The following is a 115,343-nucleotide window of genomic DNA, read 5'->3' on the forward strand; positions in this document are numbered from 1 at the left end:
ACAGCCACGAGGTCCTCATCATCGTCAATCCGGACATGATCCGGAAACAACGCATCAAGAAACGCGAGAACTGCCTTAGGGATATTCTCGCCTTCAACCCTAAACGACACCGGCTTTTCAGTGCGCCGCATAGGGGGCGCTTTCACGACTGCCCGCATAAGTAACCTCCACTGTTATACCTTTTTCCGTTTCTACCCAACAAGCCACCCACTTGTGCGAAAGATGACAATGATGAGTATTCGCGCCCGCAAGAATGCTGTAATTGGGCCAATTCACCCTTACAGGACCATTTTGCCTAATGTCATCAACCAAGAGAGCGAGCCTCTCTTGCTGAGCTTTGGGCATTGTGGCTACAGCCCTTGCAACCTTTCTTGACATAAGAACATTGTACATAGTATAATATATATTACTTTTTATTACTTGTCAACATTTTTAATCAAAAGTAATTACACATTATTGATCCCCAACTTGTGGAGTAATTTCCATATACTTTATTGACTTATTTGCCATAATAGCCTCCAAGGTGGTCACAGATTGTGACCGGTTTATGTTTAGAGGCGTTCCATTCAATCTGAATTTCAGATAAAAAAGAACGCACCTCGCCTTTCGATAGCGAGATGCGTCGGGCGTTAATGTACCTAATATGCGGATTTTTGGCAAGGAGTGTAACAAAATTTTACATAAAGCTTGCGACCTTACGTAAAATATGGTATATTCATAAAGTAAATCTTATATAGGCTCTTTATAAGCCTAGATAAAAATCAGGTTCATTCATTTTTCAGGAGGCAAACATGGAAAAAACGTACCTATTTTCAATGGTTGCTTTTGCAACTTTTTTGGCAGCGTGTGGAGATGAAACAACGACAAATATATATGAACAGAATACAATCGTTACATTAGAGGCGAATGAGGATCTTCCCAATTGTTCCACAAATAATGACGGCGCAATAAGTTTTGTACCCGATTCGGGAATTATGTATTTATGCCACGCAGGTAATTGGGAAATGTTCAAAGGTTTGAAGGGCGAGAAAGGGGACAAGGGTGATAAAGGCGATGATGGAGAAAAAGGCGATAATGGAACTAGCTGTTCTGCAAAAGATACTATAAGCAATGACGGTCTTGTAGGTATAAACTTTAATTGTGGCGGCAAACGAGCCGGAACAATTTGGAATGGAACGAACGGCTCCAACGGAAAAAACGGAACGAGTTGTGATGCTGTTGCTGTAGAAGGAGGTTTCAACATCGTTTGTGGCGATGAAGTCAAAGGCATTTTGAAAAACGGAACAAACGGCATAAACGGGAAAAATGGAACGAGCTGTGACGCAATCGCTGTGGAAAACGGATTCAACATCGTTTGTGACGATGAAGTCAAAGGTGTTTTGATGAACGGAATAAACGGTTCAAATGGAACGAGCTGTAACGCAATTGCTGTGGAAAACGGATTCAACATCGTTTGTGACGATGAAGTCAAAGGTGTTTTGACGAACGGAACTAACGGCATAAACGGAAAAAATGGAACGAGCTGTAATGCAATTGCCGTGGAAGGGGGATTTAATATCGTTTGTGACGATGAAGTCAAAGGCGTTTTGACGAACGGAACAAACGGCACAAATGGAACAAGCTGCGATGTTGTTGCTGTGGAAGCAAGCGAAGACACTCCAAACGGAGGCTTTAATATAGTCTGTGATAACGAAGTTAAAGGCTTTTTAAGGAATGGAACAGATGGTGTTAATGGAACTAGCTGCGATGCAGTAGCTGTAGACGGCGGTTTTAATATTGTTTGCGGCGGTATAATTAAGGGCTTTATAAAAAGCGAAACTGAGCCAACGGAAAGCTCTTCATCAGAAATACCGTCATCGGAAAGCTCCTCATCAGAAAGAAGCTCTTCTTCCGTGACAGCTATTCAAACTGGAGACAACACAACAGGAAGTATTTATTATCCCGACGATAAAATGCTCAAAGACCTTCGAGACGGACGCACATATAAAACGACTTCAATTGGAAATCAAATATGGATGGCGGAGAACATGTTTTATCAAAATGCAACTTCATGGACCTTTACAGAAGCTACACGGAGTAGCCCTTATAATGTTTGTCCTAATGGCTGGAAGGTTCCTTCAAAAAGTGATTATGAAACTTTGATTAGTACCGTAGGTGGAAGCAACATTGCTGCCGCAAAATTAAAAGCGACAAAAGGATGGGACAACAACGGAAATGGAAATAATGAGTCCGGCTTTTCAGCAACGCCATATGGAAGCGGAACTTCAGTATCTTATTGGACCAGTACCGAAGGTAGCGGTTGTAGTGGAGCGTGGATTTTTTCGCTTCGAAGCAGTGGAACAACTTCTAGTATAGGTTGCGCTAATCAAACCTATAGTTACCCCCTACGTTGTCTAAAAAAATAAAAGATATAAAAACCTCTTTAACTCATGTTGTCATAGGAAGCCGCGTTTGAGGCGGAGACAAAGTTCAGTTGGTATTATTTCCATTTCAAAAGTACTCTTAAAAAGACTGTGTAAAAAAGTCCAACAGATCATTATTGACATTGTATTCCGACATCATGCTACCAAAATCTCATAGGGCATTAAGAGCATTGTAGCGTTTTTCAGAACAGCACTCTATACGGAATCTGTTTGCTATAGTGGCGGCCCTTGAGATCGCGGTAGCCTGCACGCTGGGGTAAGCGCAGGTTTGCGCGGTCACGGAGTTCATCGGCGCGAATCGCGGTCGTTCCGCTGCTAGAACTTTCCGGTGCAATTTCGCTAGAGCTGGACATCACTGTCGCGGTATCCGGCAACACAGCCTTTTCCAGTTTAAATTTCTGGTTATCCGTTCCAGCGCGCACCCAGGTAATCACGGGCATGCCGGAATCCTTCGAAATATTCAGCACATCACCCACGAAATCGCTATCATAATCGCCGTAAAGGTAATAACCCTTGTTGACAGAGGCATTTTCAATGCGGATTTCGCAAGCGTTCATCGAGGTCTTCACCGTATCCAGAAGTTCTGTAGGCGGGCAATAATAGCGGCCGGTACCAAAATTCTGCAAGGTGTAATGACGGCGCTTTTCGCTCTGCTTGAGCACCCACAACTGATTGTTGGCGCGGGCCTCCGTAGAATCTTCTACCAGCGGGCGCTGCACCACAATTCCGTTTTCATCTCCCAGCGTGAGGTTGCTATGGGAAACCGTCATGCGGTAGCCACCGTTTTCAACCAGGGCGTTATTTACTTTGTCTACACCCGTCGTGGTACGCTTGATTTTCTGAATCACTGCATCACGATCATAATACAGATAATCGATATTCACGGAACGGCGGTAAGTCCAGCCACCCGGAGAATTCGCGCCGTGATACATGAAGTACCAATGCCCGAGATACTTGAAAATCGCCTGGTGGTTCGTCTCGGAATTGTCGAGTTTATCGTTCAGCACGCCCATCTGGGTCCAAGGTCCATTGATGCTCGGAGCCATGGAATAATTCGTGGTCGAGGGGTAACCCGAGGCATAGCTGAAGTAGTAATTGCCGCGGTACTTATGCATCCAGGGCGCTTCAAAGAAATCCTTGATCTTGATGTCTTCGGGAGTGCCCGCCAGCTCAATCATATTCTCTTTGAGCTTTACGCGACGGCCCGCATTCCACGAGCCCCAATACATCCAGATATCATCGCCATCGTAAAAGATTGCAGGGTCAATATTGAGCTTCACATCGTTCGGCGTATTGTCGGTAATGAGCGCCTGCCCGATGGCATCGACCCACGGGCCCGACGGGTGATCTGCCACAGCCACGCCAATGGCGAAGCCTTCGCTCCCGTTTTCTTTGATGGTCCCGTGATGCACGGCCACATACCAATAGAATTTGCCATTACGGTATTCGCAGTGACCCGCAAAGGCGCTGGCGTTTGCCCACTTGAATGTTTTCACGCTGAGCACGGCACCGTAATCATGGTAATTTTCCATGTCATCGGTCACGAGCACGTGCCAGTCGTTCATGATGAACGCCTTGTTGTTATTGCCCTGGGGGCCCTGTTCGTCGTGGCCCGCAAAAATAAACAAGCTGTCGTTATGCACGAGAGCAGCCGCATCGGCTGAATAGAAATCCGTAGTGAGCGGATTCGCCGCGAAACAAGCCGCAGCCGTCAAAGAAGAAATGACACACAACCTTTTCATAACATCCCTTTACCTTTATTTTTGTGGGGGAAGCCTCCCCCTCGCTTCAGCCCCGGCTGTGTCATCCTGAGCGAAGCAACGAAGTTGCGAAGTCGAAGGATCTAGCCGGATCTTACGCTACCCCTTCTCCTAAGGGGCTCCGCCCCCTAACACCCCCGGATAGCGTCAGTCCTTGAGGCAACGGACAGAGTACCCCAAGTACTTATTACAGACGTTCACATACCCATTGTCGATAATGTAGCTCGATTCCATACAGTACGCGAGGCTACTGATGTACTCAGTAGAGCTCCAAAATCCCGTGCTGTATCCCTCGCTACCGTAATCCCCATCGTAGGACACGACGCCAGCAGGCAACACCGAAAGTCCGAAGGCATCTGTGCCGTTGCCGCTACCGTTCCAACCAGATGTGGACTTGAGTTTTGCGCCGGCAACAGATTGTCCACCGACAACGTCGATCAAAGTGTCCCAATCGTCCTCGCTAGGCAAGCGCCAACCTTCGGGACAAACACCGCGAACAGGATATGTCGGCGAGCATTCCACTTCATTGCCACAGTCCTTGCCGTTCGCACTCCATGTACCCGCGCTGTCCATGGCTGTACTCCATAAATAAAGCCGACCATATTTTTCACAATAACTAGCACTATCATTATAGCAGAAACTGGAAGAGTCTAAAGTCTTTGTGGGCTGCAAATAGGCGTAATTCAGATTTTCCGCCATCCACCATTGGTCGCCGATTTTCACAGTCTTGTAAGTCTGACCATCGCGATCATCCACCAACTCACCATACTCGCAGTTGTCTTCGGTTTCTGTCTTGCATGGCGTCGCCAAAGCAGCCGAACTAGAAGACGTTGCAAAACTGCTACTAGACACACTTGTCTCACTATCGTTCGACTTCGGTGTGACGCTGGACGAAGACGATTCAACCGAAGAATCGTCGTCCGGGCGCGGAGCAGAACTACCGTCTTCACCACTGCAAGCTACGAGAAAAAGACCCGCCACAAGAACAAGTTCACAAATAGATTGCTTCGCGATGCTCGCAATGACGTGATTAAGGTTCTTCACACATCCTCCTATCTAAATTGATGTTTCTACAAACGCAATTTAGATAATTCCCCTAAAACATCACCCGATACGGAATTTGTTTGTCGAAGGAGCGGCCCTTCAGATCGCGGTAGGCCTTGCGGGCGGGCATCTGAGAATCGTGGCGAATTGCACGCGGGGCAATTGCGGTCGTATTCGAAGAACTCGAGGTAATGTCAGAGCCACTCGAACTGGAAATCGGGTCACCGCACGGGGCCTGATTGCAAACGATTTCCCCAGACGAGGCCGCAAAAACGATATTCTTGACAAGCACTTCGCCCGAAACACCCGATGCCGTCAAGTAGAAATCCTTCACGCCGCCAAGGCTCTTGATGTTCGAGCAGGCAACTTGCGTCCAGCCGTTAGCTGTCGACTTTGCATTGGCCGCCACCAGTTCGCATTCCGAAAGAACGAATCCGTCCTTCTTGCCGTCGCGAATGCTGAGCTTGCCACCCGTAACGCTCTTCACCTGGATAGAAACTTCCTGAGACTTAATGGAATCCGTCACCACGTTTTCGAAAATGGCGTAGCCGCCGTCCTTGATGGCGAGTTCGTCATCCTTCGTGAGGCGCACGCGAATGCCGTTGTCAAAGCCGTTTGCCGGAATGGTATCGCGAATCACGCGCAGAAAATCGATGCGATCCAGTTCTGCAAAATTGCCGTTGGGCGACGGTTCGATATCGATAAAGTTACCGCCACGCTTGAGGGTTGCCGACACCATCACCACGGACTTTTCAGGGAACGTGCCCCAAGAACCCGTGGGCGGAAGCGCCACCGTCTGAGACTTTCCGTTGACAGTCACCTTGTGGTTTGCAGCTGCATCGCCGCCGTTTGCGTAGCGGTAGCGCAGCAGGTACTCGCCCGCTTGCATAATGTTCATGGGCAAGTGAATCTTGGAGCCTTCCGTATTCACGTAAGCCAGGTATTCGCCGTTAGAGGCCGTATTGCTGCGGGTAATGGCCAAATCGCCCGAAACAGCGCGAGTCAACACGCCATGTTCCACTTCGGCACTCAAATAACGTCCGAGGAATGGCTGCCCCATTTCCACCCAGTTGTCGTCGGTGAACACCACGTCGCGAATATGGATGTGGTTGAACTTGTCGCCATTCAAATCGTAATAATGATGCACAAAGCGCACACGGTTCAAGTCCTGGAAGGCTTCGCCGCCGCCCGGGCCCACGTAGCGCCCATAGCGTTCAAGCAAAATCGTGCCGCCGCCGGTAGCCATATCGTAACCAGCGCGATCCTTGTAAGGTCCCGTCACCTTGTCGGCGCGGCCGTAAGCGGTCTTGTATGTGGTCTGTTCAATGTTTGCGCCCTGCTGGCAGCACTTGTCCCAAGCTGCAAACAAGAAATACTGACCGTTATGTTCGATCAGGCTCGGGCCTTCTTCGGCACCTTCGCTAGCCTTGCTCGTGCGGCGAGCAATGTTGTAAACAGTCTTGTCGTCGCTAGCCTGGTAACCCGAAGTTGCATCCAACTTAATCAGCTGAATGCCAAGCCCGAACGAACCGAAAGCCATCCAGTAATTGCCCTCGGTGTCACGCACAACGTCGGCATCGATCGCGTTGTACTTGTCGCTAGTTGTCGTGTGGAAAACATGGCCATGGTCCTTCCAGCCGTAACCACTTGTACCCGGCATAATCGATGTCGTCGCCGTATAGCCAATCGCAGAAGAACGCTTACCGAAAACGGACACGCAATAATAGGCGCGGAATTCGCCATTCATGTAATACAAATCCGGCGCCCAGATACCCTCGGTACCCGGCGCATACTGGTAAGCCCACTGCGGAATGGCGCTCACCGTAGACTTGTGGTCCTTCCAAGAATAAGCATCCTCGGAAGTCCACAGTTCCAGATTGTTGTTGGTGCTCATGAGGGCGTAACCGTCCTCAAAACGCACCATGCTCGGGTCATGACCCGGTTGCAAATTGTCCTTCGCGTACCAATCGGCCGCGAAGGTAGCGGTGGTCCCCAACGCCATCGCTAAACCCAAAACACCACGAAATCCCATACACATATAATACTCCCTGACGGTTTGTATTTAATATACCTTATTTAAAGGCAAAAGTCAACAAAAATTTTTATTAAAAAGTCTACATTTTCAACATTCTAATAGACAATTCCACAAACTCCACAAAAAACAGCAAAATAAAAAGTCCACATTTCGTGCAACCACAAAAAAAATCCCCGGCGTAAACCAGGGACTTTTTCAAAACCTTCTATTGAAGATTACACGTGAACAACAAACGCCTCGTATTAACGAGGCGTGGTTGTGAGAGCGAGGCGATATCACATTTTAATTAATGCGATAGAGCCGAGCGGTCATTACGTATGTGCGTCGACCCATTCAGCGTTCTTGCGGCAGGCTTCGACAGAATTGTCGAAAGCAGCCTTTTCTTCTGCGCTCATCTTGACTTCGATGATCTTTTCGACACCGTTTGCACCAACGACAACCGGCACGCCGCAGTAGAGGCCGTTCACGCCGTATTCGCCGTTCAGCTTGGCAGCGCAAGAGAACACGCTCTTCTTGTCGAGGAGGTAGGCTTCAGCCATGTGCACGGCAGAGGTAGCCGGGCTGTAGAAGGCGGAGCCACGACCGAGGAGGTTCACGATTTCGCCACCGGCACCGGCGGTACGCTTGGCGAGTTCGGCAAACTTTTCCTTGCTCATGAGCTGAGAAACCGGGATACCGCCGACAGAGACGCATTCCATGATAGAAACCATGGTGTCACCGTGGCCGCCCATCACGAGGGCCTTCACGTCTTCGACAGACACGCCGAGTTCGTCTGCGACGAAGCAAGCGAGACGGGCAGAGTCAAGCACGCCAGCCATACCGATAACCTTGTTGGCCGGGAGACCGGACTGCTTCTGCATGTTGTAGACCATGGCGTCGAGCGGGTTGGTGATGACGATGACGAATGCATCCGGAGCGTTTTCCTTGATGGCTTCGGCAACAGTCTTGATCACGCCGCAGTTCTTATCCAGAAGGTCGTCGCGGCTCATGCCCGGCATACGCGGGAAACCGGCGGTAACGATCACGACATCGGCACCCTTGATAGCAGAGTAGTCGGTAGAACCCTGAAGATCCACGGAGGAGTTGATGACAGAGCGGCCTTCCATGATGTCGAGGGCCTTACCCTTAGGCATACCCTGAGTCTGCGGAATGTCGATAAGAACAACGTCGCCAAGGTTCTTCTGGGCGATAACGAGAGCCATTGTACCACCGATTTGACCAGCACCAACAAGTGCAATCTTCTTTCTAGCCATGATTTAACCTTCCTTTTAAGGTAATTAGAATTTTACGCATCAAATATAGCACTTTTTCGGGTTTCAGACAATGGTGAAAACGCCCCATACAGCCGAAAAACGGAAAAAATAAGCTAAGGGCCGACCGTTAAAACAAGTCTAGCGCGCTGTCCAGGTAGATTTCTTCGCGGACTTGGAGCTGGTATTCGGGCTTGGTCATGTAGTAGAGCAAAAATTCCAGGATGAGGGCGCTGCCGAGGCTGCGGCCTTCGATTTTAAAGTGGCGGAATCCTTGCGGGGCATACACGTTTTGGATGTCCTCGATTCCGATAAAACCAGGATTTTTCATGGCATCGGAGAAGCGATAGCCGCGCCCTGCGTTCGGCGAGGCGCATACGTGGTCATCTTGAGTTTCGCCGAGGTTTTTCAGGCTCACGTTCTCGTAGCACTTTTTGCGCTCGTGGCACCCGAACCAACAGCATTCATTGCACAGGAATTCGACTTTCTGCTTTTGCGCTGCCGTCAGGGCATTCAGCTTGGCAAACTGCTTGTTCAACCTGAAATCCGGCACCACGTAGCGGAAATCGTCGCGGTTCAGTTCTTTTTCAAACTGGTCAAAATCTGTCAGAACCTTCGTCGTTGAAGAAACGAAATAGAATCCCGGGTACTTCGCCCTGATGTAATCCAGCAACAAATCCGAATGCACAATAATCCCGCTCGGGGCTTCGCCATTTTTCTCGAACAGAGCGCACAAAGCATTACATTTTTTGTCGGCAAGATGCTCTTCGCGGAGCAAAGAATTGCTGAAAGTCAAGCGCGCTGAGATGCAGTACTTCTTCATGAGTGCGGCAACTTCACCGGGCTCCGCATCGCCAAATCCGACGCGGCCACCACCCCACAGACAATCGCTAGGCGCACCGTAAATAGAACCGATTTCACACCACTCGTAAAAATATTCCCGGTGCTCGCGGAAAAGCGGCAAAAACGCCTTGTACAAGTCATAAAATTCAAACAGGCCGGGAAGGTGGTAGAAAACGTTCATTGATTCAAATAATAGCTATATTATGACCAAGACAATTTTTGAAATTTGAATCATCTATGCGTACTCTTGTTCTTTCTGATATTCACGGTTCTGCTTACGCCTGCAAAAAGGCGCTTTCTTACCTCGAAAAATTCGGCTGCGAACGAATCTTTTTGCTGGGCGACCTTCTTTATCACGGGCCCCGCAACCCGCTCCCCGGCGGACACGATCCGCAAGGTGTTGTCGCTCTTTTGAGCCCGCTCAAGGACAAGATTACCGCCGTTCGCGGCAACTGCGATGCCGAAGTAGACCAGATGGTGCTTGGATTCCCCTGCCTTGCAGACTACGCCGAATTCGAAGAAAACGGAGTGCGACTCTTTATGAGCCACGGGCACCTTTACGACCCGTACCTGTTCAGCCACTACAAAGCCGACGCATACTTCTCCGGCCACACGCACATTTTCACTGCCGAAAAGAATGCCGACGGGGTCTATTGCCTGAATCCCGGCTCCACGAGCCTGCCTAAGGGCGGAAACCCACCTACCGTCGGATTGTATGATGATGACGGCAAGAATCCCCCACGATTCAGCGTGCATCATTTGGAAAGCGGCAAGGAACTGGCCGCCATAGAAATTAAGCTGTAAAAAAGATGCCGGGTCGAGCCCGGCATGACAAAAGGCGAATTATTTCTTCAGGGCCGAGAGGAATTCCTTAAGGCGGGTATCCTTCGGGTTGTCGAAGATTTCTTCGGGGGTTCCGTCTTCCTTGACGTAGCCGTCGACAAAGAACAGCACGCGGTTTGCCACTTCGCGGGCAAAGCTCATTTCGTGCGTCACCACAATCATGGTCATGCCCGTCTTGGCCAAATCCTTCATCATCTTGAGGACTTCGCCGACCATTTCAGGGTCCAGGGCGCTGGTAGGTTCATCAAAGAGAATGGCTTCGGGCTGCATCGCCATGGCGCGGGCAATGGCCACACGCTGCTGCTGGCCGCCAGAAAGCTGCGCCGGATAATGGTCCGCACGTTCCAAGAGCCCAATTCGCTTCAGAAGGTCCTTGGCGCGGGTCTCGGCATCGGCCTTGGAAAGGAGTCCGAGCTTTACCGGAGCGAACATGATGTTCTTGAGGGCAGTCATGTTCTTGAACAGGTTGAACTGCTGGAACACCATGCCCACGCGTCTGCGGACACTCGGCTTCGAGACATCCTTAGCCAAAATGCTCTTGCAGTCCAAAAGGATATCGCCGCTCGTAGGCTTTTCGAGCAAGTTCAGCTGGCGCAAGAAGGTGGACTTACCGCAACCCGACGGGCCGATAATGGCAATCACGTCACCGCGGTGAATGTCCAAAGAAATTCCCTTGAGAATCTGCTTATCGCCGTAGGCTTTGCAAAGATCCTTGACCTGGATTAAAGTTTCTGCATTAGCGTTCATTTTTCTTCAACCTCTTTTCGAGCTTTGCAACGCAGGACGAAAGTCCAGCCACAAGGATAAAGTAGATAGCCGCCACAGCAAGGAGCGGGAGCATGGCCTCATAAGTCATACTGCGGATAATGTCGCCACCGCGGGTCAAATCGGTCAGGCCGATGTAGCCGCAAATAGAGGTTTCCTTGATGAGCGAAATAAATTCATTCGTAAGCGCGGGGAGCGAGTTCTTGAAAGCCTGCGGATAGACAATGCTGTAAAGAATCGTACGGAACTTGAGACCAAGGCTACGGCCCGCTTCAATCTGGCCCGGATCCACGCCCTTGATGCCGCTGCGGATGATTTCAGAAACGTAGGCACCCGAGTTCACGCCGAAAGCCACAATCGCCACCAAAATCTTGTTCACGTTCACAGACGAGAAGACGATGTAATAGATGATGAGCAGCTGGATCATCATCGGCGTACCGCGAATCACCGCGAGGTACACCTTGGCGATTCCGTTCAGGATCTTAAGGCGGCCATTGAATTCATTGCTGGTGCGAATCTGCGCAATCACAAAACCAATCAAGATTCCGAGAAGGGCTGCAAAGAACGAAATAATCAGCGTATTGCAAAGACCCGTGACAATGAACTTCCAGCGGGCATCCTTCACAAAGTTCTTGTACAGGTGATCGCCAAAGGATTCCTCGCTTTCAACCACCTCATCACCGCGGACAATCACCACAATCTTGGATAGCGTATAGGGCGTCGTAAAGTTGATGGACTTCTTGCGTTCTTCGGTCACGGTAAAGCCCGCAAAGCCCACATCGGCCTTGCCCGAGGCAACCGCATTGATAATCGCGTCGAATTCAATGTCCTGAATTTCCACCGTGCGGTTCATGAAGTCGGCGATGTAGTTGACAATTTCGATGTCAAAGCCCACCACCTTGGCATTTTCATAGTATTCGTAGGGCGGGAACTGGGCGTTCGTCGAAAGCACCAGCTTCGGGCCTTCGGTCACCTTCTTCTGGTAATGGAAATTGCCCGTGCGGTTGATGTAGGTATTGAAAAGGGAATCGTAGGTTCCATCCAGCTTCATCTGGGCAAGCGCCTGGTTCACCGTATCAAGAAGCGCTTCGTTGCCCTTCGCGACCACGCCCGCGTACATTTCTTCGACAAAGACTTCTTCCAGAATGCGGAGCGACGGATTCTGGCGCACAAACGCCTTGGCCGGCTGGTCATCGCTCAAGACCGCATCAATCTTCCCTTGCATCAAGGCCTGCACGGCATCGGCCAGTTTCGTGTAGCGGTCCACATCGATTTTTGCCGTATCGCCACCGAAATCCGAGGCGTAAATGTCGGCGGTATTGCCAATCTGCACGCCCACCTTCTTGTGGCCGAGATCGTTAATGCAGTAGACTTTATTGGGGATTACCGCCTGCTTGCTTTCGCAAGAAACCAAAGCGAGTGAATAAATCGCTATGAGGATTGGGAATAGGAATTTTCTCATCATCTTTTAACCTTATCAAAAAGTTAGTTAAAAGGCCTTGGTTTGGGAACCCCTTGTGAGTTTTATTTAATAAATCAATTTCAAATCATCAACAATCAAGGTTGCCCCCTCTACGCCCTCGTAATGGTTGCCGTCGGCACTGGAGGCAAAAACCACGCGAATATGGGTTACAGGCTCCTCCCCCGTTCCCTGTACAAGGCCGTTATTGATGGCGGACTTATGCGAAGATTTCAAAGTCGTATCGAAAGTCGAGGAATTTTCGATGGGGGAACCTTCAAGAGGCTCGCCGTACTTGAGCTTCAGGCGAAGCGTGCGCATTCCATTTTCATCGGGTTCAGAAACACTTACCACATCCGGATTTTCGCGGCCGGAATTGTCAGCCTTGGTGGAACGGAACCAGGCCGAGGCCACCAACGTGTTGACATCGGTAGACTTGCGGTTCACATTCTTGTTGCCCGTGCGGTTTTCAAGCAGGATATAGATATCGCAGCTGTCGCCCTTGCCGTCGTAGCTGAACTTGACTTCCATATATTCGGGCCTTGCAGCAAAGGGCTTGCCGAAGTCCAGAAGTTCATTGCCGTCGGGCCATGTCTTGGAACTAGCCATCGAAAGGGTGCCCACGCCATTGGGGTTAAAGTCCGCCGTATAAAGACTTCCACTTGCCATTTTGATAAGAGCTGATGCAGTCTTAATTTCAGCACCGATCATGGAGCCCGAAGTCACCTTTTTCGTCGTTTCCACAATCGTGTTGGCGTTGCCCCAAATAGAATCCGGCGTGACATCGTTTTTATTCCAGGAATTGAAATTTGAGCCCGGCAACTGGTAGCCGGCCTTCACTGAGTAGATGACGCTTTCATCATCTTCGTTCGTCACCTTCACCTGCACGCCCATGCCAAAATCGTAGGACTCGCCCACGGTCACATTGGCCAACGCGCCTTCCGAAAGTTCCATATCCGTAAGTTCAAGATCCGTCAAATCCGTACGGAATTCAAAGTCGTCCACATGAATAGACTTGTTTTCTTCATCGATAACGGCGTCCTTTCCGGCAATAGAAAGGGAGAGAATCTTGGGAGTCTCGGAAGCAGGGCTATCCGGGTTATCAGATTTTTTAGAACTGCTGGAAGTGTCCTTGGACTCCGAACTACTGGACTTGCCTCTCTTTTCGGAGCTGCTGGATTTTGTAGACGCGGAGCTACTGGATTTTCCAGATTTACCTTCTGCGGAACTGCTAGACTCGGGCTCAGCGCTTTCGGGTTCCACGTCCGGAATATTGAATTTCAACTGCCAAATGGACTTTTTCCCGCTTTCAGAAACCACCACCACATAAAGCACATGGCTAGAAGGAATCTGAATTATTTCGCCTTGTTCAATGGTTTTCTTGGAATACTTCACCTTTTCGGCAAGGGAATCAAGCCCTGCCGAATCTGCCGGGAAATTTTTAATCTTGTCTTCTACGAGGTGGAGGGTCGCAAAATGGCTCATGTCGAGCACATCAAGGATCACCGATTCCCAGGTGTCAAGCGAATCGGGAACTTCCACCAAGTCAAATTCAATGCGATGTTGCTCCGAATAAATCGCCGGCGAGCCATCTTGTTCAGCAACGCCAATATCCTTCAGTTCGCGATAATCCGACGTATCAAACGTGTCGTAGTCGGCGGTACATGCGCCAAGAACCATCATCAAAGCAAGGAAAATCCACTTTTTCATATCAGCACTCATCACTTATTAAAAGAAATAAACCAGCGAAAAATCCAAGGCCAGCAAATTAATCTTGAAATTCACAATATTGTACAGGACTTCGCTGCGAGACTCCCCGTTTTCTTCGATTTCCATAAACGAAGAACTCAGACCCAAAAGTCCCACCGAAGTTTCAAAGGCCAGTCGGTCAAGAACCATAATGCTTAAACCCGGATTGATGCCGAAATTAAACGTCCAGCCATGATTTTTTGTCTTGGACATCTCTTCACCATCATCGGACTGCGAAATTCCGTAGGAATATTCCACCTTGAGCGAAGTCTCATTAAAGAAATAGATGGTTCTCGAATCAAAAACCTTCAAGTAATTTTTGAGGAACGGTTGCACAAAGAATCCGTTGCTCACATACTTGCGATGTTGCTTGACATCTGCAATGTCTTCGAGGATTGAGAAATCGATATCCACAAAAGTACGGCTATATCCCACTCGGGCACCAATCGCAATTGCATCACGGATAAAATAGCCGCCAAAGCCTTCGGCAGTAAAGGTGTAGCCTTCGGCCTTATAAATATCGCCAAAAATGATATTCAGGGCATCTTCATCCGATTCCCCCTGCAGCAAGAATAATGTGGCACCCATCAAGATGTTTCCACGATGGATCGCTTCGTCCTCTTGAACTGTATGAAGGTTGCCAAGAAGCCCGCCCTTTTCAGCAGAACCGGATTTTACAGGAGCTACAGCAGTTGAATCACCTGAAGTCTGCGCCCACGCATTGGACAGGAAAAGCGACACCAGTAAGACAAAAAATAACCTAGACACCATAGGTCAAAATATAACTAAAATTTACATTTCCCTTAGGTACACCACCTAGCATCACTGTCTACTTCTTATGGTCTACAGCCTGCGATTCACTAAATACTATATTGTCCCCTATGCACTACACTCCCTACCGCGACTTATTGCTAAAACTTTTCCCGAATTACCTGAAGGTGCGCAAACTCCCGCTGAACGGCGGCATGAATTGCCCGAACCTGGACGGAACCAAGGGATTTTCGGGTTGCAGCTACTGCAATAACCGCAGTTTCAGTCCGGTATTTGACCAGGCGAAGGTTTCGATTCAGGAACAGCTCGACAAATTCGTGCCGAAACTTCGCGAAAAATACCCGAACGCAGGGATTTTGGCTTACTTGCAGCCGTACACGAATACCCACGCCCCGCTGGAGCACTTGAAGGGCATTATCGACCCGATTATCAAGCACAAGGAGATCGCAGGGCTCGCCATCGGCACCCGCCCGGACTGCCTCGAAGACGAAAAGGTGGAATACCTGGCGGAACTCAATCGCAAGAAGCCCATCATCGTAGAAATCGGCTTGCAGACCGCAAACGACTTGACCCTTGCGGCCATCAACCGCAGGCATACCCTCGCCGAATTCGAAGACGCCGTCAAGCGCTGTCAGGCGGCGGGTCTCACCGTCACCACGCACGTGATTGTGGGGCTTCCCGGTGAGACGCTGGGCGATTTTGAAAAAACCGCCCAGGTGGTGCACGACCTGCACCTCGCCGCCGTCAAGATTCACCCGCTGCATATCGTGGCCGGCACCGCCATGGCGCAGGACTTTTCCGCAGGTGAAATCAAGTTACTCAAGTTCGAAGAATACTGCGAAGCGGTGGCCGCCATGATCAAGATTATCGGTCCCGAAACCGCCATCGAACGATTCAGCGGTGAAAGCCCCAGCGATATGCTCATTGCCCCCGACTGGTGCGGCGAACGCGACAAGATTATCGCGACTGTTGAAAAAATTTTGAGTGGGAAGGAGTTATGAAGAAAATAGAAGACTATATCGTTTCTGTGCCGGATTTTCCGAAACCGGGAATTCTCTTTCGCGATGTCACAGGGATTCTTGCCGACGCCGATGGACTCAAGCTCACCCTCGACACGCTATACAAGGCTCTTGAAAACGTAGAATTTGATGTAGTTGCAGGCCTTGAAGCCCGTGGATTCCTGTTCGGAGTCTCTGTCGCAGAACATTTCCACAAACCTTTTGTTCCGGTCCGTAAAAAAGGCAAACTCCCCCGCGAAACCGTGGGCACCGATTACGACCTGGAATATGGCAGTACCAGCATCGAAATCCACAAGGATTCTATCAAGCCCGGGCAACGCGTAATTATCGTCGATGACCTTCTTGCCACCGGAGGCACTGCCAAGGCGGCCGCCACGCTATTCGAAAAGCTGGGTGGCACCATCGAATGTTGTATTTTTGTAATAGAGCTTTTTGATTTAAAGGGGCGCGAAAAGCTCAACGAATATCGAGTTGAATCGCTCACGAAATTTCCAGGACATTAAATAAGAGGTGCTCATGAAGGAGAAAAAAGGAACATTCTTATACAAAGCCGGTCGAGAAATGAAAAAGGAATTATTCTTTCTCGAGAGGTTCTTCAAATTAAGTGAAAACAACACCAGCATCCATCACGAAATGCTGGCTGGCCTCATGACTTTTATGGCCATGGCCTACATTCTAGCCGTAAACCCGGACATTCTGTCTGCATCGGGCATGCCCAGGGGCGGCGTATTTATCGCCACCATCATCGCTGCCGCGGTGGGTTCCGCCTTGATGGGTTTTGTAGCCAACTACCCCTTCGCCTTGGCCCCGGGCCTCGGCATCAACGCCTTCTTTAGCTACACGGTCGTACTCAGCATGGGTTACAGCTGGCAATTTGCCTTGCTTGCCGTCTTTGTCGAAGGCATCCTGTTCTTAATACTCTCCGTTGTTCCCGTACGCGAAAAACTATTCAACAGCATCCCCCTTTCTCTCAAAGCCGCCGTAGCGGTAGGCATCGGCATATTCATCGCCTTCATTGCCCTGCAGGGCGGAAAAATCGTGGTCGCCAACAACGCCACCATTGTCGGCCTCATCAATTTCCACGATGTCGATATGCATACCAACGGAATCTGGGCCATCCTTACACTGCTTGGCATCATCATTACTTCGGCATTCTTGATTAAAGGAATCCGAGGCGCGATTCTGCTTGGAATTTTCGCCACCTGGCTCGTGGGCATCATAACCGAATTTGCGGGTATTTATGTGCCAAACGCAGAAGAAGGTTTCCACTCCGTCATTCCCAATTTCAGCAATTACTTCCAGAGCTTGGAACGTTCTTTCCAGGACTTCGGAGTCACCTGCGGAGCCTTGTTCAACCCCGATTCCTGGACGCACACCCGCGGCGATGCCATCGTGGGCCAAGGATTTTCCCTCCTCAAGTCGCTTGACTTCTTCGTGGTGATTTTCGCCTTCTTCTTTGTGGACCTTTTCGATACCTTGGGCACCCTCATCGGCGTCTCCCTCCGTGGCGGATTCCTGACCGAAGACGGCAAGCTTCCCCGCATTTCCAGGGCACTCTCTGCCGACGCCATCGCCACCGCAACAGGCGCTGTCATGGGTACCTCGACCACCACCACTTACGTAGAAAGTGCCGCCGGTGTCGCCTTCGGTGGAAAAACTGGCCTCACAGCCGTATCGGTCAGCTTATTCTTCTTGCTATCCCTGCTTTTTGCTCCGGTGTTCCTCGCCATCCCCGGCTTTGCGACAGCACCGGCCCTCTTCCTCGTGGGCTTCTTCATGATGACATCCATCGCAAAGATTGACTTTACCAACCTGCGCGAGGCCATTCCCGCTTTCGTGTGCATGATTGCCATGCCCCTTTCTTACTCGATTTCGGATGGCATCATGCTCGGCGTAATTTCTTACACCTTCGTGAACGCTCTTACCGGAAAAATCAAGAATGTCCACTGGGTCATGATTACGCTCACCGTGATATTCTTGCTGAAATACGCTTTGATGTAGGATTTTAGTTGGTAGATTACTAAATTTGCACTCGTAAAGAGTGCATTTAGTTCGGCTCAGCCATGTCAAAACATAAATGTTTTGCCGCGGCATTCGCCTTATACTAAATTTACGCGCGAAAAAACAAAAGGACTTGAAAATGGCAAAGACAACCGCAAAGAAAACTGAAAAGAAAGGCACCCAGACCAACATGTGGACCGGCCGCTTCGCTAGTGGCATGGCCCAGAGCATGGTGGACCTGAGCTTTAGCCTGCAGTTTGACGCTGAACTCATCGAAGAAGACATCGAAGGTAGCATCGGCCACGGCAAGGGCCTGGTGGAATCCGGCGTGCTCAGCAAGGCGGAATACAAGAAGATTTGCGACGGTCTCGCCAGCATCCTCAAGGACTACAAGGCAGGCAAGAACCTGTGGAAGGAATCTGACGAAGACATCCACATGGCCGTGGAACGCGTGCTCACCGAACGCATCGGCGCTCTCGGCAAGAAGATCCACACGGGCCGCAGCCGTAACGACCAGGTTTGCACCGACTTCAAGCTTTACATGCGTCACCGCGCCGCCGAGATCCGCGCTCTCGAAGTTTCCCTCATGGAAACGGTTCTGGATTTGGCGCAGAAGTATTTCGGCAAGATGATGCCGGGCTACACTCACTTGCAGCAGGCACAGCCGATTTATTTCAGCCATTACCTGATGAGCATGTTCTTTGCCGTGAGCCGCGACGTGAAGCGTCTCGACAACTTCCTGGAACTCCACAGCGAACTTCCGCTGGGTAGCGGTGCCATGGCTGGTTCCGCATTCCCCTACCACCGCGCCTTGGTGGCCAAGGAACTGGGCTTTAAGGGCGTTAGCCCCAACAGCATCGATGCCGTGAGCCATCGCGACATGATGCTGGAATTCGAAGCCGACCTCGCCATTATCGCAAACACCATGAGCCGTTACGCCGAAGACTTCGTGAACTGGAGCACCAGCGAATTCGGCTACCTCACCCTGCACGACGCCTTCTCTAGCGGATCCTCCATGATGCCGCAGAAGAAGAACCCCGACTCCATGGAACTGATTCGTGGTAAGTCTGGCCGCATGCTCGGTAACTTCAGCGCCCTCTACACCCTGGTGAAGGGTGCTCCGCTCAGCTACAGCCGCGACCTGCAAGAAGACAAGGAACCGGTCTTTGACAGCGTTCACAACGTGAAGGTGATTCTCCGCGTCATGAAGGAAGCTCTGGAAAGCGCTCGTTTCAACTTCGACAAGATGCATGCCAAGATGCTCCCGGCGCTGTTGGCCACCGACCTGGCCGACTTGCTGGTGGAATCCGGCGTGCCCTTCCGCGACGCACACCACGTGGTCGGTAGCCTGGTCGGCGAAGCCGCCCGCCAAGGCCTCGAATTCACGGACCTCTCTGACGAGGCCTGGGCCAGCGCCGGCGTGCCGAATGTGAAACAGATGAAGAAGACCCTCACCTTCGAATACAGCGTTTCTCGCCGCAACATCGAAGGTGGTACCGGTCCTAAGTCCGTGAAGCAGCAATTCACCAAGGCTGCGGCAATCCTCAAGGCTTTTAAGAAGTAAAACAAATCAAAAGTTTCTTGAAATGTATGCATCCTCGCCAAAGCGAGGATGACTTTTACCACAATTCTACACCAAGGCCAATACCAAATACATGGCGATTTGCAGATATTCCCCCATCTGCAACAACTATGCTATTACCCGTTTCGAAGGCCCCATCAAATTCACCCATTTGCACCATATACTTAAAACGCAAATCAATAGCATATGTCATTTCTCCGATATGCGACGGTCTCGAAGCATAGAAGCGAAAATCAACATTGCCTCCAAAAACATTATCAAAAGACTCTGTGGAAAAACCTGCATATTTATAAACCGTATAGCCAACCCCCACAAAGGGTTCTATACGCAAATATCTTGAATCAAAGGCCGTAAAACCAAATGTAAGTCCATAGGATTCATCTTCTGTTTTACCACTCGAATAAACGTCTTTGGGTTTTATCATAAGCCCCGTAGACCAAAATGCATTCACGCTGATTCGCCAGACGCGCATCGTCAAGTCAAACATAAAGGCATCGCCCATTTCGTCATCCCAAAGCTTCGACGCATCGCCACCCAGGAATCCATGCCAAGCATAGACATGCGCCCCAACGCCCCCCGTATAATACTTATGTTTCAAGGAATCATTCCGGAATTCGCTTTCCCGACGCCACAAATTTTCTACCGCAGATATAGTTTTATGCTTAGCAAGAAATTCTGAATAAAGCGACGTCGGATGATACATCATATAATCCTTTGCCGCATTGATAAAAGCCATTCCGACATCATAATCCTTGAACATCATTTCTGTATAAAGCAGGTTCAAGTAAAGTTTCTTGGATTCGACCGGAACATCCGATTTGTCGACAAGTGCATACATGGAATCCGCCTTGTCTTTGGTCAGCGGAATCAAGTCTCGCTGCAAGTATTTCGCCAAGGCATCATCCACCTGTACGCGAGTTTCTTCTTCACGACGATATTCAGGATCCAGTTTTCTACGGCGCAAATCCACATAAATCGGAATAGCCGATTCATAATCGCCTAATTCCATATTCACAAGATATTCTTCAAAACGAGTCAAAGGTGCACCTTGACTTACATTTGTCCGCAAGTAACCAAGAGCTTGTCCGGCGCGCTCCTTGTCGCCCGTTTCCAACGATGTTTTTAAAGCATCGCGCGCCCTTGAAAACAGTTCCTTCTTTGGAACCGCCTCTTCTTCAGCAAAGGCTGTACACAAGGCAATAAGTACAAATACAAGCAGGCGCGATTTCATTTCTACCACAAATATAAGCCAAGTCCAAGACTGAAGAACGCCATATAGCCGGATCCATTAATAACTTCGCCATCCAAATTAATGCTCGAAATTCCAAACCGGCCCACCAACGAGAACGAGGAAAAAATCATATCCGAAGAGAATAAATAAGTCGTTGCATACTTAAAGTCGATATTAGCCCCCAGTATCCATCCTGTTTCGTTAAAGTCCTGCGATATTTCTTCATCATCACCTATATAGCATTGACTAAATTCGGAAATTTCATTGGAGCCTACACAAAATTTCTTTTTTGCCGAGAAATTACTTATGGGTCCGCTAAATCCCACAAACGGACGGAATTTCAAATAGCGACTATCATAAAGGACATAGCCTACGGTTAAATCAACAGATTCAATACCGACAAGGGCCGTGTTATGGTATCCCATCGAAACAGCGAGGCTGCTAAATTGTACGTAGAAATCAAAGTGTACAAGATTCACGTCACCTTCCAGAAGATCACTACGATAAAGATCTTCATAGCCACTCAACACCGTTCCGCCACCAAACAAATACAAATCAAATCCGATGCCGCCTGTGTACAGTTTCTTCTGAATATTCTTTTCTTTATTTGCAGCACGCTCCTTCCAATACCTCTCATCACCAAAGGCGGGTTTCGACGTATCTTTCACAACATGATCTTCAGAACTATCCGGAACAACCTGTTTCGCAGCGACAGTTGCAGTAGGCTCTTCCATCAGAGACTTTTCAAATTCGTCGTAATCGTCAGCCCAAACTAGCGAGAAAACGCTCAGCAAAAGAATCTTAAAAAATTTCACTTAGTCCTCCACGCAACGCACAGAACACTTTCTCTGGCTAGCCACATTGGAGCCTTCTTCCACTTCGTAGCCATTGATGTCAAAAAGGACATTATCCGATGCTGTCCAATAGCAATTCACGCTGTAATAGTCAATGTCTACCGGCAATGCAGAAAAGCCCACCGTATTGCGAGCATCGCCATACCAGTAGTCACCCTCGGCCTTCAAGGCGATTCCGGCATAGGATTCCCCCCCCACGTACTCAATTAAGTCATACCACTCGCTTTTTGTCGACAAATGAAATCCCTTGGGGCAAGCATTAACCGCATCTTCGTAATAATACCCTACACCGCACTTGTCTTCGCAGACGTCATCTTCGAAGTGAACCGATTTTCCCGTTACAAAATCGAGATTTTCAGCAAACCACCATTCGCCATCAATGCGAACAATTTTGTAATTCTTACCGTCACGGACATCCGTAATCATGTCATACACCGGGGGCGGGATATCGTTTCCATCTAAAGCAATACTCTTGCGCACGGAATCCGCATTGAAATACTCAAGGTCATCATATTTTGTTTCAGAATAACCTAGCTCTGCCATCTTAGTCCAGAGCCCGTCAGAACAGGCATAAATCGAACCCAAATCGTTACTCATGTAAATAACAGTGCCTTCCAGCGATTTTGAGCAAAGCGGCAATTCACTTGGTCCAGAAAGTCGATACTTTGGAACAGCATGAGAATAATCAATCTCGGGTTCATACCCCTTATCGCTATAGCAGCCTGCCAAAACCAAAGCGAACAACAATATTTTATACAAATACTTCATAAACGGAAATATAAAAATCGTCCAAATTCATCGCGGCGGTTATACAAATTCTTATAGTGCGTATTACCAAATTGCTATACCGAGACTTATCGCGAATATGTGGTTTATGAAGTAGCCTTTCTGTTTAACCTCGACACTACGATGCCATCCATCGACAATCGCCTCGGTATAGTATTTATCAGAATACGACCCAAATTCCGCAATATACTTAAGACGAAGCATAAATCCCAACTCAAAAGCAACATCGGTAGACTTCACATGATTCGCTCCTAGGCGGATATCAATATTCCCTCCCGTAACAAACGTAGAGAAAACCATATCGTCAAGACCGTTATTAAAGTAATTTCCACCAAAACCAACAAAAGGCTGTAGTTCCAAATAAGGTGTAGTAAATACAGCATAACCCAAAGTAATCCCCATGGATTCGTCAGTTTCTTCGTTATCGCGATCATCCTCCGTAAGGGCCACCCCGTCGTAGAGATAGGGCATACTATGTATTAACCCAAAACCGTAGTAGAATCCAACAGCCACTCGTGAAAGTTGCAATTCAAAGTCAAGAATAAACGGGGCTCCCAACCTCACATCAAGATATTTATTCGCAGAACCCGTAGTGGTTCCCACCCACGAGCCAAAGAACACTGCTAAATCACACCAATAGTATTCATCGCTATCAGAAGAACAATTCCCGGGTGTATTTGCAGGTTCGGCCCACAGACAGGTCGATGCAACCAAAATAAAAAACAGTAGACGTTTAAGTTTGTCCTGAATCATCAGGCATAAATATATAATAGGGAACCCGATTGCGGATTCCCTATTAGACGAATGGCTAAAAACGCCGGATTAACAGCCGAGCTTAGCGGACAGGTAAGCTTCGAGTTCGTCGATCTTCACCAGTTCCTGCTTCATGGAGTCGCGTTCGCGGACGGTCACGAAGCCGAGCTTTGCCGGATCGGATTCACCTTCACCAACGGTGTCGAAGTCGACGGTCACGCAGAACGGCGTGCCGAGTTCGTCCTGACGGCGGTAGCGCTTACCGATGGACTGCGTTTCGTCGTATTCCACGTTCCAGCGGTTGAGGAGCTTCTGGTAGAGTTCTTCGGCCTTGGCCTTCACCTGGCCCTTCTTCACCAACGGAAGAACGGCAACCTTCACCGGAGCAATCTTCGGGTCGAAGTGGAGAACGGTACGTTCGTCGTTTTCGAGCTTTTCAACGTCATAGGCGTCGCAGAGGAGCACGAGGAGCAAACGTTCCACACCGAGAGACGGTTCAACAACGTACGGGATGTAGCGCTTGTTCTGAACCGGGTCGATGTATTCCTGCTTGACCTTGGATTCGTTCTGGTGCTGCGTCAAGTCGTAGTTCGTACGGCTGGCGATACCCCAGAGTTCGCCCCAACCGAACGGGAATTCGTATTCCACGTCGGTGGTACCGTTACTGTAGTGAGAAAGTTCTTCCTTGGCATGTTCGCGGAGGCGGAGCTTTTCCTTGTTCACGCCGAGGTCGTTCACGAGCCAGTCGAAGCAGTACTTACGCCAGAAGTTGTACCAGTCAAGTTCGGTACCCGGTTCGCAGAAGAATTCGAGTTCCATCTGTTCGAATTCGCGAGTACGGAAGATGAAGTTACCCGGAGTGATTTCGTTACGGAAAGACTTACCAATCTGGCCAACACCGAACGGGATGCGCGGGCGGACGTTGTCGACAATGTTCTTGAAGTCAACGAAGATACCCTGGGCGGTTTCCGGACGGAGGTACACCTTGTTGCCTTCGCCTTCGATCACACCGATTTCGGTCTGGAACATCAGGTTGAAAGCACGGGGCTTGGTCCAGTCGGTCTTGCCGCAAGTCGGGCATTCGATCTTGTTGTCCATCATCATCTGGTGGACTTCGTCAAAATTCTTACCGGCGCAGCAGCCTTCGCCGAGCTTTTCTTCGAGGAGCTGGTCAGCGCGGAAACGTTCGTGGCAAGCAAGGCAGTCCACCAGCGGGTCAGAGAAGTTACCCACGTGGCCAGAAGCCTTCCATACGCGGGGGTTCAAAAGAATGGAGCTGTCGAGACCGAGCACATCCTGACGGCTGGTCACGAACTTCTTCCACCAGAGGTTCTTGATGTTGCGCTTGAGTTCCACGCCATACGGACCGTAGTCCCAAGTATTGGCGAGGCCATCGTAAATTTCAGAGCCCGGGAAAATGAATCCGCGGCGCTTGCAGAGGGAGATGATGTCCTTGAGGGCATCCTGGACTTTCTTTGCCATTTTATATCCTTTATCGGCTAATCTAGCCGGACTAGGAACCTACCTGGATGATAGGCCCTGACGGGGCGTAAAAATAGAAAAATATACATAGTTGACATGGCCAAATATCCCAAAAAATCCATGTTTGTTTAGAACACCTTACACACCCGCGTGTGCAAGGAAAATAAAAGTTTTAAAAGTCAGAGAAATATATTATATTGCTAAAATCTATGAGAATGTTTGGTTTTCTACTGTTATCTGTTTTACTTTTTTCAGCATGTGCCGGCAACAATAATACGGCCCAACAAGTACAGCCCAGTGCAGAGCCGGAAGCTCAAATTCTGCCCCCATCCGAAACGGAAAGCGAATTTACAGGGAACCCCATTATCGACGAAGCCGACGCCGGCAATACGGAAACAGGCGCAAACGATGTTGCTGCCGCAGACTCCGAAATTGATAGCTCCGAAGCTACCGAAACCGAAAACAGCGACATGGTTGCCGCAGCAAATGATTCCGAATCAGATACAGACAGCACCGACAGCGCTAGCGAAATGAGCCAGGAAGAAGCGGACGCAGAACTGGACGCCGACATGGCCGAAGCTGCCCCCGACTCCGTTGACGGTCTCCAGAAATTGACCCTCGACATGACCACCGCCTTTGTGCCCACGGCAAGCAGACGCATTTCTGCCCCCTACGGCATTCGCACCTACCGCATGCACCGCGGCGTCGACATGGGACTCTGCCACGGTGAAGACCGTACCATCGTAGCCGCTTTTGCAGGCGTAGTTTCCAAAGTCCGCAACCAAGGCCGTCGCAAGGGTTACGGCAAGTATGTCATTATCGACCACGGCAACGGACTCACCACATTGTACGCCCACCTGGCCAGTTGGCAGGTAAACGTAGGCGACACCCTTCAAGCCGGCGACACTATCGGCGTAGGTGGCAACACGGGCCGTTCCTTCGGCGCCCATCTTCATTTCGAAATGAAGTACCACGGCACCCACATCGATCCGGCCACCATTTTCAATTTCGAAGAAGGCACCTTCCAGAGCGCCCTCATTACACTTGAACCGCAACAGTTGTTGGCTGTAGAAGATGAATACCAGAAAGAGCTGGCCAAGCACCGCTACTACAAGGTGCGCCGCGGCGACTGCCTCGGAAAAATCGCCCGCAAGTACGGCATTTCGATTACGCGCCTCAAGCAACTCAACGGCATCAAGGGCAACATGATTCGCCCGGGCCAAGTCTTGCGCTGCTCGTAACCATGCTCCCCATCCACTTCGCCCCACTCCAGGGATTTACCGAATCGGCTTACCGCCTAGCCCACAGCAAATTCGCCCCTGGTATCCATACCTACTACACCCCGTTCCTTAGGTTAGAAAAAGGCGAAGTCCGCGCTAAAGATTTACGCGACCTCGAAGCAGACCACCCCTACCACCTTATCCCGCAAATCATCGTACGCGATGTCGATGAATTCAACACCTTGACCAAAGCCGTTACTGACCTCGGCTTTAAAGAAATCGACATCAACATGGGTTGCCCCTACCCCATGCAAACCAAGTCGGGCCGCGGCTCCGGAATACTTCCCCATGTCGAAAAAGTCCGCGAGATTCTAGGCGCCGTAAGCCAATTAAGCCAAGCAGACTCTACAAGCGAAGGCCTCAAGTTCAGCATCAAGATGCGCCTTGGACTAGAATCCCCAGACGAAAGCATGCATCTGCTACCGCTTTTAAACGAAGCTTCTCTCGCCCACATCACTCTCCACCCCAGGGTTGGAATCCAACAGTACAAGGGTGCACTTAACTTCGAGGCCTTTGACACATTCTACCAAGAATGCAAGCATCCGCTGATTTTTAACGGCGGCATCACTGACCTTAAAGAAATTCAATACATCGAAACCCGCTACCCGAAGCTTGCGGGAATCATGATCGGCAGGGGCCTCCTCGCCAACCCGGTTCTAGCCGCCCAGTACGCCGGACTCCCCTGCAGAACCGCGATAGAAACCTTGCTCAAAATCCACGCCGACGTCGCGGCCGACTACGCCCGCCGCTTACAGGGCAACGCCCAAATTCTAGACAAAATCCGCCCCTTCTGGACATACGCGGACCTCCCGAAAAAAATCCGCAAGAAAATCGAGAAGTCCAAGACCCTCAAAGAATACATGGATTCGGTCAACGAACTCGCCTAACCGTTCTCGCCATTTACCGAATCGACGGGCACCAAGCGTCTGTAGGTCCTATCGATAAAGAGAGCACCAAGCGGAGCCGTTACCATAATCGCCACGGCCGCCAGCGTCAGCACATTATTGCCGCAGGCAAGTCCAAAGCTTAAGGGAACACCGCCAATAGCCGCCTGCACCGTGGCCTTAGGCACGTAGGCCAGCATGCAAAACAGGCGTTCCTTGTAATTCAGCGGAGTGCGCCACATGCAAATGGCCACGCCCGCCATTCTAAAGAACATGGCCCCCAGCACCACAAAGATGGCTCCGATTCCCGCCGTAAAGGCATAGGCCACATCCAGGGCACTACCCACCAGCACAAACAAGATGATTTCAGCGGCCACCCAGAACTTGGTGAACTTGCCGCTAATGCGCTTGGCTAGTTCCGGGTGTTTCCCGTAAATGCAGGCCGCAATGGCCACCACAGCAATCATGCCGCTAAAGGGCACCACATGGCTAATATCATGTTCCAGTTCGTTCAGCAAGAAGGCGAAACTCAAAATAATCAGCACCTTCACCGTATCGCGCATGTGCTTGTGCTTAAAGAACCACACCAAGGCAAAACCGCAGGCCACCCCCACCGCCGCACCGAGGGTAATGGAAACCGGCACCGAAAGAAAGCTGGTCGCCGAGACGCTCTCCCCCTTCAACAGGGCCAGGAATGCAGCAAAAGTCACCAGCACATACACGTCATCCAAAGAGGCTCCCGCCAACAGCATCTGGGGGATCCCCCGCTTCACGCCGCGATTTTCTTCACGCATCTTGAGCATTCGGGGTACCACCACCGCCGGCGACACCGCCGCAATGGCCGAACCCATAAGGGCAGCCTCCCAGTAAGTCACCCCCATCAACGGCGGTGCCAAAAGCACCACACCCACAATCTCGACTGAAGCTGGAACAAAGCACATCATCAAGGCAGAACGGCCAATCCGCTTGAATTCCCGCATATCCAGCGTAAGCCCCGCCCTTGTCAAGATAATAACCAGAGCCAATTGCCTCAAATCTGCCGAAATATCCAAAAAAGCCGGCCGAAGCAGGTTCAGGGCATGGGGTCCGAGAATTATCCCGGTCAGAATCATTCCGAGGATGCTCGGAAGCTTAAGCTTGACGAAAATCGAGCCTAAAAGTAACCCCAGCAAGAAAATAAGTGCGAGAGAAGTCAACATAATGCAAAAATTCAGTGCCAAAAATAGAAAATCAACTATATTTTGGCATAAGAACGAGAAAATACAAAATGAAACGCGGTTTTTCATTAATCGAAGTTATGGTGGTCATCGTTGTCCTCGGCGTACTCTCGGGAATCGCCGTTCCCAAAATAATGGGTTACACCGAAAAGACCAAGGAAAAAGCAGACTTGATGAAGCTGTACTGCCTGCGCGACGCCTTGAACAGGGCTCTGCTGGAAAATGATGCGGCCTTGTACAAGAGCTCTTTTGTATCCTCAGGAAAACAGGCTGCGGACAATCTCTCTAAATTGAAAACTAAACTGGCTAGCGAAACTGGGGTCGACTTGTTCGTCATAGAAATGCGCCCGGACCTTAACACAAATATACAGAATAATCACGCCAGCATCAATAAAGACTCCGAGATGAGCAAGTTAATTGGAGACAGCGGAACCTGGTATGACGCATTGAAAGATGCCGGATTTAACGGAGTCGCAGACATTCTTATTGCAAGAAATAACGGATCTTATAAAAAGGGCGATGGAGCAACCTATTATTCTACTCCCTATCAACAGGGGAAAGATACATATTACCGAACCTACCCCAAGGATCAGATATTCATGAGCTATCTGTTGAATCGTGGAAAATCAGCAGGTTTGTCAGGGATAACATCTCAGGGCAGCAACAAAACAAACTATCGTCTGACAATGAGTTTCCAATGGAGCCAAATGGATTCGACGAGTAACTCTGTAGAAGTGGCCTTGCTTCCTGCCGGTGCTAAAATGCGCAACAGATCCAATGGAAAAGGCGGAGCGCTTTTATCGGATAACGGAGTCTGCTTTTCGACCTATGGAGACATAGGCTGCGCCGATTACCAATACTAATAGCCAAGCACACTCGCTACCGCAACGCCGTTGCAACAACAAATAAAAAACGCCTGCAATGAAGCAGGCGTCTTTAGTATTATTGAATGCGACAGAGCCGAGCGGTCTATTCTTAATCCTAGAAATGGATCACGCGGACCTTGATGACCTTGTCAAGCTTGGAGAGCTTTTCGACGATAGAATCATCGACCTTGCTTTCCACGTCAACGAGGTTGTAACCGATCTTGCCGTTGCTCTTGTTGCTGAAGGAGGCGATGTTGATGCCTTCGGCGCCGAACACCTTCGTGATTTCAGAAATCATGTTCGGAACGTCCTGGTTGATGACCACGACGCGGCTCTTCACACCTGCATGCGGGTGATCAACGAGAGCCGGGAAGTTCACGGAATTGCGGACGCAACCGTATTCGATGTAGTCCTTCAATTCTTCAACAGCCATCACGGCGCAGTTTTCTTCGGCTTCTTCGGTGGATGCACCGAGGTGCGGGAAGCAGGTCACCTTGTCGTTCTTGATGAGGTCTGCATCCGGGAAGTCGCAGAGGTAGCCCTGGAGGGAACCGGAGGCGAGCATTTCGTTGACCGGAGCCATTTCCACGATACCGCCGCGGGCGAAGTTCAGGATGTAGCTGCCCTTGAAGCCGGAGAGGTTCTTGCGGTTGAGGAGGTTTTCGGTAACGCCCTTGATGAACGGAACGTGCACGGTGAGGAAGTCAGAGTTGGCAATCACGGTGTCGAGATCGGCAATTTCAACCTTGTTGGAAAGTTCATGCATGTTGGCGGCGTTCGGATACGGTTCGTAAGCGAGCACGCGCATGTTCTTCCAACGAGCATAGTTGGCAACGAGCACGCCGATCTTGCCGAGGCCGATCACGCCGAGAGTCTTACCGGCGAGTTCCATACCGGCGAACTTCTTCTTGCCGCTTTCGACAGTCTTGGCGAGGTCCGGATCGGTGGTGTCGAGGTTCTTCACCCATGCGGCAGCCTTGTCCACGTTACGGACGGCCATGCCGAGCACGGTCATCACGAGTTCGGCAACGGCGTTGGCGTTTGCACCCGGAGTATTGAACACGCAGATGCCCTTAGCAGAAGCCTTGTCAATGGTGATGTTGTTCACGCCAGCGCCGGCGCGGGCGACAGCCAGCAGGCCGTCAAAGTTGTCGGTATCAACCTGGGCGGAACGCACCAAGATGGCATCCGGATTTTCGACGGAGTCGGAAACCTGGTAGAACGAGCCAAACAGGCTCAGGCCTTTCTTGGAAATATTGTTCATCGTCTTAATAGTTGCCATGATATTATCCTTTGTTAATTGTTAAAACTTTTGTGTGGTGCGTTACGGTTCAACCCAACGGCCGCGATCCTTGATGAGGTTCACCAATTCCTCGATGGCGTCCTCTTCGGGGATGTTCTTCTTGACCGCAGTCTTGCCTTCGAACAGGGTAATGCGGCCGGGGCCACCGCCCACGTAGCCGAAGTCGGCGTCAGCCATTTCGCCCGGGCCGTTCACGATGCAGCCCATGATGCCGATGGAAATGTCCGAGAGGTGTCCGAAGCGGGCCTTGATCTTGCCCATCACTTGCTGAATGTCGTAGAGGGTGCGGCCGCAGCTGGGGCAGCTGATAAAGTTGGTCTTGCTGCGGCGGCAGTAGGCTGCCTGCAGAATATCAAAAGCCAGAAGAACGCTTTCCTTGGCGCCCTTGTAGCCGTCGATTACGACGGCATCGCCAAGACCGTCCGTCACCAGGCTTCCGATGTCGGCAGAGACGCGGAGCGTTTCCTTTTCGGTGTCTCCAATCTTGGCGTAAAGCAGAATCGGGTCTTTGCGACCGGCAGCTTCCAAAGCTGCCGCAAGGGCGCGAACGCCAGAGACCATCTCGGCTCCCGTATAGCAGAACACGGAACCGGCGGGTACGGCAGAGGGATTCTGGGCAAAGCCCGCGATATCCATGGCATCCTTGAATTCAACCACCGGCTTTTCGCTCAAGCTCGGGAGAGCAAATTCAGCATTGCGGCGTTCGCCGGTGAGTGCAATCGCATCGGCCTTCACGCCGACCTTGACCGGGTTAGAACCACCGATTTCAACGCCCGACACCTTCACGACTTCAGTCTCGCGGCGTTCGTAATGATACGGATCCTTTTCAAGAACCGGCACTGCATAGCTCACCGGCTTTGCAGGCAAAGCGCAGGCCTTGATGAGTTCCTGAGCCACCGGGACTTCCGCCACCGGATCTTCGGTCAAGGACACGCGAATGGTATCGGCCAAGCCATCCAACAACAGAGCGCCGATGCCTGCAGCCGACTTCAAGCGGCCGTCGGCACCCGCGCCAGCTTCAGTCACGCCCACGTGGAACGGATAGGGCTTAAAGCCTTCCTGCTTAATGCGGGCGGCGAGCATGCGGTAAGCAGCAATGGCCACACGGGGATTGCTGCTCTTCAAGCTCAAAACCACCTGGTCGAAATGTTCCGCTTCGCACACGGCCAAATATTCCATGGCGCTTTCCACCATGCCTTCCACGGTGTCGCCATAACGGTAAATCATACGGGCCGAGAGCGAACCGTGGTTCACGCCAATACGGATAGCACGGCCCAAGCGCTTAGCCTCTTGCACAAACGGCGTAAAGGCTTCGGCCACCTTTTCCTTGCCTTCTTCGAAAGACTTGTCCGTCTGCTGGTCAAGCGTCAAAATTCCGGTATCCACAAAGTTACCCGGATTGATGCGGACCTTTTCGACCCACTTCAGGGCTTCGAAAGCGGCCTTGGGCTGGAAGTGAATATCGGCAGAAACCGGAACGGTGCAACCGGCAGCGCGAACCTGCTTCATCACTTCTTCGAGCGCAGCAGCGTCAGCAAAAGTCGGAGCGGTAATGCGAACCAGACCGCAACCCACCTTGGCAAGAGCCAAAGTTTCGGCCACCGTTTTTTCCACGTCCTTGGGCTTGGTGGTGGTCATGGACTGAACTAAAATGGGGGCATTGCCCCCGATAAGTGCGCCGCCAACGCGGACTTGTACAGTTTCCCTGCGGACTGCATTGAAGCGGTCGGCAACATAGGGGAATTCGCTAAACTTCGTCATGCCGCCAAAGATAGCAAAAAACTCCCCCATTAAACGTCGTCTTCGCCCAAGCTGCTATAATATTCTTCAAGTTTATAGCGACAAGCGATAAAGCAATCCTTGAGCGACGGGTCGAACTGCGTTCCCATTCCGTCAAGAATAATTTGGTAAGCTTCATCGAAAGACATTTCGGCCTTGTAGCAACGCTTACTCACCAAGGCGTCATAAACGTCGGCAATAGCCATCACGCGAGCCTCAAAAGGAATCTCCGTACCCTTGAGCTTCTTGGGGTAACCAAAGCCATCAAAACGTTCGTGATGGTAACGCGCCACATTCTTGGCAATTTTCACAAAGTCCGGGGACTCCACCGCCGTCAAAAGGTTTTCCACAATCATGGCACCCTTTTCCGGATGCTCCTTCATTTCTTCATATTCCTGGGGCGTAAAGCGGCCAGGCTTTCTCAGAATGCGGTCATCGATAGCAATCTTGCCAATATCGTGCATAGGAGCTGCCGCCACCAGACAGTCATAGAAGAACTCGGACTGGCCAAGGGTATGGTCCTTGCGCAAGTAATCCACCAAAATCTGCACAACCCTGCTAGTGCGCTTGATATGGCTTCCGGTGTTGCTATCACGGCTTTCCACCATATAGGCCATACCCACCACCATCTGTTCCTGGATAGAACGGATCTGGGAATCATTTTCCTTGAGCATCAATTCAAGACGAACGTTATTCGTACCCAGCATATTGATGTAATTGTGCATGCTGGTTTCATCTTCAATCTTGAACAGGTTAATTTTCCTAGAACCCGAAAGGGGCAACTGGGTCAGCCTGATCTTGTAAAACTTACCGTCACTTTCGAACTTTCTCTCGTCAAAGTCCTTGCCCTGTAAAAGCTCCTTGTTCCACGAAATGAGCATATGGTTCAGCTCGTGGTTATCCGGCATCTTGTGGTCAATTCGGCAATTCTTGAAGTTCGGGAAAGTTTCGTACCCGACTGCATTACATCCAAGGAAACTATTGTCCGAAGTAACAAGGACGTAACTATCGGCATTCTGTGTTTCAAGCACCTGCGAAACAATTTGCTCCACACTGTAACGCTTGATTCTAAAGCAAATGTACATCAGTGCAAACTGGTCAAAGACATAAACCGCAGGCATCACCATGGTATCGGTTTCCACCACTCTCGAAATAAAGAACGACAGAATCGAAACCGCTTCAATAGATGACAAGGCTATCAAGCTATTGAAGGAGACATTTTTCTTTTTCAAGAAGGAATAAATGATAAGGCTTACGTTGATAATAACAAAGCCAACCATCAAGAAATTGAATATGTCATGGCCGATACCATAAGTGGCAACAAAGTTACCCACTCCATTGGTCCGGATAAACTTGATGGAGCTGTAGTAAACGTCACTGAAACCAACGGTTAAGGACAGGGCCAGGACCCCGAACACCAGGAACAAAAGTACATGGTGACACCAAACCGGGAAACGGATTCTACAAATCGAGACACAGGCATCGAACGTGAGAATAGGCAGGAACATGGATCCCACGTAAATCATCTTGTTCGAAAGAATCGCCTGATCCAAATTGGTGGACAGCGCCAGCAGAAGATGACCTAAACAGGAAATAAATACACAGAAAAAAAGCAGTCCAAATGGACCATTGTGATTAGGATTAACACGATAATGCAGCAGATTGTTAATCGCTGCAACAACGGTTAAAACTGTCAAATACAGAATGACCATAAGTATCCCATCCAATAATCAACACCACTAACCCAACTTAAATATAAATTAAATTTACACTCTTGAAAATGCCCAAATTCTTTTTTTTAGCTGAATTTGGAGATTTTGTATAAAAGGCGTGTAAAAAAACACAGCCGTCAATCTCTTGGATTGACGACTGCAATAATCTGTATTACAGAATTTGTTCTGAATTAGGCTTCAGCCGGTGCTTCCGGAGCAGCTTCTGCAGCAGGTGCTTCAACGGCCGGGGCTTCGGTAGCGGGCTTCGGAGGGAGCAAAGCCTTCATGGAAAGCTTCACCTTGCCCTTCGGGTCGACACCGAGGCAGAGCACTTCAACTTCGTCACCGACGTGAACGACATCTTCGACCTTTTCGACACGGTGGTCGGCAAGTTCGGAAATGTGTACGAGACCGTCACGACCCGGGAGGATTTCGACGAATGCGCCAAACGGCTGGATCGTCTTCACCTTGCCCTTGTACTTGCGGCCCGGTTCAGGTTCGGCAGTGAGTTCTTCGATCATGCGACGGCAGACAGCGGCGGCCTTGCCGGACGGTGCTGCGATATCGATGTTGCCATCGTCGTCGATGTTGATCGTGCAACCCGTCTGAGACTGCATGCCCTTAATCACGGAGCCACCGGAACCGATAACGTCACGGATCTTCGTGGTCGGGATGCGCATCTTGATCATGGTCGGAGCCTTTTCGGAAACCTTCGGACGCGGAGCGGCGAGGCCGAGTTCAGCCATCTTGCCGAGGATATGGAGACGGCCCTGCTTGGCCTGTTCCAAAGCTTCGCGCATGAGTTCCGGAGTGATACCGCGGATCTTGATATCCATCTGGAAGGCTGTGATACCTTCAGCGGTACCCGTCACCTTGAAGTCCATATCGCCGAGGTGGTCTTCCGTACCGGTGATGTCGGACAAGATCTTGATCTTGCCGCCTTCCTTGACGGAGCCCTTTTCGGAGATGAGGCCCATGGCGATACCTGCAACCGGAGCCTTGATAGGAACGCCAGCGTCCATCAAGCTGAGGCAGCCACCGCAAACAGAGGCCATGGAAGAAGAACCGTTGGATTCCTGAATTTCGGAAACCACGCGGATGGTGTACGGGAAGTCTTCCGGCAGCGGGAGCACTGCAGCGAGAGAGCGTTCGGCCAAGTGGCCGTGACCGATTTCGCGGCGGCTCATACCGAGGCGCTTGCATTCACCCACGCTGTACGGCGGGAAGTTGTAATGCAGCATGTAGCTCTTGGAGCCTTCGCCCTGCAGGCTTTCGTAGCGCTGTTCGTCGGCCTTGGAGCCGAGCGTGCAGACCACGAGACCCTGGGTTTCGCCACGCTGGAAGATTGCAGAACCGTGAGCGCTCGGGAGAACGCCGAGTTCGATTTCGATCGGACGGACTTCGGTGGTCAGACGACCGTCGAGGCGCACGTCTTCGTTCAAGATCATTTCGCGCATGGCAGTGCGTTCATAGTCGCTGAAGATTGCCTTTGCATCGGCAACGAGAGCGGCATCCTGTTCTTCGTCCTTGCCGACGATAGCGAGAATGCGTTCATCTTCGAGCATCTTGGCGCAGAGGTCTGCCATAGCCGGATAGAAGTCGGTCTTCACCATGTTGGAGTGGACGTCCTTGTTCAGTTCGTCCCAGACTACTTCCTTCACCGTGGCGAGAAGCTTTTCGTGGGCTTCGCCGACATGCTGCGGCTTGAGCTCCATCTTCGGCTTGGCGCAGCGGTCCACCAGTTCCTGTTGGGCCTTGCACATAGCCTTGATAGCTTCGTGACCAGCGAGAATTGCGTTAATCATCGTGTCTTCGGACACTTCGTAGGCACCGCCTTCCACCATGCAGACGGAATCTTCGGTACCGGCGACCACCAGGTCCAGATCGGCGCAAGCCATCTGTTCGTAGGTGGGCATCACGATGTTCTGTCCATCGACCACAGCCACACGTACGGCGGCAACCTGCTGTTCGAAGGGCAGTTCGGAAAGACCGATAGAGAGGGATGCTGCGGACACGCCGAGCACATCCGGTGCGAACTTGCGGTCAGCAGAAAGAACCTGCACGATCACCTGGACTTCGCGGGTGAAGTTCTCGGGGAACATCGGGCGAATCGGGCGGTCAATGATACGGGCAGAAAGAGTTTCTTCGTCAGAGGGGCGACCAGCTTCACGCTTGTTGTAACCGCCCGGGAGGCGACCAGCAGCGTAGGCCTTTTCGCGATATTCCACAGTGAGGGGGAAGAAATCGCCTTCCTTCTCTTCGCCGTAGCAGACAGTAGAGAGCACGAATGCATCGCCCATCTTGGCGACTGCAGCACCGCGTGCCTGCTTGGCAATACGGCCCGTTTCAAACGTGATGACGCGGCCATCGGGAAGCGTTACGGACACTTCCTTCGGGTCGAGCATCTTACCGTATTTTTGATGGTATGCGTCAATAGACATAAATTTCTCCAGTCAGAAGAATTAGCCGCGGAGACCGAGTTCCTTGATCAAGGCACGCTGGGCGACAATGTCCTTTTCGCCGTAGTACTTGAGGAGGTTCTTGCGCTTAGAAACCATCATGGACAGACCGCGGAGGGAGTGGAAGTCCTTCTTGTGGGTCTTTGCATGTTCGGTGAGGTTCTTGATCTTCTCGGTGAGGAGAGCGATCTGAACGCGGACGTTACCGGTGTCCTTTTCGTTTGCTCCGAACTTAGCGGTGATTTCTGCAGCCTTTTCTTTAGTGATAGTAGCCATTATAGCCATTCCTTTTTTTGTTTTTGTTGTTTCATTACATGTTTTTGTCCGAGTTTCTCTGCTCTAGCACCAGTGGAATTGGCGAATCTGGTCACAGGACCCAGGCAAAAATGCAATTTGGCGGAAAATATAGCATAAGGCGAGAGCCGCGGCAACTGAGCTTGCTCTGTTAAAGACCCAAAATAAGCTAACTTTGCACCGGTATGCAAGAATTAACCGAAAAAAGGCTCAAACGACAAGTTATCGGAAAACGGCACCGTTTTTTGGCGGTTGTTCCGCTGGGTTTTGAACAGACTCTCGTTAATGAAATAGCATCCATTAGAGGCAAGACCACTCATTCCGAACAAACTTCGGAGCCTTTCGAGATAGAAATTGTCGGAGACGGCAAGGTAGAATTTTCGGCCAAAATTACCGAAGCCTGGAAAATCGTCGCCTACAGCCGAATCGCAAACCGTGTTTCGATGCATATCACAGACTTCAAGGCAGAGAATTTCCGCGAACTCGAAAAGAAATCCGCCGAAATTCCCTGGGAACTGTATTTGGCAAGCGCCAACGTATCCATTCACGTAAGCTGCAAGCATTCGCGCCTGTACCACAGCGATGCCATCGCCGAACGTCTGCAAAATATCATAGAAGGGGGAAGCCTCCCCCTCGCTTCACAGCGGCCCGCTGTTTCCGCTCCCCCCTCTGCGGGGACACCCCGCAACACCCCGCAGCATTTATTCGTAAACTTTCTCGATGACCGTTGCACCATTTGGCTGGACCTGGCTGGCGAAGAACTCTACAAGCGCGGCCATGAACGATTCGTCAACGAAGCTCCCCTTAAAGAAACCATCGCGTCGGGAATGCTCCGTGAAGCATTCGATTTAAATCAAGGGACACCTGTCACCCTGTTCGACCTCATGGCCGGCAGCGGCACCTTCAGCCTCGAAACCGCCTACATTGCAAACAAACTCATTCCGGGAACTTGCCGAGACTTTTCCCTGAAACACCAGCCCGCCTTTAAAGACGCTACTTGGAATTTCATACTCAAGCAATCTTCCGAAGCCCCGAATATCAAAATCATTACAAGCGACATTTCGGAACGAGCCGTAGAAATCATCAGGCACAACGTAGAATGCAGTCCCCTTGCAAGCATCGCCCCGGCACCTATCGTGCCCGAGCTCAAGGATTTTTTCAGCTACAGCGCTCAAGACATCGCCGACGCCTGCCTGGGCGAATCCTCCCCCGTTATCGTGCTGAACCCGCCCTACGGCAAGCGTCTCGACTTTGACGCCCCCAAGCTTTACTCCAACATCGGGCGCCAACTCGCCGAGCTCGCCCGCCCCCTCAATGCCCAAGCCAAGCCCCTAACCGTCGCCATCCTTGCACCGAAAGACGACCCCGGCACCAAATACACCTGCACCGCAAACTTGCTTCGGGAGTGCCCCGGTCTATCGCCCGACCACAACCCAGACGCCAAACACATCATCACAAGCCACGGCGGCCTCACCTTAAACGTGCTTATCGCAAAAATTTAACCATAATTAGCGAAATTTCTCTACATACAAAAAGTTCCGCCAAAGGCGGAACTTCTTATTATATCCAAAAATTTTAATCTTAGAAGAAGCGAGCAAGAGCAGGAGCTGAGCCCCCGTAGCGTACTAAAGCGTACGTGAGGGGGCGAACAACGAACTATTGCGAAGCTTCTTCAAAAATTAGCGGCGCTTAGAGCGTTTCTTCTTCTTACCCTTAGCCGGGGCGTCTTCCTTCGGTTCTTCAGCCTTCGGCTCTTCCTTCTTCGGTTCAGCCTTCTTTTCGTTACCGCGGAGATCCTTCATCTTGAAGGACACGTTAACTTCGGCAGTAGTCACCTGGGAAGCAAGGCCAGCCGGGTCACGAACCTTGAAGCTGAATTCATCAAGGCCAGAGAAGCCCTTGTTCGGCATGTAGGTGAATGAACCATCGCGTTCGTTCAGGTTGATCTTACCGTTGCGCGGCTTCTGCACGAGCTGTACAGACACCGGCTTTTCGCCATCGGGGTCAACCACACCGGACATCAGACCTTCGGCAGCGCTAACCTTGAGTTCTTCGCCTTCCTGAGTCATGTAAGTCTGGGCATTGGCCACAGGTGCGTCATTCACGGCAATCACAGTGAAGAGAGCAGTCTTGGAAGCCTTGGCACCATCCGGGTCGGTCACCGTGAAGGTGATGCGTTCCGGCTTACCATTCCAGTTTTCATGGGGCTGGGCAACCGTTGCAGTCTTCTTGTACTTGTCATACTTGACAGTCAAGTACTTGTTGCCAGTGAAGCTCCACTTGAGTTCGTCGAAGCGGTGATCCTTATCGCGAGCAAACTGATCCAGCTTGATCACGGCAACTACACCGTTGTTGTCGTCTTCCTTGATGGTGAAATCCGGAATGTCGCGCATAATCGGAGCGGCATTCACATGCTTCACCACAAACTTCACCATAGCCTTGTCAGAAGCACCGGCCGGGTCCTTAGCAGTAAAGATAAGGGTTTCGTCACCGAACCAATCCGGCTTCTTCGGCTTCACGATAGCTTCGCGGTTACCGTTGATCTGCACAGCGAGGTTCTTGGCGCCAGTCACGCCCCATCTGATTTCAGAGGTCTTATGGTCAGGGTCAGACACATAGTTGTCGAGCTTGATCGGCTTGAAGGTAGAGCCCTGCAGGGTTTCCTGGCCAGGAATTTCCTTCACGATCGGCGGGTCGTTCACGGGCTTCACCGTGAACTTCACAGGGATAGAGGCCTTTTCGCCAGCCGGGTCAAACACGTTCACAGTCACGACTTCCATACCGTTCCAGTACGGGTTCGGAGTTTCGGCACGAAGCACACCCTTCTCGTCAATGGAGAAGTTGATTTCATGCTTCACAGCCGGGCCGCTCTTCGGGCCCTTCTTGCCCTTGACACTGGGAACTTCGTTATCGAGAGTCCAGACAAGTTCTTCGAGCTTGTTATCCGGATCGCTAACAACCTTGCTGAAGTCGAAGGGTGCGAACGTCTTCTTTTCTTCGATGACGAACGGCTGCACCGGCTTCAGGGTCGGAGGATCGTTCACCGGAACCACTTCGAAGGTAGCCTGCGTAGATGCAGAAGCACCAGCGATATCCTTCACGGTGAAGGTGAGGGTTTCCTTACCATACCAGTTCGGGTTCGGGGTAAGAACCTGAGCACGGCTACCCTTGATATCAACCTTAAGTTCCTTGTTGCCAGTCACAGTCCAGTGAAGTTCATTGGGCTTGTTATCCGGGTCTTCGGCGGCCTTAGAGAGGTCAACAATTTCAAAGCGTTCCTTTTCCTTGACTCTCTGGCCAGCGATACGCTTCACGACCGGAGGATCGTTCACCGGAGTCACTTCGTAGGTGATCTGCTGGCTTACGCGAGCGCCTTCCGGGTCATGGACGTCAATCTTGATCTTTTCAGAACCGCTCCAGAACTTGTCCGGAGTAGAGACGACGAGTTCCTTCTTGGCATTGATAGTAGCCTTCAGGGCGCGAGTCGGAGCAACTTCAATCTTCAAGGCAGACAGCGGATGATCCGGGTCAGAGATGAACTGAGCAAGATCAAGAGGCTTGAAGTGTTCCTTTTCCTTGATGCTCTGGATAGGAATCTGCTTGATTTCCGGAGCGTCGTTCACGGATTCAACCTTGAAGTTCACCGTCTTGGAGTCAGAAGCACCTTCCGGGTCCTTCACAGTGAAGGTCACGTTGCGTTCACCGTTCCAGTACTTGTTATCAATCTTGATGCGGGCAATGTTCCTGGAGTCGATTTCAACCTGGAATTCATCCACAGGAGCCGGAGCCGGTTCTTCTGCAACTTCTTCCTTAGCGCCCTTCTTGCCCTTAGCCTTCTTGGCAGGCTTCTTAGCCGGCTTCGGAGCAGGAGCAACACCCACCTTGGCAACCTTCACGGACCAAGTGAGTTCAGAGAGCTTGTGGTCAGGATCGTTCACGAACTTGTTCAGGTCGATTTCCTTGAACGAACCCTTTTCCTTGATCTTCTGGTCAGGAATATTCTTGAGCACCGGAGCGTCGTTCACAGAGGTGATTTCGAAGGTCACGGTCTGAGAGGTAGAAGCACCTTCCGGGTCCTTCACTTCAAGAACCATGGTTTCCGGAGCGCACCAGAAATACTTATCCGGAGCAGACACCGTAAGAACGCGGCTCGGAGAGATTTCAGCCTTGAGCTGCTTGTTACCCGTCACGGTCCACTTGAGTTCGCTGGGCTTGTTATCCGGATCCTTCACGAATTCGTCAAGCTTGATCTGCTTGAAGAGTTCCTTTTCCTTGATCTTCTGGTCAGGAATCTTCTTGGCAAGAACAGGTGCATCGTTCACGCGGGTCACTTCGAAGAGCATCTTGTGGTTGGCAGAAGCGCCTTCCGGGTCGGTCACCGTGAAGGTCACGGTTTCCTTACCATTCCACTGCGGGTCAGGCACAGACACCTTCACAGTGTTGTCCTTGAGCAAATTCACCTTCAGGAACTTGTTGCCAGAAACAGTCCACTTGAGCTGGGCAGCCTTGTGGTCCGGGTCAGAGGCAAGGTTCGAAAGGTCGATGGTCTTGAACACGCCGTTTTCACGGATGGTTTCACCCTTCGGGGCGTTAGCAGCGATAACCGGCGGGTCGTTAATAGAACGAACTTCGTAATGAGCGGTCTTGGTGGCCTTTGCACCTTCAGGGTCAGTTACCGTGAAGGTAATGTCGGCAGCACCATTCCAGTACTTGTTCGGAATCACGATTGTTGCAACGTGGTTGTTGTCCACCTTAACGCTCAGGCCATCCTTAGCGGAGGTAGCCGGTTCAGCAGCGGCACCCTTCTTGCCCTTGGCAGCAGGAGCAGCAGCGGACTTGGCCTTCACATCGAAGGTCCACTTGAGTTCGGAATTCTTGTGGTCCGGATCCTTCACCAGGTCATCCAGCTTGATCTGCTGGAACTGCTTCTTTTCGTCGATGGACTGGTCCTTGAGTTCACGCACAAACTGCGGAGCGTCGTTCACCGATTCAACGGTAAAGGTCACAGAACGGCTATCGCTTGCACCTTCAGGGTCAGAAACCGTGAACTTGATGGTTTCGGAACCATGCCAGTTCGGGTTAGGCGGAATCACAGACACATTGTGGCTTGCATCCATGGCAACCTTGAGTTCCTTTGCACCTTCGATCTTCCACTTGAGCTTAGCCTTCGGATGGTCGAGGTCTTCCACGTAGTTGTCGAGAGCAATAGACTTGAAGCTACCCTTTTCCTTGATGGTCTGGTTAGCAATATCCTTCATGATCGGCGGGTCGTTGATAGACTGCACAGAGTATGTAGCCATAGCCTTGGCAGAAGCGCCTTCTGGGTCAGTCACCGTAAAGGTGATCTTTTCGGAACCGTTCCAAAGCGGGCTCGGAGCCTTGATAGAAACGTTGCCGTCGTTGTCAATGTTAACCTTGAGGTCCTTGTTGCCGGACACTTCGATCTTGAGGCGACCGTAAGCGTGGTCAGGATCCTTGATGAGCTGCTTCAGGTTGAAGGACTTGAAGCCTTCCTTTTCCTTGACATTCTGGTCATCGATCTTGCCGATGGTCGGAGCATCGTTCACAGACTGCACGGTGAAAGTAGCAGTGCAATGAGCCTTGCCGCCATCCGGGTCTTCCACCTTGAAGGTGATTTCTTCAGAACCGTTCCAGTACTTGTCCGGAATCACAATCTTGGCCATACGCTGACCATCAACCGTCACCTTGAGCTGCGGAGTATAACCCTTCGGAGCACCCTTGGCCGGCTTCACGTCAAAGCTCCAGGAGAGCTGATCAAGCTTGTGGTCAGCATCCTTCACGATGTCGTTCAGGTTGATGATTGCAAATTCACGCTTTTCAGGAATAGCCTGGTCCTTGATGGGCTTCACAAATTCCGGAATATCGTTCACGGATTCCACCGTAAACTTCACCGTGCGCTTGTCAGAGGCGCCTTCGGGGTCGGTCACCGTGAAGGTAATGTCTTCGGAACCGTTCCAGTACTTGTTCGGAGTCGTAACCGTAGCCACATGCTTCGGGTCAATGACAACCTTGAGCTGCTTGTTACCAGAGACGGTCCACTTGAGCTTAGACTGTTCGTGGTCTTCATCAGAAGCATACTTGTCGAGTTCAATCGGCTTGAATTCGCCCTTTTCCTTGATGGTCTGGCTAGCAATATCCTTCATGGTCGGCGGGTCGTTAATAGACTTCACCGTGAACACTGCGTCGGACTTGGCAGAAGCACCTTCGGGGTCAGTCACCGTGAAGGTCACCTTTTCAGAACCGTTCCAGTTCTTGGTCGGCATCTTGATGGTAGCAACACCATTGGCAATTTCAACCTTCAGCTGCTTGTTGCCTGCAACGGTCCACTTGAGATCCTTGAAGGCGTGGTCAGGGTCAGAAGCATAATCGGCAAGCTTGATAGAAGCAAATTCGTGCTTTTCTTCAATCATCTGATCCGGAATCTTCTTGAGCACAGGCACGTCGTTCACAGATTCAACCGTGAAGAGAGCCTTGGAGGTAGCCTTGGCACCTTCGGGGTCTGTTACCGTGAAGGTGATTTCAGCGGCGCCGTTCCAGTACTTGCTCGGAATCTTGATGTTAGCCACATGCTGGGCGTCAATTTCAACAGCGAGGTCGCCATCCTTGTTACCCTTAGAGGTCGGCTTCACATCAACAGTGAACTGGAGATCAGAAAGCTTGTTATCGAGGTCGCGAACCATTTCGCCAAGCTTGATCGGCTGGAACTGGCCCTTTTCCTTGATGGTCTGCGGAGCAACCTGCTTCGTGAATTCAGGAACATCGTTCACGGATTCCACGGTGTAAGCGACAGAGCGTTCGTCCGTTGCGCCTTCAGGGTCAGTCACCTTGATGGTGAGGGTTTCAGAACCGTTCCACTGCGGGCTAGGCGGAGTCACCTTCATCACGCGGGCGCCATCGATAGACACCTTGAGTTCACGGTTGCCGGTAACGGTCCACTTGAGCTTATCCTTAGAATGGTCGAGGTCTTCGACATACTTGTCGAGTTCAACAGTCTTGAAAGAACCCTTTTCCTTGATGGACTGTTCAGGAATATCCTTCATGACCGGAGGGTCGTTGATGGACTTGATGGAAAGCTTCATCTGAGTAGAAGCCTTGCCACCTTCGGGGTCAGTTGCAGTAAAGGTGATGGTTTCAGAACCGTTCCAGAGTTCGCTGGGAGTCTTGAAAGAAACTTCGCGGGTCTTATTGTTCAAGTTAACCTTGATGTCCTTGTTACCAGCGATGTCGATCTTCAACTGGGAGAGATCGTGGTCGGCATCGGACAGGTAGTCATCAAGCATGACAGATGCAAATTCGTTCTTTTCTTCGATAGCCTGATCCGGGATCTTTTTGAACACAGGGATATCGTTGATAGACTTGACAGTATATGTCACCTGCTGCTTAGCGGTTGCACCTTCGGGGTCAGACACCGTGAAGGTCACCACAGCAGAGCCATTCCAGTTCGGGTCAGGAATTTCGATGGATGCCACGTGGTCGTCACCGATGTTTACAGACAAAGTACCGGACTGCGGTTCCTTGCCCTGGTGCTTTACGTCAGCTTCCCAAGAAAGTTCGGAATTCTTGTGGTCAGCATCCTTGACGTATTCATCAAGCTTGACCTTGGCAAAGGTCTTCTTTTCGTCGATGGTCTGATTCGGGATCTGCTTCACGAGCTGCGGCACATCGTTCACGGAGTTCACCGTGAAGCTGTTTTCGGATTCAGCGCAAGCACCGGCCGGGTCGCAAACCTTGAACTTGATAGATTCAGAACCGTTCCACATCTTGGACGGAATCTTGATGGTAGCGGTCTTGCCAGCAATGTTTACAGCAAGATCCTTGTTGCCAGAAACTGTCCACTTAAGTTGTTCGAAAGGATGGTCGGGATCCTTGACCAGCTTGTCCAGTTCAATGGGCTTGAACTCCTGCTTTTCGTCGATGGTCTGATCCTGGACTTCCTTGATGAATTCAGGAGCATCGTTCACGGACTTGACTGTGAACTTTGCGGTAGTCTTGGCGGATGCACCGGCAGGGTCGGTAGCCGTGAAGGTCACAGTTTCCGAGCCATTCCAGAATTCGTTCGGGATCTTGATATTGGCAGAACCGTACTTGTCGATATCGAACTTCAGGTCCTTGTTGCCCGAGATGGTCCACTTGAGCTTCATGACATCGTCATCGACGTCGGTCACGTAATCCGTGAGGCTGATAGATTCGAATTCGTTCTTTTCTTCGATGGTCTGGTCCGGAATCTTCTTCACGACCGGAGCGTCGTTAATAGGCTTCACCACGAAGTTTGCGGTCGTAGAAGCACTAGCATATTCACCGTCAGTAGCCGTAAACTTGATCTTGGCAGAGCCATACCAGTTCGGGTCAGGAATAATGACGGAAGCCACGCGGTTCGGGTCGATCTCCACATTCAGGTCGCCATCAGCTTGGTCCTTGCCCACCGGTTGGATGTCGAATTCCCACAAAATCTGGTTCTTCGGGTGGTCGGGATCGCTCACGTAATCGTCGAGCTTGATCTTGGCAAAGGTCTTACCTTCATCAATGTTCTGGTCAGGAATCTGCTTGACTTCAGGCGGGTTGTTGACGGATTCCACGTTAAAGTTCACCGTTTCGGAACCCGTGGCACCCTTGGTATCAGTTGCAATAAAGGTGATATCTTCAGAACCGTTCCAATACTGATTCGGAATTTCAATAGTTGCTACGCGTTCAGGAGAAATAGATACCTTGAGTTGCTTATTGCCGGACACGGACCACTTAATCTTTTCGGCCTTGTCCTCATCGGTAACATACTTGTCCAGTTTAATCGGAGCAAACTTCTTGCCTTCGTCGATGGATTCTCCCGGAATACCCATAACCGAAGGAGCACTATTTTCCTCCTGAGCAACACCCACAGATGCCAGAATACTGACTGACGCCAATAGGGCAGCTACAGACCAATTTTTTCGTTTCATTTATGATCTCCCATAAATTTCTTCTTCCAATTACACCTTTTGCTTTCACAAAAAACGTACCGCCCCCGCTAGTCCGAGCGCGATTTAACGAGGTCAAATATAACGTTTTTAAACGTGACAAAACGCACATTTTCGAAAAAAATCCTCAAAAAGTAAAATTTGTCTAAACAATAAAATTGCCGTTTTTATGCAAATTTCAAAGATTTTGCCGCGTAAGTCGTTGACTATCAATGACTTACAAAAAGCTTTCATGCGTAAAGGTTTTCCGACACTTCAAAACGTTTTTTTTGCGTTCTATCCATTTTTTTACGATTTTACAAAGAATTTACATTTAACTGGAACAAAAAGTTCCGAAAAGTAGGTTTTCGAGGGTTTGAAAAAGTGACAAGCCGTTGCCAAAAAACTATTTTGTGCCTAAACAACAATCAATAACAGGTAAAAACATGAAATTCGTATTTCTCTGCGACGCCAACTACCTCAAGGGCGACATGGTCAACTTCGTGAACAACTTCCCCACCAATCACGAACTGGTGACCATGACCAGTGACGAACTGCTCCAGACCAAGTCCATTTTCGAAGGCACCTTCGCCGTTCTCGCCGAACGCACCACTTGGCAGAAGAACTTCAGCCTGTTCCGTTACTTTGGCCTGCTTCCGCTTTTGGAAGTGCTCCCGCTGGGCATCGTAAGCCGTTCTCGCCGTAGCGAACCCCTCAAGGGCCGCACCCAGAACCGTAACCAGGAAATCTACTTCAACCCCAGCGCCACCGCCGAAGAACTCTACCTCCAGGTAGACAAGTTCGTGGCCGCTCCGCCTGCAGGTTTCACCTACCCCCGCGGCACTCAGAAGGCTTAATCCAGAAGCATGCAGCACAAGGTCTTAAATGACCTGTACAGGCAAGGCGGCGTCACGTTTTTCGCTTTTCCGGGCGAAACCGAGATTCCCCTTGAACCCTTGCAGAACCTTGCGCAGGCGTTAAACGCCGGCGCACGTTTTTTAGTGATTGATTTTTCAGGCAAAAACAGTCTCAAGGGCAACGCCCCGATTTCTGCGAACGCCCTCTTTGAAAACAAGATTCCCCAAGAAGTCCTGAATGAACTCGAAACCGGAGAAAACAATTGGACCGTTACCGGCACAAGATGTTTTCCCCAAGACGACGACCAGTTCAGAAACCTGTACCACAACCTGCAACTGCTCAAGAAGATCGTTGCGCAAATCGTAGCCGTACTACCCCTAGAAATCAGCGACCAAGAAGCCTATTACGCAAAGCTCGTTTCTAGGCTTGTCGTGATTGACGGCGAAAGCGCTCACGAGGCTTCGGCATTCCTGGAAGACCTCCCCCACTTCAACAAGTCCAATCTGCTTTGGCTGTTCCCGCAAAAGCCCGACAAGAAAAAATTCTACCATGCCTACAGGGCGGTGCGCCGGAGCCATTCCTTCTTCAAGGAAATCCGCAAATGCGATTGGAAAAAGAGTCCCGAAGCCTTTGCAAGAATCATCGAGAGCCTCCACAAATTTTCAATTCTCGAAAAGAATCCGCTGGACGGATCTTCCAAGGTTTTCAGAACCTGTTTTCCGCTTCTGCTTTTGCTGGCCATTGCGCTTCCGTTTTTCTTTGTAACCAAGACGGATCCGAGCATTTCCAACATGCGTGACCGCATTCACGAGCGCGACAAGCTTTCGGTGGCCCCCTCCTTCGAATACACCTTTGACGGCAAGGAATCCATGCAGCGCATCGGCCGCTATGCCATCGGCAGATTCACCGCATTGATTACCACCGAAAAAATGGTGCAAAAATATATCTCGGTAACTCTGGAAGAAAACGGTTACCCCAAAAACGCTTGGGAAAAGAACAAATTAAACATTCCTCCCGAAGGAACTGTCATCAAATTCTCGCGCCCGGACTATATCGGGAACACAGCTTCCGACTCCATCGGCGCCGCCTGGAAATACTGGACATCCATCGTATCCGATAGCGTAGCCTACCTGACAGAGTTCTATCACGAGACCGCCACCGCGAATTTCAGACAACATAACGGTATCGACGTAGCAAGCCGCCAGGGCGCAAGAATTCTCGCCCCCTTTGCAGCCAAGGCATGGACCGCAAGGGACGAACGAGGCGGTATTGTAATCGGATTGGTGCGTCAGAAAGACGTGGTGATTTTCATGCACTGCGACCAGCTTCTTTACCTCGACGGGCAAGAAGTCATGGCCGGCGACCCCATTGCAACGGTAGGCCTTACCGGGCACACCACGGGTCCCCACGCCCACGTAGTTACAGGCCTTGTTTCTAAAAACGGAAACAAGCATATCGGCAACGTTAACTATAAAGTAATCGACCCGATTAAATGGTTCTACATGTTCAAACCTACGGCAGATGCAGTAGGCAGCAAACAGTAGAAGTGAGCCCTATCACAAAGACCTCCAAAAAGTGTTCTCTAAACGTTTTTTTGGGGCTGTTGTAAGTTATTTGTTACATTTGACGCCTCGCCAAAAAACGAACATTTAAATAATTTTTGATTCGGAATTAGGGATTTGGAATCAACAAAGAAAAAAGGATAAAAACAAATGAAGTTTAGAGTTCTGGCTCTTGCAACCCTTACCGCCGCCCTTCTCACCGGATGCTCCGGAGTTGTCACACCCACTGTTCAAGTAGCTAGCCACGATTCTGACCACAATATTCCTGCCATTGACGAAATGATCGTCGCCTACAAAACGGATTACATCAACAAGTGCTACATGCCGGTTGCCAAGAAGCATCCGCCTGAAAACGCCTGCCAGTCCGAACTTTTCCAGATGCTCGAACGCAGCTACCACTTGGATTACAACCAGAATCACGTGGCCATGGCTTCTAACAAGTTGCTGTTCAAGGACATAGACGCCAAGATTATCGAAATGTCCCGCAACGATCCCGAAGTCCGCAACGCCATTCGCTCCGCCGCCTTTACCAGCACCAGCGAAATGCTCAGCTACTACCACGAAAAATACCAGTTCGACACCCAGGTCGAACAGTACTAAAAAGAACGAAATTTTATTCTTCAATAAAGAAGTCCTGCAGTCATTCTGCGGGACTTTTTCTATATTTGCACCGCAAATAAGCAATAACGGTTCCTGACGGAATCGCAAACAAAAAAGAGACAAAATCATGGGAAAATCACTCTATCAGAAGATTTTTGAGAGCCACACGGTAGCAAAGCTCCCGAGCGGCCAGTGCCAGCTCTTTATCGGGCTCCACCTCTGCCACGAAGTCACCAGCCCCCAGGCCTTCGCACAGCTTCGCGAAGAAGGCCAGAAGGTGCTCTTCCCGGAACGCACGTTCGCTACGGTGGACCACATTATTCCGACCACCTTCCCGGAACGTAACCGCCCGCTCAAGGACGGCATTTCCGAAGAGATGTTCTCCCATATCGAAAATAACACCAAGTCTAACGGCATCAAGTTCTTTGGCCCCGCTACTGAAGAACAGGGCGTTATCCACATCGTGGGCCCCGAAGAAGGCGTGACCCAGCCGGGCATGACCGTCGCTTGCGGTGACTCCCATACGGCTACGCACGGTGCCTTCGGCGCTATCGCCTTCGGTATCGGCACCAGCCAGGTGGCCGACGTTCTCGCCACCCAGACGCTCGCCATGAGCCCGCTCAAGACTCGCCGTATCAACTTCACCGGCAAGCTCAAGCCGGGTGTGACCGCCAAGGACGTCGCCCTCGCTTACATCGCTAAGCTCGGCGTGAACGGCGGTGTTGGCTACGCTTACGAATTTGCAGGCCCCGTCATCGAAAACATGGGCATGGAAGGCCGTATGACCATCTGCAACATGGCTATCGAAGGTGGCGCCCGCGTCGGTTACTGCAACCCCGACGAAAAGACTTTTGAATACCTCAAGGGCCGTCCCTACGCCCCGAAGGCTGACAAGTGGGACGAAGCCGTTGCTTACTGGAAGTCCGTAGCTACCGACGCCGACGCTCAGTTTGACGACGAAGTCGAAATCAACTGCGACAACCTCGAACCGATGGTCACCTGGGGCATCACTCCGGCTCAGGCCATTCCGCTCAACGGCAACATGCCGAAGATCGACGAATTCGAAGGCAGCGAAAAGAAGGTTATTTCCGAAGCTTATGAATACATGGGCTGGGAAGAAGGTTCCAAGATGATTGGCCGCCCGATCGACATCGCATTCGTGGGCAGCTGCACCAACGGTCGCCTCAGCGACTTGCAGGCCGCCGCCGAAATCATCAAGGGCCACAAGGTTGCCCCGACCGTCAAGATGTGGGTCGTTCCGGGTTCCATGAAGATCAAGGTGGAAGCCGAACAGCTCGGTCTCGACAAGATCTTTAAGGAAGCCGGTGCCGAATGGCGCGAAGCAGGCTGCTCGCTCTGCCTCGCCATGAACCCGGATAAGCTCAAGGACCGCCAGGTGAGCGCTTCTTCCAGCAACCGTAACTTCAAGGGCCGCCAGGGCAGCCCGACGGGCCGCACCATTCTGATGAGCCCCGCCATGGTGGCTGCCGCCGCCATCGAAGGCTGTGTCACCGACGTCCGCAAGTACATCAAGTAACGCAAGGAGATTTAAAAAATGAATTCTATCGACATTGTTAAAGGTTCCGGCGTTCCTGTTCGCGGAAACGATATCGACACTGACCGTATCATCCCGGCTCGCTTCCTCAAGTGCGTGACCTTCGAAGGCCTCGGCGACAACGCCTTTGCCGACGATATCGCCGGTCTCGCCGCTCAGGGCAAGGTTCACCCGTTCCGTGATCCGGCCTACAAGAACGGCTCCATCCTCGTTTCCAACCAGAACTTCGGTTGCGGCTCCAGCCGTGAACACGCTCCGCAGGCTCTGAAGCGCTGGGGCATCCGTGCCATCATCGCCGAAAGCTACTCCGAAATATTCTTCGGTAACTGCGTCGCTATTGGCGTGCCCTGCTACAAGGTAGACCACGCTACGGCTGACAAGATCCTCGCCTGGATCGAAGCCAACCCGAGTGCAGAACTTGTCACGAGCACCGAAAGCCGTACGCTCAAGATGGGTGACGAAACCATCCAGCTTACGCTCGCCGACGGCCCCCGCGGTCAGTTCCTCGACGGTTCCTGGCACGCCCGTTCCGCCCTCATGGCCAACGCCGACAAGGTGCAGGAACTCGCCAGCAAGTTGCCGTATATGCAGTTCTTGAAGTAATGTACAGTGTCATCCTAAGCTAAACGAAACTTAGAACTTTAGTTCTCTAGTTGAGTTATGCCCTTTGGGTAGAAGCAACGCGAGTTGCGTAGTCGAAGGATCTAAAGCATTACAAAGCGCCCGGTTCAAAACCGAGCGCTTTGTTGTTTGTAAAAACAAAATGCTTGCACCCCCTCATAAATAAAGGTATATTCAATAAAGATTTAACAAGGGATATAGGTTTGTCATGAACAATTTAAGGGCTAAACACATTTTATGCTGGATGCTATTCTGTATGTTCATGTCCATTATTCCCATAATAAGCCTTTGGGGGTACGAAACGGGACACGAGGACTTCCTCGCTCTTATCCTTTTCCTCGCTGCAGTTGCAGAACTGCTAGCCATTCCCTTAAGCCTGCTGAATTTATTTCTTTTCAAAAGGAATCTCAGCATCAAGGCCGCCAAGCGGATTGCCACCATCCCCCTTGGGCTCTGCATTGTCTGCTCCACAATACTTCTCATGTACAGCATTGTTGTCTTTCATCACGGCAACTCTTCCGCAATCATAACATTGGCGGTAACGCTCGCTCAACTTTTAGTAGCAATCATTGCGATTAGCTGGTTTAGGAACAAAATTGAGGAGTTGTATACTCATTTACGAACCGAGGTTTGACATGAACAATTTAAAGGCCAAACACATTCTCGTTTGGATGCTTTTCAGCATGCTCATGCCCATCATTCCTATAGCAAGCACTTTGGGATTTGCAGAACTTTCGCACAAATCCGAAGACTACCTGGCCTTAATGCTTTTCTTCATTTCATATGCAGGGCTAATCACCATTCCCTTGAGCCTGCTGAATCTATTTCTTTTCAAGAGGAGCCTGAGTACCGATGCCGCCAAGCGGATTGCAACCATTCCCCTCGGGTTCAGCGTTGTTTGCTCGGGAATACTTTTTTTACTCGGTTGTTTGACCTTCTTTTGCGGACGTTTCGAAGCCATGATTATATTGGTCGCAACGGCCCTTCATTTTTTCGCATCAATCAAGGCGATTTACTGGTTCAGGGACAAAATTGAGGAACTGACATCCGGGGACAATCCTTGATTTTCATATGAATAACAACACATGATCGACAACATTCTAGTAGAAAAAACGAAGAGACAGATGCATCTTCGTCATGGCGATAAAATCGTCAAAACGTACAAAATATCTTTAGGCAAAAATCCTGTGGGAGCAAAGGTTAAATCCGGCGACAACAAGACGCCTGAAGGCAACTACACGATTGAATGGCACAATCCCAAAAGCAAGTTTCATTTATCGCTGAAGATATCGTACCCTAGCGAAGAACAAATAAAAGCGGCCAAAGACGGAGGCTTCGATCCCGGCGGCGACATCATGATTCACGGCTATCCGAACAAGATTCCCGCCTTTCTTTTTAAGTATTGGCACAGGTGGAAAGACTGGACGGCCGGTTGCATCGCTGTCACCAACAACGAAATCGAAGACATTTACGATATCGTAAAAGACGGGACTCCGATAACAATTCTTCCCTAACCGTATTTACATTTTTTGCTTTTATTACACCATACGTTTCTGAGCCCGCAAAGATAAAATCATATTCAAAAAAATAGATTTTATGGGGTTCTATATTAGCAGCGAAAAAACTAAATTTGGCCGCATGCTAAATTTTGTCAAGTCCCTCTATTCCGGTTTGTGCATTGGCCTCGGCGGCACAGCCTACCTTTCTTGCGACAACAAGATTCTAGGAGCATTCCTTTTCGGACTCGGACTATTCACCATTCTCAATTTCGGGTTTAACCTCTTTACAGGTAAGGTCGGCTATTTCGTGAACAACAAGCCCGGCTACTGGGGCTTTCTCGGAATCGTCTGGCTCGGCAATTTCGCAGGAACATTCCTTTTCGCCAGGATGATGTCGGCAACCCGCTATGGCGCAGCCTTGCAAGCGAAAGCCAACGCGCTCTGCCTCGTTAAGGACGGAGACAGCATCGGAAGCCTTTTGGTTCTAGGCATCTTTTGCGGCATGCTCATGTTCATCGCAGCCGACGGATTCAAGACTATCGAAAACCAGCTCGGCAAAATCATCACCGTATTCCTCCCGGTCATGGTCTTTATCCTGAGCGGTTTCGAGCACTGCATTGCCGACATGTTCTACTTTTCGCTGGCAGGCGACTTTTCACCAGCCATGCTTCAGTCGCTGGTGGTTGTCTCCATCGGAAACTCAATCGGCGGTGGGCTTATCCCGCTGATGCAAAAAATGAAAGAAAAAAAGGCGGCCTAATTCCGCAACGCCTACCGAAGCAGGCCTCGCTCCCCTACCCCTTGTAACTCCAGCCGCAGTCGTTGTGGTAGATCATTTGGCGGGTCATGCCGCCATCGATGCAGATGTTTTCGCCGGTAATAAAGCCGGCTTTTTCGCTGGCCAAGTAAAGCACCATGTTCGCGATGTCGAACGGGTTCCCCACGCGGCCAGCAGGCTGCTGCGAAGCGTCAGGGCCTTCGTAGGTCTTGAAGTCGGTATCGATCCAGCCCGGCGAAATAGAATTGACGCGCACACGCCCGGCAAAACTCACCGCCAGCGCATGCGTTAAAGCAGCAATTCCGCCCTTTGCGGCCGTATAGCTTTCGGTTTGCGGTTGGCTCATGCGGTCGCGACTAGATGAAATATTCACGATGCTGGCACCCGAAGCAAAGTGCGGTGCAAAGAGTTTCGCGAGGTAAAAGGGTGCGGTCACGCCCACGGCCAGCGCGTAGCTGAATTCCTCGTAACTGCATTCGTCGATGCCCTTCATCAGCGGGAGCGCGTTGTTCACTAGCACATCTACGCGCCCATATTTCTCGATAACGAACTTCGCAAATTCTTCCAGTACGTCTTTCTTCGAGAGGTCCCCCACAAAGCAGGGATTCTCGCGGATATCAATAAAGGCGACCCGTGCGCCTTCCTTTTCAAATTCATTCACAATGGTAACCCCGATTCCATGGGCACCACCCGTCACAACCACCACTTTATTTTCAAATGATTTCATGGTTTAAATATACAAGTTTTCGTGCAATTATTTACAATTTATCCAAACTTTCTATTACAACAGATGGACAATGTATTTTTCTTTATATATATTACCACTGAGTGTTTATTTCGACTGTTTTGAGTCATTAAAAAGGAGAACAATATGTCTATCAGGAAGTGCAAGCGCAAGCTCGCTTTATGCATTGCCGCTATCTTCTGGGCCGGTTGCGACAGCGATTCAAACAGCAGCGCCCCCGTCATTCCGAACAATCCCGGCGAAATCACTCCTAGCGACGCAACTGAAGAAACGCAAACTCCGGATCCACAATCCAGCGATTCCGAAGCAACCGCCCCCACCAGTTCTTCCGAAGAAGAAGCGATTCCCTCGAGCGAATCTTTTGACGAAGTTTCCAGCAGCTCCGAAGCCGCACCCGAATCGTCTAGCGAAGCGGAATCGTCATCTAGCGTGAATAGCGAATATCCCTACACGCTAAGCACATTCCCGAATGTTCACTGCAAGGATTCAAGCTACTTTCACAAATCGTCGTGCCCTTCAAGTAAGCCCTCTTTAAAACAAACCGTTGCCGAAATGGGAGAATATGAGCCTTTATACGGCATTGTTCAGCCCGTCTGCCAAGATTACGACAGAACCGTCAACGTGTATACTTGCGATAACGGATGCACGTATTCACCAGGAGCATTTAACAAACTGGAAGGCGACACGATCTTTCAGCAGGAATATTCTACCATAGACAACAAGTATATTCCCATCCAGAAAAAAATCGCGCAAGACAGCGCACAAGCTGAAGCAAGCACCTCTTATCCGTATATGCTCGCCAGCGATACCACCGTCCACTGCAAAACAATGTACAAGACCAAAATTGCGAAATCAACTCCTTCGAGTTTGTGCGAAACTTACTCCGAAGGATTCTATTTCAAATGCAAAGACGGCAACAACTACGAATGGGAAGAAATGTTCCGAGGCGAGAACGGACTTATCGAACGAGAAAACCCGGATGAATAATCGGTTGTATTACAAATCTTTGACAAACTAACCAACTAATATTACATTTAAACTATGCGTAAAAAAACATTCTCTCTCTTGGCTATATCGCTCGGCCTGATTCTTGCCGCCTGTGCAGGAACGCAAATTGAGCGTAATTCCGTACCCGGCCTAGACATCAACGGCAAGAAGCTTTGGGTTCTTGTCGACGACCAGAAGGCTTACACGGGCTATACCACCAAGCTCGATTCCCTCTGGAAAACATACGGCGAAAAGAACAAACTGGAAATCGAATACCGCAAGAACGAAGCCCTAGCTTTGGAACCCGTTAGCCCCAAGGCTCTCATGGAAGAATGCCGCGATTCTTACCTACTGCAGACAGCAGTCTCGGGCAAGTCCCAAACCACACAGTACGACGCCTCTACCGGCATGGTTATGGGCAGTTCCAGCGAAGTCGAATACACATCTGTCATGTACGACTGCAACACCGGCAAAGTCGTTTGGAAAACAATTTTGAAAACAACCGGTCACGAACTTTGGGCCCAGAGCGAACTCGTGAAAGGCATTTTCAACGATTTCCATGAGAATTCTATCTTAAAAGAGGAGAAATAATGAAAAAGCTAGTCCTACTTGCAATTGCAGCCCTGATGCTGTGCTCCTGCGCACCTGCAATTCAGAAAATGTCCAACTTTGACAAGGCATACCCTTTAAAAGGCAAAACAATTGTTGTGGTTTCTGAATCCCACAAAGAAGTTACCGATTTCGCAAACTCGGTGACATCTTCCATGGCAGACACCCTGAACATCCACGGTGTTATAGCAAAGCCCTACCTCCAGGAAAAGAACGCCCTTTCGTTGAGCGAAAGCCCCGTAGCCGATTTTGCACAGGAACAGCACGCCGAATTCATCCTTATCCAGAACTTCACCAAGGTGAACATCTACAACGCAGCCCTTTCCAGCTTCGAAGAAGAACTGATTCTTTTCTCCATCTCCGAAAAGAAGCCCGTATGGAAGGGATCTATCTCCTGGAACAACCCCATGCCCATAGGTAATGGCCCCGGAGTGATTGCTGCTCGCCAAAGCGCAATGGAAATGCTTACTGCAGACGGTTTCGTCGCCGCCAACCCGTAAGCCAGTCCGCTTCAAAATTTAAGACGCCCGGCATTGCCGAGCGTCTTTTTCATTTAATTCTATCGCCGAGACGAGATAACAAATATTATCCCAGACGGTTGTTGATGACGTTCCAGTCCACAATCTGCCACAGTCCCTTCAGGTAATCCGGGCGACGGTTGCGGTAGTCGATGTAGTAGGCATGTTCCCACACGTCAAACGTGAGGAGCGGCTTGAGGCCCTTGGTGAGCGGGTTCTGGGCGTTGCCTTCTTGGGTAATCACCAGCTTGCCCGAAGCGTCGGCAGAGAGCCAAACCCAACCGGAACCGAAGAGGCCAGCGCCCTTCGCCTGGAATTCTTCCTGGAACTTTTCGAAAGAACCGAAATCGCGGGCAATGGCGTCTGCAATTTTACCTGTCGGGACGTTACCTGCAGCGGGCGCCTTGAACTGCATGAAATACATGTAGTGGTTCAGGAACTGGCCTGCATTATTGAACACGCCGCCTTCGGCCTTGGTAACGATTTCGCTAATGGACTTGCCTTCGAAAGCGCTACCCGGGAGGGCTGCGTTCAAGTTGTTCAGATAAGTCTGCAGATGCTTGCCATAATGGAATTCAATAGTTTCCTGGCTGAGCACCGGGGCCAAATCGCCTGCCGCGTACGGGAGGGCCGGCATTTCAAATTTTCCGTTTGCTTGTTGGATCATTAGAGGTCTCCTTCTTGGTTGTTAAATGCTACTTTCGATAAATTCTTTGCGGAAAGTGCCGTTACCGAGCAAGATGTCGATAGGGAGCTTTTCGAATTCATATTCATAAGGCGGCTGTTTCCAGGCAAAATCCTTCGGATATTCGTTAAAGATATACTGCAAAAGCTTTACGGCCATTTCGAAGCTGCGGAACTTGTCGCGGTCCAGCACATGAATCTGGGCTCCCCCGCAAATTTGGCCAGCGCCCTTGTGGAAGGTGGGCTGGAAATAGTTTTCGCGGAAATACACGCCCGGAAGCTTAAGGCCGTTCATGTACTTGCAAAGCTTTACGGCATCGATAAACGGTGCACCGAAAATTTCGAAGGGGCGCGTGGTGCCGCGGCCTTCGCTCACGTTGGTCGCCTCGAACAGGCACATGCCCGGATAAACAATCGCTGTGTCCAGAGTCGGCATGTTGGGGCTCGGCAAAATCCACGGAAGTCCAGTCTGGTCGTACCACATTTTTTTATCGTAGCCTTCCATTTCAAGCACGTAAAGTTCGCACTTGGGGAAACGTTCTTCCTTGAACTGTACCGCCAGTTCACCAATGGTCTTGGCATGACGCGTACGGATGCTGTGGAGTCCCACGAAACTGGTGTAATTCAAGTCCAGAACCGGGCCTTCTTCGTCGATACAGTTGATGGGGTTCGGGCGATCCACCACAACAACCGGGATACCGGCCTTTTCACAGGCTTTCATACAAAGGAACAGCGTCCAGATAAAGGTATAGTAACGGGCGCCCACATCCTGCAAATCCACAAGCATTACGTCTACGTGGCTGAGCATTTCGGCAGTGGGTTCGCGGTGTTCGCCATACAGGCTATAAACGGGAATACCCAGTTCGGGGTCGGTATAACCTTCCCATTCGATCATGTTGTCTTGGGTATGGCCCTTGATGCCGTGCTGGGGGCCAAAAAGGGCAGAAAGCTTAAAGAGTTTACCGTCGTATTCTTTGAGAAGGTCGAGAGTATAGTGCAAGTCCGGGAGAACCGATGCCGGGTGTAAAACAGCGCCAAGACGCTTGCCTTTGAGAGCTTGGGGGAAAACTTTTTCAAAACGTGAAAGGGCGAGAGAAACCATGTTTTTAATTCAAAGTTAGGAGTTAGGAATTTTTAACTAAAGTCAATATATAAATAAAAACACCCCAATGCATTAGTTTGCCCCCAAATTGACAAAGAATGTTTTCAAAAGGACGTTTTTTCTTAAAATGGCACAAAGTGACAGACGGAATTTTTTATTTTTAGCCCAGAAACAAAAACAACTAGGATGAATTATGGCATATTTGAATAAAGTGATGCTTATCGGCAATATCGGCAAGGACCCCGTCATTAGCGCAAGCGCAGCAGGTCGCAAGCGCGTATCGTTCTCCTTGGCCACCAGCCGTCGTTATCGTGACAATAATGGTGAACAGAAGGAACAGACCGACTGGCACAATATCGTGGGTTGGGGCAAAATTGCCGACACAATGGAAACCCTCGGCGTCCACAAGGGCATGACCCTCTATGTAGAAGGCTCCCTCACCAACCGCAGCTGGACCGACCAGACCACCGGCCAGAAGCGCTACAGCACCGAAGTCAACCTGGACACCTTCCAGCTTTTGACTCCCCGCGGCCAGAACGGCGGCAGCTTCCAGGGAGGCAACTCCTACAGCCAGTCCAACAATTTTAGCCAGCAGAGCGCTCCCGCTTACGATGCTCCGGCACCGGAAGGCGGCGACGACGACCTGCCTTTCTAAAAAATGAATCAGCAAATCGCAGATATCGCATTGATGATGGTGCTCCCGCTGGGCATCACCTTTACGGCAATTCTCATGTCTGCATCTGCGGACACCCGCTCCCAGAAACTGTTGGGGGCATTTTTGTCGTTACTGATTGTAGCCATGGACTGCATTTTCTTCTTCGTGAAGAATTCATTCATCGCCTACAACTGCGATGGCGGCCTGTTGCTTTCTTTCGCAAGCCTGTTCTTCTACGCCATCATATGCTTTGTCCGTTTTGACGACCGCGCAGCCAAGGCCGGGAACATCTTCCTCGCCTTCTTTATGCTGTCGGCCTTCATGGGCATTGCGTACTGGGACCGTCCGACCTTCATTCCGACCTCGGACTACTCCGCCGACGAAATCGCCGCGATGAACACCAAGTACCAGGATTACATTGCATCGTTCCAAAACGGTGAGGGCGGAAAGATTCTGCCCAATCCCAATTCCGTTGCCCACTACAGAGTGCGCAACGGTGGTCATGCAAGCAAGTCCAGCAACGATGACAAGGATCTGAGCAGACTCGAAAGCTACCTGGTCGATGCAGAAACCGTCATCAAGCGCATGCACGATATCACCAACGCGATGGAAGCTTTCGGCACATTGCCGTCCAACATTTCGGAATCGGAGCGCGAAACCCGCAGCAGCCAGGCTCTGGCAATCAACAACAATGCAGTCGCACTGAACAAGAAAGTTCTTGGGCTTTTCCACCCCCACGAATCCAGCGACGCGCATAAGGAACTGATTCAAGCCAGCGAATGTGTGCGTCTTGCAGCATACGCGCTCTACAGCTACACGCTCCAGGAAAACCCGGAACAGCAGCTGATCCAGTACAAGCAGTCCAGAGACCAGATCGGTCAGATGAAAATCTACCTGAGAAGATTCTGGAATGCCACAGAAGCTTTACAATCAAACAATCAACAACAAACCGAACAATAAAGGTTAATTATGATTCGCAACGTAGCCATTATGGGCGCAACTGGCGCCGTAGGCCAAGAAATCCTCTCCATCCTCGAAGAACGCAACTTCCCGATGCAGAGCCTGAAGCTCCTCGCTTCTGAACGCAGCGCCGGTAAGGAATTCAAGTTCAAGGGCGAAACCCTCAAGTGCGAAGTTCTGAACAAGGATTCTTTCAAGGGCGTCGACCTGGTGCTCAGCTCCGCTGGTGCCGCCATTTCTCAGGAATTCGCTCCTATCGCCGTGGAAAACGGTGCCGTGGTTGTGGACAACACTAGCTACTTCCGTATGGACCCGAACGTTCCGCTGGTCGTTCCTGAAGTGAACCCGGAAGACATCAAGCTCCACAAGGGTATCATTGCCAACCCGAACTGCACGACCATCATGATGGTTGTCGTTCTCAACCCGATCGAAAAGATTTCTCACATCAAGAAGATTCACATTTCTTCTTACCAGAGCGCTAGCGGTGCAGGTGCCGTCGCTATGGAAGAACTCAAGCAGCAGTACAAGGACATCCTCGAAACGGGTTCCACCACTCACATCAACAAGTTCCCCTTCCAGCTCGCTTACAACGTGATTCCGCAGATCGATAAGATGACGGAAAACGACTACACGAAGGAAGAAATGAAGATGTTCAACGAAACTCGCAAGATCATGCACTCTGACGTTCGTACGAGCGCCACCTGCGTGCGCGTGAGCTCTCTCCGTTCTCACTCCGAATCCGTGTGGTTCGAAACGGAACGTCCGGTTTCTGTCGAAGAAATCCGCAACGCTCTCAAGAACGCTCCGGGCGTGACCCTCAAGGACGATCCGCAAAACTATGTGTACCCGATGCCGCTCGAAAGCGCCGGCAAGGACAACATCTTCGTTGGCCGTATCCGTAAGGACCTCGCCGATGAAAACAGCAACACGCTGTGGCTCACCGGTGACCAGATCCGCAAGGGCGCAGCTCTCAACGCCGTGCAGATTGGTGAAATTCTCTTGAAGATGTAAGATCGGTGATGGCGGGTTCCCCCCGCTATTACATACATCAAAAAACTTGCATCAAAACAGCCGTCCCGAAAAGGACGGCTGTTTTGTTTATCAAGAGCTTCTTGAAATGTATGGTTCCTTCATGACCTTCGGTCTTTCAGGATGACGCAACGCGTCATTTTCCCAATTGATCCGGGTTCAGGCACTTGAGTTCATCCACAACGAAGATGCCGTCTTTACGGATGAGCTTGTCGTCGAACCAGATTTCACCGCCACCGTATTCCGGGCGCATGATGAGCACCAGATCCCAGTGGATGGCACTCATGTTGCCGTTGGGAGCTTCTTCGTAGCAGCGGCCCGGCGTAAAGTGGATGGAGCCAGCAATTTTTTCGTCGAAGAGAATGTCGCACATGGGGGCGTTCACGAAGGGATTGAAGCCGATAGCGAACTCGCCCACGTAACGGCCACCTTCGTCGGTATCGAAAAGGGCGTTCAGAGCCACATTATCGCCGGATTCGCAGGTAGCGTTCACGATTTTGCCGTCCTTGAATTCCAGGCGGATATTGCTGAAATACTTGCCATCGTAAAGGGTGGGCGTATTGTACTGAATCACGCCGTTCACGCTTGTCTTGACCGGAGCGGTATAGACTTCGCCATCGGGAATATTCATGTTGCCGCAGCACGGAATAGCAGGAATGTCCTTGATGCTGAAGGTCAGATCGGTACCCTTAGAAACAAGGCGAACCTTGTCGGTACGGTTCATGAGGTCCACGAGATTCTGGGCAGCCTTGGCCATCTTCGGATAGTCGGCAAGGCAGGCTTCGAAATAGAAGTCTTCAAAAGCTTCGGAGCTCATCTTGGCGCCCTGGGCCATAGAGGGGTTGGGCCAGCGGAGCACGCACCAACGAGTCTTATTGACGCGATAGTTGAGCACGTCTTCGGTAATCTTGCGGTAGTTGAGCATCTGGCGGCCATCGATATCGCAATTTTCAAGGGCATTGTCGGCACCGCGAATGGCGATGTAGGCCTGCATCTTCTGCATTTCGGCCATGGCGAGGTCAGCTTGAAGCTTCATCTGTTCAATGGTTGCAGACTTGATCATCTCGCGACGCACACGGCCGCGGTAATTGTGCACGAAAGCGTTTCCGCCCGCCTTGGCGACAGCCTTCACAAGTTCAGTAGTCACTTCATCGGGAGTATCAGTGGTTTCGATAAGGATGTTTTCACCCTTCTTAAGAGCAATGGCATTGTTAATCAGGTTTTCAGCCAATTTAGTAATGCGAGGATCAGTCATATTCAGTACCTTATAGATGTAGAAAGCCGGCAGATAAATCCACCGGCTTAAATTTAAAAATCTATTTGATTTAAAACCACTCTATTTGGTTATTCCGTAAAGGTAAAGGGGATTGTCACCGTAGTATTGCCCGATTTCACCTTGCTGAATGTCCAGCGACCGACTGAATTCTTGATTTCGTTGTCGAATTCGCCGTAATCCGTCGTGGACGACACCAGCGAAATGCTGATGATTTCGCCACCCGGCGCAATGGTAAACTTGAGCGTGACTTTTCCCTGGAACCCCGGCTTCTTCTTGAGGTGTTTATTGTAGACATGCCGAAGCCCAGGAGTACGCTGACGCACCACCTTCATGATATCTGCAGCGGAACGGGATGACGGGCCGGAGCCCCACTCGATATCGGTATCCTTGGGCGGCTTGATATTTCCCATCGCCTTGGTTGAAATGGCTCCCGCAGGGCCACTGATTAGGTTCGTGATATCGTTACCGATACCGCCGCTACCTCCAGCGAACATTCCTTGGTTAAAGCCATCGCTGACCTTGCCGCGAACCTCGCCGATCCTTGTCTTGCCAGTCACCTGCAATCCGTTAGAATTCTTGATGACCTTGTCTATGTCCTTGGCAAACTGCTGGTTCACCAACTTGTAGACATCGGCAGAGGCATTGGCCGTTTGAGATTCCAGGAGATGAATGACACTGCGTTTAATCGTGGCCCTAGGGTTTCCATTCCCTTTGGGCTTCCCACCACCGCATGTCTTTCTACGCTTTATGTTTTCTTGTTTAGTCTGTTTCGGCTTGTCGGGCTTTTTATCCTCCTTTTTGTCGATGATGTTCATGGTAGCTGTTATTTCGGTGGTTGGCGTATCCACAAAAATGGTATCGTTAATGATTACCTCGTACGCCGCGGCCCAGAAGCACAGAAGAATCGCGACAAGGCATGATACGCCTGCAATGCGCATCATTTTCTTATCGGAATCCGGCAACAAGGACGTGATGAACGAATCCGGTGTTTGGATTACTGTTGTCATGATTTTATCCTCCCTTTACAGGGTTTAGATGGATGTTTTAGGGGATAAGCAAGGACACTACCCTTTTGACGGGGCATTATTCTTGCCTTGAAATAGACTCCGGAACGGGACTTTAAAAGCAAGCCCATTACGCAGAGTCAAAGATGTCTAGGAATCAAAACGACAGAATAAAGGAATTAATTTATTTACAATTCATTCTATATCCGTTCCTTTACTCGGAATTAGAACAAGGTTTTTCTTCATCAGAAAACTACAAACAAAAAAACAAAAGGTTTCACCGGAATCGGTAAACAAATTTTCATCCGCAGAATTGTAAATTCATACAAAATAACAAACCCCTCGCCATTGCTAGGATTGCAAGCAATTTCAGATTCTGCGCGCCTTCGGCGGATTTACAAAAAACATTTCAATTTGATTTATTCCACCTTGGAATAAGAACGGCCGGAAAAAAGACAATTTTCTTACAAACATATAACCAAATCAAATAGAGTTACCTATATTTCCTGCATCATGAAACTTTTAGCGACTCCTCCCGATTTAAATAAAATTGCGCGCCCGAACTGGATTGAAATCAACTTAGACGCACTCTGCAACAATATTCAATTTATCCGCAGCCAGATTCCTGCCAATACGAAGATTCTTTTGCCCGTAAAGGCTGATTCTTACGGCCACGGAAGCCTCGCCTGCTCCTTTGCCGCCAAGTTCGGCGGCGCCGACTACCTGGGTGTCGCCCACATTAGCGAAGGCATGCTGCTTCGCCAGTACGGCATGGACCTGCCCATTCTGGTGCTTGGCCCCTGCACTCCGGCAGATTTCGCCTACTTCGTGGAATTCCAGCTCACGGCTGCCATTACGGATATCCGCACCGCCATGGCCTTCGACCAGTTCCTGCGCGATACGGGAACCACCTGCAAGGCACACCTGGCCATTGATACAGGCATGAACCGCTACGGTTTCGATGCCGAAGACTTCAACAACATCCGTGCGGCCCTTAGCCTCAAGAGCCTTCGTTTCGAAGGCATGTTCACCCACTTGGCCACCGCCGACATGCCGGGGAACCCGAAGACCGAAATCCAGATTCAGCGTTTTACGCGCCTGGTAGACGTGTTGGAAGCCGAAGGACTCCGCCCCGAGATTTGCCACTGCTCCAGCTCGGCAGGCACCCTCACCCACCCCGAAAGTCACTTTGACATGGTGCGCCCGGGCCTCGCCCTCTACGGTTACAACTGCATGGGCGCAGCACCTTCCCCCTGGCCCATCAAGCCCGTCATGAGAATCAAGTCCACCATCCGCCACATCCACGATGTCAAGCCCGGCGAAACCGTGAGCTACGGCGGTTACTGGATGGCCCAACAGCCCACCCGCATCGCAACCATTGCCATCGGTTACGGCGACGGTTACCTGCGTGGCGAATACAACAAGGGTTTCGTGTTCATTCGCGGACAGCTCTGTCCCATTCTGGGCCGTGTCTGTATGGACGCCACCATGGTCGATGTCAGCCACATTCCTGACGTGCAAGTCGGAGAAACCGTAGATGTCGTTAACGGCGAACTGGACTTCCGCATTTCAATGGAAAGCGTAGCCGACGATCACCATACGATTCCGTACGAATTAACAAGTCGCGTGGCACGCCGTCTATACCGCAAGTATTACTGGAAAAACCGCCTGGTTCGATGGGACTACCTGCGCCAGGAATTCGGAGTCAAGGAATTCCACGAATACCCGTTGCGATAGTCAAAATCTATATAAACTAAAAAAGGCTCCCTTTGGGGAGCCTTTTTTGCAATTAAAGCGATGTTGCCAAGTTAAGGCGGTTATAACAAATCTGGATCAATCGTCGGTTCGTAACCGGGCTGAACGAAGTCTTCGGGAGCAATGCCGCGCTTGCGTGCAGCCTTTTCCTGCTTGATACGCTTGCGTTCTGCAGCCTTGGCCTTACGGTTTGCAGCATTGGCGGCACGTTCGGCAAAGCGCTGGGCACGGGTCTTACGTTCCTTGTAAGGTGCCACCTCTTCGGGGAAGAGGGCCAGCGGTTCTTCGTCGACAAATTCTTCCTCTTCTTCGAAATAGCGCATTTCGGGGTCGAAATCGCGGAAGCCTTCATCTTCTTCGTCGTATACGGGAGCGTCTGCAGGACATTCCTTCTTGAGGAGTTTAAGAACTTGTTCGAAAGGCTTTTCGAGAGGCACCTTGAACTTCATCTTTTTACCCGTGGTCGGGTGAATCAGTTCAATTTTAACGGCCTGCAGGAGCTGTGCCGGAGCAATTTCCAAAACCTTCGCGGCGATATCCTTCATCAAGGGGGAAACGCGGTTCAAGCATCCGTCGCGGCCATCGTACAGCGGGTCGCCTACGACCGGGTGGCCCATGTAGCGGCTATGAACGCGAATCTGGTGGGTACGGCCCGATTCCAGCTGCAATTCCAGAAGTGTCGCGAAGGCAAAGAACTTCTTTGCCACAAAATGCGTGCGGCTCGGTTTGCCGTCGCTCACGACAGCCATCTTCAGGCGATTCTTGGGGTTACGCCCGATGGGGGCATCGATCGTACCTTCCAAGTCGCGGGGATGCCCCCACACCAGGGCATTATAGGTACGGTGCAACGTGCGGGTTTCCAGCTGGTGTGCCAAATGCCTATGGGCGGCATCGTTCTTGGCCACCACCATAAGCCCTGGTGTATCCTTGTCCAGTCGATGGACAATGCCCGGGCGTAACGGACCGTTCACTGCAGAAAGATTTTCCTTGAAATGATACAGCAAGCCTGCGGCAAGGGTGCCGTTCTGCACGCCGTTACCCGGATGCACCACCAAGTTGCGCGGCTTGTTCAAGACCACAATATCGTCATCTTCGTAAACGATGTCCAGCGGAATATTTTCGGGTTCCAGCGTGCTAGCCTCTTTTTCGGGAACCTTGTCTACCACCACCACCATGCCCGTTTCTACACGGAAATTCTTGGGGGTAGCGACACCGCCAACCTTGACTTCGCCAGCGGCAATCAACTTTTGCACATCCGTGCGGGACACGTTATCCATGACACCCACAAGGAACTTGTCGATGCGTTCGCCAGTCTGCTTTTCGTCTACGATAAAATTCATTATTCTTCCGCCCCTTTATCACCTTCGGATTTCGGAGTTTCTTTCACGGCGTTCTTCTTTTCTTTCTCTACTTTCATCTGCCTGTGCAATTCACGCAAAATGACAGGCGAAAGGATCACAATGGCAACGCCGACAGTCACAAAGGAATCCGCCACATTGAAGGTGGGGAAACGTGTCATGACAAAGTCAGGGAAATCACAGTCAATAAAATCCACAACCATGGAAAGGCGCATGCGGTCAATAAAGTTACCCACGGCACCACCGAGAATCATCACCACACCCAGGCGGCTCATCCAATCACGCTTGTCGATGGACTTGTAGAACCACAAGAGAATAATAGTCGCAACAATCGAAATAAGCAGGAAGAATACCCAAGGCGGCAAGAAGGGCATCAGGTCTTGGGGACGGCTGCTAAAAGCGGCGCCCTTATTGAACACCAGCTGAAAACGGACCAGATCACCAATGACATTGATATAGTCGTGGTTCGGGGCTCCCGTTTCGTTGGTAAAACGAACAAGTGCCCACAGCTTTGTCAGCTGGTCAGCCACAATGCTAAAAACAATGAGACCCAGGTGAAACGGCCATTTATTATAAAACTTCATTATCTTTCCTGTTTCAACTTATTATAAGAATTCTCAATCCACTTGTCCGAATAGAAATGCAGAGTCGTAGACTTGATAATTTGTTTAACGGTATCGCGGGTAATCTTCACCTTTTTATCGGAGGCAAAAAGGCTTGAACCGTCGCCAATCAATTTCATGTTTTCGGCGGCCATAAAGAGAGGCCACAGGCAGAACAGCCTGGTTCTCATTTTCACATTGGGAACCAGCTTAGTATAGGCAATGGCATCATCCAAGTGCCCCCAGGCCTTATTCACAAGTTCACCCATGACAGCAGCGCGACGCTTGTCAAAATCAGCACGGGCAGCAGCATCTGCCGGCACCTCAAACATTTCGTAGGAATGGGCGAATCCGTGTTTTCTGCAAATTTCTTCGGGAACAAAACAAACCCTGCGGCCAGAATCTTCGACGCAGTCCTTTACGATGTTCGCCACTTGCAAGGCAAGTCCAAAACTCACGTCCAACTTCTGCATTTCGGCCTTGCGGGCCTCCCCTATCAGGCAGGTATCTGCCGCAAAGAGATTCGTCAAAAGCTTGCCGACAATCCCTGCAACATAGTAGCAGTATTCATCCAAGTCTTCCACACTTTCGAGGGTAAACCAACCCGACGAAAGGGCTGCCTCTTGCCTGAGCGCAAACTTGGCCATGCCATGACACATCTCAATAGTCACCGCACGCACCGGAGCCGCATAGGTTTCAGGCATTTCACGCAACAGGGGCACCACCACATGGGTGTGCAGACAAAGATTCATGTAAGGGTGTTCAGACTTGCGCCAGCTTTCCGGAAGAGACTGTTCAAAAGCGGAAATCAATTCGTCGCTCAATTCCGCCGTCTTGAAAATTTCAGCGAACTTGCCCAGGATTACTTCTTTTTCAGAAGCCTTCATGTCGGGGTCGTCTTCAACCGTATCCGCAATTCGCAGGTAAAGGTAGGCAAGCAAGATGCTCTTGTGGAGTCTGCCCTTAAGGACGTTGATGTTGAGAGCAAATGTTCTAGAAACCTGCAACAGAATTTCTTCTGCATACTTCCATGCGGCACGACCGTCCAAGACGTTTTCGCCTACTCCGATTGAGTCTAGAATATTAGCCATCCTTGTTCGTTCCTCATCCTAGTACATGGTTTGTGCGAGAACATCAGGCGGAATCTTCTTCGTTTTCGCCATGGCATTCACGTACTTCCACAAGCGACCATGCGATTCGGCGTTCTTGAGTTTCTTGGTAAAACTCCAAATCGTGTGGTTCTGTACATCGGCTTCGCTCCGGAAAACGCCCTTGACTTCACTTTCGTAACGAACCCTGCGATATTCCACAAAGTACGCCGTCTGGTAAAGGTGCGCAGCCTTTTTCTTGGCGGAACGGCAAAATGCAAAACCGATCAGCAAGAACAACGGCGACACGGCAAAACCGTAGTACCAAGGGAAATCTAGCCATTTTCGGATAGCCCAAATAGCAGGCAAGGCCGAAAAAAGCGCCATAATCAGCGTAAAAAGGATATCAAGTGGCAACCAATAGCCTTGCGACTTCGGCGTAAAGGCCCATTTCACGCCTTTTTTGACCAATTTTCTAAGGTACCGAGGGTAAGAAACACGGTAAAACCACATGTAGAGACCGATCCAGAACAAAATGGGGGTCCAGAACCAGTAATCCAAGCTATCAAACATCTGCATACGGGCCCAAATGTAGAAAATTAGCGAATCTTTCGAGTTATTTAAGATAAAAAGAAGATTCTTTTGCAGAAGGCCAGAAAACACACTTAATTTGTATGTAACAAGTGGTTGTTGGCAAATTCCGCCACAACAAAAAACGAAAAGCTTTCCGAATCTATCTTGTTATCAATCAATGACTTAGGGTGGCGGTTGGACCATGCAAAGCATTTTTTACCCATTCCTGGTCCGAAACTTATCAACAATCCCCCACTTTTTTCTAAATTATATGGCCTACCTGTTGATAGATTTTGTACGCCCTTAGTGGAAGAGGAAGAAATGCAAGCCGAATGGGAAAGATGTTTGAACTACCTCCGTGGGATGCTTTCGGACACGGTTTATAAGACATATTTTGCGCAGACCAAGCTCACGAGCCTTACCACTGGTCACGCCGTCGTCACCGTTCCGCCCGGACTGGATACCGCCGTCTATTCCGCTTACAAAGAACTCATCCGCCTAGCCTGGCGTGAAGTCACTCACGACGAATCGGCCATCGAATTTGAATTCCAACAGCAAGAAGCCGTGGCCCAGGCCGCACCTTCCAGCAACAACAGCTTCAGGGATTTCTTGAAGCCCAGCATCCCTCTGTCCGGCTCGTTCCGCTTCGAAAACTTTGTGCCCGGCGACAAGGCTCAGCTCGCCTTCAATGCAGCACTGGCTGTGGCCCGCAACCCCGACGGCACGCAGTACAACCCGCTCTTTATTTACGGCTCTTCGGGCCTCGGCAAGACTCACCTTTTGCAGGCCATCGGTAACTACATCTTGGAAGAAGATCCGACCAAGCGCGTGTGCTACTTGACCTCCGAAGACTTTTCACAGCAGTACATGAAGTGCCTGCGCGAACAGCGCATCACCGAAATGTCCGACTTCTACCGCAACGAAGTCGATATCTTGCTGATTGACGACATCCAGAACTGGACAGGCAAGTACGAAACCCAGAACGAATTCTTCTTGATCTTTAATGCCCTGCACCAGGCCGGCAAGCAGATCGTGCTTACCTCCGACGCACCGGCTGCCGAAGTCAAGAACCTGTCTGACCGCTTGGTCAGCCGCTTTGCCTGGGGCTTGACCGTAGACATCCAGCCTCCTGATGTTGAAACCCGTGAAGCCATTTTGCACAAGAAGGCCGAAGAACGTCACCTGGAAATCAGCGACGACGTTCTGCACTACCTTGCAGAAAACATCGCAAGCAACGTGCGTTGCCTCGAAAGCGCCATCATCAAGCTGACCCTGCAGTCCAGCCTGATGCACCACGACATCGACATGAGCATCGCCCAGAAGGTGGTGGCCGAAATCGCCCCGACCCTTCGCCGCCGCGTAAGCTTGGATGCCGTGCTCCACACCGTTTCAAAGCACTACGAAGTCCCCGAAGCCAAGCTCACCGAATCGGGCCGTGGCACCAAGGAAATTTCGAAGGCTCGCCAGGTGGCCATGTACCTGATGCGCGAATGCTCGCCCATCAGCTTGCAGTCCATCGGTTCTCGCTTTGGCGGCAAGGACCACTCCACCGTGGTTCACGCCATCAAGAGCATCAAGAAAGAAATGGAAACGGATCCGAGCTTTGCACGACTCATCGAAAGCCTGAAGAACTCGATCCACGACTAACCATTCACGACAACCAATCGAAGCCCGACTTTGTCGGGCAAAAAAGAAACCCGGTTCCATAAGAGCCGGGCGATTTTTTACGGTCTATGATTCCGGGTAGCCCGGCACCATCCATTACTTTTTCTTCTTTTTCTTTGCCCTTCTAGCGGCGTCCTTTTTCTCTTGAGCGAGACGTCTCTTCTCTGCCCTCTTGGCAGCGCGTTCGGCCTTCAGAGCTTCACGTTCAGCCTTCAAGGCCTCCTGTTCAGCCTTCTTGGCTTCGGCGAGGGCCTTCTCCGCTTCTTGCAGGGCCTTCTGGGCTTCAAGCTTTGCAGCTAAAGCCTTCTTGCCCCTTTCAACGGCCTTGGCAATTTCATCGTCATTCTTGGGCGGCTGGGCCGTAGTAGAATCCGTCTTGCTAGCCACCGTAGAATCAGTTGCCGCCTGGGTCTTTGCAAGATCCTCTTCGGCATCCTTCATGGCTTCTTCAGCCCTGGCGCGTTCCTTTTCCTTGACGGCAATATCGGCATTCAGGGCCAGCTTTTTCACGGCCACAGAATCCAGATCGGGGCAAATCAAATCCTTGTTGCCCTTGGTACCGTCGGCGCATTCCATTTGTCCCTGGAACATACCCATCTTGTAGGTACCCCACTGCTTCTTGGTCACGCGTTCCGAATAGCAAACCGATTCACCAGGCATCCACTGGTAGCAAGTATCCTTCACCGTCCAGAAGGTAACCACCCCATTCGGAAGTCCCTTGTGGAATACGCCACCGAATTCACCGAAGTCCACGAAGCCTTCGAGGCTGTTGGCATTGAAAGTCAAGGTCACCGGCTTTTTCTTGTAGGGATTATACACCGTCATGCGGCCATGAAGCGCGTTGCGCTTGTAAGGAATATCGGCCATCAAGAAGCCCTTGTCCGAGTACATGCGGGCCATACCGTTCACGTAGCCCTGGGTGTAGGGAACTTCCAGGAACTTGAAGTAGTAGGCAGTATCCACCGCGCCGTGAACCTTCTGATCCAGCACGCTGGAACGGTAGAAAGTCGAAATACCTTCGCGCATACCCATCTTGTAGTTGGACTTCCAGAGGATTCCACCCCATTCAGGACCCTGCTGTTTCGGGAAGGTCGGGTCATTCATGTAGCCAATTTCTTCGCCATACAAAAGGCCGTTGGCATCCACGTGGCGAACGTTTTCCACATAGCCGTTATTTGCAAAGCCCGTCAGAACACCCTTATCCAGGCAACGGACATCGCTGTAGTCGGTAAAGCGACCCGCGGCAGAAGGAATCAGCTTGCGGGGCAATCCGGAAAGATGGAACAGGAAGGGGTTACGGTTGTCGGTATCAAAGGAGGCATCAGGCCTGTTGTGCACATTGATAAAGCAGTTGATCGAATCGGCAGAAGCCTTGTGGGTTTCCAAGTATTGGCCAAAAGGAGTCTTTGTATTTGCGCTATCTTCGAAGGTAAGGGCAATTGCACCTTCCAGGGGAGCACCCTTTGCATAGTCGCTAAGCATGGGAACAGATTGCTTGATATGGTCAACGCACTGTTCGATAAAGAATTCATCCGTGCAGGTCATACCCCTGGGACAAGTCAAGATACGCGGCTTAGGAATATCCCAGACCTTCACGATCTTTTTGCCTTCGTCATTGGCACGCCAACCGAAACCACCCTTTTCGCGAACGGTATAGCAACCGCACACCTTGGCTTCGTCGCGAATGGCACTAATGCGATTTCGTTCTCTCGGGACAATATTTGCAGCCAACTCAACCCAGCAGTCGAGGTATTCGAAGTGGTTTATGTCATACATGCCAGGCATGTTCGCCGCTTCGGTAGAGTCCACCGCAGCAAGAGCATCTTCAAAATCATCGGCAAAAGACACGGACACCAGAAACAGTGCCGCGAAGGCAAATTTCACAAAAGAACTCTTCATACTGGGGGCAAATCTATATATATAAAGGCAATTTGTCTTGTAATTTTAGTTTACATGCATCTATTTCGCGCATGATTTAAGCACCGCGCCCTCCTCTTGCCCATTTTTACATTTTTTGGTATCTTTGCAGTACCCCATCGACGACCCGGAAAAACCTTCCGACAGCCGCCAGACGAATAACGTAAGGCACAACGATGGACATTAAGATATTGCAGCAGCCCGATGACGTGACCTGTGGACCCACAAGCCTGCAAGCGGTCTATAACCATTTGGGCTACAAGATTTCCTTAAAGCAACTTATTTCTGAAATTGAATTCCTTGAAGAAGGTGGAACCTTAGGCGTATTCCTGGGAATCGACGCTTTGAAGCGCGGATTCAAGGCGACCATTCATTCGTACAACCTGACGCTTCTAGACCCCACCTGGAGCGAGCTCAGCATGCCCGAACTGAAGGCAAAGCTCGAGCTTTTGCACAAGGCAAAGCACGCCCCCAAGCTCCGCAAGGCCATCGAGGCCTACATCCGCTTTATTGACTTGGGCGGCACCATAGCCTTCGCCGATTTGCGCGCGGCCATGTTCGAAAAGTACTTTAAGAAAGGCGTGCCCGTTCTTTGCGGACTTTCGGCCACCTACCTTTACCGCAGCATGCGCGAATTCACCGACAAAGACGACCACTCCGTCTTCGACGATATTCACGGCGAGCCCATGGGGCATTTCGTGGTGGTTTATGGCATCGATGAAAACAAGCAGTTCATGGTGGCAGACCCCGATGGTTCCAACCCGCTGCATAAAGGCCCTTACTACAAGGTCGATAAATTCAGACTCATCCACAGCATCTTGCTCGGCGTCATGACTTACGACGGCAACGTGCTCGTTATCGAGAATAAGAAGTGAGATGCCGGATCAGGTCCGGCATGACATAGTAAAATGAAAAAACTAATCGTTGTAAACAATCCCAAGCACTGGAAATTGCACGTTCCGGGCATCGATATCATTTCGGCACAGGACTACTTGATTTCTACCAAGTACACCAACGAGCGCAACCTGCGCGTATTCAACCTCTGCCGCGATTACAACTACCAAAGCAAGGGCTATTACGTGTCGCTGTTGGCAGAAGCCCGCGGGCACAAGGTGATTCCTGGCGTGAAGAACATGCGGGACTTCAAGGCTCCGGCCGTGATCAAGCATATTTCCGACGAAATCGACAACCTGATTCAAAAGAGTCTGCATAAACTGACGGGCACAGAATTCGTGCTTTCGATTTACTTTGGGCAGAACGTGAGCCCGCAGTACTTGGAACTTTCCCAGGAACTTTACCGTCTGTTCCAGGCACCGTTGCTGCGAGCCAAATTCGTGTTCAAGCAGAAATGGTTCATTCAAAGCATTCGCCCGATTTGCGTAGATGAAATTCCTGAATCCCACATGGAATTTGTGGACAAATTTGCGCAGGAATATTTTGAAAAGTCCCGCTACGCCTCCAGCAAGGAAGAAGATTACCTGTACGACTTGGGCATTCTCACGAACCCCGACGAAGTGGAGCCGCCGAGCAATGCACAGGCCATCCAGAACTTCATTAAGGCCGCCGAAGAAACGGGATTCCGCGTGGAGATGATTACCAAGAAGGACTACCCCCGCGTAGGTGAATTCGATGCCATTTTTATTCGCGAAACAACGAACGTAAACCACTACACTTACAGCTTTGCCCGCCGCGCACAGTCGCAAGGCATTGCGGTGATTGACGACCCGGACAGCATTCTGCGCTGTTCCAACAAGGTGTACCTGCAAGAATTGATGCAGGCCGCCAAGATTCATTCGCCGAAGACAATCATCGCGCACGCCGAAAATCGCCACACGCTTGCCAAGGAAATCGGATTCCCCATGGTGATTAAATCACCGGATTCCAGTTTCTCCATGGGCGTGAAAAAGGCCACCAACAAAGAAGAATTGGAACAGATTCTCGACGAAATGTTCCAGCACAGCGACTTGCTGATTGCTCAGGAATTTACGCCCACCGAATTCGACTGGCGTGTGGGCGTGCTTGACGGCAAACCGCTTTACGCCTGCAAATACCACATGGCAAAAGGCCACTGGCAAATTTACAACTGGGAAAGCAACGACAAGCAGAGCGAAGAATTTTCGGGCAAGTGCGAAAGCGTGCCTATAGAAATGGTGCCCCACGGAATCGTGAAAACGGCACTGCGCATTTGCAGCTTGATTGGCAACGGGCTTTACGGTGTGGATTTGAAGGAATGGCATGGACACCCAATTGTAATTGAGGTGAACGACAACCCGAGTATTGACGCGGGCATTGAAGATGGCGTAGGCAAGAGCAAAGTGTACCTCGCTATTATGAGGTCGCTACGCCACCGCATCGAAGAGCGCATGAATGCAGCCCAGCACAAATTGCAACAACACGAGAGAGAATGGTTTTAACGTCATTGCGAGGAGTGAAACGACAAAGCAATCCATAAAACATGAAATAGATTGCTTCGCTACGCTCGCAATGACGATCTTAGGAACATGTTATGACAAACTTTAAACTTTGGCAACGTTACGGCATCGAGATGGAATACATGATCGTGGATCGTGATTCCTTGAATGTACTCCCCCGCGCCGACGTTCCTCTCGGAAAAGACAAGAATGGGGAACAGCTTTCGGATGTGGAACACGGACCGATTGGGCTTTCCAACGAGCTGGTAAGCCATGTGCTGGAATTCAAGTGCGCCGAGCCAGTCGATTCGCTCAAGCACTTGGGAAAGACATTCCATCACGAAATCTTGAAGGCGAATGAATCCCTCAAGAGCATTAATGCCATGCTCTTGCCGACAGCGGCCCATCCCTTTATGGATCCGGCCGAAATGAAACTCTGGCCCTACGATTGCTTGGACATCTACGAGACTTACGACCGCATTTTCAACTGCAAGGGTCACGGTTGGGCGAACCTGCAATCCACCCATATCAACCTTTCGTTCCATGGTGATGAAGAATTCGGCAAATTGCACGGAGCCATTCGTGCGTTGCTGCCGCTGATTCCGGCCATTGCGGCTTCAAGCCCCTTCTTGGACAGCAAATACTGCGGTTACCTGGACGGGCGCATTGAAACTTACCGCCATAATCAGGAGAAAATCCCGAGCATCACGGGCAAGGTGATTCCTGAAGCCGTATTTACCTACAAGGATTACGAAGAACAGATTTTCAATCGCGTAAAAGCCGACATTGCGCCTTACGACCCGGAACACTTGCTGAATCATTTCTTCTTGAATAGCCGAGGCGCTATCGCCCGCTTTGACCGCGGAGCCATCGAGATTCGCCTGGTGGACATTCAGGAATGCCCTGACGCAGACATTGCCATCGCCGAATGGGAAGTCGCCGTACTCAAGAGCCTTGTGGAAGGCGTTTTCGCAAACGAAGCCGAAATTCGCGCCCTTGACACGGATGCTTTGGCCAAGATTCTGCTTGCCTCAACGAAATCTGCCGAGAAAGCCGTCATTTCTGACCGCAATTTCTTGAAAATCTGGAAGATTGATGCTAGCGAAATCACCGCCGGCGAAATCATCCAGAAAATCACAGACCGCGTAAAAGCCAAAATCAGCACGCATTCGCAGGCCCTGCTTGCCGAAATATTCAAACGCGGCACGCTGGCAAGCGCCCTCGTGAAAGCCGTTGGCGCAGACCCTGACCGCGACGATTTTGTATACGAATACGGGAAATTGGCAAAATGCCTCGCCGAAAATAGACTATACGGAATTTAAAAGAATATATTTATTCCTAATGAATAAAATCTGGTCAATTTTTGCAGGGCTCTTTTTCTGCGCTCAGGTCTTTATTGCCTGTGGCGATACGACATCGTCTGCCGTTATCGAAAACGGCGGGCCTACAAAACCCGATACAACCGCGGTTGAAGAGTCCAAAGCTCCCGACACATCCGCAGTCGAAGAACCTGTAGTTTCTGATACTACTACAAAGCCAGATACTACGGCCGTCGAGGATCCCGAAATTGTCGTTCCCGATACCACTGCGCCTAAAGATACAGCAACAGTTGACACTACCCCACACTACGCTGTTACCGAAGATAGCTTAGGTCTTCATTTTATACTCGGCGACAAAGAGATTACATCTAGCGAATTGTATCTCAACTATCCGGCCGATTCGTTCTTGACCCGGTTTGAAATTGGCGATATGGTAACAGTAGCATTCGTCGGCTACGACACCCTCGAAATGGCGGTAGCAGCATCCACCAGTGATGTTCCTATCGCACAGTTCGTACTTTCGGCAATAAATGGCAACGACTATATGTACATGTCGGTGCACAACGGGAAACTGGCAGAAATCCTTGGAATAAGTGTTGAGAACTCTCCCGTAGAAGTTATCGTTTCCATGAAAGAAAAAGGTGGTCACTTATTGGGTCTTGACATCATGCGCAACGCCCATTACATGGACACCTACCCCGAAAGCTATCCGGAACTTTCAATCGAAGAATACGCAAACTTTAGGGAAGTCCGTACCACCGGCATCGGGAAAAACAAGCTCTACCGTTCCTCAAGCCCTATCGATCTTTGCCTCGGCCGAAACTACTACGCCGACTCCCTCGCACAAGAAGCAGGAGTCGCCACCTTTATCAACTTGGCCGATTCAGAAAACTCCGGCACCTCTTACAAGGGATACGAAACCACCTACTATTCGACACAAAACATTGCCTTTTTGGCGTTGAACGTGAATTTCTATTCTAAGTCTTTCCAGGAAGGGCTTGTCATCGGATACCGCTACATGATTGAGCACGAAGGCCCGTATCTGGTTCACTGCACTTATGGCATGGACCGCACCGGTTTTACAATCGCCGTCCTAGAAACCTTAATGGGCGCTACCGCTGAAGAAATTCAAGCCGACTACGCGAAGACCTTTAGCAACTACTACACCGTTCGCGAAGGCAAGCAAATAGCCTTGAATGAAGAACAAGTGGGATTCTTCAAGGCCGTTGTTCTAAGGAATCTAAAGGCCGTATACCATGCCGCAGGAATCGAGGTTCCCGACACCAGTAATGCAGACTGGGCCGCGGCCACAGAAAAATACCTGGAAAAACTGGGAATGACTCAAGAAGAAATTTCCGCATTGAAGGACAGGTTGAAATAATGAAGCTCATGCTTACTTGCGAGCACGCAAGCAACCGATTGCCCGCCGCCTTCAAGAAGGCTGTTCCGGCAGAAGTATTAAAGACCCACCGCGCTTACGATATCGGAGCCCTCCTGGTTTTCCGCAAGCTCGTACGCTTCGCGAAGCCGGAATTCAGCTGCGAAGGAAAATTCTCACGCCTGTTTGTGGACTTGAACCGCACCATCACCAACAAGAGCGCCTTCAGCGAATACTACGAAGCGCCTGACGCCCGCGACAAGGCCGTCGCCGAGAAGGCGAAAGCACAAGCCACCGCCTACTGGAAAGAGTACCGCGACAATGTGGAAAAATTCGTACAGCAGAACATCGGCAAGGGCAACAAAAGCACCGCAAGCAAGGACGCAGAAATCGTCCACCTGGGCATCCACAGCTTTACGCCTGTATTAAACGGTAAAGTCCGCAACACCGACATCGGAATCCTTTACGACCCCGCACGCCCCCAAGAGCGGGCATACGCACAAGTCATCAAGGATGAAATCAAGCGACTCTACCCCGCCATGAAGGTCCGTTTCAACTACCCGTACAAAGGCAGTTCCGACGGACTCACCACCACGCTCCGCAAAAAATTCGGCCCACGGTACGTGGGAATCGAAATCGAGATTAATCAGAAATTCTTCAAGTAACAAAAAAGCCCACCGATCGGCGGGCTTTTTTAAAACGCGAGCGGTCTCCCGTGAGCAACGATTACAAGCAGTGTGCTCTTAAATCGTCGTCGCTCAAGGTGCTGAGGTAAGCAGGCGGCACATCGAGTACGGTATAGCAACCGGTCTTGCCGTCGTTAGCCTTCATGCGCAGCGCTGCGCGGGCGTAGGCCACGAGAACGCTGGTCGTGAATTCCGGGTTGGAATCGAGCTTGAGGCTGTATTCGATCACGTGAGTGTGTTCGTTGTTCATGCCGGTCTTGCCAGTACGAATCACGAAACCACCGTGAGCGAGACCGCTGTGGTTCTTGTTGAATTCTTCTTCGCTGATGAAGTTGACGGTGGTGTCGTATTCATCGAAGTAGTTCGGCATGGTCTTGATGGCGTTTTCGATGTAGGCCTTGTCAGCACCTTCTTCGGCAACCACGTACACGAGACGGGTGTGCTTCTGGCGGGTGGTGAGTTCCGGCATAGAACCGCTACGCACGGCTTCGAGAGCGGCTTCCACCGGGCAGGTATACTGCTTGGCGTTCTTCACGCCCTTGATGCGGCGAACGGCGTCGCTGTGGCCCTGAGAAACACCCTTGCCCCAGAACGTGTAGTCCTTGCCTTCCGGAAGGATAGACTGGGCGTACACGCGGTTCAGGCTGAACATACCCGGGTCCCAACCGACAGAGATCATGGCGATCTTGCCAGCGGCCTTGGCAGCTTCGTTCACGGCAGCGAAGTGCTGCGGAATCTTAGCGTGGGTATCGAAGGAGTCGATCACGTTGAACATGGATGCGTACTTCGGGGTGAGCACCGGCAGGTCAGTAGCAGAACCGCCGCAAATGATGAGCAGGTCCACCTTGTCCTTCCAGGCTTCCATTTCGGAGACGTTCAGCACCGGAACGCCAGCGGTCTGGATCTTCACCGTAGAGGGGTCGCGACGGGTAAACACGGCGACCAGTTCCATATCAGCAGCCTGCTTCACGGCGCATTCCACGCCGCGGCCCAGGTTACCATAACCGAGAATTGCAATCTTAGCCATAATAAGACTTCCTTGAGAAAAATTTTTTGCGAGTGAAAATATAGGAAAGTGGGAAGTCTGGAGCAGGAAAATGACAGTAATTTATTGTTAAAAAAGGGGGAAGATTGGTCTTTCACTTCGTTCAAGCCCCAACTGTTCGGCTCGATCATAGTCATGCAAGCATGACTACGATACTCGCCTTTTTCATTTGTCCCCCTGATTGCAGCCCTCCCCTTTTACATTTTCGACCTAATCGGGAACCTTTTGAGCCCACCCCAGCCGGGTCTTTTCAATTCAATTCCGTAAGGACTCTTCAGACTCATCTTTTTACAAATAGCAACAGCCTGTTTCTTGATTTTGTTTAAAGGGGGAAGTATATTTTGCCTGCAAACAAAAAGGAGTCTATATGTCTGTTGCAGTAATTCTCAAAAATATTCGCGAAAAAAATAACCTCACACAAGACCAAATGGCAGAACGCGTCGGCGTGACCCGTCAGGCTGTGAGCCGCTGGGAAACCGGCGAAACACAACCGAATACCGAAATGCTCAAGGTTCTCTCGCGCGAATTCAACGTCTCGATTAACACGTTACTCGGCGCCCCACGCCAGCTATTTTGCCAGTGCTGCGGCATGCCCCTCGGCGATGACGCCATAATTAGCCGCGAAATTGACGGCAATTTCAATGAAGATTACTGCAAATGGTGCTATGCCGACGGCAAATTCGCATACACCAGCAAAGATTCGCTACTGGATTTTCTTCTTTCGCACATGCCGAACCCAGAAAACACGCCCGAAGCGGAAAGGCGTAAGTTCTTCGACTCTCATCTTTCGCAATTAAAACACTGGAAACATTAAAAAGTTCCAAAGTCGTTAATAAAAATTAACCAAGAAAGGGCGATTAACAAAAAATTACCCCTTTATACATACTCATTATATATAGAGAAAGGGTTATTACAACTCTTTCTTACAATTTTTATATATTACATTCCGACTTTTAACCTAATAAGGAGATTTTAATGAAATCCAGAGTACTCGTTGCGGGTATGGCCGCACTGGCCCTCGCCTCCCTTTCCGGTTGTGCCGGCGGCGTAAACGCCCAAAGATCCATCGATTATGCCGACTCCAACAAGACCATTGCCCAAGAAGCAAAGGTTGACGCCGCCCAGATTGAATCTGCAAACGCCAAGCTCGATTCTGCCAAGGCCCTGCAGGCCGACGGCGAAGAAGAAGCCGCAGCAGCACTCGCCGAAGAAAGCGTTCTTGAATACAAGCTTGCCATTGCAAACGCAGAACGCGATGCCGCCAAGAGCGAAGACGAAAAAGTCGAAAAAGAACTGAGAAGCGACGTTGAACGCAAGCTCATTTACCAGAACATTCTTGACCAGGAAACCAAGAACGGAGGTGCCAAGTAATGAAAACGAGAAATTTGTTGATGATTAGCGCCATGGCCGCCGCTCTCAGCTTCGCCGCAGAAGAAGTTGCCGGCCCCAACGCCGTGGAAGCCTGCCAGACAGCCATCGATAACGCAGCCAAGGATATTCCGGCCAACGCCACCTCCGCCAAGTACACTCTTGCCGCCGCAAAGAACAACCTTATCGCTCTCGATGCCGCCTACAGCGACGACGCAGAATCCAACGAGACCAAGGCCCTTGCTACCAAGTGCGACATCTACGCAAAGACCATCGCCGCCCAGGCCGAAACCCAGAAGCTTCGCAACCACACTGCCGAAAACTGGGAAAAGCGCGCCGCCACGGCCCGTTCTATCGAAGCCATCCAAGAACAGATCAACCAGGCCCGTAGCGGTAAGGTGAACGACCTGGAAGCCGAAAAGGCCAAGATGAAGGACCAGGAAGCCCGCCTCCAGGCCGAAATGCAGCAGAACCAGGAAAAATTCCAGGCTGAAGCCGCCGCCCAGGAAGCCGCCCTCAAGGCTGCCGGCGAACGCGAAGCCGACCTGCAGAAGAAGCTCGCCGAAGAACAGAAGGCTCTGGCCGAAGAACGCGCCAAGGCCGAAGCCCGCCAGCAGGAAGCTATCGGCAAGCTCAACGAACTCCAGTCCAAGCTGATCCAGGTGTCCAAGGACGCCCGCGGCATCATCCTTTCCATGTCCGACATCCTGTTCGACGTGAACAAGGCTACGTTGAAGGCCGACCTGAAGACCAGCCTTGCCAAGGTGGCCGGTATTCTCTCCGTGTACCAGCAGTTCAACGTGTCCATCGAAGGTAACACCGACAACACCGGTTCCGAAGAACACAACATGAAGCTCTCCCAGCAGCGCGCCGACAACGTGAAGGCATTCCTCGTGGAACAGGGCATCGACGGCAACCGCCTCACCGCCAAGGGTCTTGGCATGAGCATGCCGATCGCTGACAACTCCACCAAGGAAGGACGCCAGAAGAACCGCCGCGTGGACCTGGTGATCCAGGACAAGGCTCTTCAGCAGGAAGCCAAATAAGCCTAAAAACGCATATTTTGGCATAAATCACCATTAACAAGCGGGCGTAAAATTACTACTTTTACGCCCGTAACTTTTAACCGGCGATGCAAGTCGCCAATCAATCAAGAGGTAAAACAAATGGCAGTTTCTTACAAGGAACTCGGCTTGGTTAACACCAAGGAAATGTTCAAGAAGGCTGTTGCTGGTGGCTACGCTATCCCGGCTTTCAACTTCAACACCATGGAACAGATGCAGGCTATCGTGCAGGCTGCTGTGAAGCAGAAGTCTCCGGTGATCATGCAGGTCTCTAAGGGTGCTCGTAACTATGCTAACGGCACCATCCTCCGCTACATGGCCCAGGGTGCTGTTGAATATGCCAAGGAACTCGGCTGCGCCAATCCGCAGATCGTGCTCCACCTCGACCACGGTGACTCTTTCGAACTTTGCAAGGACTGCATTGACAACGGTTTCTCTTCCGTGATGATCGACGGTTCTTCTCTCCCGTACGAAGACAACATCGCCCTCACCAAGAAGGTTGTTGAATACGCCCACGCTCACGACGTGACCGTCGAAGCTGAACTCGGCGTGCTCGCCGGTGTGGAAGACGAAGTCCAGGCTGAAGAATCTCACTACACCAAGCCGGAAGAAGTGATCGACTTCGCTACCCGTACTGGTTGCGACTCCCTCGCTATCTCCATCGGTACTTCTCACGGTGCTTACAAGTTCAAGCCGGAACAGTGCACTCGTAACGCTCAGGGCAAGCTCGTTCCGCCTCCTCTGGCATTCGACGTGCTCCACGCTATCGAAGAAAAGCTCCCGGGCTTCCCGATCGTTCTCCACGGTTCTTCTTCTGTCCCGCAGGACGAAGTTGACACCATCAACGCCCACGGTGGTAAGCTCCCGGATGCAGTCGGTATTCCGGAAGAACAGCTCCGCGAAGCTTCCAAGTCCGCTGTTTGCAAGATCAACATCGACTCTGACAGCCGTCTCGCTATGACTGCCGCTATCCGTAAGTATTTCGACGAACATCCGGAACACTTCGACCCGCGCCAGTACCTCAAGCCGGCTCGCGAAAACATGCAGAAGATGTACGAACACAAGATCGTTGACGTTCTTGGTTCCAACGACAAGCTGTAATCGTTTTCAAAGCGAAACGCTTAAAGGCACCTCGGATTTTTCCGAGGTGTTTTTTATATTTGCAGCAAATTAAAATGGAGGAAACATGGTTCTAATTCGCAATTACAGTTTTATACTTATTTCATCGATTATTTTAACCACGGTGTCCTTTGCTTCGGCAAACACATGTACAGATGCCATGTATAAGATTTTTGTAGCCCAAAAAACGTACGCCTATCCCGAAAGTAAATTCCAAATTGACTCTGTCTATACATATGAATATTGGTACGAATCTGCAAACAAAGAAGAATACAAGAGCGAGACAATACAGAATCATATAATCAACGATGGAAAACTCGAGCAAATAACAATTGAGGAAAAAGCAAAAACGGTGAATCAAAACAATCCAGACTTGTCAGAAGAAAGACTAGATCAAAACACAACGTATTTTTACCACGACACCAATGAAACTGTTTTAAAAAATGTAGAACGTGAACTTATCATTTCTGATTGCAAGACTAACGACAATTTATGCTATATCCAAAATGCTTACCATAAAGGAAAAAAACTCGGCGAAATAAAGACAAAAATAAATGAATCAAATAACTACACAGGCATAGAAATTTGCGCATACTCATCTACAGACAACAACGAGTATCCAAAAGCATTAACAGAATATTTCTTAAAAAAGGACACCGTCATCGAGCAAGAAACAGCCTATTATAATGCAGATTCAGTCCAACCAAACATTCCAAAAAAATATGTTGCAGATCCGACAGATGACTTAAAATGCTATAGAATTGTCGAAGTTTACTCTGTGTCTGGAAAAGATACAATTCATTACGAATATCAAGCAGACGAGACGTATATTTACCGTCCTTACGCAAAAGGATTCTCTATAAAAAAATACTATAAAAACGAATCTTCCGTAGACAAAGAGGAACGCTATACAGAAACATTTGTAATAGATTCCAAGGCAAAAACCTCCCTCCGCAAAACTCGCAAGCCTGTTAAAATCTCCCCCAAGGCCCGCTACTTTGACCTCTTGGGCCGCTACAAATTCAGTAAATAACCATGCTTTGCCCTCATTGCCATTCAGAAATTAAAGATAACGCCACGTTCTGCCCCCATTGCGGGAGCGATAAAGAGACCGGCTGGTCCGAGGGCGCTGAATTTACCGACCTCGAAACGCCGGATTACGACGAAATCGTAGAGAATGAATTTGGCGACAAAAAGAAAAAGGCGAACCCGCTTGCTATAGCGGCCGCCGTTATCGTTGCCCTCGCGTTCATTGCCGCGATGGTCTTGCACTAGGCAAGCGTCTTTTCCAGCGATTCCAGAATTTCGGAAGCTTCGCTAAAGTCGTAGTCTTCCAAAAGCTCCTTCAGCTTATGCAATAGGACTTCCTGGTTCGTCTCGAAAGCGATATTCTCGATGCTATCCAGAATGCGCTTGCATCGGGTCGAAGAACAGGTATCCACCGCCTCTTTCAGTTCCTTGACCGCATCGGCCAATTTCTTGTTCGCTTCAGGATCCTGAGTCTTTTGTACAGGCGTATTCTGCTCCGAAACAATGTCCGAAAGCACGATCTGCAAATCGCCAATTAATGCCCGCAGACATTCCTCGAATTGATTGTAAACAGAGAAATCGCACTGTTTCTGTTCAAGTTCCGCTTCAAGATTTGCAGCCAGCTTCTGCACGTTGTTAGAGCCAATGGTTCCGCAAAGGCCCTTAATCGTATGCACGATTCGGGTGGCCTCTTCATAATGGAACTGTTCAATAAGGGACCGCAGATTAAAGGAATTTCCACCATAGTCGCGAACAAAACCCTGCAATATCTTGAGGAACATATTGCGGTTGTTGTTCACGTGGTAAAGTCCCGATTCCGCATCGAAATCCTTGACCTTCTGGAAGTAGCCCAAGAAATCCTTGTCGTCCTGTGAAAGGTCCGGAGCATCGGACTGCCCCACATTGGGCGTTTCTGCAGCCACCGGCAAGAACTTCGCCATTTCTTCGTACAGAACCGTGGGATCGATGGGCTTCACGATATGGGCGTTCATGCCCGCTTCAAGACATTCTTCCGTGTCTTTCTGGAAGGCGCGGGCGCTCATGGCCAAAATAGGCACCTTCTTGAAATATTCATCTTCGCGGGCACGAATTTCCTTGGTAGCGGTAAGACCGTCCATAATGGGCATCTGGATATCCATGAGCACCATGTCAAAGGCGTCCTTCTTAAGCATATCCAAGGCTTCTTTGCCGTTATTTGCAATCATGGCCGTAAGGCCCACGCTGTTCAAGAGAGAAACAGCAAGCTCCTGGTTCATCTGGTTGTCTTCAACCAACAGAATCTTGGCTTCCTTGAAGTAAATCTTGCCCTTTTCCTTCTTTTCGACCTTCTTGTAGGTCAGCGGGTAGCCGAAGGCTTCTTGCAAGGCGCTCAATAGCGAGCTAATCTGAAGCGGTTTCGACACACCGCTGTTGAAACCCAAAGTCTTAGCCATATTCGTTTCTTTTTCATCGAAATGAATGGGATGCATCAGCACCTTGGGTATCGACCGCATATTTTCACTTAAGCCATGTACAAAGTCAAAGCCATTCAAAAGGGGCATGCCGTAATCCACCAGGAACAGGTCATACGGGTCTTCCCCCGCCTCCTCGTGAGCCTGAATCAATTCCAGGGCTTCGTCTACAGAGCAAGCTTCTTCGACTACGCAATGCAACTTGTTCAAGTAATGCCTCAAAATAGTCCGCAAGTTGGCGCAGTCATCCACCAGGAGCACATTCTTGTTGACAAAGCGATCTTCGTTTTTCCACTTGGGCTCGCCCACCTGGGCTGCCACCGGGAGTGAAATGGTAAAGAAGAACTGCGAGCCCACGCCCGATTCACTGGTAACCTGCAACTGGCCGCCCATGAGTTCCACAAGGGACTTGGAAATCACAAGTCCAAGGCCCGTACCGCCGTACTTACGGGTTGTCGAACCGTCGGCCTGCGTAAAGGCGTTAAACAGGCGGGAAAGCTGTTCCGGGGTCATGCCAATACCAGTATCCTTGACACAGAAATACAGTTTGGCCATATTGTTCGCCTGCTGCAACAGCTTGACGCTTAGAGTAATGTCGCCCTTTTCGGTAAACTTGGTCGCATTATTGATCAAGTTGGTGAAAATCTGGGAAAGCCTGAGGGGGTCACCCATCAAGACTTCAGGAATTTCCGGATCCACATCCACAATGAGTTCTATGGGGCGTCCGGCAATACGCACCTCGGCTAACGCGGCCACATCGCCAATCACGTCATGCAATACGAGCTGGGTTATTTCCAGATCCTGCTTTTTCGCCTCGATCTTCGAGAAGTCCAGAATGTTATTGATAATCCCGAGCAAAGACTTTGCCGCATGGCTGATTCGGTCTACAAATCCGCGCTGGTGGTTATCCAGGTTCGTTTCCGAAATCAAGTGGGCCATACCGATAATGGCATTCATCGGCGTACGGATTTCATGACTCATATTGGCCAGGAATTCACTCTTCGCCTGGGTCGCCTGTTCCGCAATTTCACGGGCTGCCACCACTTCAGAAATGTCAATCATGGAAAGCATGTAGCCAACGACAGTCTCTTGCACCTTCAAGGTACAGCCTTCGCCACGGAACCAGGTTTCCACGCCCCCGTTTTCGGGTTTCAACATCAAGGAATCCTTCCAGACTTCGTCTTTCTTGTACGAGTCGATCATCGACTTGATCATGGATTCGGGGAGGCCCATTTCCACCAGTTCGTTTATGGAAAGCCCCACAAAAGACCGCCATTCCTTACCCAGGAAATCCGCAAGCTGGCGCGACATGTATTTAATATGGAGATTCTTGTCAAAAATGACGAGAATGGAATGATCACCCGAAAGCATGATGGTATCCAAGATCGTATCTTTCTGGATTCCGCTGGTTTCGTCGTTGATCATGATCAGGAATCGGGTAGCGCCGTTATCTTCGACCAGGGCCTGGAAAGACATGCCCCACCATGCCACTTCCCCATCGGCATTCTGTACCCGCACAATCGTCTTGCGCTCGCTGGCAAGCATCTGCCCGCCCATGGCTACACGGTGGGCAAACTTCTTGAAGCCATCCGAAGTAAAGAACTTGAACAGGCTTTCTTCTTTCATGTCTTCGCCACCGTTCAAGAAATCCACCACGTAGGCGCTGGCATGCAAAATGTCGAAGTTTTCGTTGGTAAGGATAATCGTAAAGTTGTCGCCCTTCCACAACAGCGTATCAAACAGCGTACTGGAATTCACGCTATCGTTCAAGTCACGCTGGATATAGCGACGGAAAAGGATATGGGAAATCAGGGCCGCAAGCCCCATGAGCACAAATACGAAGAAGGCGACCACGCCCAACATGGTATTGGTGTGGTTATCAATGCTGGCTGCAATCTTGTTATGCTGACTCACGTGGACAATATAGAAGGGCAACTGCTTCAGGGGCGTCACCATGAAAATCAGCTGTTGGTGATGCTCGTTGGTCTTTTCAAAACGCAAAATGCGCCCGTCCATCAAGGTGTCCGAGCTAAACTTGTCGGAAATCAGCAACAACAGATTTTCAACGCTGTCCTGCAAGACCTTACCGCGGTTGGTTTCATAGGGGAAATAGGTCAGCAAGTTATCGCTTTCGCTTGCCACCAGCATGGTAATGCCACCCTCTTCCTTGGCGAGGGCACCCATGGTAAGCCTAACCTTGTGAAGATTGATATCTTCACCCAAGGCCCCCTTGAACTTGTGATTTTTATCCCAAATCGGGTACGAAAGGGAAATAACCTGACGGTTAATACTCTTGCGAATCGTAGGCCCCGTATAGGCAAGGCCCCTCTTGCGGGATGCTTCCAGGTACCAACCCGTGGTGCGGAATTCCGTCTTTCCGCTTTCCAGCTTCAAGCCCCTACCCGAAACGTAATCCCCATCGGTAGCTCCATAGTAAACGTCCACAATACCTTCGGCAGATTGAGTCTGCTTGTAAAGCAACGGCCTAATGGCATTGTCCTTGGTCACCTGCTGCACACGTTTGGCAACACCCAGGAAACTTTCTTCACGCACTTTCAGGAAGGCTTCAATTTCGGTCTGCACCCGTTCGCGCAGGGCAGTTTCGGTATTGGCGACAGCGGAATCCACCAACATGGACCGCACCGCCGAAGAAAAAATAAAGACCAAAGCCACCGCTGCCACAAAAGTCGGCAACACATACACCATCGAGATGCGGTTTCTTAAACGACGACGTTGTGCGTTCAGCGGGTTATGGGTCAAAGCTGCTCCTTACGTACTTTCCTTATAGTGCTCGTATATTTCGGGCAACTTGGATTCAAAGGACATAAAGGCATCCACCACGTCGGGGTCAAACTGGGTCCCTTTACCATTCAGAATTTCCTGGACAGCCACTTCGTGGGGGAAAGCCTCTTTATAGGGGCGCTTTGAAACCAGTGCATCGTACACATCGGCCACCGACATCAGACGTGCTCCCACGGGGATATCGTCACCCTTGAGGCCATTCGGGTAGCCGTCACCATCAAAGCGTTCATGGTGATTCAAAATGATGTCTGCAGAAATTCGTACCAGCGGATGGTCCTTCAGTTCATGGGTGGCATTCACCAGCACGTCGTACCCCTTTTGTGCGTGGGTACTCATCACCGCCCATTCTTCTTCGTTCAAACGGGCCGGTTTACGCAAAATTTCATCGGGAATGCCTACTTTGCCGATATCGTGCAAGGGGGCGGCAGTCGCATAATAATCAATATATTCGTTATTGGGTATAGCAGCCTTGAATCGGGGGTGTTCGCGCAGGGTTTCGGCAAGCATCTGCACCAGCACCTGAGTACGCTTGATATGGGCACCTGTTTCAGGGTCGCGGTATTCGGCAAGGGCGCCGAGGCTGGTAAGCATGACCTTCAAGGTTTTGCGCAAATCCAGGGTCTTTTCTTCTACCAGTTCCTGCAAATGGTCGCGCTGGTGCTTGAATTCCAGCTGATTTTTAATACGCAACTGCACCAAATTCGGGTGGAACGGCTTGGTAATGTAATCGACTGCCCCAAGGTCAAGACCCATCTGTTCGCTTTTGGAATCCGCTTTTGCCGTCAGGAACAGTACCGGTGTATTCTCCACCAGTTTCTTTTCGTTCATTTGGCGAAGAGTTTCATAACCATCCATTTCAGGCATCATTACATCGAGCAAAATAAGGTCCGGCTTCACCTTTTCAGTCAAGGTCAACCCCTTTTTGCCATCCAAAGCTACAAAGACATCGTATTCATTGGACAAAATACCTTCAAGCACTTCGATATTCGTCTTGGTGTCATCAATCACTAAAATTTTTGCGCGTTTCCGATCCATATGCCCTTAATCTAATGTTTCCAAGCTGGAATAGAACAACTTGTCTTATTCCAACTTGGAATAATATGCCTTATTTTTATTGAAAAAGCCCTTTTGCAACTTTATTATATGTTTTTTCCTTATCAACATGTGATATAAACTATATCATAATTATGGAAAAAATATCAATAATCTTCAATTTTTTATAAAAATTTCCCTAAAAATATGATTTATATTTATAAAAAGCAAGAATTTGACTACAAGAGATTAGGAGAGATTAACATGAAAAAGGTTTTACCGGTAGCAATCATTTTGGCCGGAGCGGCATTTGCCCAAGACCCCGTCCCTTCCGCTTTCTGGGAGACCGCCTCTAAATATGTAGTCGATTCCAGCGCAAATGACCTCTATACGGACATGAACCTTCCCGACACCATTAGGATGTACACCAAAGTTCCCGTTACTTGGGAAAGTAGCGACACCTTGTTCCTTGGGCATGACGGAAAAATCCGTGGTCGCCTTGTCGGCGAAAACAAGGAAGTTACCTTGACTGCGAACATGGTCAACCTCGAAGCCGGCGACAATCCAGTCGTAAAAAAGCAATATATTGTATCTATCCACGGCTACGAGCCCTATTCCAACTATCTTTTCGTGTATTTCCCGGCCAATGACAACGAAAACATCTACTACGCCCTCAGTAACGATGGTTACAATTTTACCGCAATGAATGGCGGCAAGCGCGTCGTGGCCGCCGACACGGTAAGCCTTAAAAAAGGCCTGCGCGACCCGCATGTGCTACGCGCCCCCGATGGCTGGTTCTACATGGTAAATACCGACATGAAGAGTTCCGAAGGCTGGTCGAGCAACCGCGGCATGGTGCTCATGAAGTCGAAGGACCTGATTAACTGGAAACACAGCACCGTGCATTTCCCGGACCGCTACAAGGGCAAGAATTTTGCCAACGTGACCCGCGTTTGGGCCCCCGAAACCTTCTGGGACGATACCTACGACAACGGGGACGGAACCAAGGGCCGCCCGCTGGTTTACTACTCGCTCTTGACCAACGACGGGACCATTGAATACGACCAGGTGTTCTTCAACTATGCGAACAAGGACTTCACCGACCTGGAAGGCGACCCGATTCACTTCTTTGACCGCGGCAAGTCCACCATCGATATGGATATCGTCTACAATCCGGTAGATAAATTGTACCACGCCTTCTACAAGAACGAGGGTGATGGCGGAATTTGCAAGGTAAAGGCACAATCGCTCACCTCGGCGAAGGGAACCAAGGCCCCCTCCTGGTTCGGCCAATGTAAAAACGCCTTGCAGCAGACCACCGAAGCCGTGGAAGGTGCCGGCGTATTCAAGCTGATTAACCAGAACAGCTGGGTGCTCATGTACGACTGCTACATGAACGGGCATTATCAATTCACCAGCAGTTCTGACCTCGAGAATTTCAAATTCGTGCAAGACACCAAGACAAGCGGAGCCTTCACGCCCCGCCACGGCACGATTCTCCCCATTACCGCCCAAGAAACGGCCGCCCTCATGAAGGCCTTCCCCACCAGCGATTTTGAACCCAGAGTCATCAACATTCCGGATTCCATCGGCGTGTGCGACGGCAAGAAGGTGGTGGCCCCCTGCAGCGGCACCAAGATTATCCCCTATGTGAAAGTGGGCGACGGAAGCTGGAACGAAACTACCGACCTGAAGGTCGAGAAGGGCGCCAGCGTGACATTTGGCCCGCACCCGTGGGACGGCAAAATTTGGAGCTGGGAAGGTCCCAATGGCTTCAAGTCTACCGACCGCGAAAACACCCTCAAGAATATGGACGGAGACTATAGCGGCTACTACACCGTAACCTACACCAACGAAACGGGCTGCAAGAGCACCGCTAGAATCAAGATTGTGGTAAACGACCCGGAAAAGCCTTTTATCGATACGACCACCACCCTGGTCAGGAACAACCGCGATTACAATAGAGCTGTGCGTTTAAAGCGCAATCCCGTATATTTCGACTTGCTCGGAAATAGGCTCAAAAGCAAACCGAGAAACGCCATGTACGTAGAAAGGTAATTACCCTAACGCGCGACTGAGCTTGATAAACGCATTCACCGGGTCGGCATAATTCCAGATGCCACCCAAGATGGAAACTCCCTGGATGGGGAGTTTTTTGATTTCATCCAGGTTTTCATGGTCAATGCCACCAAAGGCAATTACCTGGGGAATCCTGGAAGCATCCGCCCCGGACAGTTCGTTTAATTTATTTGAAACAACTTCGATTCCGTGGAACTTCACGGGTTCAAAAACGGATTGGGGCTGGAACACGGGACCAATCAAGGCTCCCGCCACCCATTCAGGGAGAGATTCCAGCTGATCTAGGCTGCGGCAAAAGGCAACGCAGTTCACCCGTTTCCAGCTTTCGGGAACATCTCCCATCAGCGAAGACGCCTCGGTCACGCAGCCGCGAACATCCAGGCGTTCCGCCAAATCAGGAGTGCCCCGCACCCAGATTCGGTCGCGGCATTCCATAGGTAATGCCATCAGCCAGCGTTCATAATCGTTTTCCGTTGCATATGGCGAACCGCCCCTCCCCCGCTTCGAGAGAATTAACCTCGAAAGCCCGCGGGAAAACATCTGTTCTATATCGTCAAATTCAGAAGCAAAATCGTCAGGAGATGTGGTAAGCCAAAGTCGCATGACCGAAATATAACATTTCGCGCCTTTTTTGGACGAGTAAAAACATTTATCCTCTTTTTTACAGTTTTCGTCGATAACTCCCTAAATTTTACTTACAAAAACAACCCAAATTTCTAAATTTACGCCCACTATGAGCAATATGAAGAACGATTTATGGGTCGGCGTGGACGTAGGTTCCACCACCGTTAAGATTGCGGTCGTCGATCCAGAGACCAACAAGCTTTTGCATTATACTTACCAGCGCCACAACGCCATGCAGGCACAGAAAGTTTTCGAGGTGCTGCGTGAGGCCCATGGACTTTTCCCCGATAAGAATTTCAGAGTAGCCTTCTGCGGCAGTGGCGGTCAGCCCTTCGCCGAAGCCACTCACGCCTTCTTTGTACAAGAAGTGGTCGCAAACGCACTTGCCGTTCGCGCCACCTACCCCGAATCCCGAGTCGCCATTGAACTCGGCGGCCAGGACGCAAAGGTCGTCTTCTTCGAAAAAGACAAGACCACCGGCAAGCTGATCGCCTCTGACATGCGTATGAACGGCGTCTGCGCCGGCGGTACCGGTGCATTCATCGACCAGGTGGCCGAACTTCTGCGCATCAAGACCGAAGCCTTCGAAGGCTTTGCCAAGCGTGGCCAGAAGGTCTACGAAATTTCGGGCCGTTGCGGCGTGTTCGCCAAGACCGACATCCAGCCGATGCTGAACAACGGCATCGCCAAGGAAGACATCGCCCTTTCCAGCTTCCATGCCATTGCCAAGCAGACCATCGGTGGCCTTGCCCAGGGTATGGAAATAAAGCCGCCCGTGATTTTCGAAGGTGGCCCGCTGACCTTTAACCCGACCCTCGTTCGCGCCTTCAAGGAACGCCTTGGAATTTCTGACGAACAGGCGATTGTGCCGGAACACTCCGAAGTGCTCGTGGCCATGGGTGCCGCCCTTTCTTTGGGCTCCATGTTTGCCGACCAGGAATGCTTCTACCGCAAGGAAGGTTCCCTGGACGCCCTGATCCACTTTAACGAAACCCGCCAGGCCGAAAACAAGGCCAAGGCCGCTGCCGACCTGTTCTTCAAGAACGACGCTGAATACCAGATGTTCCTGGAAGAACACAAGATGGCCGGAAACCACTACCCGCAGCCGGTCTCCGGTTCTACCCTCAACGTGTACCTGGGTATCGACGCCGGTTCTACCACCACGAAGTTCGTGCTCATGGACGAACAGGAAAACATCGTGGACGGTTTCTACGCCAGCAATAACGGCGAACCGCTGCAGGTGCTCAAGAACGCCCTCAACGAACTTTCCGACCGCTACGAAGAATACGGCTGCAAGCTCAACATCTTGGGCGTCGGTACTACCGGTTACGGTGAACAGCTCTTTGCGAAGGCTGTGCATGCCGACTTCCACACCGTGGAAACGGTGGCTCACGCCAACGCCGCCCAGAAGATTTGCCCCGACGTAAGCTTCATCTTGGACATTGGTGGCCAGGACATGAAGGCCATCTCCGTGCAAGACGGCGTGGTCACGGGTATCATTCTGAACGAAGCCTGCTCCTCGGGTTGCGGATCCTTTATCGAAACCTATGCCCGCAGCCTGGGCATCCCGATGGAAAAGATTGCAGAACTCGCCTTCAACGCCAAGAGCCCCTCTCAGCTGGGGTCGCGTTGCACGGTGTTCATGAACAGCTCCATCATCACGGAACAACGCGACGGCAAGCAGCCTGAAGACATTATCGCAGGTATCTGCCGCTCTATCATCAACAACGTGTTTACGAAGGTGATTCGTATCCGTAACCTGAATACCCTCGGTAAGAAGGTGGTGGTGCAGGGCGGTACGTTCAAGAACAACGCAGTGCTCCGCGCCTTCGAACAGTACACCGGCCTCAAGCCGATCCGTCCGGAACGTCCGGGCGAAATGGGCGCTATCGGTATCGCTCTCCTGACCAAGAAGTTCATGGAAGAAAAGCGCAAGACCGAACCGGAACTCAAGACCAAGTTCATTGGCCTCGAAGCCATGAAGACCTTCAGCTGGCACAACCAGCCGGGTCAGCTCTGCCAGTACTGCACCAACCATTGCTCCCGTACCATCGTGACCTTTAGCGATGGCCAGAGCTTCGTGACCGGCAACCGCTGCGAACGCGGCGAAGTGACCGCCGACCCGAACGATCCGAAGACCAAGGCTCTCATTGCCGAAATCAACAAGAAGATGCAGTCCGTGCCCGACATGATCAAGCGCACGAACCAGCTCTTGGTGAAGGACTACGCTCCGGCCAAGCTCGTTGAAAACAACGGCAAGACCATCGGTATTCCTCGCGCCCTGGAATTCTGGGCATCTCTTCCCTTCTGGAAGGCCTTCTTTACAAGCCTCGGCTACACCGTAGTGATTAGCCGCCAGAGTGACTACAAGATGTTCGAAGCCGGCCTCCACAGCGTGCCCTCTGACACCGTTTGCTTCCCGGCAAAGCTGGTACACGGCCACGTGCTTAGCCTCATCGAAAAGAAGGTGGACCGCATCTTCTTCCCCATGATGGTTGCAGTGCCCAGCGACCACACCAAGTTCACGGCAACGTCTGTTTGCCCCGTGGTGCAGGCCTACCCCAACGTTTGTAAGAACACCGACGAGCCCGAAAAGAATTACGGCGTCCCGATGGACCAGCCGATTTTCCACTGGTTCAACGCCAAGCTCCGTCGCAGCCAGACCATTGACTGGTTCCACGAACACTGGAAGCTGGACAAGAAACTTTTGGACAAGGCCGTTACCGAAGGCGAAAAGGCGCTCAACAACTACCGCACCACGCTTTTGGAAGAAGGCCAGAAGATCCTCGACGATGTACGCGCAAAGAACACCTTTGCCGTAGTGATTGCGGGCCGCCCCTACCATGCGGATACCCTCATCAACCACAACATCGCAAGCCACTTTACCGCCATGGGCATTCCGGTGCTGACCACCGAATCGCTCCCCGGCGTGTACGACCAGGATGTGCCGAGCCACACCCGTATCGAAATCAAGAACACCTTCCACTTGCGCATGATTGGTGCCACCATGATTGCCGCGAAGGACCCGAACATCGAACTTGCTCAGATCGTAAGCTTCGGTTGCGGACACGACTCGATTTTGACCGACGAAATGATGCGCATGCTGCACCTTGATTCCAACAAGGAAATGCTCATGCTCAAGCTGGACGAAGGCGACGCCCGCGGCCCGGTTGGCATCCGCATCAAGAGCTTTATCGAAACGGTGAAGGCTCGTCGCGCAGCTAACCTGCCTGACAAGCCGGAAAGCAACGAACCGCTGTTCCACACGCCGTTCCTGCCCGAAGACAAACAGCGCCGCCGCATTCTGACGCCGAACCTCTCCCCCGCATTCGCCGTGCTCGCCAGCGAATACATGAAGCGCGAAGGGTTCACCGCCGAATACTTGCCGGTGGCCGACAAGAAGGCTGTTGAACTGGGTAAGAAGTACGTGCACAACGACATCTGCTTCCCCTGCCAGGTGAACATCGGCGAAGCCCTCCGCTGGCTGGTGGAACACCCCGAAGTCCCGCAGAACCAGGTTTCCATGTGCCTTGCCAAGAACTGCGAAAACTGCCGCGCCGTGCAGTACGCCGTGCTTGCCCGTAAGGCCCTCGACGAAGCAGGCTTCAAGGACGTGACCATCATTACCACCGGCGTGGACTACAAGGGCATGCACCCCGGCTTCCAGCTGGGTCTCGACTTCCGTCTCCACATGCTGTGGGGCCTTGTGACCATGGACGCCATCGAAATCATGTACCGTGCGGTTCGCCCCTACGAAGTACACGAAGGCGACACCCAGAAGGTCTACGACGAATGGATGCCGAAGGTGATTGGCGTTGCCGGCCACCTCTCCACCATGCAGCTGGTACGCCCCTCCAAGCTTATCGAAGTCTTTGAACAGTGCATCGAAGCCTTCAACGGTATCGAAATTACCGAAGAACGCAAGAGAGGCATCCGCAAGCCGCGCGTTGCCGTGCTTGGCGAAATCTTGATGAACTACCACCCGAGCGCCAACGGCTTCGTGGAAGATTACCTGATGAAGAACGGCATGGAAGTCTACCTGCCGGGCATGACGGACTTCTTCCGCGTCGACGAAGTGGTGCGCGAAGAAAAGATCAAGCGCGGATTCTCGGCAAACCCGGTGATGGACCGCTTGGAAGGCGGCGTAACCTCCAAGGTTTACACGCACGCCGTGGAAACCGCCCGCAAGTCCATGCACAAGTTCAAGCTTTACGAACACCATGCCGACTGCGTGGAACTGAAGGACTACGTTTCCGACATTATCGACCCCACCTACAACACGGGTGAAGGCTGGATGATTCCGGGCGAAATCCTGTACAACTCCCAGCATGGAATTAACAGCTATATCATTCTGCAGCCCTTCGCTTGCCTTGCCAACCACATCTCTGGCCGTGGCCTTACCAAGGCTGTGAAGGAACGTTGCCCGCATATCCAGGTTCTGAGCCTTGACTACGATCCGGATACGAGCTTCGCGAACATCGAAAACCGTCTGCAGATGCTCATCATTAACGCACGTGAACTAGAAAAAGCAAATCAAGCATAACCCCTCATATATAAAACATGCTCAACGTCTCTAATGTCAGTCTTCAATACGGTAGCCGCGTCCTCTTCAAGGAAGTGAACCTTTCCTTCAAGCGCGGCAACTGCTACGGAGTCATCGGTGCCAACGGTGCCGGAAAATCTACGTTCCTGAAAATCCTTTCGGGCGAACTCGAACCCAACACCGGTGAAGTCAGCAAGGACCCGGGCGAACGTATCGCCGTCCTTAAACAGGACCACTTCGCCTACGAACAGAATACGGTTCTCGAAACCGTGATGATGGGCTATCCCGAACTCTATGAGTTGGGCAAGAAGCGCGACGAACTCTACGCCCTCCCCGAAATGACCGAAGAACAGGGCATGCAGGCCATGGAAATCGAAACTCGTTTCGGTGAAATCGGCGGTTACGAAGCCGACTCCAACGCGGCCGTACTTTTGAAGGGTCTCGGCATTCCTGAAGAATTCCACTACAGCCTCATGGCAGACTTGGATGGTGGCCAGAAAATCCGCGTGCTCCTTGCACAGGCCCTCTTTGGCAACCCCGACATTCTTCTGCTTGACGAACCGACGAACCACTTGGATCTCGAAACCGTCGGCTGGCTCGAAGACTACCTGGAACGCTTCGAAAACATCGTGATCGTGGTGAGCCACGACCGTCACTTCCTCAACGCGGTCTGCACCCACACTTGCGATATCGACTACGGCAAAATCAACATCTACGGTGGTAACTACGAATTCTGGTATGCAGCTAGCCAGCTCGCCCAGAAACAGCGTAAGGATCAGAACCGCCGCGCCGAAGAAAAGATTGAAGAACTCAAGGCCTTTATCCGCCGCTTCGCTTCTAACGCCGCCAAGGCCAAGCAGGCCACCAGCCGTAAGAAACTCCTCGACAAGATGACCGTGGAAGAAATGCCGGCCTCCAGCCGTAAGTTCCCCTGGGTCAACTTCAAGATGGACCGCGAACCGGGTAAGATTGTGCTGGAAGTCAAGAACGCCACCATCGATGGCGGCGACGGCATTATCTGCAAGGGTCTGAACTTCAGCCTGAACAGCGGCGACAAGGTCGCTCTCGTTGGCGAATACGACACCCTCAAAACGGCCTTCTTCCAGCTCATCGCCGAAGAAACCAAGGCCGACGAAGGCGTGCTCAAGTGGGGCAACACCATTAGCTACAGCTACTTCCCCAAGAACAACGACGCTTACTTCGGCTGTGACCTCTCCCTGGTGGATTGGCTGCGCCAGTACAGCAAGGAACAGGACGAAACCTTCATCCGCGGATTCCTCGGCCGTATGCTCTTTACCGGCGAAGAAGCCCTCAAGAGCGCAAACGTTCTTTCCGGTGGTGAAAAGGTGCGCTGCATGCTTTCCAAGATGATGCTCAGCAACGCCAACTGCTTGCTCCTGGACGAACCCACCGCTCACTTGGACCTTGAAGCTATTACCGCCTTGAACAACGGTCTTACCGCTTTCCAGGGCCCGATTATCTTCTGCTCTCAGGACCACGAATTCGTGCAGACGATTGCTAACCGCGTGCTCGAACTGACTCCGAACGGTGTCATCGACCGCAGCATCACCTTCGACGAATGGCTGGAAACCAAGAAGAAAAAGAAGTGACACCCGTGCGACAAGCTCAGGGTAAACTCCGTCGAAGGATCTCTAATTTGCAATAAAGAATCCCGCTAGGTTAAACCCGGCGGGACTTTTCATTTATCAAGAAAATCGTTATTTTATTTCAATTATCGTGTCACGATTACACGATTCGCAAACAGAACCTTCTTGCCGTTGTCGACGCGGACAAAGTAACTTCCTTTCGCCTTCACGAGTTCCTTGAGCGGCACCGTGGCAGAGCTGCTGTAATAGCGGCTAGAAATCTTCTTGCCACGCATGTCGAACACGCTCACGCGAGCAACGGTTGAATTCAAGTGCAGTTCCAGGTTACCGTTCGCATAAGTTACCGAGGCCGAAGCAATCACCTTAGCAGACGGAGCAATCTTCGTATTTCCTTCGGAACTCGAGGAACCCATGTTCCAGTCGCTCGGCACGCGAGCAGCAATGCCGCGGCCAGCCGTACTCATGTACACAACGCCATAAGTGTTCATGTCGCCCATCACGAATTCGCCGTTGGCAAGGCCGCCGTATTCGTGACCGTCATCGTTCACGCGAGTCCAGGTTTTACCCTTATCGTCAGAGCCGAACACACCCGTCACTTTACCGACAGTTGCAAACAAATAAATCGCCGGATAGCCGCCCTTTTCCTTGGGAGCGCCAAAGCCCACCGCTTCGCAGTAACCGACACCTTCAACCGCAGCCCAAGTGGCACCGCCATCGGTTGAATGCAACAGCTTTCCACTAGCGGGCGTACCATTCGACGGATCCTGAATAGCGACAGGCAGCCACAAGTCGCCCTCGTAGCCCGGAATGGCACGGAACTTTTTGAACGCGCTTTCGCCCGGCGTACTGACAGCCTTGAAGCTTGCGCCCGCATCGGAACTCTTGTAGAACTTGCCGTTCGCCTTGGTGTAGGCGTAGAACACGTCGTCGTTTTCAGGGTCGCCCACCACATACGCGGTGTTATCGATTCCCGAAACCTTTTCCCAAGTCGTGCCGTTGTAATTGCGGTAGACATCGGTCGTTCCTTCCATCGGAACCCAGATGGTGTAAGTACCTTTTGCCGAAAGAGCCACCGTGCCCTTAGCCGCTTTTTCGTCAGGTCCTGTATAAGTTTCCACCGTCCAAGTCTTGCCCGAGTCAAGGGAATACTGCACCGGAGCAATGGGAATGTCATTGTACAGGCCCTCGTAGGCTCGCTTGTCAGCCACCTTGGCCAATTTACCGCTCTTGGGAGCATAAGCAAGGCCCTGCGTCGTACCCAACGATACATAATCGCCGCCAACATTCGTCTTGTGCCTGAATGCCGGATATTTTGCGATGTCATCGTGACGGAATCCGTCATAGTCACCGATAATCGAAATCATCGGGCCACCCGGAATACTCACCACTTCGAAAGGCACAGTTTCTTCGACACCATGCGCCGAGAAATGCCACACCTGGTTCATGGTGAGCTGCGGTTCTTCCCAAGAATTTTCAGCTTCCTTATAAACGTAATCGCTCAAGTTGTCGCAGCGGAAAATACCGTTACCCGAAGTCACAAAGACGCGGTTGTTGTCGAACGGATCCATGGCAACGCTACCGGACCAGTGGATAGAACCGTTATGCATCCAGCCAATTCCATTGGCATCCATCTGCTTGGTCGTCGGATACACACCGCCTTCCATCCAGTAATACTTGAAGCTTGCAATCCAAGTTTTGCCGCCATCGGTCGTGTGGTAAATGTTAGTACCCCACTGGTCGCTCCACTTGCCGCTGGTGTCGCTTGTAGCCGTGTACCAGAACTGCGGACCGCGATAGCCTTCGGTCGTCACGACCATTTCGTTGGCATTTTTCGGATTAATGGCAATGCCACCATAAGGAGCTATGTAAGGGTAATATTCTTCGCAAGTCTTGCCGGTGCCGCCTGCGGCTTCGCAGTCGACCATGCCTTTCACGTCCACCTTGTCGTACTTGGCGTCACCGCCTTCGTCCAGGAAGTTTTCCGGAGAAACGTCGGACCAAGTCGCCGACGCCACATCAAGCTGCAGCACCGCACCACGACCAAAACCATCGTAAATCATGCCCCAGCCTTCGTCCCACATCATGGAATGCGGCCCAGCGCCGTCGGCAAAAGTCACCGTCATCGTTTTACCGTCGCCCGAAACCACCGCACGCTGCGGCATCAGTCGCACAATGCTTCCGCCGGCCGTGCTGCGCAATTTGTCAGGAATCGGAAGCGCCTTCCAGCTTGCACCGCCGTCGGTCGAGGTGAACACGTTTTCGAACGAGCCCTTGGCCGTCGTTCCTTCGCGCAAGAATCCGGCGTACAGCACCTTGGAGCTGCCCGGAGCATACTGCACAAAGCTGAATCCCGAACCATTCCACGTCGTATCGCTCCCGGCAGCCTTTGTCCATGCATCCACATGGCTCCAGCTCGAACCGTTATCCGTCGATTTCCAGAGGCCCTTATTCTTGGAGCCATAGAACATAATCTTCGAATCGTTCGGGTCGACCGCCAAGGCCTCGCCATTACCGCGACCCATGCCGTTACCGTGTGCACCGAAGCGTGCCACCTTGCTGCCCTTGGTTCCGTCTTCGTCCCAAGTGTAAATTACTTCCCAAGATTCACCCTTGTCACTACTGCGGAGGAACGCCGTACGGCCGTTGTTCCAGTAACTGGTCCCCGCCACCATATACACAACGTCCGATTCCTGCGGATCAACGGCAATGGCCTCGATTCCCAAAAGGCCTCGCTCGGAAACATCGACCCAGTCCATCATCGATTCCCAGCGGGCCGTCGATTCGTTCCAGCGGTAAGCGCCGCCCACGTCGGTACGGGCATAGAACAGTCCCTTGTCGACCGGAGAAGCGATCACGGCGGAGACGAATCCGCCCCCGCCCATGCTCACGTTGCTCCAACTGAAATCTGCCGCCTTTTCGGCAGCATAAGCGGACGTCACCGGCGTCCCCATCACGGCACACAGGCAAAGTCCAAAAACACCAAACAATCCTTTTTTCATAAATTCATCCCTAAACTACAATGGGCAACACGCCCTTGCATCCTATTCAAAAATATATTTCAGAGGCGAAAAACGCTAAAAAAGCACTCTATGCGTCAAATAACTGTTTTGAAGTTTTCAACACCCACGAAATTTCCCAGAAAACGACCACCAGGCCATTTTTCTGCATGCAATCAACAACGGGAAATTCGAATGGATTTCTTATAGTCTAACGATTTCGTCGCAGATTTCTGTCATGGCCGAACGGTGAGTCACGAAGATCATGGTTTTGTCCGGGTAGGTGGCGAAAAGCCTTTCAAAAAGCTCCCGTTCCGTAGTTTCGTCTAAAGACGAGCTTACTTCGTCAAACAGCCAAATGTTTCCCGGCCGCAAAAGCCCGCGAGCAATGGCAATACGCTGAGCCTGGCCTTCACTTAAGCCGCGGCCCCGCTCCCCTATTTCAGAATCCAGGCCATCCGGCAAATCCATGACGAAATCAGCACAGGCGGCATGCAGGGCACGTTTCAATTCTTCATCGTTTGCATCGGGCTTTGCAATCAGCAAATTCAGCCGGATACTTCCGCTGAGCAAAGTATTGCCCTGCGGCACATACACAAAGTTCGTGCGGGTATCCTTCGAAATAGCGCAAACTTCGGAATTCGAATAAAGCAACATGCGACCGCTATCGGGCCTTACAAAGCCCAGCATCAGCCTGAACAGAGTCGTTTTTCCGATACCCGTCGTGCCCATAATGGCTGTCTTGGAACCCGGTTCAAAATTGTGGTTAAAACCTTCCAGAATTTCGTGGCGGTCTGTCGCATAACCAAAATGCAAATTCTCCAGGCGTACGCCCAAGGAACCTTCCAAAGCCACCGAATCATAGTCGCTTTCGGGTTCCTTGGATTTTTCCAGATCTTCCAAACGGTCGATGCTGGCCGTGGTATGCACCACCTGCGGCACCATGTTCAAAATCGAAAGAATTGGGTTCTGGATCTGCCCTACCAGCTGCAAGAAGGACGTCATCATACCGAAAGTGATGGCACCGTCGCGAAGGCCAAGGCCGCCCCACACAAAGGCAAATAGGTATCCCAGACCAAAGGCAGACCCCAACGCAAATCTTGAAATCGTCGTAAAGCGGGTACGGCGAACCACATCCCGCTCCAAACGCTGCTGTGTGCTATAAAGGCGATCCGTCGCCCACTCTTCGCTTTCCAGCGAACGTAGCACCGCATTAAATTCAACGCCTTCCTGCACCTGCATCTGGATTTTAGATTCCCGGTCACGAATGGCAAGCGTCATGTTCCGAAGCTTGCGAGAAACCAGCTTTCCTAATGCGATGGTCACAGGAGTAAGCAACAACAGGGCCCAGGCTAGCCGCGGATCAAACCAGCGCATCAAAAGGAAAGCGCCAACCAGCTGTAAAGTGGTCACCAGCATTTGCGGCAGCGTTTCCATGGTCGTGGTAGAAACATTCTCGATATCCTTCGAAAGTCTCGACGCCACATCGCCCGAATGGAGTTCCGCCCCCGCATAAAGCTTGCGCAAGAACAGCCCTTCAAAAACCTGTAAACGCAACCGGTTCGACTGGCGAACCTTGGCCACGTTGGTCATGTAGTAAAATAAAATCCTGAGAACGATAGCGCCCACAACGGTAGCCACGAGCAAGCCCACCATCCGAGCGACATCAGAATCTGTTCCAGTAAGAATGGTTTCGTCAATAAAACGCTTGCTGAGCCACACCATCAATAGCCCAAGCGTAATGCGGCCCACGCCAAACACGATACGGACCGCCATATTTAAGCGGAACCCGTCAGTATTTTTCCATAGCCACGAAAAGTATTTCATTCGACCACGTTCACATTTTTCCATTGCTCAACAATGCTCATCACATCGGTCAGAGCATCATCCAGAGCAACATCATATTCATCGCACAAAGCTTCGGCCAAAGCTACTATCGTAAATTCGCCTAACTCGCTTGCACGTTGCCACAGCCAAGTAGCCGTTCCGTTCAAGCAAAGGAGTTTGCCAAAATCGAGAGCCCCTATGCCTTCGCCCATAATGACCTGCTCGCCACAGACCTCGCGAAGAACAAATCCTTTCTTAATGTGCATCGTGAACCTCCTTCTTGAAATTCCGAAGCCGCATATAGACTCTATATAATTTAAGCAAATACTTTCGCAAAGGCAAAACTTTCACCCACATTTTTTGGACAAAATGTATAAAAGGCGTGTTAAGCGCATGCCTTTTGCCATTGGGGCTCACCACATGGGTTACTTTGGCATAAATTTCTTTACATTCGCAGAATTCGCGGCCCTGCAAATTTCCGTCACCCATGAGCGTTACCCTTTCGCCATCTACCGAAATAATCCTGTGGACAACGTAATGGTTCTCGCCGACACAGGCAAGCACCACATCCAAAGGCTTTACATCTTGGGGCTTAACCAGAAGCACGCTGTCTCGGCCACCCTCGATAAAGGGACGCATGCTTCTCCCGTTCACCGGGAAAATCACCTCCACACCTTCGTTTACCAAACGAATGGCTTCGGCAAGAACCACCCCATCGTCTTTGTTGGCGGCAACACTCATAGCACCACACTCGCTTTGCAGAGTTGCGCCGCCTCCTGGTCAGGCAAGCATTCCAAATGCCATACGGGAGCATTCATGGCAAGGGCGTTTTCGGTTTTATGGAGTCCATCGGCAACTGCGCTTTCCCAGCGTTTACCCGAAATACTCGGAACCAAAGCCGCATAGGCACTCACGCCACGCAGACGTTCAATTTTATTGTGCGGAGCCTGCGACAAAAGAACAAATGCACCCAGGTAGCAAACCTCATTCTTGTAGCAAGGCGTTTTACCGCTCCAAGGCGAACCATAAACACGAACAAGGCTTTCCCCGTTTTTGTCATTTTCTATACGTACCACGGGGTTGTCGTCGTTCAGCAATTCTGAGCCCTCGTTATACTTGAGCCAGAGCCTAGCATGGGTACTCTTGCCCGTACCGCTCTTGCCCAAGAATACGTAACCCTTGCCTTTATAGGTCACCACCGCCGCATGGAACAAGGCCGTATTGTATGGAGCCGACGCAATGGCGTACAGCACCATGACGGCATTATTCACCGCAAATTTAGTCAGAGAGGGCGAACATCCGACCGGGACAAGCAAGGTAGCCACTTTGTAGTCCTTGGAACAAACCAACATTCCGGTCTCTTTGTTCTGCAAGCGAAAATCGAATACAGGCTTTTCCTGCAATGATCCACAAATAATCTGTTGGCCTTCTTCGTCCTGCCTCAATTCTTCCGTATATTCCGGGAAGGACTCGCTGTATTCCACCGCAAGGGAGAACAGGCATTCACCCGTTTCACTACCATCTTCAACAAAAGGGATATAATTGTCCATACATTCGGCGAAAAAGTTTTCACCGATTTTTTGAGACACTTCGATTACATGCCCAGCCACCTTATAGCGGCAGAGATGCAAATCGGTCTTTTGCTGAACAAATCCCATAATTTTAAAGATAGAAAAAGCCTTTAAAAATAGATCTTATTCCGCTTCGGGTAGCACTTTGGTGCGGCGCATAAAGGCAAGAGTTTCTTTTTCGCCCTTGTCGGCAAGCATTTTCAGCAAGTAAAGCAACTTCTTGTAAGTCTTTTCGGTCATCTTTTCGCGGGCCGTACTTTTGGTAAGGTACAGCAGCGGAGATTCCTGGGTATATTTTAATTTGTTGTAAGTTTTGGAAGCTGCCACACGGTCGCAGAACATTTCCTTGATGAATCTGTCAGGCATATCGATAGGCACCAGTTTCTTGGTCGCCATTTCGTAGTCGTACCAGAATTCAAAATGGTGTTTGTTTCGGCCCTTATGATGCATCCACGCCAGGCTGTAGCCCTTATCGTTGCGTTCACCGTTATTTGGCGACTGATCGCCCATGTAATACTTGGCCCCGGGAATAAATTCCGTCGGGCTATACTTGGACAAATCGTGGAACAGGCCCTGAAAGCCGATTCCCGCCTTAAAGCACAAGCGGACCACCTCGTTACGGTGCTTGGTTATCGTCAAGAAATGTTTTATCGGGTGATATTTCACAAACCCAATGATAGCATTTTTTCTAAATTTTCAGCGAGTTTATTTTTGGCAGTGAATATGCTGCCCTATTAAAGAGGAATAATTATGCCGAAACTTCGTTCGCTCAAGACTATGGAAGGCCGTGAAATGGCCGGTGCACGCGCCCTTTGGCTCGCAACTGGAACCAAGGTGGAAGACTTTGGTAAGCCGGTGATTTGCGTGGTGAACAGCTATACCCAGTTTGTTCCGGGCCACGTACACCTTAAGGACTTGGGCCAGGTTGTCGCACGCGCTATCGAAGCCGCCGGTGGTGTCGCTAAAGAAATGAACACCATCGCCGTGGACGACGGTATCGCCATGGGACACGATGGCATGCTCTACAGCTTGCCCTCCCGCGACCTGATTGCAGACTCTACCGAATACATGGCTAACGCCCACCGCGCCGACGCCCTCGTTTGCATTTCTAACTGCGACAAGGTGACTCCGGGTATGCTCATGGCCGCCATGCGCCTCAACATCCCCGCCATCTTCGTGAGCGGCGGCCCGATGGAAGCAGGCCACGTGACCACGAAGGACGGCAAGGACCGCGCTCTCGACCTGATTGACGCCATGATCGATTCCGCCGACAGTTCCGTGAGCGACGAAGACGTGGCCGCCATCGAAGCCAACTCCTGCCCGACTTGCGGTTCCTGCTCCGGCATGTTCACCGCAAACTCCATGAACTCCCTTACCGAAGCTCTCGGCCTCAGCCTCCCGGGTAACGGCACCATCGTCGCCACCCACGCCGAACGCAAGAAGCTCTTCGAAGCCGCCGGTAAGCGCATCGTGGAACTCTGCCACCAGTATTACGATTTGAACGACGAAAGCATCCTCCCGCGCAGCATCGCCACGAAGGACGCCTTCGAAAACGCCATGCGCCTCGATATCGCCATGGGCGGTTCCTCTAACACCGTGCTCCACTTGCTCGCCGTGGCTCAGGAAGCCGGCGTGGACTTCACCATGAAGGACATCGACCGCCTCTCCCGCAACACGCCTTGCATCTGTAAGGTTGCCCCCACCGTTCACAACATCCACATTGAAAACGTAAACCGCGCCGGTGGCATCATGGGCATCCTCGGTGAACTAGACCGCATGGGCCTGCTCCACAAGGACGCCAAGACCGTTCACGCCAAGACCATTGGCGAAGCCCTGGAACTCAACGACCTCAAGCGCAACCCGACAGACGAAGCCAAGCAGCGCTACCTCGCTGGTCCGGGCCGCAAGTACAACCTGATCGCTTTCTCCCAGAATTTCATGTACCCGGATCACGACCTCGACCGTGCCAACGGTGCTATCCGCGACGGCGAACACGCTTACACCAAGGACGGCGGCCTCGCTGTTCTGTACGGTAACCTCGCTGTAGACGGTTGCATCGTGAAGACCGCCGGCGTCGATGAATCCATCTTCAAGTTCACCGGCCCCGCCGTGGTGTTCGAAAGCCAGGAAGATGCCGTGAAGGGCATTCTCGACCCGAACGTGGTGAAGGCTGGCGACGTGGTCGTCATCCGCTACGAAGGTCCGAAGGGTGGCCCCGGCATGCAGGAAATGCTCTACCCGACCTCTTACCTCAAGAGCCGTCACCTGGGCAAGTCCTGCGCCCTCCTCACCGACGGCCGTTTCTCCGGCGGTACCAGCGGCCTCTCCATTGGCCACGCTTCTCCGGAAGCCGCCAACAAGGGTAACATCGGCCTCGTGCACACGGGCGACGTGATTGAAATCGACATCCCGAACCGCTCCATCAACGTGCAGCTCACCGACGACGAACTCGCCGAACGCCGCAAGGAAATGGAAGCCCGCGGCGCCAAGGCATGGCAGCCGGAAAACCGCGACCGCGTGGTGTCCAAGGCTCTGCAGGCTTACGCCGCCATGGCTTCGTCTGCTGACAAGGGTGCTGTGCGCGACCTGAGCCTCATCGGAGTCAAGTAAGAACTGTATGGATCCCGGCCGCATCGCGGCCAGGATGACAATTAAACGAAGCCTGAATGACTGAGAAAAGAATGGATTCACTTCTCAAGCCTTTTATGAATTCCCGCAAGGTGTATGTTCCGGGGAAGATTTTCCCGGACATCCGCGTGGGTATGCGTGAAATTTTGACCGAAGACCCCGAAACGCCGGTGGTTCCCGTGTACGACACCAGTGGCCCCTACAGCGATGTAGATGCCAAGCTGGACGTGACGAAGGGAATCGAGCGTTTCCGCGAATCGTGGATTATGGAACGCGGTGACGCCGAACAGCTGGACGACATGACATCTGCTTACGGCCGCGCCCGCCGTGAAAACCACGAGCTGGACCACCTGCGCTTTAACGCCGAGCACCACCCGCTCCGCGCCAAGGCAGGCCATCACCTGACGCAGCTGGACTACGCCCGCAAGGGAATCATCACCAAGGAAATGGAATACGTAGCAATACGTGAAAACCAGCGCCTTGATGAATTGCAGGCCCAGGGTAAAATCAGCATTCCTGGCTCCCCCATTACCGCCGAGTTCGTGCGCGACGAAATCGCCGCTGGCCGTGCGATTCTGCCGGGGAACATCAATCACCCTGAATGCGAACCGATGATCATCGGTACGAATTTCTTGACCAAGATCAACAGCAACATCGGTAACTCTGCCATCACTTCTTCTATCGAAGAAGAAGTCGAAAAAATGGCTTGGTCTGTACGATGGGGCGCAGACACGGTCATGGACCTTTCCACTGGAAAGCACATTCATGAAACCCGCGAATGGATCATCCGCAACAGCCCCGTACCTATCGGAACGGTGCCTATCTACCAGGCGCTCGAAAAGGTGAACGGCAAGGCAGAAGAACTCACGTGGGAACTGTACCGCGACACGCTCATTGAGCAAGCGGAACAGGGCGTGGACTACTTCACCATTCACGCAGGCCTTTTGCTGGAACACATTCCGCTCACCGCGAAGCGCACCACGGGTATCGTGAGCCGCGGCGGTTCGATTCTGGCTTTGTGGCAGATGCGCCATCACCAGCAGAACTTCCTGTACACCCACTTCCGTGAAATCTGCGAGATTCTCGCCGCCTACGACGTGGCCGTTTCTCTCGGCGACGGGCTCCGCCCGGGTTCCTTGGCCGATGCAAACGACGAAGCCCAATTCGGCGAACTGGACACCCTCGGCGAACTCACGAAGATTGCTTGGGAATACGGCGTACAGGTGATTATCGAAGGCCCGGGTCACGTGCCCATGCACAAGATCCAGGACAACATGGCCCGCCAGCTTGAAAAGTGCCACGGCGCTCCGTTCTATACGCTTGGCCCCCTCACCACCGATATCGCCCCCGGTTACGACCACATTACGTCTGCAATCGGCGCCGCTCAAATCGGCTGGTACGGCACCGCCATGTTGTGCTACGTGACCCCCAAGGAACACCTCGGGCTCCCCGACCGCGACGACGTGCGCGCGGGTGTGGTCACCTACAAGCTCGCCGCCCATGCGGCCGACCTTGCAAAGGGCCATTTCGCAGCACAGTTCCGCGACGACGCCCTTTCGCGCGCCCGCTTTGACTTCCGCTGGAACGACCAGTTCGCGCTTTCTTTGGACCCCGAAAAGGCCATGGAATTCCACGACAAGACGCTCCCCGGCAGCCAGGCGAAGGCAAGCCACTTCTGCAGCATGTGCGGTCCGAACTTCTGCAGTATGCGCATCACGCGTGCTGTTAGGAATTTCGTAGCCACCGGTGAAGTCGGCGACGTCTAAGGCGCAACAACAAAAACAATTAAAAATGTCCGGTTTACGCCGGACATTTTCTTTATTTAGACTCTGTTGCAGGTTGCGAGGGCACTTCAGAAGCCACCTTCGGTGGGACCTTATTCTTCACGCACCTAAGCGAGAACGCATTCCCGTCGAAATCCTCTTCGCTCTTGAATTCATCCTTATTGCTGACAACGTACCAATAAACGGCCCCCATTCCGCCACCGCCCTCGGCAGCCCAGAAGTAGGCGCTGGAACCCAGTTCCGCAAATTCCCCATCGCTCTGGTAGCGGCTCCCAGCAGGCAACGCATTGAAGCCGCTGGCATTGTTGTTCTTGGTCATGTCGCCCTGAGCCCAGCCTTCACGGCTCTTGAGGGCTGCAGCCAAGCCCTTGCGTTTGTTAATCGCAAATTGCCCTAACCGCATCCATTCTTCTTGCCGCGGGATATGCCAGCCTTCGGGGCAAATTCCCTGATGTTCAGTAACAACGGCCCCCTTCGAAACGCTGTCCAGGGAATTTTCGATATAGTCTTCGGGCAGTCTCATGGCCACATGCCACGGGTAAAGCCTGCCGTAATTGCGGCAACGGATATCCTTGTCCTCGTAGCAGTAACTGCCCGGAGCCGCAAAGCGCAAATTTTCCGCCATCCAGACATCCTCGCCCACGGCCACCGTCTTGTATCGGTTATCGTCACGGCGGTCATAAATCGAGGTGCTGTCGTAAATTTCATCGATATCCGGCGGGTTCATCAGGCATCGCACCGGGAAGGCCTTGCTCTTCAGGGTGGAATCCATCACGAAATCGTCATTGTCGTAAGGCAGAATCCAGGCAATAGCCCGCGACGAATCAAGCTCGTTCACCGACCAGAACCCCGTAAAGGTTCCGATTCCAGAATAAGCAGAAACCGAATCAACGGAATCGCGCACACCGGAGGCCAACGCCGTAAAGCCGAAGCCGTTTTCACCCAAAAGCGCCTGATCGCTCTCCATCCAGCTTTCACGGGCACGCAGGTTCGTACCCACGCCCACCGCATCGTCAATATCCTTCAGGTAAATATTAAGCCTGTAAAAGTCCAGGGATGTCGGAACATGCCAGCCATTGGGGCAAACATCCTTCGTCTTTGAATTTCCCGAAATGTTTGTAGCAGCTTCCCAAGTGTAAAGGCGCCCGAATTTTTCGCAATTTTCTTCCATGTTGTCGTAGCAATAGCTACCCGGCACCTTCACGTTCAGGTTATTGACCATCCACACCTGATCGCCAATATGAATCGTCAGCACAACCTTGTTTTGCACATTAACCACCTGCGGAACCACTTTCGGACGAGGTGGCGGAGGCGGCTCCCTAAAGGGATACACCTTGTTTTCGATACAGCGAATAGAGGCGCCGTCGTATTTTGACGCATATACCTTGTCAAACGACCTGGAATCGTACATGACGCTCCAATAATAAGCCCCCACGTTGTCTATTTCAGACGAAGACCAGAACTGTGCCGAAGACCGTAAATCCATAAACCCGGTGTATTCATTGCGCAATCCAGCAGGCAATGCATTAAAGCCAAACTCGTCGGAACCCGCCGGCAAACGCAGTTCCTTTTCCCACAATTCCGGGGACTTAAGACTCAAACCGACACCATCGCTCTTGCCGATTCGCCCCACATAACGCTTAAGAGTCACCCAGTCCTTGTTGGCAGGCAGGCGCCACCCCGCCGGGCAAGCATCATGGTATGTTTTCCATTCCTTTTTGGTAAAATCAACATCTACAATGGAGTGGTTGTTGTAATAATCCACAAGGCGCATCGCCATGGACCAGTCATAAAGCCTGCCGTAGGTTTCACAGTTGTAGTCGCGATTGTCGTAGCACCAGCTGCCCTTCACGTTAAAACGCAAATTCTCGGCAAACCAGCGCTGGTTACCGATCTGCACCGTCTTGTACACGCGGCCATCGCGTTTATCCTTGAAATCAGGCATTTTAAGGACATGCGCACTCGCAAGCCCCGCCAAACTAAACAACATCACCAATAAAAACGCCTGTATCTTCATTTTCGCCCTCTTACCAAGCAATATATACTCAAAAACGCGCAAAAGACAAACTAACGTAAACTTTTTTATTCCAAACAAAAAAAGCCCCCGGCTTTTGACCGGAGGACTTTTTTGCAGGTCTGGATCCTTCGCGACCTGCGGTCGCTCAGGATGACGCTTCGCGTCAATTACACAGCGCCCTGCCACTTCATGGCGTCGGCAACCTTGAGGAAGCCAGCGATGTTTGCACCCATGACGAGGTTCTTCTTGTCGCCATACTTTGCTGCAGCGCCAGAAGCAGCCTTATAGATGCTCTTCATGATGCCTTCGAGCTTAGCGTCAACTTCTTCGAAGGTCCAGGAGAGACGTTCGGAGTTCTGAGACATTTCGAGACCAGAGGTAGCCACGCCACCAGCGTTAGCAGCCTTGGCAGGTCCAAAGAGAACGCCAGCCTTCTGGAAGGCTTCGATAGCTTCCGGAGTAGACGGCATGTTTGCACCTTCGGCAACGGCCTTCACGCCGTTAGCGATAAGGGCCTTAGCACCTTCGAGGTCGAGTTCGTTCTGAGTTGCGCACGGGAGAGCAATGTCGCACTTGACAGTCCAAACGCCCTTAGAACCTTCGTGGTATTCAGAACCCGGAACGAGCTTAGCGTATTCGCTGATACGAGCGCGCTTGTTGTTCTTGAGGTCGAGAACGATGTCGAGGTTGATGCCGTTCGGGTCGTAGATGTAGCCGTTAGAGTCAGAAACGGTCACAACCTTAGCGCCGAGCTGAGTAGCCTTCTGGCAGGCGAACTGAGCAACGTTACCGGAACCGGAAATCACGACAGTCTTGCCCTTGAAGGAGTCGTTGGCGAGGTCAGCGAGCATTTCGCGAGTGAAGTAGCAGAGGCCGTAACCGGTAGCTTCGGTACGAGCGAGAGAACCACCGTAGGAGAGGCCCTTACCGGTGAGAACGCCAACCCATTCGTTGCGAATGCGCTTGTACTGGCCGAACATGTAACCGATTTCGCGAGCGCCAGTACCCTGGTCACCAGCCGGCACGTCCGTGTCAGCACCGATGTGCTTGCAGAGTTCAGTCATGAAGGACTGGCAGAAACGCATCACTTCGTTGTCGCTCTTGCCCTTAGGATCGAAGTCGGAACCACCCTTGCCGCCGCCCATGGGGAGCGTGGTCAAGCTGTTCTTGAAGATCTGTTCGAAGCCGAGGAACTTCAGCATGGAAAGAGTCACTTCGTTACGGAGACGGATACCGCCCTTGTAAGGACCGATAGCGGAGTTGAACTGCACGCGGTAGCCACGGTTCACCTGAACGTTACCCTTGTCATCGAGCCAAGGTACGCGGAAAGTAACAACGCGTTCCGGTTCGACGAGGCGGTCGATCACGCCGTTGGTTTCCCAAGACTTGTCCTGTTCGAGGACGGGGTCGAGGGATTCGAGGAATTCGCGGACAGCCTGGTGGAAGAGGGCCTGGTCCGGATCACGGGCGACGACCTTTTCATAAACCTTCTGAAGGTAAGCATTCTTGATTGCCATTTTTATATATCTCCGTTGAGAGTTTGATTGTTAATGTTTTTCAACGGGTGTAAAGATAGCAAAGGGGTTAGAAAAAAAGTGAAAAACTCTCAAAAATCTTCAATTTCTTACATTTTTGTAAGTTACTTTTTTAGAAGTTTGTTCAAATGCGTTTTTTCGTAAAATTTAAGGGGTATCAAAAAGAAAAACCTACATTTTTGTAGATTTTTGATTTTTCTTAACAATAGTAAAATTCTTTTTACAATTAAGCCGCCTATTTAAGGCAACCCAGCAAAGTTTCGTGCAAAATGCCATTGGAGAAGGCAACTTGTTCTCCATCAACGAATTGCATCGTAGAACCGTCAATACGGGTCGATTTACCCCCCGCTTCTTCCACCAAGAGGGCAATGGCCGCGATATCCCACGGGTAACTCATGGTCATCACGAAACAGTCGATACGGCCACAAGCCGTAAAGCAGCCTTCGATAACCGCCGAACCCAGGCACTTGACCCGTTCGAAGGTTTCTGCCTCGGCGGCAAAATTCTTGGAATTCTGCGCATTGATCTTGGGCACATCGCCTACGTTAAAATCACCGTTGCTCACGATGGCATGCACCGGGTCCGATTCTTCGCTTACGTGAATGGGCTTGCCGTTCATAAAGGCCCCCTCGCCCTTTACCGCCGTAAAGAGTTCGCCCAGCTTAGGCAGGTTCACCACCGCCACCAGCGGCTTGCCCTCAAAGTGCAGCGCGATGGAAATTCCCCAAAGCGGAATGCCGCGACTAAAGTTCACCGTCCCGTCTACCGGATCGATAATCCAGCGGTAACGCGGATCCGTCCCTTCGATGATTCCCGCCTCTTCGGTGCGGATGGAATGTTCGGGGAACGCCTTGCGGAGACCTTCCACAATCAGCTTTTCGCTGGCGATGTCGGCACGGGTCACCACATCTTTCTTGGACTTGTACTTGACATCGCCCAAGTCCTGTTGTATTTCAAGACAAAGAGCTCCCGCTTCTTTAGCAAGAGCCTCAGCAACTTTTAAATAATCTTCAGTAGTAGACATAAATAAAATGTGGAGTGTGAGATTTGAAATGTGGAATTAATCATTACCCATTACACATTATATATTTCACATTACACATTACTCCTTGTACGCGCAACAGCGGAAACCAATAGACGGAGACTTGTAGAAGTTCGCTACCCCACGATAAGAAACACGTTCTCCCGTAAGGAACACCACCTCTTTATGGTCAGGCACGTAGACCATGCCGTTACTAACCTGTTCAAGCCACTTGTCGCCACCCTTCTTGTATTCGGCATAGGGTGCATAGTCCACCCCCACAGAAGTGCCGCTGGAATCCTGCACATCAAAGAACTGCAAAGTATCCTTGAAATCCTTTTTAGTCAAATAAGGCTTTTTCTCATAAGGGGTACGTGACGTATCGGCCTGGAATAACGTATCCACCTTGGTTCCTTCGCGGTACAAGTAAACCGTATCGGTCGTGTAGGCCAGACGCGTAAAGACAGGGAAACCGCGGTTCGTGCAAAGCGCCTGGGATTCAATATCGATACCGCTCATGGACTTGTAAGACCCGCCCTTAAGAACGGCGACCGTATCTTCGGAGCGACCCATCACCCATTCCTGGTACTGGCCCGGCATATCCCGCACGCCCATGGGGTTCATGCAAGTCGGATTACGCTTGGTAACATCGGCTGCCAAATCTGCATTGTTGGTCGCCACGTTACAATCCCTGAACAGATAAGTCGACACTTCCGACATTTCCTGTATCACGCCATAAGAAAGCGTTCCGTCGTAAAGGCACACCAGCTCCCAGTCGCGTTCGTTGCAAAGGCTCACCTTAAAGCCGTCTGCCGAAATCGCCTCGCAGGCCGCCAAGGCCTCGGAATGCAGGATGTTGGTTACGAAGGCGCCCGAGTCATCCTGGTGTTCCATGCGTTCCATGCAGAAGAAGCTGGTGTCAGAAGACTTCACCGCCACAAAACCGCTGGGGCATTCCACCTCTTTCGCTAACGGCCCCGGAGACACAGCAATCGTATCTACCAACGCCACCGAGTAATAGCCGGACTTGTCGATAGAACGCACGCGCAAAATCAAGGTATCGCCAGGAGCAACCCAACGAATGGTATCCACCACAAATGTACCCGTAGAAGAAACCCTCATGGTATCGCCCGAAACCTTGTACAGCTTGCCATAACGATCCGAACCGCCGGCATAGGCACATGAATCCCATTCACCCGTAATGGGGTTAAGACGTTCCACCTTGTAGCTTTGGACCGTATCGTAACACACGGGGAAAAGACAAGTATCCGGAATGGTCAAGACAGAATCGACCTTGATGCCATGATACTTCTTGTAAGGGTCAACGCTCTTGCTCCAAAAGATCAGCAAACGGTTATTGCTGTCGAGCCTCGCCATTTCGGGGAACAGGGAATCCTTTATGGTATAGAGTTTCGTAGGCATCAGGGGCGCCACGGAATCCGTGGTATAGAAGATTTCCCAGGCATTATAATCCAGGTTTTCCGTTCCAGAGAAATTGCCGGTCGTATCCCACGAAGAATAGCCTACGGAATATTCACTTTCGGCCTTGAGCCCTTCAATCACCAAGCGGTACGCATTGGAATCGGGATAATCATTGTTGTAACCCCGACCGTCTTCCACCAAAATCGCCAGGCGGTTCTTGGTATTGTCACCGTGTTTGACTGCCGAATCGATCCACACCGAATCGTGATTAGACATAATTCGTGCATGGCGTTTAAACAAGGTTCCTCCTATGGAATCGACTCCATCCGGCGATTCCAGCCTAACCTTCAGCTTGCGCAGGTCCTCGTTCTTGTTATCGGAACGAATTACGATGTTATAGCCCATAATGGGGCCAGAAAGTTCGTTAGGCTTGTAGTATTCCGTCTGGTCGGTAGGGCGAGACCACTTGAACCGGGCTCCCGTCGTCCACGAAGAATCGTGAAGCATGCCCAACAGCGAGGGGGGAATATCATCGCCAAAATGCACATAGGCACGCTGCAGCGTACCCGGACGGCCACTGGAATAGTCGCAATAAATTGCCACCATCACGCTATCGCTGTCCTTCGCATATTGCTGAACATAAGGAGTCAGGTTGATGGTATCAAAAATGGCCGCCGTACCGGAAGGAAATTCGAAGCTGTCCGTTGCCTTATCAATCTGGTCATCATCGACCGTCTTTGACACAGTGTCCACCACATCCGAAGTGACCCACAGGTAAATGCGTCTCAGGTTGTTCGTATCGATAGGATAACGATAACGGAGTAAATAGCAATACAGACCGCTATCGGCATCAGAGGCGCATTCGCGAAGCACCGACAAATCCGAGATTTCACGATCGAACAAGAACTCCTCGGAACTGCCGTCGTCGGAACAAGCCACAAGAGAAGCAAATAACGCAACAACCAACGCCAAGAGCGTTGCACGCAATGTATAAAGTCTAGACATCGGCCATAAAATAGCAAAATACCATAAAAAAAACCGACGGTACTTGTGATACCGTCGGCTCTAAACGATTCAAAACCGATTAGTTTTCTTCCGGATAGACAGAAACTTTCTGACGCTTTGCATCGAGGCGTTCGAACTTCACCTTGCCATCGACGAGAGAGAACAGAGTGAAGTCTCTGCCCATACCCACGTTGGTGCCCTTGTGGAAGTGAGAACCGCGCTGACGAACGATGATGTTGCCAGCCTTGACGACTTCGCCCGCATACTTCTTAACACCAAGGTACTTGGCGTTACTGTCGCGGCCGTTACGTACTGAACCTTGACCTTTCTTATGAGCCATGGATTATACCTCCTTAGCCTTACGCAGAGAGTTCTTCTTAACCTTGGCGGGCTTCGGGAGACCCTGGGCAATCTTTTCCTTGCGAGTCAGAGGCACATTCTGCACCTTCTGCTTGGCGAGGGCAGCCACGCGAGCGCGGTTGCGATCGATAACCTTGGAGTCGACCTTTGCGGATTCTGCGCCGGAGCGAAGTTCCGTAACCAGCACCTCGGTATAGCCCTGACGATGACCGTTACGACGTTCGT

The 115,343-nt window shown here is 51.1% G+C and carries 91 protein-coding genes (2 of these 91 cut by a window edge); 42 read left to right on the top strand and 49 right to left on the bottom strand.

Annotation, left to right across the window (positions count from 1 at the left end; translation table 11 throughout):
• A protein-coding gene (locus ACJMNB_RS09780; RefSeq protein WP_405341923.1) for a helix-turn-helix transcriptional regulator crosses the window boundary here: on the bottom strand, positions 1–131 show its 5' portion. The gene continues 232 nt to the left of window position 1, outside the view; 131 of the gene's 363 nt are visible here — the first part of the coding sequence; its start codon is at positions 129–131; the stop codon falls past the left edge of the window.
• Positions 132–791: 660 nt separating this feature from the next.
• On the opposite strand from ACJMNB_RS09780, the gene ACJMNB_RS09785 reads away from it, so the two are divergent.
• On the top strand, positions 792–2,405 hold the full coding sequence (locus ACJMNB_RS09785; RefSeq protein WP_405341925.1) for an FISUMP domain-containing protein: 1,614 nt from the start codon (positions 792–794) through the stop codon (positions 2,403–2,405).
• 200 nt (positions 2,406–2,605) lie between these two features.
• On the opposite strand, the gene ACJMNB_RS09790 is transcribed toward ACJMNB_RS09785, so the two are convergent.
• From ACJMNB_RS09790 to ACJMNB_RS09810, 5 genes are all read right to left on the bottom strand, one after another.
• Entirely contained in the window at positions 2,606–4,165 is a 1,560-nt protein-coding gene (locus tag ACJMNB_RS09790; RefSeq protein WP_405341927.1) for a family 43 glycosylhydrolase, read from the bottom strand.
• A gap of 165 nt (positions 4,166–4,330) precedes the next feature.
• Positions 4,331–5,227, bottom strand: coding sequence for a fibrobacter succinogenes major paralogous domain-containing protein (locus tag ACJMNB_RS09795; protein WP_405341929.1), 897 nt, complete (start codon positions 5,225–5,227; stop codon positions 4,331–4,333).
• 52 nt (positions 5,228–5,279) lie between these two features.
• Positions 5,280–7,259, bottom strand: coding sequence for a family 43 glycosylhydrolase (locus tag ACJMNB_RS09800; protein ID WP_405341931.1), 1,980 nt, complete (start codon positions 7,257–7,259; stop codon positions 5,280–5,282).
• 314 nt (positions 7,260–7,573) lie between these two features.
• A complete protein-coding gene (mdh, locus tag ACJMNB_RS09805) occupies positions 7,574–8,515 on the bottom strand; it encodes a malate dehydrogenase (protein ID WP_405341933.1) in 942 nt (313 codons plus the stop codon).
• A 127-nt stretch (positions 8,516–8,642) separates the two neighbouring features.
• Entirely contained in the window at positions 8,643–9,536 is an 894-nt protein-coding gene (locus ACJMNB_RS09810) for a hypothetical protein (RefSeq protein WP_405341935.1), read from the bottom strand.
• A gap of 56 nt (positions 9,537–9,592) precedes the next feature.
• On the opposite strand from ACJMNB_RS09810, the gene yfcE reads away from it, so the two are divergent.
• The gene (gene yfcE / locus ACJMNB_RS09815; protein ID WP_405341937.1) at positions 9,593–10,159 is read left to right on the top strand and encodes a phosphodiesterase; all 567 of its coding nucleotides are present in this window, start codon (positions 9,593–9,595) and stop codon (positions 10,157–10,159) included.
• A gap of 39 nt (positions 10,160–10,198) precedes the next feature.
• Here yfcE and ACJMNB_RS09820 read toward each other — a convergent pair whose 3' ends face one another.
• The 4 genes from ACJMNB_RS09820 to ACJMNB_RS09835 all read right to left on the bottom strand — a co-directional run bounded on the left by ACJMNB_RS09820 (position 10,199) and on the right by ACJMNB_RS09835 (position 14,942).
• Complete coding sequence (locus ACJMNB_RS09820) at positions 10,199–10,945, bottom strand: amino acid ABC transporter ATP-binding protein (RefSeq protein WP_405341939.1); 747 nt, start codon at positions 10,943–10,945, stop codon at positions 10,199–10,201.
• Positions 10,935–12,428, bottom strand: coding sequence for an ABC transporter substrate-binding protein/permease (locus tag ACJMNB_RS09825; RefSeq protein ID WP_405341941.1), 1,494 nt, complete (start codon positions 12,426–12,428; stop codon positions 10,935–10,937). Before ACJMNB_RS09825 ends, ACJMNB_RS09820 begins: the two co-directional genes overlap by 11 nt.
• Positions 12,429–12,491: 63 nt before the next feature.
• Entirely contained in the window at positions 12,492–14,132 is a 1,641-nt protein-coding gene (locus ACJMNB_RS09830; RefSeq protein WP_405341943.1) for a PCMD domain-containing protein, read from the bottom strand.
• An 18-nt stretch (positions 14,133–14,150) separates the two neighbouring features.
• A complete protein-coding gene (locus ACJMNB_RS09835; RefSeq protein ID WP_405341945.1) occupies positions 14,151–14,942 on the bottom strand; it encodes a hypothetical protein in 792 nt (263 codons plus the stop codon).
• A 110-nt stretch (positions 14,943–15,052) separates the two neighbouring features.
• On the opposite strand from ACJMNB_RS09835, the gene ACJMNB_RS09840 reads away from it, so the two are divergent.
• The 4 genes from ACJMNB_RS09840 (at position 15,053) to argH (ending at position 19,526) form a co-directional block, all read left to right on the top strand.
• A complete protein-coding gene (locus tag ACJMNB_RS09840; protein WP_405341947.1) occupies positions 15,053–15,943 on the top strand; it encodes a TIGR01212 family radical SAM protein in 891 nt (296 codons plus the stop codon).
• Positions 15,940–16,464 (top strand): adenine phosphoribosyltransferase, encoded by a 525-nt coding sequence (locus tag ACJMNB_RS09845; RefSeq protein WP_405341949.1) that lies wholly within the window; start codon positions 15,940–15,942, stop codon positions 16,462–16,464. Before ACJMNB_RS09840 ends, ACJMNB_RS09845 begins: the two co-directional genes overlap by 4 nt.
• Positions 16,465–16,522: 58 nt before the next feature.
• Positions 16,523–17,962, top strand: a complete 1,440-nt coding sequence (locus tag ACJMNB_RS09850) for an NCS2 family permease (RefSeq protein ID WP_405341951.1) — start codon at positions 16,523–16,525, stop codon at positions 17,960–17,962.
• 139 nt (positions 17,963–18,101) lie between these two features.
• Positions 18,102–19,526, top strand: a complete 1,425-nt coding sequence (gene argH, locus ACJMNB_RS09855; RefSeq protein ID WP_405341953.1) for an argininosuccinate lyase — start codon at positions 18,102–18,104, stop codon at positions 19,524–19,526.
• Positions 19,527–19,581: 55 nt separating this feature from the next.
• On the opposite strand, the gene ACJMNB_RS09860 is transcribed toward argH, so the two are convergent.
• From ACJMNB_RS09860 to ACJMNB_RS09880, 5 genes are all read right to left on the bottom strand, one after another.
• Positions 19,582–20,775: a hypothetical protein gene (locus tag ACJMNB_RS09860; protein ID WP_405341955.1), complete on the bottom strand. Its 1,194-nt coding sequence runs from the start codon at positions 20,773–20,775 to the stop codon at positions 19,582–19,584.
• Positions 20,776–20,777: 2 nt separating this feature from the next.
• Entirely contained in the window at positions 20,778–21,590 is an 813-nt protein-coding gene (locus ACJMNB_RS09865) for a hypothetical protein (protein WP_405341957.1), read from the bottom strand.
• Positions 21,591–22,397: an FISUMP domain-containing protein gene (locus ACJMNB_RS09870; protein ID WP_405341959.1), complete on the bottom strand. Its 807-nt coding sequence runs from the start codon at positions 22,395–22,397 to the stop codon at positions 21,591–21,593. It lies immediately after the preceding gene.
• 63 nt (positions 22,398–22,460) lie between these two features.
• Positions 22,461–23,168: a hypothetical protein gene (locus ACJMNB_RS09875; RefSeq protein WP_405341961.1), complete on the bottom strand. Its 708-nt coding sequence runs from the start codon at positions 23,166–23,168 to the stop codon at positions 22,461–22,463.
• Positions 23,169–23,237: 69 nt separating this feature from the next.
• The gene (locus ACJMNB_RS09880) at positions 23,238–24,650 is read right to left on the bottom strand and encodes a glycine--tRNA ligase (protein WP_405341963.1); all 1,413 of its coding nucleotides are present in this window, start codon (positions 24,648–24,650) and stop codon (positions 23,238–23,240) included.
• Between the two features lie 209 nt (positions 24,651–24,859).
• Here ACJMNB_RS09880 and ACJMNB_RS09885 point away from each other — a divergent pair, with 209 nt between their 5' ends.
• Together ACJMNB_RS09885 and ACJMNB_RS09890 are read left to right on the top strand one after the other, a co-directional pair.
• Positions 24,860–25,891 carry a peptidoglycan DD-metalloendopeptidase family protein gene (locus tag ACJMNB_RS09885; RefSeq protein WP_405341965.1) on the top strand — a complete coding sequence of 344 codons (1,032 nt, stop codon included), beginning with the start codon at positions 24,860–24,862 and terminating at the stop codon, positions 25,889–25,891.
• A 2-nt stretch (positions 25,892–25,893) separates the two neighbouring features.
• Entirely contained in the window at positions 25,894–26,817 is a 924-nt protein-coding gene (locus ACJMNB_RS09890) for a tRNA-dihydrouridine synthase family protein (protein ID WP_405341967.1), read from the top strand.
• Here ACJMNB_RS09890 and ACJMNB_RS09895 read toward each other — a convergent pair.
• The gene (locus ACJMNB_RS09895; protein WP_405341969.1) at positions 26,814–28,013 is read right to left on the bottom strand and encodes a cation:proton antiporter; all 1,200 of its coding nucleotides are present in this window, start codon (positions 28,011–28,013) and stop codon (positions 26,814–26,816) included. The genes ACJMNB_RS09890 and ACJMNB_RS09895 overlap by 4 nt on opposite strands.
• Before the next feature lie 68 nt (positions 28,014–28,081).
• Here ACJMNB_RS09895 and ACJMNB_RS09900 point away from each other — a divergent pair, with 68 nt between their 5' ends.
• Positions 28,082–28,894: a prepilin-type N-terminal cleavage/methylation domain-containing protein gene (locus ACJMNB_RS09900; RefSeq protein WP_405341971.1), complete on the top strand. Its 813-nt coding sequence runs from the start codon at positions 28,082–28,084 to the stop codon at positions 28,892–28,894.
• A 118-nt stretch (positions 28,895–29,012) separates the two neighbouring features.
• On the opposite strand, the gene ACJMNB_RS09905 is transcribed toward ACJMNB_RS09900, so the two are convergent.
• The 5 genes from ACJMNB_RS09905 to rpsO all read right to left on the bottom strand — a co-directional run bounded on the left by ACJMNB_RS09905 (position 29,013) and on the right by rpsO (position 36,426).
• Positions 29,013–30,179, bottom strand: a complete 1,167-nt coding sequence (locus ACJMNB_RS09905) for a phosphoglycerate dehydrogenase (protein ID WP_405341973.1) — start codon at positions 30,177–30,179, stop codon at positions 29,013–29,015.
• Positions 30,180–30,221: 42 nt separating this feature from the next.
• Complete coding sequence (gene ispG / locus ACJMNB_RS09910; protein WP_405341975.1) at positions 30,222–31,961, bottom strand: (E)-4-hydroxy-3-methylbut-2-enyl-diphosphate synthase; 1,740 nt, start codon at positions 31,959–31,961, stop codon at positions 30,222–30,224.
• Positions 31,962–31,990: 29 nt separating this feature from the next.
• Positions 31,991–33,691, bottom strand: coding sequence for an HD domain-containing phosphohydrolase (locus tag ACJMNB_RS09915; RefSeq protein WP_405341977.1), 1,701 nt, complete (start codon positions 33,689–33,691; stop codon positions 31,991–31,993).
• A gap of 191 nt (positions 33,692–33,882) precedes the next feature.
• A complete protein-coding gene (pnp, locus tag ACJMNB_RS09920) occupies positions 33,883–36,132 on the bottom strand; it encodes a polyribonucleotide nucleotidyltransferase (protein ID WP_405341979.1) in 2,250 nt (749 codons plus the stop codon).
• A gap of 21 nt (positions 36,133–36,153) precedes the next feature.
• Complete coding sequence (rpsO, locus tag ACJMNB_RS09925) at positions 36,154–36,426, bottom strand: 30S ribosomal protein S15 (protein ID WP_072798943.1); 273 nt, start codon at positions 36,424–36,426, stop codon at positions 36,154–36,156.
• A gap of 203 nt (positions 36,427–36,629) precedes the next feature.
• On the opposite strand from rpsO, the gene ACJMNB_RS09930 reads away from it, so the two are divergent.
• Entirely contained in the window at positions 36,630–37,946 is a 1,317-nt protein-coding gene (locus ACJMNB_RS09930) for a class I SAM-dependent RNA methyltransferase (protein WP_405341981.1), read from the top strand.
• A 177-nt stretch (positions 37,947–38,123) separates the two neighbouring features.
• Here the strand turns inward: ACJMNB_RS09930 and ACJMNB_RS09935 are convergent, their stop codons facing one another.
• Positions 38,124–45,398 carry a tandem-95 repeat protein gene (locus ACJMNB_RS09935; protein ID WP_405341983.1) on the bottom strand — a complete coding sequence of 2,425 codons (7,275 nt, stop codon included), beginning with the start codon at positions 45,396–45,398 and terminating at the stop codon, positions 38,124–38,126.
• Between the two features lie 443 nt (positions 45,399–45,841).
• On the opposite strand from ACJMNB_RS09935, the gene ACJMNB_RS09940 reads away from it, so the two are divergent.
• The 5 genes from ACJMNB_RS09940 to ACJMNB_RS09960 all read left to right on the top strand — a co-directional run bounded on the left by ACJMNB_RS09940 (position 45,842) and on the right by ACJMNB_RS09960 (position 50,573).
• Positions 45,842–46,252 (top strand): hypothetical protein, encoded by a 411-nt coding sequence (locus tag ACJMNB_RS09940; RefSeq protein WP_072797564.1) that lies wholly within the window; start codon positions 45,842–45,844, stop codon positions 46,250–46,252.
• A gap of 9 nt (positions 46,253–46,261) precedes the next feature.
• Entirely contained in the window at positions 46,262–47,797 is a 1,536-nt protein-coding gene (locus ACJMNB_RS09945; RefSeq protein WP_405341986.1) for a M23 family metallopeptidase, read from the top strand.
• Positions 47,798–47,965: 168 nt separating this feature from the next.
• On the top strand, positions 47,966–48,415 hold the full coding sequence (locus tag ACJMNB_RS09950) for a hypothetical protein (protein WP_405341988.1): 450 nt from the start codon (positions 47,966–47,968) through the stop codon (positions 48,413–48,415).
• A gap of 127 nt (positions 48,416–48,542) precedes the next feature.
• Entirely contained in the window at positions 48,543–49,952 is a 1,410-nt protein-coding gene (leuC, locus tag ACJMNB_RS09955; RefSeq protein WP_405341990.1) for a 3-isopropylmalate dehydratase large subunit, read from the top strand.
• Between the two features lie 18 nt (positions 49,953–49,970).
• A complete protein-coding gene (locus ACJMNB_RS09960; protein ID WP_405341992.1) occupies positions 49,971–50,573 on the top strand; it encodes a 3-isopropylmalate dehydratase small subunit 2 in 603 nt (200 codons plus the stop codon).
• Positions 50,574–50,976: 403 nt separating this feature from the next.
• Here ACJMNB_RS09960 and ACJMNB_RS09965 read toward each other — a convergent pair whose 3' ends face one another.
• A complete protein-coding gene (locus ACJMNB_RS09965) occupies positions 50,977–51,099 on the bottom strand; it encodes a hypothetical protein (RefSeq protein WP_405341994.1) in 123 nt (40 codons plus the stop codon).
• Positions 51,100–51,226: 127 nt separating this feature from the next.
• Here ACJMNB_RS09965 and ACJMNB_RS09970 point away from each other — a divergent pair, with 127 nt between their 5' ends.
• The 3 genes from ACJMNB_RS09970 to ACJMNB_RS09980 all read left to right on the top strand — a co-directional run bounded on the left by ACJMNB_RS09970 (position 51,227) and on the right by ACJMNB_RS09980 (position 52,850).
• Positions 51,227–51,655 (top strand): hypothetical protein, encoded by a 429-nt coding sequence (locus tag ACJMNB_RS09970; RefSeq protein WP_405341996.1) that lies wholly within the window; start codon positions 51,227–51,229, stop codon positions 51,653–51,655.
• 21 nt (positions 51,656–51,676) lie between these two features.
• Complete coding sequence (locus tag ACJMNB_RS09975) at positions 51,677–52,105, top strand: murein L,D-transpeptidase family protein (RefSeq protein WP_405341998.1); 429 nt, start codon at positions 51,677–51,679, stop codon at positions 52,103–52,105.
• 82 nt (positions 52,106–52,187) lie between these two features.
• Positions 52,188–52,850 carry a formate/nitrite transporter family protein gene (locus tag ACJMNB_RS09980; RefSeq protein WP_405342000.1) on the top strand — a complete coding sequence of 221 codons (663 nt, stop codon included), beginning with the start codon at positions 52,188–52,190 and terminating at the stop codon, positions 52,848–52,850.
• A 34-nt stretch (positions 52,851–52,884) separates the two neighbouring features.
• Here the strand turns inward: ACJMNB_RS09980 and ACJMNB_RS09985 are convergent, their stop codons facing one another.
• Positions 52,885–53,595, bottom strand: a complete 711-nt coding sequence (locus tag ACJMNB_RS09985; RefSeq protein ID WP_405342002.1) for an SDR family NAD(P)-dependent oxidoreductase — start codon at positions 53,593–53,595, stop codon at positions 52,885–52,887.
• A gap of 144 nt (positions 53,596–53,739) precedes the next feature.
• Between ACJMNB_RS09985 and ACJMNB_RS09990 the strand changes: the two genes are divergently transcribed.
• From ACJMNB_RS09990 to ACJMNB_RS10000, 3 genes are read left to right on the top strand one after another with little or no spacing between them, the layout of a single operon-like run.
• Positions 53,740–54,600: a hypothetical protein gene (locus tag ACJMNB_RS09990; protein WP_405342004.1), complete on the top strand. Its 861-nt coding sequence runs from the start codon at positions 53,740–53,742 to the stop codon at positions 54,598–54,600.
• 54 nt (positions 54,601–54,654) lie between these two features.
• Positions 54,655–55,191: a hypothetical protein gene (locus ACJMNB_RS09995; RefSeq protein WP_405342006.1), complete on the top strand. Its 537-nt coding sequence runs from the start codon at positions 54,655–54,657 to the stop codon at positions 55,189–55,191.
• The gene (locus tag ACJMNB_RS10000) at positions 55,191–55,709 is read left to right on the top strand and encodes a hypothetical protein (protein ID WP_405342008.1); all 519 of its coding nucleotides are present in this window, start codon (positions 55,191–55,193) and stop codon (positions 55,707–55,709) included. The genes ACJMNB_RS09995 and ACJMNB_RS10000 overlap by 1 nt, the downstream gene beginning before the upstream one ends.
• An 85-nt stretch (positions 55,710–55,794) precedes the next feature.
• Here the strand turns inward: ACJMNB_RS10000 and ACJMNB_RS10005 are convergent, their stop codons facing one another.
• Together ACJMNB_RS10005 and ACJMNB_RS10010 are read right to left on the bottom strand one after the other, a co-directional pair.
• Positions 55,795–56,394 (bottom strand): superoxide dismutase, encoded by a 600-nt coding sequence (locus ACJMNB_RS10005; RefSeq protein WP_405342010.1) that lies wholly within the window; start codon positions 56,392–56,394, stop codon positions 55,795–55,797.
• A gap of 21 nt (positions 56,395–56,415) precedes the next feature.
• Complete coding sequence (locus ACJMNB_RS10010) at positions 56,416–57,513, bottom strand: exo-beta-N-acetylmuramidase NamZ domain-containing protein (protein ID WP_405342012.1); 1,098 nt, start codon at positions 57,511–57,513, stop codon at positions 56,416–56,418.
• A 193-nt stretch (positions 57,514–57,706) separates the two neighbouring features.
• Here ACJMNB_RS10010 and ACJMNB_RS10015 point away from each other — a divergent pair, with 193 nt between their 5' ends.
• From ACJMNB_RS10015 to ACJMNB_RS10025, 3 genes are read left to right on the top strand one after another with little or no spacing between them, the layout of a single operon-like run.
• Positions 57,707–58,168 (top strand): single-stranded DNA-binding protein, encoded by a 462-nt coding sequence (locus tag ACJMNB_RS10015; RefSeq protein ID WP_405342014.1) that lies wholly within the window; start codon positions 57,707–57,709, stop codon positions 58,166–58,168.
• A 3-nt stretch (positions 58,169–58,171) separates the two neighbouring features.
• On the top strand, positions 58,172–59,128 hold the full coding sequence (locus ACJMNB_RS10020) for a hypothetical protein (RefSeq protein WP_405342016.1): 957 nt from the start codon (positions 58,172–58,174) through the stop codon (positions 59,126–59,128).
• A gap of 9 nt (positions 59,129–59,137) precedes the next feature.
• A complete protein-coding gene (locus tag ACJMNB_RS10025) occupies positions 59,138–60,139 on the top strand; it encodes an aspartate-semialdehyde dehydrogenase (RefSeq protein WP_405342018.1) in 1,002 nt (333 codons plus the stop codon).
• 154 nt (positions 60,140–60,293) lie between these two features.
• Here ACJMNB_RS10025 and ACJMNB_RS10030 read toward each other — a convergent pair whose 3' ends face one another.
• Both ACJMNB_RS10030 and ACJMNB_RS10035 read right to left on the bottom strand, forming a co-directional pair.
• Entirely contained in the window at positions 60,294–61,412 is a 1,119-nt protein-coding gene (locus tag ACJMNB_RS10030) for an aminopeptidase (RefSeq protein WP_405342020.1), read from the bottom strand.
• Positions 61,413–61,501: 89 nt separating this feature from the next.
• Positions 61,502–62,440, bottom strand: a complete 939-nt coding sequence (locus ACJMNB_RS10035) for a TonB family protein (RefSeq protein ID WP_405342022.1) — start codon at positions 62,438–62,440, stop codon at positions 61,502–61,504.
• Between the two features lie 510 nt (positions 62,441–62,950).
• Between ACJMNB_RS10035 and alr the strand changes: the two genes are divergently transcribed.
• Complete coding sequence (gene alr / locus ACJMNB_RS10040; RefSeq protein WP_405342024.1) at positions 62,951–64,174, top strand: alanine racemase; 1,224 nt, start codon at positions 62,951–62,953, stop codon at positions 64,172–64,174.
• An 80-nt stretch (positions 64,175–64,254) separates the two neighbouring features.
• Here the strand turns inward: alr and ACJMNB_RS10045 are convergent, their stop codons facing one another.
• The 4 genes from ACJMNB_RS10045 to ACJMNB_RS10060 are packed head-to-tail and all read right to left on the bottom strand — an operon-like array spanning position 64,255 to position 67,819.
• Positions 64,255–65,532, bottom strand: coding sequence for an RluA family pseudouridine synthase (locus ACJMNB_RS10045; protein ID WP_405342026.1), 1,278 nt, complete (start codon positions 65,530–65,532; stop codon positions 64,255–64,257).
• On the bottom strand, positions 65,532–66,134 hold the full coding sequence (gene lspA, locus ACJMNB_RS10050; protein ID WP_405342028.1) for a signal peptidase II: 603 nt from the start codon (positions 66,132–66,134) through the stop codon (positions 65,532–65,534). The genes ACJMNB_RS10045 and lspA overlap by 1 nt, the downstream gene beginning before the upstream one ends.
• Positions 66,134–67,243 (bottom strand): squalene/phytoene synthase family protein, encoded by a 1,110-nt coding sequence (locus ACJMNB_RS10055; protein WP_405342030.1) that lies wholly within the window; start codon positions 67,241–67,243, stop codon positions 66,134–66,136. Before ACJMNB_RS10055 ends, lspA begins: the two co-directional genes overlap by 1 nt.
• Before the next feature lie 18 nt (positions 67,244–67,261).
• Positions 67,262–67,819 carry a hypothetical protein gene (locus tag ACJMNB_RS10060; RefSeq protein WP_405342031.1) on the bottom strand — a complete coding sequence of 186 codons (558 nt, stop codon included), beginning with the start codon at positions 67,817–67,819 and terminating at the stop codon, positions 67,262–67,264.
• 315 nt (positions 67,820–68,134) lie between these two features.
• Between ACJMNB_RS10060 and dnaA the strand changes: the two genes are divergently transcribed.
• Positions 68,135–69,460, top strand: a complete 1,326-nt coding sequence (dnaA, locus tag ACJMNB_RS10065) for a chromosomal replication initiator protein DnaA (RefSeq protein ID WP_405342033.1) — start codon at positions 68,135–68,137, stop codon at positions 69,458–69,460.
• 114 nt (positions 69,461–69,574) lie between these two features.
• Here dnaA and ACJMNB_RS10070 read toward each other — a convergent pair whose 3' ends face one another.
• On the bottom strand, positions 69,575–71,377 hold the full coding sequence (locus ACJMNB_RS10070) for a hypothetical protein (RefSeq protein ID WP_405342035.1): 1,803 nt from the start codon (positions 71,375–71,377) through the stop codon (positions 69,575–69,577).
• 194 nt (positions 71,378–71,571) lie between these two features.
• On the opposite strand from ACJMNB_RS10070, the gene ACJMNB_RS10075 reads away from it, so the two are divergent.
• From ACJMNB_RS10075 to ACJMNB_RS10095, 5 genes are all read left to right on the top strand, one after another.
• Positions 71,572–72,270 (top strand): peptidase-C39 like family protein, encoded by a 699-nt coding sequence (locus tag ACJMNB_RS10075; RefSeq protein ID WP_405342037.1) that lies wholly within the window; start codon positions 71,572–71,574, stop codon positions 72,268–72,270.
• A gap of 33 nt (positions 72,271–72,303) precedes the next feature.
• The gene (locus ACJMNB_RS10080; protein WP_405342039.1) at positions 72,304–73,809 is read left to right on the top strand and encodes a RimK family protein; all 1,506 of its coding nucleotides are present in this window, start codon (positions 72,304–72,306) and stop codon (positions 73,807–73,809) included.
• A 92-nt stretch (positions 73,810–73,901) separates the two neighbouring features.
• Positions 73,902–75,128, top strand: coding sequence for a glutamate-cysteine ligase family protein (locus ACJMNB_RS10085; protein WP_405342041.1), 1,227 nt, complete (start codon positions 73,902–73,904; stop codon positions 75,126–75,128).
• A gap of 19 nt (positions 75,129–75,147) precedes the next feature.
• Positions 75,148–76,506, top strand: coding sequence for a tyrosine-protein phosphatase (locus ACJMNB_RS10090; protein ID WP_405342043.1), 1,359 nt, complete (start codon positions 75,148–75,150; stop codon positions 76,504–76,506).
• Positions 76,506–77,168, top strand: a complete 663-nt coding sequence (locus ACJMNB_RS10095; protein ID WP_405342045.1) for an N-formylglutamate amidohydrolase — start codon at positions 76,506–76,508, stop codon at positions 77,166–77,168. Before ACJMNB_RS10090 ends, ACJMNB_RS10095 begins: the two co-directional genes overlap by 1 nt.
• Before the next feature lie 61 nt (positions 77,169–77,229).
• Here ACJMNB_RS10095 and ACJMNB_RS10100 read toward each other — a convergent pair whose 3' ends face one another.
• Positions 77,230–78,216 (bottom strand): diaminopimelate dehydrogenase, encoded by a 987-nt coding sequence (locus ACJMNB_RS10100; protein ID WP_405342047.1) that lies wholly within the window; start codon positions 78,214–78,216, stop codon positions 77,230–77,232.
• Positions 78,217–78,601: 385 nt separating this feature from the next.
• Between ACJMNB_RS10100 and ACJMNB_RS10105 the strand changes: the two genes are divergently transcribed.
• The 6 genes from ACJMNB_RS10105 (at position 78,602) to ACJMNB_RS10130 (ending at position 83,060) form a co-directional block, all read left to right on the top strand.
• On the top strand, positions 78,602–79,048 hold the full coding sequence (locus ACJMNB_RS10105) for a zinc ribbon domain-containing protein (protein ID WP_405342049.1): 447 nt from the start codon (positions 78,602–78,604) through the stop codon (positions 79,046–79,048).
• 161 nt (positions 79,049–79,209) lie between these two features.
• Entirely contained in the window at positions 79,210–79,605 is a 396-nt protein-coding gene (locus ACJMNB_RS10110) for a hypothetical protein (protein ID WP_405342051.1), read from the top strand.
• A complete protein-coding gene (locus ACJMNB_RS10115; RefSeq protein ID WP_405342053.1) occupies positions 79,605–80,648 on the top strand; it encodes an OmpA family protein in 1,044 nt (347 codons plus the stop codon). The genes ACJMNB_RS10110 and ACJMNB_RS10115 overlap by 1 nt, the downstream gene beginning before the upstream one ends.
• Before the next feature lie 120 nt (positions 80,649–80,768).
• Positions 80,769–81,767, top strand: coding sequence for a class II fructose-bisphosphate aldolase (locus tag ACJMNB_RS10120; RefSeq protein WP_405342055.1), 999 nt, complete (start codon positions 80,769–80,771; stop codon positions 81,765–81,767).
• A gap of 85 nt (positions 81,768–81,852) precedes the next feature.
• Positions 81,853–82,818: a hypothetical protein gene (locus ACJMNB_RS10125; protein ID WP_405342057.1), complete on the top strand. Its 966-nt coding sequence runs from the start codon at positions 81,853–81,855 to the stop codon at positions 82,816–82,818.
• 2 nt (positions 82,819–82,820) lie between these two features.
• Positions 82,821–83,060, top strand: a complete 240-nt coding sequence (locus tag ACJMNB_RS10130; RefSeq protein ID WP_405342059.1) for a zinc ribbon domain-containing protein — start codon at positions 82,821–82,823, stop codon at positions 83,058–83,060.
• On the opposite strand, the gene ACJMNB_RS10135 is transcribed toward ACJMNB_RS10130, so the two are convergent.
• Positions 83,057–87,025 carry a response regulator gene (locus ACJMNB_RS10135; protein ID WP_405342061.1) on the bottom strand — a complete coding sequence of 1,323 codons (3,969 nt, stop codon included), beginning with the start codon at positions 87,023–87,025 and terminating at the stop codon, positions 83,057–83,059. The two genes, ACJMNB_RS10130 and ACJMNB_RS10135, sit on opposite strands and share 4 nt — an antisense overlap.
• Before the next feature lie 9 nt (positions 87,026–87,034).
• Entirely contained in the window at positions 87,035–88,102 is a 1,068-nt protein-coding gene (locus tag ACJMNB_RS10140) for an HD domain-containing phosphohydrolase (protein WP_405342063.1), read from the bottom strand.
• Between the two features lie 261 nt (positions 88,103–88,363).
• Between ACJMNB_RS10140 and ACJMNB_RS10145 the strand changes: the two genes are divergently transcribed.
• A complete protein-coding gene (locus ACJMNB_RS10145) occupies positions 88,364–90,157 on the top strand; it encodes a glycoside hydrolase family 43 protein (RefSeq protein ID WP_405342065.1) in 1,794 nt (597 codons plus the stop codon).
• Here the strand turns inward: ACJMNB_RS10145 and ACJMNB_RS10150 are convergent, their stop codons facing one another.
• Positions 90,158–90,781 (bottom strand): thiamine phosphate synthase, encoded by a 624-nt coding sequence (locus ACJMNB_RS10150; protein WP_405342067.1) that lies wholly within the window; start codon positions 90,779–90,781, stop codon positions 90,158–90,160.
• Positions 90,782–90,911: 130 nt separating this feature from the next.
• On the opposite strand from ACJMNB_RS10150, the gene ACJMNB_RS10155 reads away from it, so the two are divergent.
• Together ACJMNB_RS10155 and ACJMNB_RS10160 are read left to right on the top strand one after the other, a co-directional pair.
• Positions 90,912–95,345 carry an acyl-CoA dehydratase activase gene (locus ACJMNB_RS10155; protein WP_405342069.1) on the top strand — a complete coding sequence of 1,478 codons (4,434 nt, stop codon included), beginning with the start codon at positions 90,912–90,914 and terminating at the stop codon, positions 95,343–95,345.
• A 17-nt stretch (positions 95,346–95,362) separates the two neighbouring features.
• Positions 95,363–96,955, top strand: coding sequence for an ABC-F family ATP-binding cassette domain-containing protein (locus ACJMNB_RS10160; protein ID WP_405342071.1), 1,593 nt, complete (start codon positions 95,363–95,365; stop codon positions 96,953–96,955).
• A gap of 122 nt (positions 96,956–97,077) precedes the next feature.
• On the opposite strand, the gene ACJMNB_RS10165 is transcribed toward ACJMNB_RS10160, so the two are convergent.
• From ACJMNB_RS10165 to ACJMNB_RS10190, 6 genes are all read right to left on the bottom strand, one after another.
• Complete coding sequence (locus ACJMNB_RS10165; RefSeq protein ID WP_405342073.1) at positions 97,078–99,951, bottom strand: T9SS type A sorting domain-containing protein; 2,874 nt, start codon at positions 99,949–99,951, stop codon at positions 97,078–97,080.
• Between the two features lie 201 nt (positions 99,952–100,152).
• Positions 100,153–101,775, bottom strand: coding sequence for an ABC transporter ATP-binding protein (locus ACJMNB_RS10170; RefSeq protein ID WP_405342075.1), 1,623 nt, complete (start codon positions 101,773–101,775; stop codon positions 100,153–100,155).
• Positions 101,772–102,041, bottom strand: coding sequence for a PqqD family protein (locus tag ACJMNB_RS10175; protein ID WP_405342077.1), 270 nt, complete (start codon positions 102,039–102,041; stop codon positions 101,772–101,774). Before ACJMNB_RS10175 ends, ACJMNB_RS10170 begins: the two co-directional genes overlap by 4 nt.
• Positions 102,031–102,516: a S24/S26 family peptidase gene (locus ACJMNB_RS10180; protein ID WP_405342079.1), complete on the bottom strand. Its 486-nt coding sequence runs from the start codon at positions 102,514–102,516 to the stop codon at positions 102,031–102,033. Before ACJMNB_RS10180 ends, ACJMNB_RS10175 begins: the two co-directional genes overlap by 11 nt.
• Positions 102,513–103,433 carry a hypothetical protein gene (locus ACJMNB_RS10185; protein WP_405342081.1) on the bottom strand — a complete coding sequence of 307 codons (921 nt, stop codon included), beginning with the start codon at positions 103,431–103,433 and terminating at the stop codon, positions 102,513–102,515. Before ACJMNB_RS10185 ends, ACJMNB_RS10180 begins: the two co-directional genes overlap by 4 nt.
• 36 nt (positions 103,434–103,469) lie before the next feature.
• Positions 103,470–104,012, bottom strand: a complete 543-nt coding sequence (locus ACJMNB_RS10190) for a DUF5662 family protein (RefSeq protein WP_405342083.1) — start codon at positions 104,010–104,012, stop codon at positions 103,470–103,472.
• 84 nt (positions 104,013–104,096) lie between these two features.
• Here ACJMNB_RS10190 and ilvD point away from each other — a divergent pair, with 84 nt between their 5' ends.
• Both ilvD and thiC read left to right on the top strand, forming a co-directional pair.
• Positions 104,097–105,956 (top strand): dihydroxy-acid dehydratase, encoded by a 1,860-nt coding sequence (ilvD, locus tag ACJMNB_RS10195; RefSeq protein ID WP_405342085.1) that lies wholly within the window; start codon positions 104,097–104,099, stop codon positions 105,954–105,956.
• A 71-nt stretch (positions 105,957–106,027) separates the two neighbouring features.
• Positions 106,028–107,740, top strand: a complete 1,713-nt coding sequence (gene thiC / locus ACJMNB_RS10200) for a phosphomethylpyrimidine synthase ThiC (RefSeq protein WP_405342087.1) — start codon at positions 106,028–106,030, stop codon at positions 107,738–107,740.
• A 52-nt stretch (positions 107,741–107,792) separates the two neighbouring features.
• Here the strand turns inward: thiC and ACJMNB_RS10205 are convergent, their stop codons facing one another.
• The 6 genes from ACJMNB_RS10205 to rplU form a co-directional block, all read right to left on the bottom strand.
• Positions 107,793–109,775, bottom strand: coding sequence for an FISUMP domain-containing protein (locus ACJMNB_RS10205; RefSeq protein WP_405342089.1), 1,983 nt, complete (start codon positions 109,773–109,775; stop codon positions 107,793–107,795).
• A gap of 167 nt (positions 109,776–109,942) precedes the next feature.
• Positions 109,943–111,292 (bottom strand): NADP-specific glutamate dehydrogenase, encoded by a 1,350-nt coding sequence (gene gdhA / locus ACJMNB_RS10210; RefSeq protein ID WP_405342091.1) that lies wholly within the window; start codon positions 111,290–111,292, stop codon positions 109,943–109,945.
• Positions 111,293–111,545: 253 nt separating this feature from the next.
• Positions 111,546–112,334, bottom strand: a complete 789-nt coding sequence (locus ACJMNB_RS10215) for an inositol monophosphatase family protein (RefSeq protein ID WP_405342093.1) — start codon at positions 112,332–112,334, stop codon at positions 111,546–111,548.
• Positions 112,335–112,412: 78 nt separating this feature from the next.
• Positions 112,413–114,758, bottom strand: a complete 2,346-nt coding sequence (locus ACJMNB_RS10220; RefSeq protein WP_405342095.1) for a hypothetical protein — start codon at positions 114,756–114,758, stop codon at positions 112,413–112,415.
• Between the two features lie 79 nt (positions 114,759–114,837).
• Positions 114,838–115,098 (bottom strand): 50S ribosomal protein L27, encoded by a 261-nt coding sequence (gene rpmA / locus ACJMNB_RS10225; protein ID WP_072801233.1) that lies wholly within the window; start codon positions 115,096–115,098, stop codon positions 114,838–114,840.
• Positions 115,099–115,101: 3 nt separating this feature from the next.
• On the bottom strand, positions 115,102–115,343 hold the 3' portion of the coding sequence (rplU, locus tag ACJMNB_RS10230; protein ID WP_405342098.1) for a 50S ribosomal protein L21. Its footprint extends 244 nt past the window's final position; the window shows 242 of its 486 coding nt (coding positions 245–486); its start codon lies off the right edge, out of view — the gene reads right to left on this strand; it ends in the stop codon at positions 115,102–115,104.

The sequence above is a fragment of the Fibrobacter sp. genome (assembly GCF_045131395.1).
In the GTDB taxonomy this organism is placed as follows: domain Bacteria; phylum Fibrobacterota; class Fibrobacteria; order Fibrobacterales; family Fibrobacteraceae; genus Fibrobacter.

Coding starts and splice junctions, on each gene's coding strand:
- ACJMNB_RS09875 (WP_405341961.1), bottom strand. CDS start 23,168: ATGATTCAGGACAAACTTAAACGTCTACTGTTTTTTATTTTGGTTGCA.
- ispG (WP_405341975.1), bottom strand. CDS start 31,961: ATGACGAAGTTTAGCGAATTCCCCTATGTTGCCGACCGCTTCAATGCA.
- leuC (WP_405341990.1), top strand. CDS start 48,543: ATGGGAAAATCACTCTATCAGAAGATTTTTGAGAGCCACACGGTAGCA.
- ACJMNB_RS10165 (WP_405342073.1), bottom strand. CDS start 99,951: ATGAAAAAAGGATTGTTTGGTGTTTTTGGACTTTGCCTGTGTGCCGTG.
- ACJMNB_RS09850 (WP_405341951.1), top strand. CDS start 16,523: ATGAAAAAGGAATTATTCTTTCTCGAGAGGTTCTTCAAATTAAGTGAA.
- ACJMNB_RS10160 (WP_405342071.1), top strand. CDS start 95,363: ATGCTCAACGTCTCTAATGTCAGTCTTCAATACGGTAGCCGCGTCCTC.
- ACJMNB_RS09995 (WP_405342006.1), top strand. CDS start 54,655: ATGCGTAAAAAAACATTCTCTCTCTTGGCTATATCGCTCGGCCTGATT.
- lspA (WP_405342028.1), bottom strand. CDS start 66,134: ATGAAGTTTTATAATAAATGGCCGTTTCACCTGGGTCTCATTGTTTTT.
- alr (WP_405342024.1), top strand. CDS start 62,951: ATGAAACTTTTAGCGACTCCTCCCGATTTAAATAAAATTGCGCGCCCG.
- ACJMNB_RS09990 (WP_405342004.1), top strand. CDS start 53,740: ATGTCTATCAGGAAGTGCAAGCGCAAGCTCGCTTTATGCATTGCCGCT.
- ACJMNB_RS10100 (WP_405342047.1), bottom strand. CDS start 78,216: ATGGCTAAGATTGCAATTCTCGGTTATGGTAACCTGGGCCGCGGCGTG.
- argH (WP_405341953.1), top strand. CDS start 18,102: ATGGCAAAGACAACCGCAAAGAAAACTGAAAAGAAAGGCACCCAGACC.
- ACJMNB_RS10055 (WP_405342030.1), bottom strand. CDS start 67,243: ATGGCTAATATTCTAGACTCAATCGGAGTAGGCGAAAACGTCTTGGAC.
- ACJMNB_RS10145 (WP_405342065.1), top strand. CDS start 88,364: ATGAAAAAGGTTTTACCGGTAGCAATCATTTTGGCCGGAGCGGCATTT.
- ACJMNB_RS10215 (WP_405342093.1), bottom strand. CDS start 112,334: ATGTCTACTACTGAAGATTATTTAAAAGTTGCTGAGGCTCTTGCTAAA.
- ACJMNB_RS10025 (WP_405342018.1), top strand. CDS start 59,138: ATGATTCGCAACGTAGCCATTATGGGCGCAACTGGCGCCGTAGGCCAA.
- ACJMNB_RS09885 (WP_405341965.1), top strand. CDS start 24,860: ATGAGAATGTTTGGTTTTCTACTGTTATCTGTTTTACTTTTTTCAGCA.
- ACJMNB_RS09985 (WP_405342002.1), bottom strand. CDS start 53,595: ATGAAATCATTTGAAAATAAAGTGGTGGTTGTGACGGGTGGTGCCCAT.
- gdhA (WP_405342091.1), bottom strand. CDS start 111,292: ATGGCAATCAAGAATGCTTACCTTCAGAAGGTTTATGAAAAGGTCGTC.
- ACJMNB_RS09830 (WP_405341943.1), bottom strand. CDS start 14,132: ATGAAAAAGTGGATTTTCCTTGCTTTGATGATGGTTCTTGGCGCATGT.
- ACJMNB_RS10125 (WP_405342057.1), top strand. CDS start 81,853: ATGGTTCTAATTCGCAATTACAGTTTTATACTTATTTCATCGATTATT.
- ilvD (WP_405342085.1), top strand. CDS start 104,097: ATGCCGAAACTTCGTTCGCTCAAGACTATGGAAGGCCGTGAAATGGCC.
- ACJMNB_RS09975 (WP_405341998.1), top strand. CDS start 51,677: ATGATCGACAACATTCTAGTAGAAAAAACGAAGAGACAGATGCATCTT.
- ACJMNB_RS10175 (WP_405342077.1), bottom strand. CDS start 102,041: ATGCACATTAAGAAAGGATTTGTTCTTCGCGAGGTCTGTGGCGAGCAG.
- ACJMNB_RS10030 (WP_405342020.1), bottom strand. CDS start 61,412: ATGACTGATCCTCGCATTACTAAATTGGCTGAAAACCTGATTAACAAT.
- ACJMNB_RS10185 (WP_405342081.1), bottom strand. CDS start 103,433: ATGGGATTTGTTCAGCAAAAGACCGATTTGCATCTCTGCCGCTATAAG.
- ACJMNB_RS10105 (WP_405342049.1), top strand. CDS start 78,602: ATGTCTGTTGCAGTAATTCTCAAAAATATTCGCGAAAAAAATAACCTC.
- rpsO (WP_072798943.1), bottom strand. CDS start 36,426: ATGGCTACTATCACTAAAGAAAAGGCTGCAGAAATCACCGCTAAGTTC.
- ACJMNB_RS10000 (WP_405342008.1), top strand. CDS start 55,191: ATGAAAAAGCTAGTCCTACTTGCAATTGCAGCCCTGATGCTGTGCTCC.
- ACJMNB_RS10020 (WP_405342016.1), top strand. CDS start 58,172: ATGAATCAGCAAATCGCAGATATCGCATTGATGATGGTGCTCCCGCTG.
- ACJMNB_RS10150 (WP_405342067.1), bottom strand. CDS start 90,781: ATGCGACTTTGGCTTACCACATCTCCTGACGATTTTGCTTCTGAATTT.
- ACJMNB_RS10120 (WP_405342055.1), top strand. CDS start 80,769: ATGGCAGTTTCTTACAAGGAACTCGGCTTGGTTAACACCAAGGAAATG.
- ACJMNB_RS10080 (WP_405342039.1), top strand. CDS start 72,304: ATGAAAAAACTAATCGTTGTAAACAATCCCAAGCACTGGAAATTGCAC.
- ACJMNB_RS10205 (WP_405342089.1), bottom strand. CDS start 109,775: ATGAAGATACAGGCGTTTTTATTGGTGATGTTGTTTAGTTTGGCGGGG.
- thiC (WP_405342087.1), top strand. CDS start 106,028: ATGGATTCACTTCTCAAGCCTTTTATGAATTCCCGCAAGGTGTATGTT.
- ACJMNB_RS09980 (WP_405342000.1), top strand. CDS start 52,188: ATGGGGTTCTATATTAGCAGCGAAAAAACTAAATTTGGCCGCATGCTA.
- ACJMNB_RS09820 (WP_405341939.1), bottom strand. CDS start 10,945: ATGAACGCTAATGCAGAAACTTTAATCCAGGTCAAGGATCTTTGCAAA.
- ACJMNB_RS09835 (WP_405341945.1), bottom strand. CDS start 14,942: ATGGTGTCTAGGTTATTTTTTGTCTTACTGGTGTCGCTTTTCCTGTCC.
- ACJMNB_RS10005 (WP_405342010.1), bottom strand. CDS start 56,394: ATGATCCAACAAGCAAACGGAAAATTTGAAATGCCGGCCCTCCCGTAC.
- ACJMNB_RS09930 (WP_405341981.1), top strand. CDS start 36,630: ATGCAAGAATTAACCGAAAAAAGGCTCAAACGACAAGTTATCGGAAAA.
- ACJMNB_RS09960 (WP_405341992.1), top strand. CDS start 49,971: ATGAATTCTATCGACATTGTTAAAGGTTCCGGCGTTCCTGTTCGCGGA.
- ACJMNB_RS10075 (WP_405342037.1), top strand. CDS start 71,572: ATGGACATTAAGATATTGCAGCAGCCCGATGACGTGACCTGTGGACCC.
- ACJMNB_RS10140 (WP_405342063.1), bottom strand. CDS start 88,102: ATGGATCGGAAACGCGCAAAAATTTTAGTGATTGATGACACCAAGACG.
- ACJMNB_RS10090 (WP_405342043.1), top strand. CDS start 75,148: ATGAATAAAATCTGGTCAATTTTTGCAGGGCTCTTTTTCTGCGCTCAG.
- ACJMNB_RS10035 (WP_405342022.1), bottom strand. CDS start 62,440: ATGACAACAGTAATCCAAACACCGGATTCGTTCATCACGTCCTTGTTG.
- ACJMNB_RS09905 (WP_405341973.1), bottom strand. CDS start 30,179: ATGGCAACTATTAAGACGATGAACAATATTTCCAAGAAAGGCCTGAGC.
- ACJMNB_RS09825 (WP_405341941.1), bottom strand. CDS start 12,428: ATGATGAGAAAATTCCTATTCCCAATCCTCATAGCGATTTATTCACTC.
- ACJMNB_RS09970 (WP_405341996.1), top strand. CDS start 51,227: ATGAACAATTTAAAGGCCAAACACATTCTCGTTTGGATGCTTTTCAGC.
- ACJMNB_RS09900 (WP_405341971.1), top strand. CDS start 28,082: ATGAAACGCGGTTTTTCATTAATCGAAGTTATGGTGGTCATCGTTGTC.
- ACJMNB_RS10015 (WP_405342014.1), top strand. CDS start 57,707: ATGGCATATTTGAATAAAGTGATGCTTATCGGCAATATCGGCAAGGAC.
- ACJMNB_RS10220 (WP_405342095.1), bottom strand. CDS start 114,758: ATGTCTAGACTTTATACATTGCGTGCAACGCTCTTGGCGTTGGTTGTT.
- ACJMNB_RS10130 (WP_405342059.1), top strand. CDS start 82,821: ATGCTTTGCCCTCATTGCCATTCAGAAATTAAAGATAACGCCACGTTC.
- ACJMNB_RS10115 (WP_405342053.1), top strand. CDS start 79,605: ATGAAAACGAGAAATTTGTTGATGATTAGCGCCATGGCCGCCGCTCTC.
- ACJMNB_RS09800 (WP_405341931.1), bottom strand. CDS start 7,259: ATGGGATTTCGTGGTGTTTTGGGTTTAGCGATGGCGTTGGGGACCACC.
- ACJMNB_RS10110 (WP_405342051.1), top strand. CDS start 79,210: ATGAAATCCAGAGTACTCGTTGCGGGTATGGCCGCACTGGCCCTCGCC.
- ACJMNB_RS10045 (WP_405342026.1), bottom strand. CDS start 65,532: ATGAATTTTATCGTAGACGAAAAGCAGACTGGCGAACGCATCGACAAG.
- ACJMNB_RS09880 (WP_405341963.1), bottom strand. CDS start 24,650: ATGGCAAAGAAAGTCCAGGATGCCCTCAAGGACATCATCTCCCTCTGC.
- mdh (WP_405341933.1), bottom strand. CDS start 8,515: ATGGCTAGAAAGAAGATTGCACTTGTTGGTGCTGGTCAAATCGGTGGT.
- ACJMNB_RS09870 (WP_405341959.1), bottom strand. CDS start 22,397: ATGAAGTATTTGTATAAAATATTGTTGTTCGCTTTGGTTTTGGCAGGC.
- ACJMNB_RS09840 (WP_405341947.1), top strand. CDS start 15,053: ATGCACTACACTCCCTACCGCGACTTATTGCTAAAACTTTTCCCGAAT.
- rpmA (WP_072801233.1), bottom strand. CDS start 115,098: ATGGCTCATAAGAAAGGTCAAGGTTCAGTACGTAACGGCCGCGACAGT.
- ACJMNB_RS09845 (WP_405341949.1), top strand. CDS start 15,940: ATGAAGAAAATAGAAGACTATATCGTTTCTGTGCCGGATTTTCCGAAA.
- ACJMNB_RS10170 (WP_405342075.1), bottom strand. CDS start 101,775: ATGAAATACTTTTCGTGGCTATGGAAAAATACTGACGGGTTCCGCTTA.
- ACJMNB_RS09895 (WP_405341969.1), bottom strand. CDS start 28,013: ATGTTGACTTCTCTCGCACTTATTTTCTTGCTGGGGTTACTTTTAGGC.
- dnaA (WP_405342033.1), top strand. CDS start 68,135: ATGCAAGCCGAATGGGAAAGATGTTTGAACTACCTCCGTGGGATGCTT.
- ACJMNB_RS09810 (WP_405341935.1), bottom strand. CDS start 9,536: ATGAACGTTTTCTACCACCTTCCCGGCCTGTTTGAATTTTATGACTTG.
- ACJMNB_RS09945 (WP_405341986.1), top strand. CDS start 46,262: ATGCAGCACAAGGTCTTAAATGACCTGTACAGGCAAGGCGGCGTCACG.
- ACJMNB_RS10010 (WP_405342012.1), bottom strand. CDS start 57,513: ATGGTTTCTCTCGCCCTTTCACGTTTTGAAAAAGTTTTCCCCCAAGCT.
- ACJMNB_RS09860 (WP_405341955.1), bottom strand. CDS start 20,775: ATGAAATCGCGCCTGCTTGTATTTGTACTTATTGCCTTGTGTACAGCC.
- ACJMNB_RS10155 (WP_405342069.1), top strand. CDS start 90,912: ATGAGCAATATGAAGAACGATTTATGGGTCGGCGTGGACGTAGGTTCC.
- ACJMNB_RS09790 (WP_405341927.1), bottom strand. CDS start 4,165: ATGAAAAGGTTGTGTGTCATTTCTTCTTTGACGGCTGCGGCTTGTTTC.
- ACJMNB_RS10095 (WP_405342045.1), top strand. CDS start 76,506: ATGAAGCTCATGCTTACTTGCGAGCACGCAAGCAACCGATTGCCCGCC.
- ACJMNB_RS10180 (WP_405342079.1), bottom strand. CDS start 102,516: ATGAGTGTTGCCGCCAACAAAGACGATGGGGTGGTTCTTGCCGAAGCC.
- ACJMNB_RS09935 (WP_405341983.1), bottom strand. CDS start 45,398: ATGAAACGAAAAAATTGGTCTGTAGCTGCCCTATTGGCGTCAGTCAGT.
- ACJMNB_RS10060 (WP_405342031.1), bottom strand. CDS start 67,819: ATGCAGATGTTTGATAGCTTGGATTACTGGTTCTGGACCCCCATTTTG.
- ACJMNB_RS10070 (WP_405342035.1), bottom strand. CDS start 71,377: ATGAAGAGTTCTTTTGTGAAATTTGCCTTCGCGGCACTGTTTCTGGTG.
- ACJMNB_RS09950 (WP_405341988.1), top strand. CDS start 47,966: ATGAAGTTTAGAGTTCTGGCTCTTGCAACCCTTACCGCCGCCCTTCTC.
- ACJMNB_RS10085 (WP_405342041.1), top strand. CDS start 73,902: ATGACAAACTTTAAACTTTGGCAACGTTACGGCATCGAGATGGAATAC.
- ACJMNB_RS09940 (WP_072797564.1), top strand. CDS start 45,842: ATGAAATTCGTATTTCTCTGCGACGCCAACTACCTCAAGGGCGACATG.
- ACJMNB_RS09890 (WP_405341967.1), top strand. CDS start 25,894: ATGCTCCCCATCCACTTCGCCCCACTCCAGGGATTTACCGAATCGGCT.
- ACJMNB_RS09785 (WP_405341925.1), top strand. CDS start 792: ATGGAAAAAACGTACCTATTTTCAATGGTTGCTTTTGCAACTTTTTTG.
- yfcE (WP_405341937.1), top strand. CDS start 9,593: ATGCGTACTCTTGTTCTTTCTGATATTCACGGTTCTGCTTACGCCTGC.
- ACJMNB_RS09915 (WP_405341977.1), bottom strand. CDS start 33,691: ATGGTCATTCTGTATTTGACAGTTTTAACCGTTGTTGCAGCGATTAAC.
- pnp (WP_405341979.1), bottom strand. CDS start 36,132: ATGTCTATTGACGCATACCATCAAAAATACGGTAAGATGCTCGACCCG.